General features: G+C 44.8%; 112 protein-coding genes, 1 pseudogene and 1 other annotated feature (2 of these 114 cut by a window edge). Of the genes and pseudogenes, 26 read left to right on the top strand and 87 right to left on the bottom strand.

Translation table 11 applies throughout. The annotated features are described in order from the left end of the window. The 9 genes from ytaF to RBH91_RS16235 form a co-directional block, all read right to left on the bottom strand. A protein-coding gene (ytaF, locus tag RBH91_RS16195) for a sporulation membrane protein YtaF (RefSeq protein ID WP_076763235.1) crosses the window boundary here: on the bottom strand, positions 1-360 show its 5' portion. Its footprint begins 273 nt before the window's first position; 360 of the gene's 633 nt are visible here — the first part of the coding sequence; its start codon is at positions 358-360; its stop codon lies beyond the left edge, outside the window. A 219-nt stretch (positions 361-579) separates the two neighbouring features. Then, positions 580-1,407, bottom strand: a complete 828-nt coding sequence (mutM, locus tag RBH91_RS16200) for a DNA-formamidopyrimidine glycosylase (RefSeq protein ID WP_076763238.1) — start codon at positions 1,405-1,407, stop codon at positions 580-582. An 18-nt stretch (positions 1,408-1,425) separates the two neighbouring features. Beyond that, on the bottom strand, positions 1,426-4,065 hold the full coding sequence (polA, locus tag RBH91_RS16205) for a DNA polymerase I (protein WP_307892216.1): 2,640 nt from the start codon (positions 4,063-4,065) through the stop codon (positions 1,426-1,428). A gap of 251 nt (positions 4,066-4,316) precedes the next feature. Next, positions 4,317-6,071: a two-component system histidine kinase PnpS gene (gene pnpS, locus RBH91_RS16210; protein ID WP_307892217.1), complete on the bottom strand. Its 1,755-nt coding sequence runs from the start codon at positions 6,069-6,071 to the stop codon at positions 4,317-4,319. Beyond that, entirely contained in the window at positions 6,064-6,786 is a 723-nt protein-coding gene (locus RBH91_RS16215; protein WP_076763244.1) for a response regulator transcription factor, read from the bottom strand. Before RBH91_RS16215 ends, pnpS begins: the two co-directional genes overlap by 8 nt. A gap of 346 nt (positions 6,787-7,132) precedes the next feature. Next, positions 7,133-8,071: a malate dehydrogenase gene (gene mdh / locus RBH91_RS16220; RefSeq protein WP_076763246.1), complete on the bottom strand. Its 939-nt coding sequence runs from the start codon at positions 8,069-8,071 to the stop codon at positions 7,133-7,135. A gap of 49 nt (positions 8,072-8,120) precedes the next feature. After that, positions 8,121-9,392: an NADP-dependent isocitrate dehydrogenase gene (gene icd / locus RBH91_RS16225; protein ID WP_307892218.1), complete on the bottom strand. Its 1,272-nt coding sequence runs from the start codon at positions 9,390-9,392 to the stop codon at positions 8,121-8,123. Between the two features lie 159 nt (positions 9,393-9,551). After that, entirely contained in the window at positions 9,552-10,670 is a 1,119-nt protein-coding gene (gene citZ / locus RBH91_RS16230; RefSeq protein ID WP_307892219.1) for a citrate synthase, read from the bottom strand. Positions 10,671-11,116: 446 nt separating this feature from the next. Beyond that, the gene (locus RBH91_RS16235) at positions 11,117-11,581 is read right to left on the bottom strand and encodes a DUF441 domain-containing protein (protein WP_307892220.1); all 465 of its coding nucleotides are present in this window, start codon (positions 11,579-11,581) and stop codon (positions 11,117-11,119) included. Positions 11,582-11,679: 98 nt separating this feature from the next. On the opposite strand from RBH91_RS16235, the gene ytvI reads away from it, so the two are divergent. Further along, entirely contained in the window at positions 11,680-12,795 is a 1,116-nt protein-coding gene (ytvI, locus tag RBH91_RS16240) for a sporulation integral membrane protein YtvI (protein ID WP_307892221.1), read from the top strand. 39 nt (positions 12,796-12,834) lie between these two features. Here the strand turns inward: ytvI and RBH91_RS16245 are convergent, their stop codons facing one another. From RBH91_RS16245 to dnaE, 7 genes are all read right to left on the bottom strand, one after another. Next, positions 12,835-13,221 carry an FxsA family protein gene (locus RBH91_RS16245; protein ID WP_076763262.1) on the bottom strand — a complete coding sequence of 129 codons (387 nt, stop codon included), beginning with the start codon at positions 13,219-13,221 and terminating at the stop codon, positions 12,835-12,837. A 111-nt stretch (positions 13,222-13,332) separates the two neighbouring features. Then, entirely contained in the window at positions 13,333-15,090 is a 1,758-nt protein-coding gene (gene pyk / locus RBH91_RS16250) for a pyruvate kinase (protein ID WP_307892222.1), read from the bottom strand. Between the two features lie 24 nt (positions 15,091-15,114). Then, complete coding sequence (gene pfkA / locus RBH91_RS16255; protein ID WP_076763267.1) at positions 15,115-16,074, bottom strand: 6-phosphofructokinase; 960 nt, start codon at positions 16,072-16,074, stop codon at positions 15,115-15,117. A gap of 240 nt (positions 16,075-16,314) precedes the next feature. Continuing rightward, on the bottom strand, positions 16,315-17,292 hold the full coding sequence (accA, locus tag RBH91_RS16260; protein WP_076763270.1) for an acetyl-CoA carboxylase carboxyl transferase subunit alpha: 978 nt from the start codon (positions 17,290-17,292) through the stop codon (positions 16,315-16,317). Further along, positions 17,277-18,152: an acetyl-CoA carboxylase, carboxyltransferase subunit beta gene (gene accD / locus RBH91_RS16265; protein WP_307892223.1), complete on the bottom strand. Its 876-nt coding sequence runs from the start codon at positions 18,150-18,152 to the stop codon at positions 17,277-17,279. Before accD ends, accA begins: the two co-directional genes overlap by 16 nt. Positions 18,153-18,511: 359 nt before the next feature. Then, on the bottom strand, positions 18,512-19,747 hold the full coding sequence (locus RBH91_RS16270; protein ID WP_307892224.1) for an NADP-dependent malic enzyme: 1,236 nt from the start codon (positions 19,745-19,747) through the stop codon (positions 18,512-18,514). A 143-nt stretch (positions 19,748-19,890) separates the two neighbouring features. Further along, positions 19,891-23,235 (bottom strand): DNA polymerase III subunit alpha, encoded by a 3,345-nt coding sequence (dnaE, locus tag RBH91_RS16275; protein ID WP_307892225.1) that lies wholly within the window; start codon positions 23,233-23,235, stop codon positions 19,891-19,893. 137 nt (positions 23,236-23,372) lie between these two features. On the opposite strand from dnaE, the gene RBH91_RS16280 reads away from it, so the two are divergent. The 3 genes from RBH91_RS16280 to RBH91_RS16290 all read left to right on the top strand — a co-directional run bounded on the left by RBH91_RS16280 (position 23,373) and on the right by RBH91_RS16290 (position 24,501). Beyond that, positions 23,373-23,714: a sporulation membrane protein YtrH gene (locus RBH91_RS16280; protein WP_076763349.1), complete on the top strand. Its 342-nt coding sequence runs from the start codon at positions 23,373-23,375 to the stop codon at positions 23,712-23,714. Continuing rightward, positions 23,711-24,214: a sporulation membrane protein YtrI gene (gene ytrI / locus RBH91_RS16285; RefSeq protein WP_076763281.1), complete on the top strand. Its 504-nt coding sequence runs from the start codon at positions 23,711-23,713 to the stop codon at positions 24,212-24,214. Before RBH91_RS16280 ends, ytrI begins: the two co-directional genes overlap by 4 nt. A gap of 107 nt (positions 24,215-24,321) precedes the next feature. Continuing rightward, a complete protein-coding gene (locus RBH91_RS16290) occupies positions 24,322-24,501 on the top strand; it encodes a YtzJ family protein (RefSeq protein WP_076763284.1) in 180 nt (59 codons plus the stop codon). A 155-nt stretch (positions 24,502-24,656) separates the two neighbouring features. Here RBH91_RS16290 and RBH91_RS16295 read toward each other — a convergent pair whose 3' ends face one another. Continuing rightward, on the bottom strand, positions 24,657-25,601 hold the full coding sequence (locus tag RBH91_RS16295) for a DHH family phosphoesterase (protein WP_076763287.1): 945 nt from the start codon (positions 25,599-25,601) through the stop codon (positions 24,657-24,659). 145 nt (positions 25,602-25,746) lie between these two features. Between RBH91_RS16295 and RBH91_RS16300 the strand changes: the two genes are divergently transcribed. Continuing rightward, a complete protein-coding gene (locus tag RBH91_RS16300) occupies positions 25,747-26,049 on the top strand; it encodes a YtpI family protein (RefSeq protein ID WP_148958090.1) in 303 nt (100 codons plus the stop codon). A gap of 28 nt (positions 26,050-26,077) precedes the next feature. Here the strand turns inward: RBH91_RS16300 and RBH91_RS16305 are convergent, their stop codons facing one another. From RBH91_RS16305 to sppA, 15 genes are all read right to left on the bottom strand, one after another. Beyond that, entirely contained in the window at positions 26,078-27,400 is a 1,323-nt protein-coding gene (locus tag RBH91_RS16305; protein ID WP_076763292.1) for a CBS domain-containing protein, read from the bottom strand. Positions 27,401-27,507: 107 nt separating this feature from the next. Continuing rightward, positions 27,508-28,071, bottom strand: a complete 564-nt coding sequence (locus RBH91_RS16310) for a PadR family transcriptional regulator (RefSeq protein WP_307892226.1) — start codon at positions 28,069-28,071, stop codon at positions 27,508-27,510. A gap of 131 nt (positions 28,072-28,202) precedes the next feature. Next, complete coding sequence (locus tag RBH91_RS16315) at positions 28,203-28,889, bottom strand: metal-dependent hydrolase (RefSeq protein ID WP_307892227.1); 687 nt, start codon at positions 28,887-28,889, stop codon at positions 28,203-28,205. A 35-nt stretch (positions 28,890-28,924) separates the two neighbouring features. Next, on the bottom strand, positions 28,925-29,686 hold the full coding sequence (locus RBH91_RS16320) for an SDR family oxidoreductase (RefSeq protein ID WP_076763301.1): 762 nt from the start codon (positions 29,684-29,686) through the stop codon (positions 28,925-28,927). A 187-nt stretch (positions 29,687-29,873) separates the two neighbouring features. Further along, complete coding sequence (locus RBH91_RS16325; protein ID WP_164470264.1) at positions 29,874-30,017, bottom strand: hypothetical protein; 144 nt, start codon at positions 30,015-30,017, stop codon at positions 29,874-29,876. Between the two features lie 76 nt (positions 30,018-30,093). Then, a complete protein-coding gene (argH, locus tag RBH91_RS16330) occupies positions 30,094-31,473 on the bottom strand; it encodes an argininosuccinate lyase (RefSeq protein WP_307892228.1) in 1,380 nt (459 codons plus the stop codon). Then, entirely contained in the window at positions 31,470-32,681 is a 1,212-nt protein-coding gene (locus RBH91_RS16335) for an argininosuccinate synthase (protein ID WP_307892229.1), read from the bottom strand. The genes argH and RBH91_RS16335 overlap by 4 nt, the downstream gene beginning before the upstream one ends. A gap of 192 nt (positions 32,682-32,873) precedes the next feature. Next, on the bottom strand, positions 32,874-33,404 hold the full coding sequence (locus RBH91_RS16340) for a MogA/MoaB family molybdenum cofactor biosynthesis protein (RefSeq protein WP_307892230.1): 531 nt from the start codon (positions 33,402-33,404) through the stop codon (positions 32,874-32,876). Positions 33,405-33,502: 98 nt separating this feature from the next. Beyond that, on the bottom strand, positions 33,503-34,690 hold the full coding sequence (locus tag RBH91_RS16345; protein WP_076763311.1) for an acetate kinase: 1,188 nt from the start codon (positions 34,688-34,690) through the stop codon (positions 33,503-33,505). 225 nt (positions 34,691-34,915) lie between these two features. Then, positions 34,916-35,902 carry a class I SAM-dependent methyltransferase gene (locus RBH91_RS16350; protein ID WP_307892231.1) on the bottom strand — a complete coding sequence of 329 codons (987 nt, stop codon included), beginning with the start codon at positions 35,900-35,902 and terminating at the stop codon, positions 34,916-34,918. Between the two features lie 82 nt (positions 35,903-35,984). Further along, positions 35,985-36,488 carry a thiol peroxidase gene (gene tpx / locus RBH91_RS16355; protein WP_076763316.1) on the bottom strand — a complete coding sequence of 168 codons (504 nt, stop codon included), beginning with the start codon at positions 36,486-36,488 and terminating at the stop codon, positions 35,985-35,987. A gap of 159 nt (positions 36,489-36,647) precedes the next feature. After that, on the bottom strand, positions 36,648-37,103 hold the full coding sequence (gene ytfJ / locus RBH91_RS16360; RefSeq protein WP_076763319.1) for a GerW family sporulation protein: 456 nt from the start codon (positions 37,101-37,103) through the stop codon (positions 36,648-36,650). Between the two features lie 12 nt (positions 37,104-37,115). Next, positions 37,116-37,799, bottom strand: a complete 684-nt coding sequence (locus tag RBH91_RS16365; protein ID WP_307892232.1) for a DUF2953 domain-containing protein — start codon at positions 37,797-37,799, stop codon at positions 37,116-37,118. Positions 37,800-37,927: 128 nt separating this feature from the next. After that, complete coding sequence (locus RBH91_RS16370; RefSeq protein WP_307892233.1) at positions 37,928-38,443, bottom strand: RDD family protein; 516 nt, start codon at positions 38,441-38,443, stop codon at positions 37,928-37,930. Positions 38,444-38,457: 14 nt separating this feature from the next. Further along, positions 38,458-39,465, bottom strand: a complete 1,008-nt coding sequence (sppA, locus tag RBH91_RS16375; protein WP_307892234.1) for a signal peptide peptidase SppA — start codon at positions 39,463-39,465, stop codon at positions 38,458-38,460. Positions 39,466-39,657: 192 nt separating this feature from the next. On the opposite strand from sppA, the gene RBH91_RS16380 reads away from it, so the two are divergent. Next, positions 39,658-40,458, top strand: a complete 801-nt coding sequence (locus RBH91_RS16380) for an NAD kinase (protein WP_076763329.1) — start codon at positions 39,658-39,660, stop codon at positions 40,456-40,458. 92 nt (positions 40,459-40,550) lie between these two features. On the opposite strand, the pseudogene RBH91_RS16385 reads toward RBH91_RS16380, so the two are convergent. The 7 genes and pseudogenes from RBH91_RS16385 to RBH91_RS16415 all read right to left on the bottom strand — a co-directional run. Next, positions 40,551-40,835, bottom strand: a pseudogene (locus tag RBH91_RS16385) (HlyD family secretion protein); the annotation flags it as partial. After that, the gene (locus RBH91_RS16390; protein WP_307892235.1) at positions 40,817-41,860 is read right to left on the bottom strand and encodes an MFS transporter; all 1,044 of its coding nucleotides are present in this window, start codon (positions 41,858-41,860) and stop codon (positions 40,817-40,819) included. The pseudogene RBH91_RS16385 and the gene RBH91_RS16390, both read right to left, overlap by 19 nt. A gap of 141 nt (positions 41,861-42,001) precedes the next feature. After that, entirely contained in the window at positions 42,002-42,430 is a 429-nt protein-coding gene (locus tag RBH91_RS16395) for a MarR family winged helix-turn-helix transcriptional regulator (RefSeq protein ID WP_076763338.1), read from the bottom strand. Between the two features lie 26 nt (positions 42,431-42,456). Continuing rightward, entirely contained in the window at positions 42,457-44,049 is a 1,593-nt protein-coding gene (gene mbcS / locus RBH91_RS16400; RefSeq protein ID WP_307892236.1) for an acyl-CoA synthetase MbcS, read from the bottom strand. A 147-nt stretch (positions 44,050-44,196) separates the two neighbouring features. After that, positions 44,197-44,412: an alpha/beta-type small acid-soluble spore protein gene (locus RBH91_RS16405; RefSeq protein ID WP_076761446.1), complete on the bottom strand. Its 216-nt coding sequence runs from the start codon at positions 44,410-44,412 to the stop codon at positions 44,197-44,199. A gap of 114 nt (positions 44,413-44,526) precedes the next feature. Beyond that, on the bottom strand, positions 44,527-45,732 hold the full coding sequence (thiI, locus tag RBH91_RS16410) for a tRNA uracil 4-sulfurtransferase ThiI (RefSeq protein WP_307892237.1): 1,206 nt from the start codon (positions 45,730-45,732) through the stop codon (positions 44,527-44,529). Positions 45,733-45,739: 7 nt separating this feature from the next. Continuing rightward, positions 45,740-46,885: a cysteine desulfurase family protein gene (locus RBH91_RS16415; protein WP_307892238.1), complete on the bottom strand. Its 1,146-nt coding sequence runs from the start codon at positions 46,883-46,885 to the stop codon at positions 45,740-45,742. A 194-nt stretch (positions 46,886-47,079) separates the two neighbouring features. On the opposite strand from RBH91_RS16415, the gene brnQ reads away from it, so the two are divergent. After that, positions 47,080-48,417 carry a branched-chain amino acid transport system II carrier protein gene (gene brnQ / locus RBH91_RS16420; RefSeq protein WP_076761443.1) on the top strand — a complete coding sequence of 446 codons (1,338 nt, stop codon included), beginning with the start codon at positions 47,080-47,082 and terminating at the stop codon, positions 48,415-48,417. Positions 48,418-48,499: 82 nt separating this feature from the next. Here the strand turns inward: brnQ and ezrA are convergent, their stop codons facing one another. Next, the gene (gene ezrA / locus RBH91_RS16425) at positions 48,500-50,194 is read right to left on the bottom strand and encodes a septation ring formation regulator EzrA (protein ID WP_307892239.1); all 1,695 of its coding nucleotides are present in this window, start codon (positions 50,192-50,194) and stop codon (positions 48,500-48,502) included. 187 nt (positions 50,195-50,381) lie between these two features. Between ezrA and hisJ the strand changes: the two genes are divergently transcribed. After that, positions 50,382-51,194, top strand: a complete 813-nt coding sequence (gene hisJ / locus RBH91_RS16430; RefSeq protein WP_307892240.1) for a histidinol-phosphatase HisJ — start codon at positions 50,382-50,384, stop codon at positions 51,192-51,194. Here the strand turns inward: hisJ and refZ are convergent. Beyond that, on the bottom strand, positions 51,187-51,825 hold the full coding sequence (gene refZ / locus RBH91_RS16435; protein ID WP_307892241.1) for a forespore capture DNA-binding protein RefZ: 639 nt from the start codon (positions 51,823-51,825) through the stop codon (positions 51,187-51,189). The two genes, hisJ and refZ, sit on opposite strands and share 8 nt — an antisense overlap. A 131-nt stretch (positions 51,826-51,956) precedes the next feature. Between refZ and RBH91_RS16440 the strand changes: the two genes are divergently transcribed. Next, positions 51,957-52,451 (top strand): GAF domain-containing protein, encoded by a 495-nt coding sequence (locus RBH91_RS16440; RefSeq protein ID WP_076761439.1) that lies wholly within the window; start codon positions 51,957-51,959, stop codon positions 52,449-52,451. Positions 52,452-52,469: 18 nt separating this feature from the next. On the opposite strand, the gene RBH91_RS16445 is transcribed toward RBH91_RS16440, so the two are convergent. After that, on the bottom strand, positions 52,470-54,185 hold the full coding sequence (locus RBH91_RS16445) for a sensor domain-containing diguanylate cyclase (RefSeq protein ID WP_307892242.1): 1,716 nt from the start codon (positions 54,183-54,185) through the stop codon (positions 52,470-52,472). A gap of 333 nt (positions 54,186-54,518) precedes the next feature. On the opposite strand from RBH91_RS16445, the gene rpsD reads away from it, so the two are divergent. The 4 genes from rpsD (at position 54,519) to RBH91_RS16465 (ending at position 56,367) form a co-directional block, all read left to right on the top strand. Further along, positions 54,519-55,121: a 30S ribosomal protein S4 gene (rpsD, locus tag RBH91_RS16450; protein ID WP_076761437.1), complete on the top strand. Its 603-nt coding sequence runs from the start codon at positions 54,519-54,521 to the stop codon at positions 55,119-55,121. A gap of 515 nt (positions 55,122-55,636) precedes the next feature. Further along, entirely contained in the window at positions 55,637-55,783 is a 147-nt protein-coding gene (locus tag RBH91_RS16455; RefSeq protein ID WP_164470239.1) for a hypothetical protein, read from the top strand. Between the two features lie 77 nt (positions 55,784-55,860). Continuing rightward, positions 55,861-56,022 (top strand): hypothetical protein, encoded by a 162-nt coding sequence (locus tag RBH91_RS16460; protein ID WP_094777328.1) that lies wholly within the window; start codon positions 55,861-55,863, stop codon positions 56,020-56,022. A 165-nt stretch (positions 56,023-56,187) separates the two neighbouring features. After that, entirely contained in the window at positions 56,188-56,367 is a 180-nt protein-coding gene (locus RBH91_RS16465) for a hypothetical protein (RefSeq protein WP_307892243.1), read from the top strand. Positions 56,368-56,523: 156 nt separating this feature from the next. Here the strand turns inward: RBH91_RS16465 and RBH91_RS16470 are convergent, their stop codons facing one another. Beyond that, a complete protein-coding gene (locus RBH91_RS16470) occupies positions 56,524-57,285 on the bottom strand; it encodes an MBL fold metallo-hydrolase (RefSeq protein WP_307892244.1) in 762 nt (253 codons plus the stop codon). Positions 57,286-57,443: 158 nt separating this feature from the next. Here RBH91_RS16470 and RBH91_RS16475 point away from each other — a divergent pair, with 158 nt between their 5' ends. Further along, positions 57,444-57,857, top strand: a complete 414-nt coding sequence (locus RBH91_RS16475; protein ID WP_307892245.1) for an Lrp/AsnC family transcriptional regulator — start codon at positions 57,444-57,446, stop codon at positions 57,855-57,857. A 53-nt stretch (positions 57,858-57,910) separates the two neighbouring features. Here RBH91_RS16475 and RBH91_RS16480 read toward each other — a convergent pair whose 3' ends face one another. The 3 genes from RBH91_RS16480 to acsA form a co-directional block, all read right to left on the bottom strand. Next, on the bottom strand, positions 57,911-58,060 hold the full coding sequence (locus tag RBH91_RS16480) for a hypothetical protein (protein ID WP_307892246.1): 150 nt from the start codon (positions 58,058-58,060) through the stop codon (positions 57,911-57,913). A 132-nt stretch (positions 58,061-58,192) separates the two neighbouring features. After that, positions 58,193-59,458 (bottom strand): tyrosine--tRNA ligase, encoded by a 1,266-nt coding sequence (tyrS, locus tag RBH91_RS16485; RefSeq protein ID WP_307892247.1) that lies wholly within the window; start codon positions 59,456-59,458, stop codon positions 58,193-58,195. A gap of 46 nt (positions 59,459-59,504) precedes the next feature. Continuing rightward, positions 59,505-59,737 (bottom strand) — a binding site (T-box leader). Between the two features lie 51 nt (positions 59,738-59,788). After that, positions 59,789-61,507: an acetate--CoA ligase gene (gene acsA / locus RBH91_RS16490; RefSeq protein ID WP_307892248.1), complete on the bottom strand. Its 1,719-nt coding sequence runs from the start codon at positions 61,505-61,507 to the stop codon at positions 59,789-59,791. Between the two features lie 155 nt (positions 61,508-61,662). Here acsA and RBH91_RS16495 point away from each other — a divergent pair, with 155 nt between their 5' ends. Genes RBH91_RS16495 through RBH91_RS16505 form a run of 3 tightly spaced genes read left to right on the top strand, consistent with a single transcriptional unit; the run spans position 61,663 to position 64,118 of the window. Beyond that, on the top strand, positions 61,663-62,295 hold the full coding sequence (locus RBH91_RS16495) for a GNAT family N-acetyltransferase (protein WP_307892249.1): 633 nt from the start codon (positions 61,663-61,665) through the stop codon (positions 62,293-62,295). Between the two features lie 21 nt (positions 62,296-62,316). Continuing rightward, positions 62,317-62,961 carry an acetoin utilization AcuB family protein gene (locus RBH91_RS16500; protein WP_307892250.1) on the top strand — a complete coding sequence of 215 codons (645 nt, stop codon included), beginning with the start codon at positions 62,317-62,319 and terminating at the stop codon, positions 62,959-62,961. Further along, positions 62,958-64,118: an acetoin utilization protein AcuC gene (locus RBH91_RS16505; RefSeq protein WP_076761429.1), complete on the top strand. Its 1,161-nt coding sequence runs from the start codon at positions 62,958-62,960 to the stop codon at positions 64,116-64,118. Before RBH91_RS16500 ends, RBH91_RS16505 begins: the two co-directional genes overlap by 4 nt. Before the next feature lie 408 nt (positions 64,119-64,526). Here RBH91_RS16505 and motS read toward each other — a convergent pair whose 3' ends face one another. From motS to RBH91_RS16570, 13 genes are all read right to left on the bottom strand, one after another. Further along, a complete protein-coding gene (motS, locus tag RBH91_RS16510) occupies positions 64,527-65,228 on the bottom strand; it encodes a flagellar motor protein MotS (RefSeq protein WP_307892251.1) in 702 nt (233 codons plus the stop codon). Beyond that, complete coding sequence (gene motP / locus RBH91_RS16515; RefSeq protein ID WP_307892252.1) at positions 65,218-66,036, bottom strand: flagellar motor protein MotP; 819 nt, start codon at positions 66,034-66,036, stop codon at positions 65,218-65,220. The genes motS and motP overlap by 11 nt, the downstream gene beginning before the upstream one ends. Before the next feature lie 92 nt (positions 66,037-66,128). Then, positions 66,129-67,133 (bottom strand): catabolite control protein A, encoded by a 1,005-nt coding sequence (ccpA, locus tag RBH91_RS16520; RefSeq protein WP_307892253.1) that lies wholly within the window; start codon positions 67,131-67,133, stop codon positions 66,129-66,131. Between the two features lie 319 nt (positions 67,134-67,452). Next, on the bottom strand, positions 67,453-68,529 hold the full coding sequence (locus RBH91_RS16525; protein ID WP_076761425.1) for a bifunctional 3-deoxy-7-phosphoheptulonate synthase/chorismate mutase: 1,077 nt from the start codon (positions 68,527-68,529) through the stop codon (positions 67,453-67,455). A gap of 221 nt (positions 68,530-68,750) precedes the next feature. Beyond that, positions 68,751-69,284 (bottom strand): hypothetical protein, encoded by a 534-nt coding sequence (locus tag RBH91_RS16530; RefSeq protein WP_307892254.1) that lies wholly within the window; start codon positions 69,282-69,284, stop codon positions 68,751-68,753. Positions 69,285-69,433: 149 nt separating this feature from the next. Further along, entirely contained in the window at positions 69,434-69,760 is a 327-nt protein-coding gene (gene ytxJ / locus RBH91_RS16535) for a bacillithiol system redox-active protein YtxJ (protein WP_307892255.1), read from the bottom strand. Between the two features lie 19 nt (positions 69,761-69,779). After that, entirely contained in the window at positions 69,780-70,196 is a 417-nt protein-coding gene (locus RBH91_RS16540; RefSeq protein ID WP_307892256.1) for a YtxH domain-containing protein, read from the bottom strand. Next, positions 70,197-70,622, bottom strand: a complete 426-nt coding sequence (locus RBH91_RS16545; RefSeq protein WP_307892257.1) for a DUF948 domain-containing protein — start codon at positions 70,620-70,622, stop codon at positions 70,197-70,199. A gap of 166 nt (positions 70,623-70,788) precedes the next feature. Next, positions 70,789-72,087, bottom strand: coding sequence for a UDP-N-acetylmuramate--L-alanine ligase (gene murC, locus RBH91_RS16550; protein ID WP_307892258.1), 1,299 nt, complete (start codon positions 72,085-72,087; stop codon positions 70,789-70,791). A gap of 263 nt (positions 72,088-72,350) precedes the next feature. Then, positions 72,351-75,230: a DNA translocase FtsK gene (locus tag RBH91_RS16555; RefSeq protein ID WP_307892259.1), complete on the bottom strand. Its 2,880-nt coding sequence runs from the start codon at positions 75,228-75,230 to the stop codon at positions 72,351-72,353. 185 nt (positions 75,231-75,415) lie between these two features. Next, a complete protein-coding gene (gene ytpR, locus RBH91_RS16560; protein WP_307892260.1) occupies positions 75,416-76,021 on the bottom strand; it encodes a YtpR family tRNA-binding protein in 606 nt (201 codons plus the stop codon). Between the two features lie 20 nt (positions 76,022-76,041). After that, on the bottom strand, positions 76,042-76,848 hold the full coding sequence (locus RBH91_RS16565; RefSeq protein WP_076761417.1) for a DUF1444 domain-containing protein: 807 nt from the start codon (positions 76,846-76,848) through the stop codon (positions 76,042-76,044). Between the two features lie 19 nt (positions 76,849-76,867). Continuing rightward, positions 76,868-77,188, bottom strand: a complete 321-nt coding sequence (locus RBH91_RS16570) for a thioredoxin family protein (RefSeq protein ID WP_076761416.1) — start codon at positions 77,186-77,188, stop codon at positions 76,868-76,870. 287 nt (positions 77,189-77,475) lie between these two features. Here RBH91_RS16570 and RBH91_RS16575 point away from each other — a divergent pair, with 287 nt between their 5' ends. Further along, on the top strand, positions 77,476-77,922 hold the full coding sequence (locus tag RBH91_RS16575) for a YtoQ family protein (protein ID WP_076761415.1): 447 nt from the start codon (positions 77,476-77,478) through the stop codon (positions 77,920-77,922). A 37-nt stretch (positions 77,923-77,959) separates the two neighbouring features. Here the strand turns inward: RBH91_RS16575 and RBH91_RS16580 are convergent, their stop codons facing one another. After that, positions 77,960-79,033, bottom strand: a complete 1,074-nt coding sequence (locus RBH91_RS16580; RefSeq protein ID WP_076761414.1) for a M42 family metallopeptidase — start codon at positions 79,031-79,033, stop codon at positions 77,960-77,962. A gap of 138 nt (positions 79,034-79,171) precedes the next feature. Here RBH91_RS16580 and RBH91_RS16585 point away from each other — a divergent pair, with 138 nt between their 5' ends. Beyond that, entirely contained in the window at positions 79,172-79,486 is a 315-nt protein-coding gene (locus tag RBH91_RS16585; protein ID WP_076761413.1) for a PepSY domain-containing protein, read from the top strand. A 34-nt stretch (positions 79,487-79,520) separates the two neighbouring features. On the opposite strand, the gene RBH91_RS16590 is transcribed toward RBH91_RS16585, so the two are convergent. The 3 genes from RBH91_RS16590 to trmB form a co-directional block, all read right to left on the bottom strand. Next, on the bottom strand, positions 79,521-81,278 hold the full coding sequence (locus RBH91_RS16590) for an NAD-dependent malic enzyme (protein WP_404802447.1): 1,758 nt from the start codon (positions 81,276-81,278) through the stop codon (positions 79,521-79,523). A gap of 30 nt (positions 81,279-81,308) precedes the next feature. After that, positions 81,309-82,154: a YtnP family quorum-quenching lactonase gene (locus tag RBH91_RS16595; RefSeq protein ID WP_076761451.1), complete on the bottom strand. Its 846-nt coding sequence runs from the start codon at positions 82,152-82,154 to the stop codon at positions 81,309-81,311. A gap of 89 nt (positions 82,155-82,243) precedes the next feature. Next, the gene (trmB, locus tag RBH91_RS16600) at positions 82,244-82,885 is read right to left on the bottom strand and encodes a tRNA (guanosine(46)-N7)-methyltransferase TrmB (RefSeq protein ID WP_076761411.1); all 642 of its coding nucleotides are present in this window, start codon (positions 82,883-82,885) and stop codon (positions 82,244-82,246) included. Positions 82,886-83,064: 179 nt separating this feature from the next. Between trmB and RBH91_RS16605 the strand changes: the two genes are divergently transcribed. Then, positions 83,065-83,343 (top strand): YtzH-like family protein, encoded by a 279-nt coding sequence (locus tag RBH91_RS16605; protein WP_076761410.1) that lies wholly within the window; start codon positions 83,065-83,067, stop codon positions 83,341-83,343. Here RBH91_RS16605 and RBH91_RS16610 read toward each other — a convergent pair. The 5 genes from RBH91_RS16610 to thpR form a co-directional block, all read right to left on the bottom strand. Then, positions 83,338-84,141 carry a phosphotransferase family protein gene (locus tag RBH91_RS16610; protein ID WP_307892262.1) on the bottom strand — a complete coding sequence of 268 codons (804 nt, stop codon included), beginning with the start codon at positions 84,139-84,141 and terminating at the stop codon, positions 83,338-83,340. The two genes, RBH91_RS16605 and RBH91_RS16610, sit on opposite strands and share 6 nt — an antisense overlap. Before the next feature lie 188 nt (positions 84,142-84,329). Next, positions 84,330-86,462 carry a type I pullulanase gene (gene pulA / locus RBH91_RS16615; protein ID WP_307892263.1) on the bottom strand — a complete coding sequence of 711 codons (2,133 nt, stop codon included), beginning with the start codon at positions 86,460-86,462 and terminating at the stop codon, positions 84,330-84,332. 25 nt (positions 86,463-86,487) lie between these two features. Beyond that, on the bottom strand, positions 86,488-87,408 hold the full coding sequence (locus RBH91_RS16620) for a YegS/Rv2252/BmrU family lipid kinase (protein ID WP_307892264.1): 921 nt from the start codon (positions 87,406-87,408) through the stop codon (positions 86,488-86,490). A 52-nt stretch (positions 87,409-87,460) separates the two neighbouring features. Beyond that, the gene (locus RBH91_RS16625) at positions 87,461-88,405 is read right to left on the bottom strand and encodes a hypothetical protein (protein ID WP_307892265.1); all 945 of its coding nucleotides are present in this window, start codon (positions 88,403-88,405) and stop codon (positions 87,461-87,463) included. After that, entirely contained in the window at positions 88,389-88,994 is a 606-nt protein-coding gene (gene thpR, locus RBH91_RS16630; RefSeq protein ID WP_307892266.1) for an RNA 2',3'-cyclic phosphodiesterase, read from the bottom strand. The genes RBH91_RS16625 and thpR overlap by 17 nt, the downstream gene beginning before the upstream one ends. A gap of 135 nt (positions 88,995-89,129) precedes the next feature. Here thpR and cysK point away from each other — a divergent pair, with 135 nt between their 5' ends. Next, positions 89,130-90,053 (top strand): cysteine synthase A, encoded by a 924-nt coding sequence (gene cysK / locus RBH91_RS16635; protein ID WP_076761404.1) that lies wholly within the window; start codon positions 89,130-89,132, stop codon positions 90,051-90,053. A 305-nt stretch (positions 90,054-90,358) separates the two neighbouring features. Here cysK and pepV read toward each other — a convergent pair whose 3' ends face one another. After that, the gene (pepV, locus tag RBH91_RS16640) at positions 90,359-91,750 is read right to left on the bottom strand and encodes a dipeptidase PepV (RefSeq protein WP_307892267.1); all 1,392 of its coding nucleotides are present in this window, start codon (positions 91,748-91,750) and stop codon (positions 90,359-90,361) included. 107 nt (positions 91,751-91,857) lie between these two features. On the opposite strand from pepV, the gene RBH91_RS16645 reads away from it, so the two are divergent. Beyond that, positions 91,858-93,165, top strand: a complete 1,308-nt coding sequence (locus tag RBH91_RS16645) for an NCS2 family permease (RefSeq protein ID WP_307892268.1) — start codon at positions 91,858-91,860, stop codon at positions 93,163-93,165. Between the two features lie 20 nt (positions 93,166-93,185). Here the strand turns inward: RBH91_RS16645 and RBH91_RS16650 are convergent, their stop codons facing one another. Next, positions 93,186-94,352 (bottom strand): ABC transporter permease, encoded by a 1,167-nt coding sequence (locus RBH91_RS16650; RefSeq protein WP_307892269.1) that lies wholly within the window; start codon positions 94,350-94,352, stop codon positions 93,186-93,188. Then, a complete protein-coding gene (locus RBH91_RS16655) occupies positions 94,349-95,056 on the bottom strand; it encodes an ABC transporter ATP-binding protein (RefSeq protein ID WP_404802448.1) in 708 nt (235 codons plus the stop codon). Before RBH91_RS16655 ends, RBH91_RS16650 begins: the two co-directional genes overlap by 4 nt. Before the next feature lie 268 nt (positions 95,057-95,324). Here RBH91_RS16655 and RBH91_RS16660 point away from each other — a divergent pair, with 268 nt between their 5' ends. Then, positions 95,325-95,546, top strand: coding sequence for a DeoR family transcriptional regulator (locus tag RBH91_RS16660; RefSeq protein WP_003184500.1), 222 nt, complete (start codon positions 95,325-95,327; stop codon positions 95,544-95,546). Between the two features lie 143 nt (positions 95,547-95,689). On the opposite strand, the gene RBH91_RS16665 is transcribed toward RBH91_RS16660, so the two are convergent. Together RBH91_RS16665 and RBH91_RS16670 are read right to left on the bottom strand one after the other, a co-directional pair. Further along, a complete protein-coding gene (locus RBH91_RS16665; RefSeq protein WP_076761400.1) occupies positions 95,690-96,427 on the bottom strand; it encodes a pseudouridine synthase in 738 nt (245 codons plus the stop codon). 43 nt (positions 96,428-96,470) lie between these two features. Further along, positions 96,471-98,099, bottom strand: a complete 1,629-nt coding sequence (locus RBH91_RS16670; RefSeq protein ID WP_307892270.1) for a putative polysaccharide biosynthesis protein — start codon at positions 98,097-98,099, stop codon at positions 96,471-96,473. 241 nt (positions 98,100-98,340) lie between these two features. On the opposite strand from RBH91_RS16670, the gene RBH91_RS16675 reads away from it, so the two are divergent. Further along, a complete protein-coding gene (locus tag RBH91_RS16675; protein WP_307892271.1) occupies positions 98,341-99,615 on the top strand; it encodes a BaiN/RdsA family NAD(P)/FAD-dependent oxidoreductase in 1,275 nt (424 codons plus the stop codon). Positions 99,616-99,845: 230 nt separating this feature from the next. Then, positions 99,846-101,381, top strand: a complete 1,536-nt coding sequence (gene opuD / locus RBH91_RS16680; RefSeq protein ID WP_094777327.1) for a glycine betaine transporter OpuD — start codon at positions 99,846-99,848, stop codon at positions 101,379-101,381. A gap of 35 nt (positions 101,382-101,416) precedes the next feature. On the opposite strand, the gene RBH91_RS16685 is transcribed toward opuD, so the two are convergent. From RBH91_RS16685 to RBH91_RS16730, 10 genes are all read right to left on the bottom strand, one after another. Then, entirely contained in the window at positions 101,417-101,599 is a 183-nt protein-coding gene (locus tag RBH91_RS16685) for a sporulation protein Cse60 (protein ID WP_026588319.1), read from the bottom strand. Between the two features lie 206 nt (positions 101,600-101,805). Then, positions 101,806-102,120 (bottom strand): rhodanese-like domain-containing protein, encoded by a 315-nt coding sequence (locus RBH91_RS16690; protein WP_076761396.1) that lies wholly within the window; start codon positions 102,118-102,120, stop codon positions 101,806-101,808. A 67-nt stretch (positions 102,121-102,187) separates the two neighbouring features. Further along, positions 102,188-102,334, bottom strand: a complete 147-nt coding sequence (locus RBH91_RS16695) for a hypothetical protein (protein ID WP_164470235.1) — start codon at positions 102,332-102,334, stop codon at positions 102,188-102,190. Then, positions 102,331-103,437, bottom strand: coding sequence for a response regulator aspartate phosphatase (locus RBH91_RS16700; protein WP_307892272.1), 1,107 nt, complete (start codon positions 103,435-103,437; stop codon positions 102,331-102,333). The genes RBH91_RS16695 and RBH91_RS16700 overlap by 4 nt, the downstream gene beginning before the upstream one ends. Before the next feature lie 117 nt (positions 103,438-103,554). After that, positions 103,555-103,917 carry a DnaJ family domain-containing protein gene (locus tag RBH91_RS16705; protein WP_076761394.1) on the bottom strand — a complete coding sequence of 121 codons (363 nt, stop codon included), beginning with the start codon at positions 103,915-103,917 and terminating at the stop codon, positions 103,555-103,557. A gap of 57 nt (positions 103,918-103,974) precedes the next feature. Further along, the gene (locus tag RBH91_RS16710; protein ID WP_307892273.1) at positions 103,975-104,619 is read right to left on the bottom strand and encodes a YesL family protein; all 645 of its coding nucleotides are present in this window, start codon (positions 104,617-104,619) and stop codon (positions 103,975-103,977) included. A 15-nt stretch (positions 104,620-104,634) separates the two neighbouring features. Then, positions 104,635-105,912 (bottom strand): Gfo/Idh/MocA family protein, encoded by a 1,278-nt coding sequence (locus RBH91_RS16715; RefSeq protein ID WP_307892274.1) that lies wholly within the window; start codon positions 105,910-105,912, stop codon positions 104,635-104,637. Between the two features lie 14 nt (positions 105,913-105,926). Then, a complete protein-coding gene (locus RBH91_RS16720; RefSeq protein ID WP_307892275.1) occupies positions 105,927-106,421 on the bottom strand; it encodes a lipoprotein YteS in 495 nt (164 codons plus the stop codon). After that, positions 106,418-107,539 (bottom strand): glycoside hydrolase family 88/105 protein, encoded by a 1,122-nt coding sequence (locus RBH91_RS16725; RefSeq protein ID WP_307892276.1) that lies wholly within the window; start codon positions 107,537-107,539, stop codon positions 106,418-106,420. Before RBH91_RS16725 ends, RBH91_RS16720 begins: the two co-directional genes overlap by 4 nt. 28 nt (positions 107,540-107,567) lie before the next feature. Then, complete coding sequence (locus tag RBH91_RS16730; protein WP_307892277.1) at positions 107,568-108,533, bottom strand: ABC transporter permease; 966 nt, start codon at positions 108,531-108,533, stop codon at positions 107,568-107,570. Between the two features lie 216 nt (positions 108,534-108,749). Between RBH91_RS16730 and RBH91_RS16735 the strand changes: the two genes are divergently transcribed. Beyond that, positions 108,750-111,062 (top strand): helix-turn-helix domain-containing protein, encoded by a 2,313-nt coding sequence (locus RBH91_RS16735; RefSeq protein WP_307892278.1) that lies wholly within the window; start codon positions 108,750-108,752, stop codon positions 111,060-111,062. A gap of 38 nt (positions 111,063-111,100) precedes the next feature. Here the strand turns inward: RBH91_RS16735 and RBH91_RS16740 are convergent, their stop codons facing one another. The 4 genes from RBH91_RS16740 to RBH91_RS16755 all read right to left on the bottom strand — a co-directional run. After that, on the bottom strand, positions 111,101-112,606 hold the full coding sequence (locus RBH91_RS16740) for an extracellular solute-binding protein (protein WP_307892279.1): 1,506 nt from the start codon (positions 112,604-112,606) through the stop codon (positions 111,101-111,103). Positions 112,607-112,623: 17 nt separating this feature from the next. Further along, a complete protein-coding gene (locus tag RBH91_RS16745) occupies positions 112,624-113,502 on the bottom strand; it encodes a carbohydrate ABC transporter permease (RefSeq protein WP_083696926.1) in 879 nt (292 codons plus the stop codon). A gap of 152 nt (positions 113,503-113,654) precedes the next feature. Then, complete coding sequence (locus RBH91_RS16750) at positions 113,655-114,410, bottom strand: NAD-dependent epimerase/dehydratase family protein (protein WP_307892281.1); 756 nt, start codon at positions 114,408-114,410, stop codon at positions 113,655-113,657. A 19-nt stretch (positions 114,411-114,429) separates the two neighbouring features. After that, positions 114,430-114,944, bottom strand: the 3' portion of a protein-coding gene (locus RBH91_RS16755) for a dienelactone hydrolase family protein (protein WP_307892282.1). Its footprint extends 373 nt past the window's final position; the window shows 515 of its 888 coding nt (coding positions 374-888); the start codon falls outside the window, past its right edge; the stop codon is at positions 114,430-114,432.

A 114,944-nucleotide genomic window follows, 5' to 3' on the forward strand; every position in this document is an offset into this window, starting at 1 on the left:
TGTCGGCGTCCTTAAGATATGAATGACGATTCCGAGTGATTTCAGTTCAAGGTTAATCAGCGTCTTCTCTGAAAGGACAAGTTCCTGTTCTTTCTCCGGCCGGAAGAATTGATACAGCACCCAAACGCCGATCCCCATTAAAATAACGGCTCCGAGCCTCTCTGTTATCACAACCGGGAAAAATTTCGCCAAAAGAGACCCGATCATCATGGCAATCAGCATAACGACGCCTGAGCAAAATGCGATAATCAAAATCGCTTTAAAAGGAATTTTCAGCTTTCGCAATCCGTAAGTAAATCCGACTGAAAAACTGTCCAGGCTGACGGCAAATGCCAGCAGCAAGAATGACGCAAACATCATATCCGGTTCTTCCTTTCTGTTGATGCGGCTGTGTAAATTTTTAGCCTTAGGCAGCTTTTATAGGCTTCTTATATATATGAGAAAAGAAAACCATCTGTGTATTGTTCATCGAAAAAGAGCCAACACACCCTAAAAACCGCTGCGCAGACGGCTATAAAACTCAGCCTGAAACCAGATATGACTTGCCTTTACGGCCCGGATTTAGCCTTTATGTGATCATCATTTTTTTTGGCATTTTACACAGAAATGCGTACCTCTCCCTCCAACGACCGTTTTTTCAATAGCCATTCCGCATGTTTTACAAGGTTCATCTTTACGGCCGTAGACGAAGAGCTTGAGCTGGAACATGCCGATTTCCCCTTGTGAGTTGATATAAGACCTGACTGTGCTTCCTCCTGCTTCAACCGCTTCTTTTAACGTTTTAACGATTTCTTCATGCAGCAGAGCCGTCTGTTTTTTCGTCAGCTTGTTTGAAACGGCTTCCGGGTGGATGCCGGCTCTGAACAGCGCCTCATCCACATATATATTTCCCAATCCGACGACTGTCCGCTGATCGAGTAGCGCGGTTTTAATCGAACGGTTTGTTTTTTGCAGACGCTCCCTTAAATACCCGATTGTAAACTCGTCGCTGAAAGGCTCCGGGCCGAGCTGCCTGAGAGGCAGCTCCGTCTGTTCCTCGCCCGGGTTAAACAAATGCATCGTGCCAAATTTTCTGACATCCCGATAGCGGAGCTCCGTTCCGTCTGTAAACCTGAAAATGACATGCACATGTTTATCAAGAGGCTCCCCGTTTTGGTGGAGACCGTACTTCCCTTCCATTCTCAAATGTGAAACCATGACACAGTGATCGAGATGAAACAATAAGAACTTTCCTCTTCTGTCTATCGACTGAATCGTCTGTCCGGCAAGAAGTCTTGCAAATGCCTCAGGTTCTGCCGGCCGTTTAATGATCTTTGTCCATCTAATGTCAACCGCATCGATTGTTTTCCCTTTTACAAGTCCGGCAAGAGTGCGCCGGACGGTTTCGACTTCTGGCAATTCCGGCACATCATCACTTCCTTTTCTTTATTTGGCGTCATACCAAGAATGTCCTGAAGAGCAGTCCACTTTAAGCGGAACATCGAGCTCTAATGCATTTTCCATCACTTCCGGAACCAGCTTTTCAAGCTCTTTGATTTCTTCTTCAGGCGCTTCAAAAATCAATTCATCATGCACTTGTAATAGCAGTTTGGCTTGGAGATCTTTTTCTTTCAGCTTTTCTGCCATTTGGATCATCGCTTTTTTAATAATATCTGCAGCGCTTCCCTGGATCGGGGTATTCATCGCCGTCCGCTCGGCAAAGCTGCGGAGATTGAAGTTCCGGCTCGTCAGTTCCGGAATATACCTTCTCCGGCTTAACAGTGTCGTGACATAGCCTTTCTGTTTTGCTTCCTGAATGGTTTCTTCCATGTATTCTTTGACTCCCTGGAAGCTGTTGAAATACCGTTCAATAAACGCAGCCGCTTCCTTTCTGGTAATCCCCAGATTTTGCGACAGACCGTAGTCGCTGATGCCGTAGACGATTCCGAAATTAACGGCTTTTGCCTGTCTTCTCATCGCCGGTGTGACTTCTTCTTCAGATACATGGAAAACATCCATCGCCGTTTTCGTATGAACGTCCATATCATTCGTAAAAGCTTCAATTAAATTTTTATCCTTTGATATATGGGCGAGAACCCTCAGTTCGATTTGCGAATAATCCGCTGCAAACATCAGCCAGCCTTTTTGCGATGGAACAAACGCCTGCCGGATTTTCCGGCCCTCTTCAAGCCTGATCGGTATATTTTGCAGGTTTGGATCGGTCGAGCTCAGCCTTCCCGTCTGTGTTAAAGCTTGGTTGAAGCGCGTATGCACCTTATGGCTGTCTTTGCGGATAACTTTTAAGAGCCCTTCGACATATGTGGACTGCAGCTTGCCGATTTGTCTGTAATGCAGGATGTCTTCGATGATGACATGTTTGTCGCGAAGCTTTTCCAAAACATCGGCTGATGTGGAAAAGCCTGTTTTCGTTTTTTTGATGACCGGCAGGCCGAGTTTTTCAAACAATATCACGCCAAGCTGCTTAGGTGAGTTGATGTTAAACGTCTCACCAGCAGACTCGTGAATTTTCTCTTCATACTCTTTCAGTTTTCCGGAAAGCTCGTCACCCATTTTTTTCAGCCTGTCCACATCGACTTGGACGCCGATGGATTCCATCTCACCAAGAATATGGGCGAGAGGCATTTCGAGATCTTCAAACAGCTCAAGCTGTTCGTTTTTTTCTAATTCATCAAGCAGCTTTTCGCGGAGCAGTGAAATTGCCTTTCCTTTTCTGCCCAAATGATCGGCAAGTTCTTTTTCAGCGGGAACAGCCTGTTTCGCACCTTTTCCATAGACCGCTTCATCAGAGGAGACGAGCTGCAGGTGATGTTCCTTCGCAACGCTTGCAACATCATCATACGAGTGTCCCGGATTGATGATGTAGGCCGCGAGGAGAACGTCAAATTCAGCCCCTTTCAGTTCAATGCCCTGCCAGCGCAAAGCAACAGCCGCACGCTTCGCATCAAACACCCATTTCTTTTTCGACTCATCCTCTGCCCATTCTTTAAAACGGTCGGAATGAACGGCCGTCTCCTGCGGAATGAAGAAGACGCCATTTTCATTGACGATCGAAAAACCGAGAATCGGAGCTTCGTGGTAATTGTCTCCAAGCTGTTCGACAACAACTGAAGCCGGTGATGCAAACAAGTCATCGGAAATGTCAGTTTTGATCGTTACCTCAATGTCCTCAAACTGTTCTGCTTCTGTTTCCTCCGGCTCTTCTCCAAGCCTTTCAAGCAATGAGTTAAAGCCGAGATCCTTAAACAGCTTCACAACCGCTTCCCTGTCAAAGCCTTCATACCCGAGGCCGTCAAGAGTGAGCTCAAGCGGAGCTTCCGTGATGATTGTCGCAAGCTCTTTGCTCATCAACGCTTGTTCTTGAAACTCTTCAAGCTTTTCTTTCAGCTTTTTCCCGCTCACCTCATCTATTGATGATAAAAGGGCTTCAACCGTATGGAACTGTTTTAAAAGCTTGATCGCCGTTTTTTCGCCGACGCCGGGAACGCCCGGAATATTGTCTGATGCATCTCCCATCAAGCCTTTCATATCGATGATTTGCCGAGGGGTGAGCCCATATTTTTCTTGAACGTGTTCAGGCGTATAATATTCAACATCTGTAATGCCTTTTTTCGTGATGGCAACCGTTGTTTCTTTCGTCGCAAGCTGTGTCAAATCTTTATCGCCGGAAAAGATTTTGACTTCAAAACCGTCTTTCTCGGCAGATTTGGCAAGTGTTCCGATAATATCGTCCGCCTCATAGTTTTCAAGCTGATACCTGGAGATCTTGTAAGCATCCAAGAGTTCCTGAATAAACGGCAGTTGCTCGGAAAGTTCTGGGGGCGTTTTTTGCCTGCCTCCTTTATATTCTTTAAAGGTTTTATGTCTGAACGTTGTTTTTCCCGCATCAAAAGCGACCAGCATATGGGTTGGCTTTTCTTCTTCAAGCATCTTCATCAAAATGGTTGTAAAACCGTATACCGCGTTTGTATGTATTCCTTTTTCATTGCTGAGAAGAGGCAGGGCGAAAAACGCACGGTAAGCAAGGCTGTTTCCGTCAACTAACACTAATTTTTTTCTTTCAGTCATCTTTATCCTCCTAAGAAGCCGATTCTTTCGCTTCCATTCAACTTCATGCTCATAGTGGCTTATTTTATTTTAGCAAAGTTCATTTTGAAAGGAAAATCAGAGTCCTTTCCATTAAAGGAAATAAAAAAAGGGACGCGTTTGATCTTCGCGTCCGTCCATATGGCTCCTTGGATGAAGGGGTTTCACTAATGATCCTATCAGCCAAGTTTTAAAGGTGTATATAGAAGTTGTAAAGCCTTTGTAAAGTTTGCTTATTCCGGCTCGTTTGAAGCGCGTTTTAAGCGGACCGTAAATACGGTGCCTTTTCCTTGCTCGCTTTCGACATCGATTTCTCCATGATGCGCTTCGACTAAATGCTTAACAATTGCAAGGCCGAGACCGGTCCCGCCCGAATTCCTGCTTCTGTCTTTATCAATCCTGTAAAAACGTTCAAAAATTCTCGGGATCTGCGAACGCTTGATACCGATACCCGTGTCCTCTATCTTGACTTGCACTTCATCTTCAAGCACTTCTGCAGAAATGGTCACACTGCCATTTTCCGGTGTATATGTGAGCGCATTGTTCACCAAATTTAAAAAAATCTGCTTTAATCTGTGCGGGTCTCCTGTAGCAGCCGCCTGGTCCTTCGGCTTCTTCAGCATCAGTGTGATGCCTTTTTCCTCTGCTTTATTCTTTAAAAGCATTTCGATTTCTGCAAGAATTTCGCCGATATCACAATCTTGAATATTTAAAGTGAAGTTTTGCTGCTCAATTTTCGAAAGGTCCAACAGATCCTGAATAAGGGTTTGCAGCCGGCCGCTTTCTTTTAAAATGATCGAGAGGAACTGCAGCAGGGTTTCCCGCTCATTCATGGCTCCGTCCATCAGCGTCTCTGTAAATCCTTTGATTGAAGTGATCGGTGTTTTCAGTTCATGGGAGACATTCGCGACAAAGTCCTTCCTCATTTCTTCAAGCTGCTTTCTTTCCGTCATATCGTGGAAGACGAGAACGATTCCTTTCCATTCATCATTGATTCCGATGATCGGAACGCCGTCGACCTCAAAATATCTCCTTTCAATTCTGATCGGCAGCTTGAACATCTTGCGGACCTTTGTTTCCGTCATAAATATTTCTTCAATGAGATTGACGATTTCCTCATGTTCAAGCACTTCATGATAGAAATGGTAAAGAAGCTGGTCAGCCTCGACATGAAACTGCTTCTGGTAGGCGCGGTTCACCAAATGGATGTAGCCTTTTCCATCGATGAGGATCAAGCCTGAGTCGATATTTTCGATCACGGTTTGCAGCCGGTCCCGCTGCATTTCCTGGGCTCTCGTCATGTCCTGCAAATTCTGGGCCAGCATATTGATAGACTGGCTCAGCATCGTTTCATCTTCATTAAATGTCCTGGCTTTATAGTTTCCTTTTGCCAGCTCAATTGCAACTTGTGTCGCAGACTCAATCGGATTCGTATATTGGGACGTGATTCTGGCTCCCAGCCCGGCTATGATCAAAAAAGCTGTTCCAAGGCTGACACCGAGGAGAATCCAGATCTTTTGGTTGATATCATGCAGCGGATCGAGAGGCGAGCTGATGAAGACATAGCCAAGCAGCTTCCCATCTTCTTTCAGCGGCTGGACATAGCGGAACAGAGACTCATCATCCGGTTTTATCCTGAAGCCTCCGCCTTCACCGTTTAAATCCGTTTCAAGGGCTTCTTTTATGACAGATTGATCTGCCGCACGGCCGCCAAAATGAAAAAGAACCTGACCTTTTGTATCAACCAGTGATACATCACTGTCCAGTTCACGGCTTGCTTTCTCTAAAAGCGCCTCTTGCTCCGCAGACTTCAGATTTCCGGTATCCGCCATTGAAGCAATCAAGGCGGCCTCTTTTTCAATGTGACTGCTTATTTTTGTGTTGTAGGAAGAATGGAACAAGTGAACAAGCAGAAAACCGAGTGAGGCAAAAACGAGAATCAAGAGCGTCAGCAGGGCAGCTAAAAGCCGGGTCCGGAATTTAATCATTCAGTTTCGGCTCCTCCATTTTGTAGCCTAGACCTCTAATCGTTTTAATATATTCTGGTTTTTTTGTATTTTTTTCGATTTTATCGCGAAGGTGGCTGATATGGACATCGACAATGCGCGTATCTCCGGCAAAGTCATAATTCCAGACAGCGTTCAGCAGAAGGTCTCTCGTCAGCACCCTTCCTTTATGCTTTCCAAGATACAATAGAAGCTCGAATTCCTTGGGCGTAAGTTCGAGACGTTCATTTTGAAAGTAGACCTCGTAATGTTCAGGCAGTATTTTAAGATCGCCGATGATCAATTCGCCTGTCTCTAATTCTTCCGGTTCATCCGAGTGAACAGGCAGAGTCTGCGTTCTTCTTAAAATGGCTTTGACCCTTGCCGTTACCTCTCTCGGACTGAACGGCTTTGTCATGTAGTCGTCTGCTCCCAGCTCAAGTCCGAGCACTTTATCAAATTCATCGTCTTTTGCGGTCAGCATTAAAATCGGATACATCAGCTTCTTCTGTCTGAGCTCCTTGCAAACTTCAATCCCGTCCATTTTTGGGAGCATCAGATCAAGCACGATCAGATCCGGCTTCTCTTCCACCGCCTTCAACAGGCCCGCCTCTCCGTCCATAGCCGTCACTACGTGGTAGCCCGACCGTTCAAGGTTATATTTAAGAAGCGTAACAATCGATTCCTCATCGTCTACAACTAATATCTTTTTGCTCATGACATGCCTCCAGCCTTCATATTTCCCCGACATCTCTATCTCTATTTTATCTGTAATTAACGTTTTCACTCTTATTTTAACGAAAGCCTTTCTGTTCGACAATTTGATTTTTCATAGTTTTAAAAATAAAATCTCTTTTTGGGCAAAACATCCGGCCGTTCAATGATAAAAGTTTGATGACAGGTTCAAAATCCTTTAAAAGATGAAAATGTCCGGGCAGATGATTATGATTAGGTATATGCTGACAGCCTATGTTTATGTCTTGATTTTCATTTTCTCGTTTATGTAAAAGCGCCTTTATCCAAAAAACAGGAAGACTTTATAAAAGCCTTCCTGCCTGTTTTCTTTATGAGAGAACTTTCATGACGTTTTTAACCGATTGAGCTGATTGATCAAGCTGACTTTTTTCAGTTTCAGTCAGGTCAAGTTCAATGATCTGCTCAAGACCGTTTCCGCCGATAATTGTCGGTACACCGAGATAAATCCCATTGTAGCCGTATTCACCTTCAAGGTAGGCAATGGTCGGCAGTACGCGGCGCTGGTCTTTCAAGATCGCCTCAACCATCTCGGTCAGGGAAGCGGCAGGCGCGTAATAGGCGCTTCCGTTTCCTAACAGGTTGACAATTTCTCCCCCGCCTTTTCTTGTTCTTTCGACAATTGCATCAATCCGGTCTTTTGGAAGAAGCGTTTCCAGCGGAATGCCGCCGGCATAAGAGTAGCGAACAAGCGGAACCATATCGTCTCCGTGTCCCCCCAGTACAAAACCTGTGATGTCTTTGACAGATAGGTTCAGCTCCTGAGCAACAAACGTTCTGAATCTCGCAGTATCCAAAACCCCCGACTGCCCGATGACCCGCTCTTTCGGAAAACCTGATTCCTTGTATACGGCGTAAGTCATCGCATCAACAGGGTTTGTTAAAACGACGATGATACAGTCAGGTGAATATTTGACAACTTCTTTTGTGACGCTCCTCATGATTTTTTCATTAGTAGCCACGAGGTCGTCCCGGCTCATCCCCGGCTTTCTTGCGATGCCCGCCGTGATCACGACAATATCAGAACCGGCTGTGTCTTCATAATTTGCCGTCCCTTTAATGTTTGCGTCAAATCCTTGAACAGGACTTGCTTCAAGCATATCGAGCGCTTTCCCTTTTGTAGGGTTTTCCAGCTGCGGAATGTCGACCAGCACGACATCAGCCAATTCTTTTTGAGCCGTTAAAAATGCGGTTGTTGCACCAGTAAAACCTGCTCCAATGACGGATACTTTATTTCGCTTCTTTCCCATTTTTTCTACCCCTTTATATTGTTTGATGTTTTTCTTGAAATCCTGTCGCTTAAGACATGTTTTTAATGAGTTCATCCCCGAACTCAGAGCATTTCACTTCTGTCGCGCCTTCCATCAAACGAGCAAAATCGTATGTCACGACTTTGGATGCGATTGTTTTTTCCATCGCTTTCAATACAAGGTCAGCAGCTTCGTTCCAGTTCAAGTGTTCAAGAAGCAGAACGCCGGAAAGGATAACCGAAGACGGGTTTACCTTGTCAAGGCCTGCATATTTAGGTGCTGTGCCATGAGTCGCTTCAAAGATGGCATGTCCTGTTTCATAGTTGATGTTTGCTCCCGGTGCGATGCCGATTCCCCCTACTTGGGCTGCAAGGGCATCTGAAATGTAGTCCCCGTTCAGGTTCATTGTCGCTACGACGTCAAACTCAGCCGGACGAGTCAGAATCTGCTGAAGGAAAATGTCGGCAATACTGTCTTTGACGATGATTTTACCAGCCGCTTCAGCTTCGCTTTGCGCTTTATTTGCCGCGTCTTTGCCGTCTTTTTCTACAATCCGGTCATATTCAGCCCATGTGAATACTTTATCGCCGAATTCTTTTTCAGCCACTTCATAGCCCCAGTTTTTGAAGGCTCCTTCAGTGTATTTCATGATGTTTCCTTTGTGAACAAGGGTCACAGATTTGCGGCCGTGCTCAATCGCATATTCGATCGCAGCTCTGACAAGTCTTGATGTGCCTTCCTCTGAAACCGGCTTGATGCCGATTCCCGATGTTTCAGGAAAACGGATTTTGTTGACGCCAAGCTCGTTTTTCAGGAAGGAAATCAGCTTTTCAACCTCTTCTGAGCCTTTGGCATACTCAATGCCCGCATAGATATCTTCCGTATTTTCGCGGAAGATGACCATGTCTGTATCTTCAGGGCGTTTAACCGGAGAAGGTACGCCGGTGAAATAGCGGACAGGGCGCAAGCATGTAAACAAATCCAGCTCTTGTCTGAGGGCTACGTTTAATGAACGGATTCCGCCGCCGACAGGAGTCGTTAAAGGACCTTTAATCGCAATGAGGTATTCGCGGATCGTGTCCAGCGTTTCTTCAGGAAGCCATTCTCCCGTTTTGTTGTATGCCTTTTCCCCGGCATAGACTTCTTTCCAAGTAATCTTCTTTTCGCCGTTATACGCTTTTTCTACAGCTGCCTCCAAAACCCTGGAAGCCGCTCTCCAAATATCAGGACCGGTTCCGTCCCCTTCAATAAACGGGATGATCGGATTATTTGGAACGTTTAATACTCCGCCAGAGACTGTAATTTTTTCACCTTGTGCCACAATAAAACCTCCCATAATATGTAATGCATATAGAAAAACATTTGTTTCCCCTTTGAAGGGAGACAAGCATGTTTTTTCATAGATTCATGATTTCATGTTTGAAATAAAGCCTGGAAGAGGCTGGCCAGACGATGCGCGGACAACCTCTTTAACAGTTGATCAGCTTCTTTCTTCAATCGGAATGAACGTCTGCATGTCAGGACCGATATAATCAGCCCGCGGACGGATCAGGCGGTTGTTTTCATACTGCTCAAGAATATGCGCCAGCCAGCCTGATACCCTGCTGATCGCAAAGATAGGGGTGAAAAGATCATGGTCAATCCCTAAGCTATGATAAACCGATGCAGAATAAAAGTCTACGTTTGGCGGGAGCTTTTTTTGAGATGTGACCATTTCCTCAGTCTGCTGGGATATCTCAAACCATTTGCTTTCACCGGTTAAATTCGTCAGCCGCCTGCTCATTTCCTTCAAATGTTTTGCGCGCGGATCTCCTTGCTGATATACGCGGTGACCGAATCCCATAATCTTTTCTTTCTTTTCGAGTTTGGCTTGAATATACGAATCTACGTTTTCCACTTCACCAATCTCTGAAAGCATTTTCATAACAGCTTCGTTTGCACCGCCGTGAAGCGGACCTTTCAAAGCGCCGATCGCTGCTGTTACACCTGAGTAAACGTCTGAAAGCGTGGCCACGCATACTCTGGCTGTGAAAGTAGATGCGTTCAATTCATGGTCAGCATGCAGAATCAAAGCTTTATCAAACGCTTCCACTTCTACCGGCGAAGGTTCTTTTCCATTCAGCATATAAAGAAAATTGGCGGCAAATCCGAGTTCCGGATTTGGATCGATAGGCTCCAGACCTTTGCGAATTCTGGAAAAAGCAGCGACAAGTGCAGGCATCTTCGCTTGGAGGCGCACCGCTTTTCTGTAGTTTGCTTCCGCATCCATTTGATCTGCTTCTTCATCGAACAGCCCCAGTAAAGAAACGGCTGTGCGAATCGCTGCCATCGGGTGGACTTTTCCATTTGAGTAGGATTTGAAATGATCAATTAATTCTTTGGGGATGCCGGCGTTTTCTGAAAACTGTTTTTTGAGCTCGGCAAGCTCTCCTCTGTTCGGCAGTTTTAAATGCCAAAGCAGATATACAACTTCTTCAAAGCTAGCTTTTTCTGTCAAATCATCGATGTTATACCCTACATATGTAAGAGTATCATCAATAATTGAACTTACTGATGATGTAGTGGCGACTACCCCTTCAAGGCCGCGTGTTGCTGTCATATCCATCTCTCCCTTGTTTAAAAATTTCCCCTTTTAAAATTAAACCAAAACCTAGGAGTAAAAACAACGCATGATGTATACATCTTCTTCTACCCAAAAAGAAAATGCTTACATTAAATCGTTTTTCAAATAAAACAATTGTGCGTCTCTTTATACCATTCAATACTCCGATAAGCTTAATAAAGATTAAGCATATTTATATTATAAACAATAATCAGACATTTGTTAAATGTTTAACTATAGTTTTTTTTTCTTATTTTTTAGCCGAGCTGACTTCTATTGACAGATTTTTAGTAGTTTTACCAGTGTTATTTATATTCAATTATGTTTTTTTAAAAAAATACGGCTCTGAAATTTTTTTATACACGAAACGTTTTGATCTGTTTTTTCTTATTAAAAAAAAGCCCCTTTTTTTCAAAAGGGGGCTTTTTCATAAAAAGGCTTGCCTAAGGCGTGAAATGCTGAACGGCCTGCATGACAAGATACGCGATGCCGGCGCCGATTAAAGGGCCAACCGCGACGCCTTTGAATAAAGCGACGGCTAAAATCGTTCCGAAAACAAGAGCGGTCGTAATATGCGGATCTTCAGCAAGCAATGTGATGCCGTTTTTGGCGATCAGCGCTACGAGGATGCCGGCCCCGAGGGCGATCCATGCATAATATGATTTCATCGCTTCGAGAAGCTGTTTAAAACCGATTTCCCCTGTTGCGATAGGCACTAAAACGGCAATTGTAATCACTGTCACGCCCCAGTTGATTCCCTTGGACTGTATGGAGGGAAACAGCTTTTGGTCAAGGCCCACCAGCTTGATGACCAAAAGCACGGAGACGGCAATGATTAAAGACTGGTTTTTCGCTATTAAAGCGATAGCCAGCAAAAGAAGCAAAAATAAATTAGCTTGAGTAAACATCTGTATTCATCTCCATTTTTTAATGACCTTTCTCATAATAACAGGACTCCTGAATAAAATGAAATGAGGACACGCTTTCTGACCAGGAGGATGTAGAAGTGAATCAATCCTATATCGCCATTGCACTGCGGGCAGGCTGTGTGCTGCTGCTGATCACGGCTGCAGGAGGGCTTGCCTACTACTCTTTTCCGTTAACCTATCCGTTTGTGATTGCACTTATACTCGCTGTTATCATCAACCCTTTTGTAGAATGGCTGGAAGAGCGGACGGATTTTCCGAGGGGTCTCAATGTCGGGATTGTTCTGAGTGGCTTTCTGGTCGCAGGAGCCGGCTTTTTGACATTGGTCGTCGCCGAAATCGTCTCTGGGACAGCCTATTTGGCTAAAATACTGCCTGCCCAGTTTAATAAAGCAGCCCTTTTTATCGAGTATTTTTTCACAAACAGGATCATGCCGCTTTATAATCGGCTTGCCGCTTTCTTCGATGGACTTGAAGCCGGCCAGCAGGAATCGATCATCACACAGGTCCAAAATTTAGGGAGTGAAATCGCTTCAAACACCGCTTTATTTCTGTCTAAAATTCTTGAAATGGTGCCGCTTTTTTTTGCATTTCTGCCAAATACGGCCGCCGTGCTGATTTTTTCGCTGCTGGCCACCTTTTTTATCAGCAAAGATCTTCACAAGTTAAAAGAGAGGGCGCAGACCGTTTTTCCTGATCGTCTGATCTCGGGCACGGCAGCGGTTTATGCTGAACTGAAAAAAGCATTAGCCGGCTTTTTGAAGGCCCAGCTTGCACTTGTTGCGATCACAATGGTGCTCGTGCTGATCGGGCTTTTGGTATTGAAGGTCAATCACGCGCTTGCGATCGCGTTTTTAATCGGAGTAGTCGATCTTCTTCCTTATCTGGGGGCGGGATCTGTATTTGTCCCTTGGATTGTATATTTAGTACTGGCCAAACAGCTGCCGCTGGCGATAGGCCTTGGCATTTTGTATATCATTGTTCTGCTTTTCAGACAGGTTGCCGAGCCGAAAATTTTAAGCCAATCCATCGGCCTCCATCCCTTGGGTACTTTAATCGCCCTTTTTGCCGGTTTTAAATTGTTTGGGTTTCTGGGGCTGATCATGGGCCCCGTTCTTCTGGTTGTCATTCAGGCTCTCTTTACAACGGGAATTTTAACAGAAATATGGCTTTTTATTAAAGGAGACCAAAAATAAACGACAAACCGCTTTACAGCAGGCTGCCGCCTCAGAAGTTTATTTGATGATTTTGACCCGCCTGCCTTCAGACATTTTCTTCAGCCTTCGGGATAAGAATGGTTTTAAACGATTGCGTGTGGCCGGAAAGAGAAGGAGCAAACCGATGATATCTGATAAAAACCCAGGCAGCAAAAGCAGCATGCCGCCGATGAAAATGCAGAGCCCGTCTAAGATGGCATCTCCTGGCATCTTTCCGTATTGAAGATCACGCTGGACTTTGTGGTAGACCTCAATCCCCTGTCTTTTGGCCAGAGCCGCACCAAGAAAGCCCGTCAATATGATCAGCAAAACCGTCGGCAGCACACCGATCCAGTTTGCAGACAATAAGAACAGGCCGATTTCACTTGCAGGAAAGATGACGAGAAATAGTAAAAAAAACTTCATTGTTTTCACCCCATGATTCTTTATTGAAGCGAACGGCCGCTCTTGTCATGCTTTTTTCAGCCTGTAAAAAAAGAAGGGAAATGGCTTCCCCTTCTTCGATAAACTAAGCGATTAAAGCACGCTTGCACGTCCTCTGTAAACGGCTCCTCTGGCAGAGTCGACCGTAATGTCTTCTCCTTCTGTCAAGATGGAAGACGCATTTTCCACACCGACAATGACAGGAATGCCGAGACTTAAGCCTACGACTGCCGCATGACTTGTTAAGCCGCCTTCTTCCGTAATCAGCGCAGCCGCTTTTTCAAGGGATGCGATCATGTCACGGTCAGTGCTTTTTGTCACCAAGATGGCGCCTTCTTTCATTTTTTCTTCCGCTTCTTTTGCATTTTGGGCAATGACCACTTCACCAAATGCAGATTTGCGTCCGATTCCTTGCCCTTTTGCAACGATATCACCGACGACATATACTTTCATCAAGTTCGTCGTACCTGCTTCACCGACAGCGCCAGCCGTAATCACAATTAAATCACCATGGTGAACGATGCCTGTATCCAATGACTTTTGCACGGCATTTTCAAGCATTTCATCTGTAGAGCTGTGATTTTGTCCGCTCGTCGCGAAAACGCCGAACACAAGAGACAGCTTTCTTGAAACAGAGTCGTTAACGGTAACGGCCACGATCGGCGCCTGCGGACGATATTTAGAGATCATTCTCGCTGTATGGCCGCTTTCTGTAGGTGTTACGATTGCCGACACTTCCAAGTTAATCGCGGTATGCGCAACGGACTGGCCGATCGCATCTGTAATCGACATGCCGACTTGTTTGCTTCTGGCGGAAAGAATTTTTTTATGGTTGAGCGCTTCTTCTGAACGGGATGCAATATTGTGCATCGTTTGTACCGCTTCGACAGGGTAATTCCCGGCTGCCGTTTCACCGGAAAGCATAATCGCGTCAGTGCCGTCAAAGATCGCATTCGCAACATCGCTTGCTTCAGCGCGTGTCGGACGCGGGTTGCGCTGCATGCTGTCAAGCATTTGTGTAGCCGTGATAACAGGCTTGCCAAGCGCATTGCATTTTTTAATTAATTCTTTTTGGACGAGCGGCACTTCTTCAGCAGGAATCTCAACACCCAAATCCCCGCGGGCAACCATCAAACCGTCTGATACTTCAAGAATGCGGTCGATATTATCGACGCCTTCCTGATTTTCAATTTTAGGAATGATTTGAATGTCAGTTGCATTGTGCTCTTCAAGTAATTCACGAATTTCAAGAACATCTGACGGACGGCGTACAAATGACGCAGCGATAAAATCAACGCCCTGTTCAATTCCGAAGACGATGTCCTTCGCGTCTTTTTCCGTAATTCCCGGAAGGTTCACGCTGACACCAGGGACATTCACGCCTTTTTTATTTTTTAATGTTCCGCTGTTCATCACCTTCGTCACGATTTCGCGCTTGTCCGCGTTTACTTCAGTGACTTCAAGCCCGATCAAACCGTCGTCAAGCAAGATGGTTGAACCTTTTGATACATCATGAATCAATCCGTCATATGTAACTGAGATTTTTTCAGTTGTTCCAATGACTTCATCCATTGAAACGATCAGCTGTGATCCGGATTCCAGTTCTATAGAACCGTTTTCCATTGTGTGTGTGCGGATTTCCGGTCCTTTTGTATCAAGCAGGATACCTATATCTTTTCCGAGCTTGCTGGCAGCTTCACGGATGTTTTGGATTCTTGCGCCGTGCTCTTCAAAATCTCCGTGGGAAAAGTTTAGACGCGCAACGTTCATGCCGGCTTCCATCAGCTGAGTCAGCTTTTCTATACTTTCGCTGGCCGGACCAATTGTACAAACTATTTTAGTCTTTCTCATATTGCTTCCTCCTCGGGTTATACACTAGATTGACAGTTCTTGGGACAGGCGGTACATGCTCTGATCAACGGTATGTTTGTGCTCAAGAATTTCAATAATATCATGATGAACAAGCTTGTTATTTTGAATACCTACGCAGCGCCCGCCTTTTCCTTCAAGAAGCAGTTCAACCGCAAAAGCTCCCAGACGGCTTGCCAATACGCGGTCAGCGGCCGTTGGCGAACCTCCGCGCTGAATGTGCCCAAGCACCGATACTCTAGTTTCGAGATTTGTGGCTTCTTCGATTCGTTTTCCGAATTCAACCCCGCTGCCGACACCTTCAGCCACAATGATGATGCTGTGTTTCTTGCCGCGCTCATGTCCTCTTTGCAGTCTGGCAAGAATTTCGTCCATGTCGTAATCGGCTTCAGGAATCAGAATGGATTCCGCTCCTCCAGCCAAACCTGACCATAGAGCGATATCCCCGGCATGACGGCCCATTACTTCTATCACATATGTACGTTCATGGGATGTAGCTGTGTCTCTGATTTTGTCGATTGCATCGATAACGGTGTTTAATGCCGTATCAAATCCGATCGTCAAATCTGTTCCAGGAATGTCATTGTCGATCGTTCCCGGCACGCCAACACAAGGAAAGCCGTGTTCTGTCAGCTTTTTGGCTCCCATGTAAGAACCGTCTCCGCCGATGACGACTAATCCTTCTATCCCATATTTTTTTAAATTCTCAATTCCTTTTTCCCGTCCTTCTACTGTTTTAAACTCAGGACATCTTGCCGTATAAAGCTTCGTTCCTCCGCGATGAATGATATCCCCGACTGAACCGATTTCCAGCTTCTCTATTTTTCCGTTGATTAAACCTGAATATCCGTTATAAATTCCGTAAACTTCTACATTATGGTATATCGCTTTCCTGACAACCGCGCGAACAGCCGCGTTCATGCCCGGGGAATCCCCGCCACTCGTCAATACTCCGATACGTTTCATCTTTTTCACCTCGAAAACATATATAATTTACCTTAACACGTTCATTGTCGTAAAAACAATGAAAAGGGATGTAAAATTTTCCGAAGTCCCTTATAAAACCTTACTCATTATACAATTAAACAAAAAGTTTTTAAATAAATTTTAAACAAACTCTTTGAAAAATCGCGGTAAAAGACACAATCCTTTCACTTTCTCTTTGACCATAAAAAATAAACGTGAGCCAAAAGGCCTCACGTTTACTTATTTTATCCCAACATATTGGTTTTCAGTCGAAATTTTTCCAATTGATTTATATTTGTCATATCTTTGCTGGATCAGCTCGTTTTTGTCAAGTTTCATCAGGGACTTGAGCGCATCTTTCAGCACTTCGTCAATATATGCGGCCTGCTGTTTCACATCGCGGTGTGCTCCGCCTCTTACTTCTTTTATAACATGATCAATAATATCTAATTCTTTGAGATCTGGAGCAGTGATTTTCATTGTTTCAGCCGCTTTTTTTGCAAGTCCTGAATCCTTCCAGAGAATCGCTGCCGCTCCTTCGGGAGAAATCACCGAATAGGTTGAGTTTTCCAGCATAAATAAGCGGTTTGCAACACCGAGAGCAAGCGCTCCTCCGCTGCCTCCCTCCCCGATGACGATCGAGATGACGGGCACGGATAGTCCTGCCATTTCAAAAAGGTTTTTCGCAATGGCTTCACTTTGTCCTCTTTCTTCAGCCGCTTTTCCCGGATAAGCTCCTTTTGTATCAATAAAGCAAATAATCGGCCTGTTAAATTTGTCGGCCTGCTTCATCAGTCTCAGCGCTTTTCGGTACCCTTCTGGATGCGGCATCCCGAAATTGCGGCGGATGTTCTCCTTCGTATCCTTGCCGCGCTGGTGGCCGATGACGGTTACAGGAAGACCCTGAAATTTGGCGATTCCGCCGACAATCGCTTCATCATCACCGAAATAACGATCTCCGTGGCATTCGAAAAAATCGGTAAAGAGATGTTCTATATAATCAAGCGTTGTCGGACGATTTGGATGTCTTGCAATCTGGACTCTGTCCCATGCTTTCAGATTTGTATAAATATCTTCTTCAAGCCTTTCGAGACGCGCTTCAAGCTTTGTAATTTCAGAGCTTAAATCCATATCTGAATCCTGCGTGAATTTTTTCAGTTCGGCAATCTTATCACGCAATTCGATTATCGGCTTTTCAAATTCTAATTCTCCAGCCACTCGAGATCACCTCCAGTCTGATGCATATTCAAAATGTTGCTGAGCGTTTTTTTCATGTCAGCTCTGTTCACGACAGAGTCAAGCTGACCGTGTTTCAGCAAAAATTCCGCGGTCTGAAAATCCTCGGGCAGTTCTTCACGGATTGTTTGTTCGATAATTCTTCGGCCGGCAAAGCCGATCAGTGCGCCCGGCTCGGCGAGATTGTAATCTCCAAGGGACGCAAAGCTTGCGGACACTCCGCCAGTCGTCGGATGGGTCATGACCGAAATGATCAAGCCGTTTTCTTCACTGAACAGCTTTAATGCCGAACTTGTTTTAGCCATCTGCATCAGGCTCAGAAGGCCCTCCTGCATCCTCGCTCCTCCGGAGGCGGTAAAAATGATAAAAGGAATGTTTTCTTCCCTCGCTTTTTCAATCGCAAGCGTAATTTTTTCACCTACGACAGACCCCATGCTTCCCATTCTGAAGTTAGAGTCCATAACTGCAACAACCGCCGGAGAACCGTCGATTGTGCCTTTTCCGGTTACAACAGCCTCATTTAAAGACGTTTTCTCCCGGTCCTTTTCCAGCTTCTCCAGATATCCCGGGAATTCCAGCGGGTTTTCTGAAACCAGATCCTGATTAAATTCTTCAAAAGATTGATCATCCAGCAGGCTTTTTATACGCTGCTTCGCGTTCATTTGAAGATGGTACCCGCAGTTCATGCAAACCCGTAAGTTTTTATCGAGCTCTTTTGTGAGCATGATTTTTTTGCAACCAGGGCATTTCGTCATGATCCCTTCCGGTACATCCTGCTTTGCTTTTTCCGCAGGAACGGAAGCGTATTTTTTTTTCTTTTTACTGAATATATCCTTTAACAAAAGATTACCTCCCTTTTCTGAAGGGTTTCTTCATATATGCCTGTCCTGCTCATAGACTAGAACATCACTATACCGAAACTATTGTACTTTTTTTGTCAAACCGTGTCATCCTCAATTCGACATTTTTTAATCGGCAAAGTCCGAATCAAGGTGACCGAGATCAGAGACTGGCAAATTGATATATAAGCCTTGAGAGCGGATACAAAAGTCCAGAAAAGCGAGTCGAAAAAAAATTTCCTCATGCCGTCGGATTCCCCTAAAAGCATCCCCAATAAGAGGAAAAACCGATCATCTCATTCGTGAAACAGCGCGTGACAACTCTTGAGTCAGAGCGGCCACGCGCTGATAAAATGAGAAGTTTAATTTCCTTCGATAACCGCAAGTTTTCTTGTTTTTTCAGCGACTTCTTCAGGGTCTACGTCAATCCTTGCCACTCCTGTTTCCATAGCGGCTTTTGCAACAGCTTTTGCGACCGCAGGAGCGACTCTCGGATCAAATGGAGCCGGAATGACGTATTCAGGCTTCAGCTCTTCGTCGGAAACAAGTGAGGCGATTGCTTCAACGGCGGCGATTTTCATTTCTTCGTTAATGTGTGTCGCACGGACGTCCAGCGCACCGCGGAAAATGCCAGGGAAAGCAAGAACATTGTTCACTTGGTTAGGGAAATCTGAACGTCCTGTGCCAACGACGCTGGCGCCGGCTTTATGAGCTTCCGCAGGCATGATTTCCGGGTTAGGATTGGCCATGGCGAAAATGATCGGCTGGTCTGCCATGCTTTCAACCATTTCTTTTGTCAGGGCCCCCTCAACGGAAACACCGATAAAGACATCCGCGTCTTGAATCACGTCTTTTAGCGAGCCATCTATACGATTTTTGTTTGTGTACTTTGCCACCTCTTCTTTAACCGCGTTCATGCCGTTCGGACGGCCTTCATAAATTGCGCCTTTTGTGTCGCACATAATGATGTCGCGCACGCCAAAATGATAAAGGAGCTTGATGATTGCAATTCCGGCTGCACCCGCACCGTTTGCCACCACTTTTACCGAAGACATCGATTTGCCTGACAGTTTGAGGGCATTGACAAGTCCGGCTACGGTTACGATCGCAGTACCGTGCTGATCATCATGGAAAACCGGGATTTTTGTTTCTTTTTTAAGGCGCTCTTCTATGACAAAGCAGTTTGGAGCCGCAATATCTTCGAGGTTGACACCGCCGAATGTCGGCTCAAGAAGCTTGACGGTTTCAACGATTTGATCAACATTTGAAGTATTTAAACAAATCGGGAATGCATCCACGCCCGCAAAGCTTTTGAAAAGAACCGCCTTTCCTTCCATGACAGGAAGGGCAGCCTCAGGGCCGATATTGCCGAGACCGAGCACAGCCGTTCCGTCTGATACGACTGCTACCATGTTTCCCTTCATTGTATAATCATATACTTTGCTGTTATCATCATAAATCGCTTTACACGGTTCAGCTACACCGGGAGAATACGCAAGGCTTAAATCATCTGCATTTCGCACCTGGACTTTTGATTTTGATTCTAATTTACCTTGGTTGACTTTGTGCATATGCAGTGCTTTTTCTTTCAATGACATGTTAACAAACACTCCTTCAAGGGAATTTTGCCTAAATTATTGCTACGTTTTCCTGCTTTAAGATGCTTGTAAGACGAGCAATTGAATCTTAAAAATGATAACACAATTCCCGATATTTTTAATCCCATATGCTCATGTAAATGTTAACGCAGCACGACATTTTTTTCCCCGACAACGCTTTTGAGCCTGTACAGTACGGCGTGGTCGGCCTTTATATTATAGGCGTCGGGAAGCTTCATCGTTTGTTTTTTCTTTTCATAATATATGCAGACAGGCGTCTCCCCTTTGTTCTCCAGCAAAAGGCTGCTGATTTTTTCAAGCATTTCTTGGGTATGCTGATTTTCTTCCACTTTGATATAGACGGAAGGCTGCTTCTTTGTATGAAGCGATTCAAGCAGGGAAGCCGCGGTGACGATCAGCTGACGCTTTTCGTTTCTTGTTTCAAGACGGCCTTCTGCAAAAATCGATGCCCCTTCTTTCAATATCGGTGAAAATTGTCTGAGCTGTTCGGGAAAAACGACCGCTTCCATTTCTCCGCTTTCATCGCTCAATTCCAGAAAAGCCATCGTCTGCCCCGCTTTTGTGCGGATCGTTTTCATTTTGGTCAAAAGCGCGCCGAGAGCGGCTTTTTTCTGACTGGAACCGAGCAGCTGAATGATCGGCAGAGCCCCCGCCTGATTTAACCCGGTGCGATGGACGGAGAGCGGATGGTTCGAAAAGTAAATGCCAAGCGTTTCTTTCTCGCGGGCGAGCAGATCGACGAGCGGCATTTCTTCCGTTTCTGCATATTTCGGCTTGATCGTCATGGCTTCATCAAGAAAGAATCCCAGCTGATCATGGTCTCCCGCAAACAATTCGGCATGCTCCAAAGCAATGTCAATCGAAGCAAGCAAAGTCGCGCGGTTTTCGCCGAATTCATCCATTGCCCCGGAAAAAATCAGCGCTTCTATCGTTTTCCGGTTGACGATTTTCACAGAGGTTCGAACGCAAAAATCAAACAGATCAGCGAATGGCTTTTCCTTTCTCGCTCTGTAAATTTCTTTCACCGCGGAAATTCCGACGCCTTTCACAGCCCGCAAACTATAGCGGAGCGCTCCGTTTTCTACTGCAAACGGATAGCCGCTTTTGTTGACCGAAGGCCCCAAAATGTCCAGCCCTTTTCCTTTCGCTTCATAGATGTACTGAGCCAGCTTCTCCTCATTGCCGATCGCGCTCGTCAGCAGGCCGCACATGAAGTACAGGGGGAAATGGGCTTTTAAATAGGCAAGCTGGTAGCCGATCATGCTGTAGGCTACCGCATGGCTGCGGTTAAATCCGTAATTGGCAAATTTGACAATCAGATCATACACTTCATTGGCTGATTTTGCGGAATATCCTTTTTTCAGACACCCGTTAATAAAATGATTTCTCTCTGTATCGAGAATTTCCTTGTTTTTTTTGCCGACTGCTCTTCTCAAAAGGTCGGCTTCCCCCAATCTGAACCCCGCCATTTGCGAAGCGATCATCATAATCTGCTCCTGATAAACAATGACACCGTACGTATCTTTTAAAATCTCAGCCAGATCTTCGTGCGGGTAATGCACTGGTGCCTGTCCATGCTTTCTCTCGATATACAGCGGAATATTTTCCATCGGTCCGGGGCGGTACAACGCATTGACGGCGACAATGTCTTCAAGGCTGGTCGGCTTCAGCTTTTTTAAAACATTTCTCATGCCGGCCGATTCCAGCTGGAAGATGCCTGTCGTATCTCCTTTTGACAACAGCTGAAACGTTTGTTCATCTTCATAAGAAATCTCCGAGAAGTCAATCGTTATCCGTTCTTTCTTTTCAATCATCGACTTGATGGACTCAATGAGCGTCAAGTTGCGCAAACCGAGAAAGTCCATTTTCAAAAGCCCCAAATCTTCCAGATGGCCCATGGAATACTGCGTCAAATACACACCGTCATGGCCTTCCTGGATCGGTATAATATTCGTCAGGGGCTCTTCGCTTAAAACGACGCCTGCCGCATGAATTGATGTATGGCGCGGCAATCCTTCGATTTTTTGGGCCGTTTTAAATATTTCCTGCAGCCTTTTTGATTCATTGAGGCGTTTTGCAAGCTCTGAAGAAAGCTCTCTGGCCTCCTTCAAGGTCACTCCCGGCTTCGAAGGGATCAGTTTTGCAAGCTGGTCGGCTTCCTTCGGGCTGATGCCCATCACCCGGCCGACATCCCTCAGCGCCGCTTTGGCGGCCAATGTGCCGAATGTAATAATCTGTGCGACGTGCAATGCACCGTATTTATCTTTGACGTACTGAATGACTTCGTCTCTTCTCACATCCGGAAAATCGATATCAATATCCGGCATGCTGATCCGTTCTGGATTTAGAAACCGTTCAAACAGAAGCTTGTGCTTGATCGGATCTACATCGGTAATAAACAGCGCATAGGCGACTAAAGAACCAGCGGCAGAACCGCGGCCCGGCCCGGTAATAATCCCGTTTTCGTGTGCGAATTTCATAAAATCCCAAACGATCAGAAAATAGTCGCTGAACGCCATGTCTTTAATAACAGAAAGCTCATATTCAAGCCGGCTCACATATTCGTGCGGAGGATCGGCAAACCGCTTGCTGAGACCGGCAAAGCAAAGTTCTGCTAAATAATCGTCCGCATTCCTTCCGGCCGGAGCGGGATATTTGGGCAGGCGCGTCTGGCCGAGGCTCAAATCGACGCAGCATTGCCCTGCGATCTTCACGGTATTTTCCAATGCGTCCGGATGGTCGCGGTATATGTCAAGCATTTCAGCCGGCGGTTTTAGATCCAGATTTTGATCCCCTTCAGCCTGCAGGTCTCCATCGTGCTTCTCCCCCGCCTTAATCGCCTTTAAGCAGGTATAGGCTGTCACATCCTCTTTATCGATATACCGCACATCGCCTGATGCGGCAACCGGAATTCCTGTTGTTGCGGACAGCTCAAGAATGCGTTTGGAAAGAAGCGGGTCCGCCTTGTACGGCTGATACGACAAATAGAAGCTGTCTTCTCCGAAGATTGATTTGTATCGGAGAGCGGCCTCTTGCGCCTCCTCAACCAGCCCTTCTTTTAAAAGCGCTTCAACATAGCTTGTCTCACCTGTTGTCAGCGCAATGATATCTTCATGATAGCTTTTGAGCCATTTTTCTTTGATGCCTGTTTTTGATTTTGACTGCAAAACGCTGCTGATTTTCAGCAGGTTTTTGTATCCCTTGTTTGTTTTCGCCAAAAGAACGAGCGGATATGCAATCTGTTCTTTTTCATCAGTCAAAACGGCTGCGGTCAGCCCGATAATCGGCTTGATTCCGCGTTTTTTGCATGCTTTATAAAACTCTACCGCTCCGTACATGACCTCGTCATCCGTCAGCGCCAATGCGCTGTAGCCCAGCTCTTTCGCCTTGGCAGTGAGATCCTCTACAGATGCGGCGCTGTTTAATAAACTGTAGCCGCTATGTACTTGCAGGTGAACAAAAGGCATTCTGTCACCCCTTCCTTTTTCGAGCCATCTCTTTTCATTATAAGATGTGAATCAATGAGAAACAAATGTTCTTTTTTTATCATCAATCATACTTGTCTTTCTTTGTCCATATCATGTTAGAAGGTGAGGTGATCGGAATGGACCCTGAACAGCCCTTTTTTCCAAACTTTATCAGCTGTTATTTTATTGCTCTGGGCGTTCTTCTCGGCGGTGCTTTAATCGGCGGAATCGGCGCTTATTTATCAGGCCAGCCGCCTTTGACGATTATTACAAGCCTTGCAAACCGCCTGAAAATCTGGGCGCTGGTTGCAGCAATCGGCGGTACGTTTGATGCGGTCTACAGCTTTGAGCGAGGCATCTTCGAAGGCAATACGAGAGACATCGTGAAGCAGCTTCTCCTGATTCTTTCGGCTATGGGAGGAGCGCAGACAGGGTTTCTGATCATCAATTGGCTGACACAGGAGCATATTTCCTCATGAGAATCCCCCCTTACTATAAAAAACCCGGGTGGCAGCGTTTTTTTGCAGGAATGATGTGCGGAGCCATCATCAGCTGGTTCGTTTTCCTGTTTACGTACGGAACCTTTCAGGAGGAACAGGTCGTGATGATTCGGGAGCAGAAGGAGCGCATCAAAGATTTAAATGATCAGATCACCATTTATCGGGAAGATCTCCACAAGCTGAATGAGGATAACAAAAGAAAGCTGCTGATACAAAGTGTGGATGTCAAGCTGATCAACGGCAAACAATATAAGCTGTCCCAGCCTGACATGATGAACTTTGAGGAGCACATCCGCGATAATATTTCCGATGTGATTACAAAGGATATTGAAAGCGTCTATCGAACAAAAGAGCTTTTAAAGCGGACGATTGAAAACAAAGTATATACGATAAACGATAAAACCTACAAAGCGAAGGTCGCTGAACTGACGATTTATACAAGGCTTTCCGTAGAAATTAAAATATCCTTTTCGGAATAAAAATATGGATTTTTTTTAACTATTTAAAGACATTCGTCGCTTTTTTCCATATTTTATTTTAAACTGACAGTAAGCGATACGAAAGCTAAAAAAGGGAGGAAAGCAGAATGTACATTTACAGTTACCATCAGCTGGCAAGAGATAAAGTCAACCGAATCAAGCTCGGTTTTTCAGCTTATGCGGAAACTGAAAGTCTCGCGTCCCTTATCAAAAAAGAATTGCAAGCTCAAAACATCCATGTCTATGAGGATGTGACAGATCTTGGATCCTGGTTTATCCCTGAATAAGCAAGAATACATGCGTCTACGCTAAAAGGATGCTTACAAACATAGCCAGTTTAGCTTTTCGACGGGCGCGTTCAAGCGGGGATTCTTCATATCCCGCAGACACGAAATGCAAACGCTTACAGTCAAACTGCACAAAAAGAGGGGGACTCCCCCTCTTATTTGCCTTTTTTACATATCCGCTCCAAATCGGCGATGACATGTTCGGCGTCTTTCCAGTCATAAATGGAAGCGCCGGCCGCGAGCGGATGGCCTCCGCCGTTGTATTTTTTCGCGACTTCATTGACAATCGGTCCTTTCGACCGAAGCCTTACCCTGATTTGATCGGTTTCCTCCACAAAAAACACCCATGCCTTAATGCCTGAAATATTGCCAATCGTGCTGACAAGCTGTGAAGCTTCAGACGGTGTAATATTGAACTGCTTCAAAATGTCCTGAGTGATGAAAACGGAGGCAACGCCGTTTTCGGACAGGGAGACATTTTGATAAATGTATCCGTTCAGCCTCACAACGTTTAATTTTGTCTCATATAATTGATCGAAAAGCTCCTGGGAAGAAAAAGGATATTCGATCAGCTCTCCGGCATATTTCAATGTCTTTTTTGTTGTATTCGGAAAGAGAAAGCGTCCGGTGTCGCCGACGATGCCCGCATAAATCAGTTCCGCTCCCTTTACAGGAAGCTTCCAGCCCGCCGCTTCTTTTCCGGCCAGATATAATTCATAAATCATTTCGCTCGTTGAGCTTGCACTTGTATCAACCCATAAAAGATCGCCATACTGATCCTCATTCGGATGATGGTCGATTTTGATCAGCTTGCTGCCTAAATGGTAGCGCGAATCGGAAATTCTCCCTTGATTGGCTGTATCGCAGACGATGACAAGTGCATTTTCGTACACAGCGTCTTCAATGACATCAGGGGTATATAAAAACGACAGGGATGGTTCAGGTGTTCCGACTGCAAAAATATTTTTTTCCGGATAGGTTGCCCTCAGGATTTCCGTAAGGCCGCATTGAGATCCATAAGCATCTGGATCTGGTCTCACATGTCTATGTATAATGATAGTGTCATATAATGATATGGTTCTGATCAATTCGTTTTTCATGCCGAGCCCCTTCTTTACTTGTTTTTAACCATTAAATCATAATCTGTTGATGGTGGAAAGTGAAAGTCATGACTTTTTATTGTAGAAAGCGGACCCGTTTATGTATACAATGGGTTTGTAAAACTTACAATGGAGGATGTCGATTATGCCGTTTTTTGTTTTTTTCATTGTGGTTTCAGCGATTGCTTATGTGTACTATAAAGTTAAATATGTACGCACAAAAAGGGCCGTTGAAAAGGAATACTTGTCCGCCAAATCAAGTATGAGTTTAGGCCTTTTCATCATGTTTTTCGGCGTTAATCAGCTGGTGATACACCGGGGTGCTTTAACCGTCGTGATTGGTGTCATTTTTATTTTGACCGGATTAGGAAGCATGTGGGCCGGATACAAAGCATATAAGCATTACGTCCCATTGCTTGCAAAAGAAAACGAAAGGGAAAACGCATAAGCAAAAAAGAGGGACATCACAGCGTCCCTTAGCTTCTTTCCATCAGCTGCACCATCATCATCGCTTTTCCGACAAGAGCACCTTGGTGAAAGACTTCGATATCCATTTTTCCGAATTTCCTTCCGGCTTCAAGAATATTCGGTTTAATTTCAATGACAGACTCCATTTGAACGGGCTTTAAAAAATAAATCGTCATACTCTCTATGACAAGCTCTCCTTTTTTAAGCGAACGCAGAAAGCGGTTCGCCGCTTCGGTCAGTATCGTCGTAAAAACGCCGTAAGAAATCGTCCCCAAGTGGTTTGTCATTTGCGGTGTGACCTCATATTGATACACGGGAGAAGGCTTGTTCTTGTCATTTTCGGATTCCTTGAACCCGCCTGTCACGATATCATCAAGTTTTTCACCGACCTGCGGCTGTTTTTGAATCATTTGAAGCGCTTTTAAAACATCCTGTCTGCTGATCATGCCGATCAGCTTCTGGCGCTCATCTACAACAGGAAGCACTTCGATTCCTTCCCAGACCATCATTTGCGCCGCTGAAGCTACAGATGTTTTACCGACAACCGTAATCGGATTTTTCGTCATGACTTTTTCAATCAGCACCGAACGGCCATATCCCGCAACATCCTTTGAAGTTAAAATACCATGGATTTTCATCTGATCGTCAACGACAGGAAACCGGCCGTGGCCCGTTTCAAAGTTCTTTTCATACCATCTTTCCAGCTTTTCCTGCGGAGATAAGCAGACCGTTTTTTCAAGCGGGGTTAAAATATCTTCTACAAGCACGACTTCTTTTTTAATCAGCTGGTCATAAATCGCCCTGTTGATCATGGCTGCAACCGTAAACGTGTCATAGCTGGTGGAAATGACCGGTAGCTCCAGCCTGTCTGCAAGCTCAATAATCGAAGGTTCCGTGTCAAAACCGCCTGTTACCAAAACAGCGGCGCCCGCTTCAAGAGCCTGGCGATGCGCATCGATCCGGTTTCCGACAATCAGGAGGTTGCCGGCTCCGGTATATCTCATCATCGCATCAAGCTTCATCGCGCCGATGACGAATTTGTTGAGCGTTTTGTGAAGCCCTGCTTTACCGCCGAGAACGTGTCCGTCTATCACATTTACCACTTCAGCGTATGTCAGCTTTTCAATGTTTTCTTTTTTCTTTTGCTCGATCCGGATCGTGCCGACCCTTTCGATCGTGCTGACGAATCCTTTGTTCTCAGCTTCTTTAATCGCTCTGTAAGCTGTCCCTTCGCTTACTTTCATCTCTTTGGCTATCCGTCTGACAGAGATTTTTTCGCCGACGGACAGGGAATCAATATATTTTAAAATCTGTTCATGTTTTGTCGCCAATCGTTTCACCTTCATCCTCTGACTGCTTATTATGGTTTTATTATAAATGCTTGGGCGTTTTGACCGCAATCCGGCCTAACCATGTCACATCATAGAAAAGCCGGCTGTCATGCCGGAGGCTGATCATCCGCCAGCATCTCAAGCGCTGTTAAAAGCCAGGAACAGTAGCCATTTTCCCGCTCGAGCGCCCTTGTCAGCACCAAATAATGGCCAAAGTGCGGCGACCGAAACGAAATCGATTGACCCGCTTCCTCTTTCAGCTCTTCAAGCTTTTTTTTTAAAAAGACGGCTTTCTCTTTTCTTTTGGAAAGCTGGTCGGCAAAAAGCGCTTTGGCTTCCTCAAGCTCCATCGCAGAAATAAAATAAGCTTTTAACATAAACTCATCTTTCACCGTGTCAGGCACAGGCTTAAATGCCGTAAGCCACTCATGGAGCTCACGCTTTCCTTCAGGCGTGATGGAGTACATCTTCTTTTCCAATTTCGAGCCTTGTATGACCGTTTTGAATTCAATAAATCCTTCATCTGTAAGCTTTTTCAATTCGGGATAAATCTGGCTGTGCTTTGCGCTCCAGAACTGGCCAAGTTCGGCTTTAAAACGGCTTGTCATGTCATAGCCGCTCAGGCTTCCTTTATCCAGCAGCCCTAAAATCGCATATTTCAATACCCTCATAATCACCCTCCAAAGATGTATCCAACTTTTTCGCTGCTCGTATTATACCATGATTGACATGTTTTGATTTACATATAACGATTTCGGCTGTAAAAAAGGGACCCGGAAGCGGGACCCTGGTGAACAAAAGCCTATTTAAATTCCAGCGATTCTCCGACCTCAAGCACTTTCCCGACGCCGCCCGGCAGACTGTCTGCAAAGGTGTGCGGGTCCTGTTCGATCACCGGGAACGTAGAGTAGTGAACAGGAACAACCTGTTTTGCCCTGAGCCACTCAGCAGCAAGTTTTGCATCTTCAGGGCCCATCGTAAAATTATCACCGATCGGCAAAAATGCGAGGTCAATATGATTCAGTTCGCCAATGAGCTTCATATCTGAGAAGAGTCCGGTGTCTCCTGCATGAAAAATCGTTTTTCCTTCAACGGTCAGCAGGATTCCAGCCGGCATTCCGGTATAGACGATTTTTTGGCTGTCTTCTTCCGTATAAGCGGAGCCATGAAAAGCCTGGGTTAATTTCACTTTCCCAAAATCGAATTGATGTGAGCCGCCAATGTGCATCGGATGTACGTTCAAACCTTTCCAGCCGAGATATACCGCGAGTTCGTTCGGAGCTACGACCAGCGCATCGTTTCGCTTGGCGATTTCCATTGTATCACCGACATGGTCGTTGTGGCCGTGCGTCAGCAGAATGACATCCGCTTTGACGTCTTCAGGCTTTAGATCTGTTAAAGAATTTCCTGTGATAAACGGATCGAAGATTAAACTGTGCTTTCCCGTATCAACTGTGATCACTGAATGGCCATGGTATGTCACTTTCATCATATCCACTCCTCATGTCTAATTTTAATCCTCATTTAGAGAGAATGGCGGTTTATCACATTCAAGCCGCCTGTCGCCTCAATCACTGTTCCAGTAATGTAGTCTGAATTTTCGTCGCAAAGAAAGGTGATAATCCTTGCAATATCTTGACCGGTTCCCGACCTGCCGATCGGTGTTTCTTTGTCGAGGGAAGCCCTCGAATCAGAAATAGAGGCTTCTTTCATCTCTCCGACGATGTTGCCCGGGCAGACCATATTGGCTGTAATGCCTGAGCCCGCTTCTTCAATGGCGATCGTTTTCGTCAGAGATGCCAGCCCCACTTTTGCCGCTCCAAAAGCGGAGCGATGCAGCCAGCCCGGCGCATGGTCCGCCCCCTGAAATCCGTAAGTGATGATCCGGCCGAACTGCTGTCTTCTCATGATCGGAATGACCGCTTTAAACAGATGGAAGACAGAGCTTAAATTGCCTTCAAGCATGTCATACCATTCATCATCAGTATAATCTGCGAGCTTTTTCCGTTCAAATATGTATGGGCCGGCATTATTAATCAGCAGGTCGATTTTTCCGAACCGCTCGAGAGCAGCATTCACCATGTGAAGCAAGTCTTCCTTTTTCGTAACATCCCCTTTTACAAACTGCAAACGGTCAAGGCATGACCGCCATTCTGATTTGAGGCGGCCGACAGCTTCTTCATCCTGCCTGTAGTTGACCGTCACTGAATACCCTTTATTCAAGAGCGCTTCGGTCACTTTACGCCCCAAACCTTTTGAACCGGCTGTTATTAACGCATGGCGCACATCTTTCCCTCCCAAGCATTGGTTCTCGGTTTTCACCATCATTGGCATGATATTCTTTTCTATCTATACTTTACTACAAAACCTTGAGGATATCACATATGGAACATCGGCATTTTTCAAATATGCAGCTATTAAAAAAAGCTGAAGCCATCGATCGTACAATCGGGCTTCAGCCTGTGCCGGCTTTTTATTGTTTGTCTTGATCTAAAAGCGGCTGTTCGTCATCATGAGCAACAAATCCGCTGAAATAGGCATCGGAGATTTGCTGAACGGTTTCTTTTTCGCCATCGGCATCAAACATATATGCCGATTGTAACTGATCCTTTTTCATTCCTACACCCCTCTTTTCGATTCACAGCTTTATTTTGCGTTCGAATCGGCGCAGTTATGAATCGAATCGGGAAGTGTTAAAAATTGTTCAAACATTGCTTTGCTTTTTGAAGAGCTTCCTCCACTTTTTTAAATCCGGTCCCGCCTTCACTCATTCTTTTCTCGACCGCATGATGAGGGTCAAGCACGATGTAGACATCTTCCTCAAACAGCGCGCTCGCATTTTTAAATTCTTCAAACGGCAGACCGCTGAGGAAAATGCCTTTCTCAATACAAGTGTAAACAAGCTTGCCGACGACTTCATGCGCCTCTCTGAACGGCATACCCTTTTTCGCCAAGTAATCGGCCAGCTCGGTTGCATTTGAGAAATCCTGTTCTGTGGCCTTTTTCATCATGTTTTTGTTCACCGTCATCGTTTGAATCATCCCGGCAAAAATCTCCAGGCTTCCTTCCACCGTTTTGACCGTATCAAACATGCCTTCTTTATCTTCCTGAAGGTCTTTATTGTAAGCCAGCGGGAGGCCCTTCATAATTGTCAGCAGACCGAGCAGATCACCGTATACGCGTCCGGTTTTCCCGCGGATGAGCTCCGCCATGTCCGGATTTTTCTTTTGCGGCATCATGCTGCTGCCTGTGGCATATGTGTCATCAAGTTCGACAAACTTAAATTCCTGTGAGCACCAAAGAATGATTTCTTCGGAAAATCTCGATAAATGCATCATCAGAATGCTGCTCGCACTTAAAAATTCGAGGATGAAGTCCCTGTCGCTGACTCCGTCAAGACTGTTTTCATAAATGGAATCAAAACCGAGCAGTTCGGCCGAATATTCACGGTCGATCGGAAATGTCGTCCCTGCAAGGGCGCCGCAGCCCAATGGCGATTTATTAATCCGTTTTAATGAATCACTGTAGCGTTCTTTATCACGTTCAAGCATCCAAAAATAGGCTAATAGATGGTGAGCAAATGAAATCGGCTGAGCCCGCTGCAAATGCGTATATCCTGGTAAAATCGTCTCAACATGCTCTTCCGCTTGATCGACAAGCACGCTTTGAAAAGCTGTGATCAATTCGATGATATGCTCTGTGTGGTGTTTTAAATACAGATGCATATCAGTCGCCACTTGGTCGTTGCGGCTTCTTGCCGTATGAAGTTTTCCACCGAGCGGTCCGACCTCATCAATGAGCATTTTTTCGAGGTTTAAATGAATGTCTTCGTAATCGACAGAAAAATCCAGCTCATTTTTTTCCGCTTTGTGCAAAAGAGATGTCAGGCCTTCCTTTATTTTTTCCGCTTCCTCTTCTGTTAAAATGCCGCACTTTTCGAGCATTGAAGCATGGGCGAGAGACCCTGCAATATCTTCTTTTACGAGCGTTTTGTCAAAGTGGATCGATGCTCCGAACTCATCGACCCATTTTTCCGGTGTTTTTTGGAACCGGCCTCCCCAAAGCTTTTTCATGCTTTAATCTGCTCCTTTTTCTTGACGATGCTGTTTACTTTTGTCGGCAGTCCCCACAGCTCGATAAAGCCCACTGCTGCATGATGGTCAAATGCATCATCTTTTGTGTAAGTCGCTAATTTTTCATCATAGAGAGAATACTCAGACTGGCGGCCTTCGACGATCGCATGGCCTTTAAACAGCTTGACGCGGACGACGCCTGTGACATGCTTCTGCGTTTCTTTCAAGAAAGCGAAAAGCGCATCTTTCAACGGGGAGAACCACAGACCGTTATAAATCACTTCAGCCATTTTTTGTTCGATCAAAGGTTTAAAATGCGCCACTTCTTTAACCAATGTCAAATCTTCCAGCTCTTTATGCGCTTTGATGAGCGTCATGGCGCCGGGGCATTCATATACTTCGCGCGATTTGATGCCGACAAGACGGTTTTCAACGTGGTCGATACGGCCTACTCCGTGTTCGCCTGCCAATTCATTCAGCTTTAAAATCAAGTCTGACAGTGAATATGGAACACCGTCAATGGATACCGGAATTCCTTGTTCAAAAGCAATTTCGATCACATCGGGTGTATCAGGGGTTTTTTCAAGCGGCTTTGTTAAGTCATACGCTCCTTCAGGAGGCGCAGCCCATGGGTCTTCAAGGATGCCGCATTCATTGCTTCTGCCCCACAGATTTTGGTCGATTGAATATGGGCTGTCAAGATTGATCGGAATCGGAATGCCATGCTTTTCTGCATAGGCGATCTCTTCGTCGCGGGACCATTTCCATTCGCGTACCGGCGCGAGAACTTCCAAATCCGGATTCAATGATTTAATGGATACTTCAAAGCGCACTTGGTCATTTCCTTTGCCAGTGCAGCCGTGGGCAACGGCTTCGGCATTTTCCTTTTCAGCAATTTCAACAAGCTTCTTTGCGATCAGCGGTCTTGAAAGAGCTGAAACCAGCGGATATTTTCCTTCATACAACGTATGGGCCTGAAGGGCGGTCAAAGCAAAATCCTTTGCAAATTCTTCTTTTGCGTCAATCATATATGAATGAACAGCCCCAACCTGAAGCGCTTTTTGCTGGACAAATGCAAGATCCTTGCCTTCACCGACGTCAAGACAGCAGGCAACCACATCATATCCCTGTTCTTGGAGCCATTTTATCGCGACAGAAGTGTCAAGCCCTCCTGAGTATGCTAAAACCACTTTTTTCTTTTGCGTCATTTTGTAAAACTCCTCTCATCTAGGTGCTCTTTTTGTATAAAAATAAGTTTTTTCTAATAAAAATACATTTAATATGTATACACTTTAACAAGGAAGTTTGGTTTTTTCAACCTTTTTATAAAAAAAACTTCATTCATTTTTTATGAATGAAGTTCATGTCATATTCAGCTTTATCCGCCGCGGGCACGTGCCTTAAACCCGCCGGCTTTGTGCCATGTCTTTTCTCAGTTCTCTGATGACGTGTGCAAGCTCGGGAACGATCAATTTTGACATCGCCAGCTTCACAGCGCCGCTTGAACCCGGCGTCGCAAATACGGCTTTGTTTTGAATAACGCCCGCTGCCGCTCTGGAGAGAATCGCGCTTGCACCGATATCCTCTGTGTAGCTTAGCATTCGAAAGATTTCTCCAAATCCCGGAATCTCTTTTGAAAAGAGAGGAACGATTGATTCGATCGTCACATCCCTTGCGGCAATGCCTGTCCCGCCATTCAGCAGAATCGCATCAATCCGATCGTCAAGACAGCCCTCAAACACCGCTGCTTGAATATCTTCTTTTTCGTCCTTTACAATCTCATAGGAGATGACCTTATGGCCGGCTCCTTTTAAAAATTCTTTCATCAGCCTGCCGCTTTTATCAGTGTCTTCAGATCTTGTGTCGCTTACGGTAATAACCTTGCAGTTTACACAGTCAGGCGCTTCTTTTTTGTGCTGCTCTACGCTCATGGCTGGCGGCCTCCTTTTTTGCAATCTTTTTTCATTATAAAGGAGAATACCTGTAAAAAAACAGCCCTCTCATAAGAGAAGGCTGTTCCTTTCATTTTTTACTGAGCCAATCTTACAACATCTCTTGCAATCATGACTTCTTCATTTGTCGGAATGATGATGACTTTTACAGGTGAATGCGGATAGCTGATAAATGCTTCTTGTCCGCGGACATTATTTAAAGCCGGATCCCAATATACGCCCATGAATTCCAAGCCGCGAAGGACGCGTTCTCTGACTTCAACGCTGTTTTCGCCGATGCCGGCAGTGAAAATGATGGCGTCGACTCCGCTCATTCTTGCCGCATAAGAACCGATGTATTTATGGATTCTGCTCGCAAATACTTCAAGAGCCGTTTCCGCGCGCTCATTGCCTTCTTTAGTCGCTTCAACAATGTCGCGCAAATCGCTTGAAAAACCGGAAATGCCTAAAAGACCGCTCTTTTTATTGAGTGTATTCAAGACTTCGTCAGCTGTCTGTCCCGTTTTTTCCATAATGAATGGGATGAGCGCCGGGTCGATGTTTCCTGAGCGCGTCCCCATCGCTACGCCGGCAAGCGGTGTAAAGCCCATTGACGTATCGATTGATTCTCCGCCTTCAACAGCAGCGATGCTTGCCCCGTTTCCAAGGTGGCAGGAAATCAGGCGAAGCTCTTTAAGCGGACGGCCGAGAAGCTCTGCTGCGCGTTCAGTGACATATTTATGAGACGTTCCGTGAAAACCGTATTTGCGGATGCCGAACTTTTCATAGTATTCATAAGGCAGACTGTATAAATATGATTGCTCAGGCATTGATTGGTGAAAAGCAGTATCAAACACGGCAACTGCAGGCACATTTGAAAGAACTTCTTTAAACGCTTTGATTCCGATGATATTGGCCGGGTTATGAAGCGGCGCCAATTCAGAAATCTCTTCAATCTCTTCAATCATTTCATCTGTCAATAAAACAGAGTCGCTGAATTTTTCGCCTCCGTGGACTACGCGGTGGCCGATTCCATCGATTTCGTTTAAATCTTGAATAATGCCAAATTCCGTCAGTTTATTCAGCAGCATTTTTACGGCTACAGAATGATCCGGAATATCAGTTGTTTCACTCTTTTTCTCATCGTCGACAGAAATGGTGAAAATGCTGTTGTCTAAACCAATTCGTTCAACCAAACCTTTTGTTAATACTTTTTCGCTGGGCATTTCAAAAAGCTGAAACTTTAATGATGAGCTTCCAGCGTTGATTGCAATAATTTTGGACATAAATGACGCTCCTTTTTACCTAGAGTCCGGTGACTTTATGTTCAACCCGGATCATAAAAAATATGTATAAAATCGTTCTTAGTAAATTCAAAAAATATCTGCCTTTCTCATTTAAACACTCCGAACACTCCATTTCAAGTCGCTATCTTAATTGGTAGCGTTTTCAAAAAGAAATTATTATTTTCTGAAAATAAAAACAGTCAGAGAATACCATCTCTGACTTTCTTAGTTCTTTTCATGCCTGAACCAATTGTCGAGTTTAGCCGTCATCTTGAGCATCGCTTCTTTATTTGAAAATGACGGAATCTGAGCGAGCAGCACCTGTTTCGGAGCTTTGGCCTGTTCGCCTTGCTTTTGTAAAACCAAGATGCTTTTGCCATGTGCTTCATCTTTAAAAATCGACAATGGGAGCTGAAGAACTGCATTAATATGCGCGTTGTCTTTTAAAAAGCTGCGCAGCTTTTCGCTTTGGCTGTTTTCAAACAAATGATTCGGAATCATGAAAAATAGGTATCCGCCCGGTTTTGTATATGTCAGGCTTTGCTCAATGAACAGATGATGTGAAAAAGAGTGGCCTTCATCAGCTTTCAGCTTGAACGCCGCGGCGCTTTCATCATCCGGATAATATCCGACAGGAAGATCACAGAGAACCGCATCCACAAGGTCCATAAAAAGAGGCTGCAAGCTGTCCTGGTTAAAAAATTCGATCTCCTTTTGCTGAAGGTTTGCCTGAACATATGCGAGCTTAATCAGTACATCGTCAATCTCTGAACCGAAGGCTTTGCCGGCCTCTTCAGGAAGCTGATTTAAAACGGCAAGCAACAGGTTGCCCGTGCCGGCTGCCGGGTCAAAAAGAGTCATCCCTTTTTTGCGCCCCATGAATTTGTTGACGAGATAGCCGATAAATAAACCGATCGTATCTGGCGTCATCTGCCTGTTCGGATGGGGAATATTTTTCTGGCCCTTCAATATGGCGAGCTGGAACGCTTTGCGTATCGATTCATGGCGGCATTCAGCAAAGCTGGCTTTGCCGATCAGCTCCTCCATTTTTTGGGCGGCTGATTCGGACAGCCCGCGGTTTGCATCCTTTGTAAAGAACGCCTCGCCCGCTTCTGCCAAAGCTTCTATGTATGGAATTTGCCTGTCGCCGGCAATGATGTTCGCCCCTTTGTCAAGCCATTCATATATCGTTTCCACTTGAAAGTTTTGCATAAATGTCTCTCCTTATCAAAAAATCAGAGCCATGAAAAGAGCTCCGGCAAGTGATCACCTGGAGCCCTTTTTACGTTCAATTTTACTTGATGAGCGATTTTGCGGCTTCAATCGCTTTTTCATAATCCGGATGGTTTGTCGCTTCACTTACATATTCAGTGTACACGACTTTTCCGTTTTCATCTAAAACAAAAACAGAACGGGCAAGCAATCTCAATTCTTTGATATAAACGCCAAACGCTTCCCCAAATGACATCTCGCGGTGATCTGACAATGTTTCCACATTTTCAATTCCGTTTGACCCGCACCAGCGCGCCTGTGCAAAAGGAAGATCTGCACTGATTGTATAAACTTTCACTGAACCGAGGCCTGCGGCTTCTTCGTTGAAACGGCGGGTCTGTGCATCACAAACCCCTGTATCGATAGACGGAATCACAGATATAATAGCGGGTTTTCCTTTTATATCTTGAAGTGTGACTTCCTCAAGCGAGTTGGACAGCACCGTAAAGTCAGGAGCTTGGTCGCCGGCATGCACTTCTGAACCCACCAATGTAACAGGGTTTCCTTTAAATGTTATTGAAGCCATCATCATTCCTCCTTCACTTATGTATGACTCTACTATAAAAGAGTTTAGGCCAAACTGCAAAACTTAAGTTTGGCCCATACCTGAAAAAAGTTAACTGCAATCAAGACAGTTAACTTCAAGGAGCTGCTGTTTACCGAAAAAGCCAGGCTGACGGATCTTTTAAAACGGCGTATTGTTTTGATGGTTCATTTGCTGTTTTTGCTTATCATTTTTCTTGAAGACCTGCTGGATTCGTTCGATCGTTTGCGGGGCTGATTCTAATATCTTATCAATAACATGCGTATTTTCATCCAAGTGCAGAATTTTAACGCCTGATGTGCCGACAATTAAAAAAGCAATCGGCGTAATCGATACGCCTCCGCCGCTTCCGCCGCCAAACGGGAGCTTCGCTTCTTTTCGTTCACGATCCCCGTCACTAGCTTTCGATTCTGCCTGTTTATTGCCGCCGAACTCGCTTCCGCCGGCTGCAAAACCAAAGCCTACTCTAGAGACGGTTAAAATGACGCTGCCGTCAGGTGTTTCTACAGGATCTCCAATAATGGTATTGACATCGATCATTTCTTTTAAATTTTCCATGGCGGTTTTCATCAAACCTTGAATTGGATGTTCAGCCATATTCAATTCCTCCTATACTGATGAATCTTTCTTTGTTGAACCTGACAGATTTTTCGGCAGCTTAAATAAGCCGCGCACTTTCCCTTTCCAATGAATAACGATACTGAAAGCTGCGGTTATAGCATGTCCAACGCGAAAATGGAATATACATGTCAGATGTGTTTTGGAGGCCGGGCTGTTGAAGACGGGTATCACCTCATATTCCGGACGATTGTCAAGACAAAAAAACTGATCCAATACAGCGATTGTGCCGGCTTTTAGAGACCAGGCGCCGCCTGTGATGATTCCGGTTAAAGCGGCGTCGGGAAAACCGAGAACAGACGTCCATTCGAGCTTGATCACATGAATTCTCTTTAAAAACTTGCGGATGATCGGCTGAAGATTGATAATCTGTTCGGCCAGCTTTTTCATTTGCCCCAGATTATTCAGCACTTCCCGAAAACCGACTTTTCTTCTCTTTTTATCTTTTTTTAATGCTGTGTTCGTTTGTTCTTTTACATCAATAGTCATGTCCTTTTGATTAACTTTAACCATCGGAATCTCCTTTTTGATGCGAACAAGCCCGAATGCCGTCCGGATCTTGACCGTCAAACGGTCGTCATCATCTGCATGGATGTATTCAACCGCTATGCGGATTTTCATGATCAAAACAGCAGCGAGCATGGCGAGTACTACAGCAACCCATATGTAAATCATGATTTCACTTCCTCTTATATTAGGCATTATAGGAAGAAATCAACAAAAATAAACGTAGCGGACAGCCAAGGTTTAATGACAGCAAAAAACCCGGCTTGCATAAGCCGGGTTTTGATTCGCCCATTCATTCACTTTTTGCGATACAATTTTTCATGAACGACTGCGGTATCCGCAAAAAAGTCGTGAAGTCCCTGTTTCTTTGGCAAAAACGCCACAATGATATAGGTGATATACAAGCTGTTGATGTAGCGGCCGATTATTTCTCTGAAAAAAATGACATCCCATGTCAGCCCTTTTCCAGGAGTTAGTGAAACGACCTGCAGCCCAAACACCATTTTGCCCAATGTCTGTCTAAAGAACTTGGTCATCACGGCAAAGTAGGCAAAAAACACAATAGCCGTTGTGACTGAGTACAGCGAAAAAGTGAAAAAACCTGATTCTTTAGGAAGATTGAGCAAACTGAAAACAGGAGACACCACTAAACGGTTGATGCTGCCTACGACAATCCCATCAAGCAAAAAAGCCCAAAATCTGACCCAAAAGCCGGCAAAGGCATACTCTACCCCTGGGGCCGATTCTTGCCGAGAAACTTCAGCGGGCGATGATAATTCATTATGATCCTTTCCATCATAAGTCACATCCATTTTTCGGTCCCCTCCTATTTAGCGTAAAGATACATCAGTCTTGGTGCGCCGGATTGCGATATCGCTTCTTTAATGTTTAAAAAGTCCGCTTCACTCTTAAAGATTTTGTTTGCGCTCATTGATAAAAGCGATGCAATGCCTGTTGATTCTTGATAGCTGATGACAGATGCGTCTGCAAGGCTTTTATGGTCTTTTTTCATCGCTTTAACCGCATCTTCATAATAGCCGAGTTCATCAACGAGATGGTTCTTTTTAGCCTGGCGGCCGTCATAAACGCGCCCATCGGCGATTTTCTTTACATCGCTTTCAGACATATCGCGCCCTTCAGCAATCACATCTACGAATCCTTCAAATGCATCATCAACCATGGATTGCATGATGTCCCGTTCTTTTTTCGTCATGTCGCGTGTCGGAGACATGATGTCTTTAAATTCCCCGCTTTTAATCGTTTCGGTTTTCAAGCCAAGCTTTTCTGCAAGCTCGCTGTAGTTCAGGCTTTCCATAATGACCCCAAGAGAGCCTGTGAGCGTGTCCGGCGCTGCGAAAATTTTATCGGCAGGCGTTGATATATAATAGCCTCCTGATGCGGCCATCGACCCCATTGAAACGTAAATCGGTTTCTTCGTTTCTTTTTTGATTTCTTCCAGCTTCTTATGTATTTCAGCGCTTTCGTATACGCCTCCTCCCGGAGAATTGACGCGCAAAATGATTCCTTTCACTCCGGAATCATCTTTTGCTTTTTCAAGCATTTTTAAGAATGATCTGTGGTTGTATCCATCAGATCCAAGAAGGCTTGCCGAATCTCCGTTATCAGCAATCGTTCCATCCACTTCAAGCACGGCGATTTTGCTCGATCCGCTTCCTTGTTCCAGTACCTTTTCTTCCTGCGTGTCATTGAGTCCAAACTGCATCTTGCTGTCGTCGCCGAAACTGTCAAACACAGCCATCATAAGACTCATAATTACAGAAATCCCAAAAACGCCCAATGCAATTACAAGTGCTACCCATCTTTTAGGATTCATCCTTTTTCTCCTCCTCCTTTAATTAAAACAGCTACATGTCTTAGTACGTATATGAAGAGAAAAAGTTCAATATGATGATGCTTCATATACAAGAAATATTTAGGACATGATAAACTAGGGTCACAGGTCATTTTAACATATATGTTAGATGGCAGAAAAATCTAAACTTCAACGACAAAGGGGAGAATGATTGTGACAGACCGCCGGAACATCTATTTCTTTTACAAAAAAAGCGAAGAAACTGACGAGCAGTGCAAAAAGCTGAAACAGCTAGCGGAAGAACACGGATTTCGCGTCGTTCACCAGCACGAGAAAGCCAATATTATCGCAAGCATCGGCGGTGACGGCACATTTTTGCAGGCGGTGCGAAAAACGAATTTCAGGGATGACTGCCTGTATGTAGGCGTGGCGAAAAAGGGGAAAGCTCATTTATATGCGGATTTCAATATACATGATACAGATAAAATGATTGAAGCGACAAATTCAGATCAGATTGAAGTCAGAAAATATCCGCTCATCGATGTGACGGTGGACGGAACAAACCGCTTTCAATGTCTGAATGAAGTCTCCATCCGCTCGAGTATTATCAAAACGTTTGTGATGGATGTGTTTATTGACGATTTTCATTTTGAAACATTTCGGGGAGACGGCATGATTGTATCCACCCCGACAGGAAGCACTGCATATAATAAATCTGTCGAAGGAGCGATTGTCGATCCGCTGCTGCCGTGCATACAGGTCACAGAACTGGCCTCACTAAATAACAACACATACCGGACGCTGGGATCTCCATTTATATTAAGCGCAGACCGCAAGCTGACATTAAAAATCGTCCAAGACGGCAATGATTATCCGATCATAGGACTTGATAACGAAGCCTTCAGCACGATGCATGTAAAAGAGGTTGAGGTCAGCCTCTCCGGAAAGGTCGTCAAGACCATTAAGCTAAAAGATAATTCATTCTGGGAAAAAGTTAAGCGCACTTTCCTTTAATCTTTTGAAAACCCTTACACCAAAAAGGGACAAGAACGGCTGTCTTGTCCCTTTAGATTTTTGATAAAATCCTAAAACGGTTTAAAATCCTTTCAATGCGATGATAAAGAAACTTTCACTTCCGCATTCATTCCAGGCAGCACTTTAGAAGACGGATTTTGGATCGAAATCTTCACTTTTACTTTCTCAGTCACTTTCGTATAGCTTCCGCTTGTGTTTATTTCGGGCAGCATTGAAAATACCGAATTCGCCGCATAAGCGATCTCCTCCACTTTACCTTCAAACGACGCATTAGGATCTCCGTCAACTTTAATATCCACCTTATCGCCTTTTTCGATGTCGTGTAATTCCGTTTCTTTTATATTAGCGGGCTGATATCCCCCCTGATCGTTTCGTAGTGAACGGTATTCTTCATTGACGCAAACCAGCCGAGAACCGGTGCTGCAGCCGCACCGGCAAAATTACGAATAAAATGAAGGGAAACCGAGCGTTTCGAAGCTTGGTGAATATCACCGGCAAGGGCGACAATCAGCGCAATATGAGACACAACGGCCATGATCGTCCCTGACACAGATTTCGCCGTCCATAGCGAATGAAATGGCACTAAAGGATGTTCGGCACGGAGGTCAGTCATGATAAACAGGCCCAATAAGATAAATGCAGCCAAAAAGAACGGCCATACATAAAGCGAATGAAAGCCGCTTTCCTGCAAATGGATAAATGGAACCGCCAAAACTATCATGAGAAGCGACAACAAGAATACACCCGTCTTGTCAATCGAGTGATTTACGCGCTGAGCAGACGCTTGTTTCGGCAATGTTAAAAATCCAATCACTAGACAAAGAATCGGAGAGCATATATTTAATATAAACACCCAGCGCCATGTATCTGCGCTTAAAGATAATGAACCAAAAACGGCTCCTAGAGCAGAGGCGCCGAACAGCCCGGTGATCACAAAAAATAAAAACAGATGACGGAACTTATTCGGAAAAGAGACCAATTTAACAGGAAGAATCGTCAAAAACAGCATCCCTGCGCTTAATCCTTGGATCACCCTTCCGACAATAAGCGAAATCAAACCTGCCGAAAACGCATCGATAAGCGACCCGTATAAGAAAACAAAAATGAAGGCCAGGTAGCTGTTCCGAATCCCGAACCTCCTTGAAAGTACACGGCCAAGCGGAACACCGAGCGCAAAAGCTAGGTTTGAGAAAATGGAAGGCATTCGCATATCGCCGGTTGTCAAATGCAGTCCATTTTGAATCACGACTTGATTCAGCGTATATGACAGATTGAGAAAGTATTGCGGCCCAATCGAAAATATTGTTAAAACGGTCATGATTAAATATTTGGGAATGCTGATATTCTTAGCGTCTCGAATGGTTTCATCGGGTTGACTCATCAGTACTCCTCCTTTCTACTTATGTTTCATAATACAAGTTGTATAATGCAAGTTATATTGTACATCCTTCTTTTCATAAATCAACAGATCATCTGATAAAAAAGAAAAAGGCCGCTGATCTTTGATCAACAGCCTAATGAATTATTTGCTCCACTTTTTAAAATCCCGATTCAGCCGTGTTAAATGAGTCTCCAATATGTTCAGTTCTTCATTCGGCCAGTCTTGGAGAATCTCCGTATACACATCGTAGCGGGCCTTTTGAACTTTGTAAAGAATATCAATGCCTTCCGATGTCATTTCTACAAGGCTGATCCGTCCATTTTGCGGATCGGGAAAACGCCTGATGAAATTCTTTCGTTCCAATGCGGAGACCTGTCTGCTTGCGGTCGAAAGATTAAGCATTAATTTTTCTGCCAATGTATTGATTGCAAGAGGACTTTGTTTATCAAGCTCACTCAAGAGCAGGTATTCAGAGCGGTCCAAATTTCCAAACCGCGGACTGTAAGCCGTTGTCAAACGCACCAAAAGCGCGATTTCCTTCTCAATTTTGCGGAGTGAGTCATGAGCCAAGGATATCCCCCTCTTTCTTGGAAAATTTACTTATCGCCTATCGATTTCCGGGCAATTTCGCGCTCTCTCAGCTCAAAGCGTCTGATTTTCGCCGAAGGCGTTTTCGGCAGCTGTTCGATAAATTCAATTTCCCGGGGATATTTATACGGCGCCGTCATTGTTTTGACATGATGTTGCAGTTCTTTGGCAAGGCGCTCATCTCCCGCTGATCCGTCCTTTAAGACGACGTACGCTTTCACGATAGATCCCCTGACCTCATCAGGGCTTGCGACAACAGCGCATTCTTTGACCTGCGGATGCTTGATCAGCGCATCTTCTACTTCAAAAGGCCCGATTGTATATCCGGAACTGATAATGATATCGTCATTGCGGCTTTCGAACCAAAAATACCCGTCTTCATCCTTTCGGGCCTTATCCCCTGTGATGAAATAATCCCCTCTTCTTTGGAGAAGCGTCCGCTCCTGATCTTTATAATATTCTTTAAACAGAGCCGGTGTACTTAAATGGACCGCGATATCACCTGTTTCACCGGGCGGGCAGATTTCTCCGTCCTCGTTGACAATGTCCACTATGTTGCCGGGAGTCGGTTTTCCCATGCTGCCGGGTTTGATTTTCATTCCTTTCAACACACCGACGAGCAGCGTGCTTTCTGTTTGTCCGTACCCGTCACGCACCTCAACATCAAAATGCTTTTTAAACGTATCGATGACTTCTCTGTTTAATGGCTCGCCTGCTGAAACAGCGCTATGTAATGAAGAAAGGTCAAAGCCAGACAAATCATTGACTTTCGCCATAAAACGATATTCCGTCGGCGTACAGCAAAGCACATTGATTCGATAGCGTTCCATCAGCTCCATATATGTTTCCGGACGGAACTTTCCATGATAGACAAAACCGACTGCTCCGCTCCCCAGCACGGCGAACAACGGACTCCACACCCATTTTTGCCATCCGGGTCCTGCCGTTGCCCAGACGAGATCATCTTCTCTGATGTCAAGCCATGCAGAAGCGGTCGTTCTTAAATGGGCATATGCCCATCCGTGTGTGTGCACAACTCCTTTCGGCTGACCTGTCGTTCCTGAAGTATAGGATAAAAGTGCGATATCATTGCGGGATGTATCGGCAGCCTGAAAATCAGCCGCGTCTGCCTCTTCCATTTCTTTAAGCAGATTGATCCATCCTTCTTGATGATCTCCAACAGAAAATACCGTCAGCCCGTCCTTTGACTGGACATCGCGGAATGAATCAATAAATGCAGAATAGACAATCGCGCCTTTTACACCGGCATGTTTGATTCTATAATCCAAATCTTTTGCGCGGAGCATTTCAGAGCAAGGGATCACGACCATTCCCGCTTTTAAAATGGCCATGTATATGGCATACGTTTCTAAAACGCGCGGCATCATCACAATCAGCTTGTCGCCTTTTTTCAGTCCTGAATCGGTTAAAACGCTGCCGATTTTGTTCGTCTTTTCTACCAGCGTCTCATATGTCCATGACATTTTACGGCCGGCTTCATCTTCCCATATTAAAGCCGTTTTATCTGGTGAAGCTTTGAATTTTTCGATTTCATCAACCGCATTATACCGTTCTGGAGCTATCAAATCTTCTCTTTTCAATCATTACATCTCCTCATCATTTGCCATCTCTCTATTATACATAACCGCATATGTATTCTAAAATGTTTTGAATGGCTCCTTTTATGCCAAATATAAAAAGAGTGGGGAAAAACCCCACCCATTATCCATTGCTTTTTTAATTTTCAATTACTGAGGTGTGCCTCCACCCATTTGTTGTTGGGCGAAAGAAACTAAGCGTTTAGTGATTTCTCCTCCAACTGAACCGTTTGCACGAGAAGTAGTATCCGCTCCAAGGTTAACTCCGAATTCAGAAGCGATTTCGAATTTCATTTGGTCGATAGCTTGAGCAGCACCAGGAACTACTAGTTGGTTAGAACTGTTTTGTCTGTTTTGTTGAGCCATGTGTTCTCACCTCCTTGTGAGTATAGATTGTGTAAAAACACATGACTTCATACAAAGAATGTTTGGTAATTGTATGCAGAAAACAGACAAGGCGAGCCCGGCTAACATTCGGTTTTAAAAAAAGTCGGCAAACTTTTCTTTCGCTTCCGCTTTGCTGCTTAAAACGATGGTTTCCGTCTTTTCTACAGCTTCTTGAATGAGCGAGTCAAAGTCTGTATAGCTTTCAAAGTGCTCGATTTTTTCTTTTTTCGGACGCGTTTTCGGTGCTGAAGGAGTAAAAATCGTGCAGCAGTCTTCATATGGACGTATGCTGATATCATACGTATCGATATCTTTCGCTTTCTCAATGATCTCCGTTTTATCCATTCCGATCAGCGGCCGCAAAACCGGTGTGCTCGTTACGGCATTGATGGCATACATGCTTTCCAGCGTCTGGCTTGCCACTTGCCCGAGGCTTTCCCCGGTAAAGATGGCCAGGCCTTTATGCTGTTCGCGGAGCTTGTCTGCAATCTGCAGCATAAGTCTTCGGGTTGCTGTCATCGAATAGTTCTCCGGAATTTGTTTTTGAATGAGTTCCTGGGTTTTTGTAAATGGGACAATATGAAGCTTGATGTCCCCTCCGAACGCCGTAAGACGGGCGGTGAGATCGATGACTTTTTGCTTGGCGCGTTCGCTCGTGTACGGCGGGCTGAAGAAGTGAACAGCTTCGATCTCAAGCCCCCGCTTCATCGCATAGAAACCGGCAACAGGGCTGTCGATGCCGCCCGAGATCATTAGCATCGCTTTTCCTCCGCTTCCGACAGGCAATCCTCCTGCACCTTTTTCATCCCTGAATGTCAAATAGGTAGCATCTTCTCTGATCTCGATCCGTAAATGAATGTCAGGCGAGTGGACATCAACAGTCAAATCTTCCGTATTGCGCAGAATATGCCCGCCGATTTCGGCATTCATTTCATTTGTATTTAATTCAAACTGTTTATAGGCTCTTTTTGTAGATACTTTGAATGTATCCCCCGGGTTGTACTGCTTTTGTACAGAAGCTAGCGCCGTCTCTTTAATGCTGGCAAGGTCTGTCTGGCATTTGACGGCGAGACTGAAGGATTGAATGCCGAAAACATGTTTTAAGTGTGCGGTTACGGCTTCTGCATCTTCTCCGTTTAATGTCAAGGTCATTCTGTCACGAGTTGATTCATAACGAACTTTGCCAAAATCGCGCAGAACCATTTTAATATTTCTTTTCAGACGATCGACAAAAAGCCTTCTATTCTTTCCTTTTGTTGAAATTTCACCAAAGCGGATTAAAATGTAATCGTATTTCATTGTATCTCTACCTCATAATTCCTTTTAGTTTGTGTAAACTTTCTTTTAAGGCCGTCATAAACGGTTCGACTATCTCTTTGTTATCACGGTAAGTCATGCTGATTCTGATGCTGCTGGCGGCGGCCTCGTCCCCTTTGCCCATTGCTAAAAGCACTTTGCTTGGCTTATGCTGCCTTGATGAACATGCAGATGTCGTCGATACAAAAATATCTCGTTCTTCGAGCATATGCAAGAGAACTTCGGCTTTCATTCCAGGAACGGAGAAATTAATGATGTGCGGGGCGCTGCCAACTTCCGGCGTATTTAATATAACACCTTCCATCTCTTTTAGCTGTTTGATGAAATTCGATTTTGCAGTTTTCATCTCTTCTATATAATCATCATAATCCTTTGATGACATGTTGACGGCTTTTGCCAGTGATACGGCCCCGGCCGTGTTTTCAGTTCCGGCTCTTCTGTTGTTTTGCTGCTCGCCGCCTGAAATTAAAGGAAAAAGTGAAAGCTCTTCTTTTAGTATGAGAGCTCCGGTCCCTTTTAAGCCGTGAAATTTGTGACCTGAGATCGTGCAAAGATCGATGGCGGCCCCGGGGATATCCAACGGAACCTTATTCATGCCTTGAACATAATCAACATGAAAGCAGGCTCGGCTCTTCTCTTTCACGATCCTTCCAATGTCATCTACAGGCTGAATAGCGCCTGTTTCATTGTTGACATGCATGACACTGACAAGAATCGTGTCTTTGCGAAGCGCTTCTTCAAGCTCTTCAAGTGAAACGAAGCCGCGGCTGTCAACGGGAAGATAGGTGATCTCAAAATCGAAAGCCGTTTTCAGCTGTTCCAACGATTCTGCGACAGAAGGATGTTCGATGGAGGAAGCGATGATATGCTTCCCTCTATGGCGATGAGCCAGGGCTATGCCTTTGAGCGCCATGTTATTGGCTTCTGATGCACCTGACGTAAATACGATATCATAGCGGCTCAGGGACAATGCCGATTTGATCTGCTGTCTCGCCTCAGTCAGCAATTGATCTGCTTCAACGCCATGACGGTGCAATGACGACGGATTGCCAAAGAAGCGCTGATTTACTTGTTCATAAATTTGTAACATTTCATGATAAGGTTTTGTTGTCGAACTGTTATCAAGATAAATCATGATCTTCTCCTTTAAAAATGAACGTTCTTTTTCATGACTGTATATGTTATCATAACAACTTGTAATTGAAAATTAAAAATAAAGTGTTTGACTTCTCTGATTTTTAAAATATAATAGTCTTTGGACTTTTGTCATATTATATCACAAAAATAAATTGACAGAAAATTTAAACAACACCCAGGAGGTTCTTTTTAATGAAAACTTCACTATCCGCCAGAGAAACGACAGCGATCGGGCTTATGCTGTTTGCTCTCTTTTTCGGAGCGGGAAACATGATCTTTCCTCCCCAGCTTGGGCAAGCTGCAGGAGAAAATGTATGGCCGGCAATCATCGGGTTCTTGCTGACAGGCGTCGGCCTTCCGCTGCTCGGTGTCATTGCGGTCGCCTTGACCGGTAGTGCAAAAGGACTGGCGGACAAAGCGCATCCCGTCTTTGGCACTATATTAATCGTCAGCATTTATTTAACAATCGGACCGCTGTTTGCAATTCCAAGAACAGGAAATGTTTCGTATGTCATAGCGGTTGAACCTTTTTTAGGACAACATTCATCAAATATTTATCTGTTTATTTTTACCTTGATTTTCTTCGGTGTCACTTATTTCTTGGCTTTAAATCCAAGCAAGCTTGTTGACCGGATCGGCAAAATCTTAACACCGATATTATTGACTGTCATTGCCGTATTAGTCATTAAAGCGTTTATAACACCAATGGGCAGCATCGGGTCTGTTACTAAAACATATCAATCCACTCCGCTGTTCGTCGGATTTTTAGAAGGCTATAAAACAATGGATGCCATTGCATCGATCGTTTTTGGGATCGTCGTGATTAGTGCGATTAAAGAACGCGGCGTTACAAATCCTAAATCAATTGCTGCTTCTTGTATCAAAGCAGGCATTGTGGCTGCTGTCGGCCTTGGATTGGTATATGTTTCGCTTGCTTATTTAGGAGCGACAAGCGTTGAAACAGTCGGTTCCCTTGATAACGGCGGAGAAATATTATCAAAAGCTTCAGCGTATCTATTTGGTTCACTCGGTAATGCCGTGCTTGGTATCGCCATTTTGTTCGCCTGCCTGACCACGAGCGTCGGACTTGTTTCTTCTTGCGGAGAATACTTTTCAAAGCTGATTCCAAAGCTTTCTTACAAAACCGTCGTGATCATCGTCAGCCTTTTTAGTCTTGCGATCGCCAATTTCGGTCTGACAGAAATCATCTCGTTTTCAGTGCCGATCCTTTCGGCGATTTATCCGCTGGCTATCGTCGTTGTGCTGTTTTCATTTATTGACAAGCTGTTTAATGAACGGCGTGAAGTGTATATCGGCGCCCTTATCCCAACGGGCATCTTAAGCATTATTGACGGTTTGAATGCGGCCAATATTCCGCTGGGAACGCTCAATCAAGTCTTAGGAGATACGATTCCGCTGTACAGCGTCGGAATCGGCTGGGTCATTCCGGCAGTTATCGGTGCAGTTATCGGATATATCACGACCTTTTTTATTCCTTCCCAGAATGACCGTTTAAAGAAAGTAAGCTAACACCGGCAAAAACCCCTTCGTGCTGAAACGGAGGGGTTTTTTTACGGGGTCAAAAAAAACCGGCGCTGTGGCCGGTTTTCGTTTATTCAGGCTGCTGCGTCTGCGCACCCAGCCGTTCTACTGATCCAGGAGACGCTTTTTCCACCGCTCTTGCGGCAATGTCGTAAGCTTCATCATATTCATACGAATAAAAGCGGTTTTCCGCTTCTTTCAGCTGCTCGGAAAGCATATGGTTCTGGCTTCTGAAGCGGTTGCCGTACTGAATGATGCGTTCGATCATCAACACTTTTTCGACAAGCTCGTCTGTCTGTTCTTTCACTTCTGTGACAAGCTTCTCGGCTTCTTCTAAACGCTCGTTGACCACATCCATGTTGAGCGGCAGCGTTTGAAACTGTTCATTCACTTTCTGAACGGCCGAGCGCGACTGCTGAATCTTTTCTGTTACGGACGCCGGAATGCCGGGAACATTGCTTTTCTCCAGACGCCTCGCCGTATTTGTAATCGTCTGCTTCAATTGCTGAAGAAGCTCTCTCGCCTGAAGTTCTTCCTTTCTCAGCATTTGCAGCATGTCCCTGTATTCATCATGCTCTTTTTGAGCCGCTTCCAATTGCTTTTCAATGTCTGAAAGCTCTTCTCTTAAGAGCGAATAGGCGACATGCTTCTGGTCAAGCCTCTCCTTCACCTGCACAAATTGCTTTTCAACCATTTCAAGACGCTTTTCATATGACTGCTGCTTCTCAAGTTCATCGTTTGTCAGTCTGTAGCTTTCCTTTACAAGGTCTGTTTCTGCCTTTGTATCTTGTTTATGGGTTTCAAGCTTTTCCAGTGCGGCGGCCAGCTCAGGGACTTTGCCTAAGATCAGCTGGCCGGCTTCGACCTCATCTTCAAGCTGAGAATACAGCGTCTGGATCGTTTCCTCGATCATCTGCATGGTCGCCGCGGCTTCTTCCAAATTAATCTCGGTCAAGAGCGCATCTTCTGCGCGCTTTAATTCTTTGAAGAGGTTTTCCAATTCCTTTTCAATTTGAATATGATCCAGCTTATAGCCTTTTTCGATCATTTCCTGATGGCCCGCCTTCAGCTTTGCCAGCTCGTTCGGCACCGTCTGCTTGCAGCCGGCGAGCAGCTTCGGCACGTCGTCTATGTGTGATTGAAGCTCTTCAAGCAAGCGGTCCTGGGCGAGCAGCACCTTTCTTGCTTCTATGTAGTTTCCGCCTTCAGTTTCAGCTTCGAATTGTTTGATTCCTTCCCACACCGTATCAAGATCGGCTTCTATTTTCGGGTAAAGATCGCCGTACAGGTGACTGTAAGCCAAAAGATTTTTGCGTATTTTTGTATACTGTTCTTTAATTTCTTCAATTTCTTTGCGGTTTTGCTCTTCGCTTGAAACGAGATCGGCAATCTCCTTTAAAATGTCTTCAATATTGGATTCGGCCGCTGATAAAAGGTTTTCGATATGAGCTAGCACCTGCTTTGATTTTTGAAAACGGTATTTATCGGCGCAGTCCTCCGCCTCAAACAGGAGCTCTTCCACTTTGGGCATGTGTGAAGTCACGATTTCATCCCATTCTTTGCGCCATCTCTCAAAAAATTCTTCAGTCTGCCCCGTCATTTTCAAATGCTTGATTTTTGACATTTCTTCCACAATCGACCGGTTCAAAATTTCAATTTTCCAAGCTTCTAAACGGTCAATTTCTTTATATATATTTCTCCTGAATAAGTAGCCGGCGGAAAATAAGATTAAAAATACCGCCAATAAGCCTATGACAAACTCCATAATGAGCCCCCTTGCTGTTTAACTTGTTCTGTCAGGGTATGATATTTGAAACCGTTATGTAAAACAAAGTTTAGCTATCGTTTTCATTGTTCTTATGATACCATGTAACCAACATTTTTTGAGCAGAATTTTTAATTTTTTTACATCAAAGTGACAACATCTGACTATTTTTTTACGGGGTGACATCATGCTGAAACGAGACGGTCATGTTCATTCTCCTTTTTGTCCGCACGGATCAAAAGATGAGTTCAGACATTATATAGAAGAATTATGCAAAAAAAGCTTTCAATCCGTAACCTTCACAGAGCATGCCCCGCTTCCGCCTTCTTTCAGCGATCCGACCCCGCAGAAGGACAGCGCCATGCCGATGTCCGCCCTGGAGCGCTATTTTGAAAGTCTGCAGCACTTGAAAGAAGAGTATAAAGGACAAATTGACGTTTTAATCGGCCTTGAAGTCGATTATATCCGCGCGTATGAAGCTGAAATCAAAACATTTCTCGATACATATGGCACATTCCTTGATGACAGCATCCTGTCCGTTCATTTTTTGCCGGCGGGATCTTCACACATCTGCCTTGACTATGATGAAGATGCATTTCAAAATCTGATCCGATGCTGCGGAAGTATCGAGCAGGTGTATCTTGCCTATTATCAGGAAATCTTTTCTTCTATTGTATCATCGCTCGGTCCTTTTAAGCCAAAACGAATCGGCCATATCACGCTTGTCAAAAAATTTGTTAAGATTTTTCCTTATACGATGTCTGCTCCTGTCCGGGAATTGGTGTCTTCCTGTATAGCCGAAGCCGGAAAGCGCGGGCTTGAACTCGATTTTAATACATCAGGTCTTCGCAAGCCTCAGGCAGGGGAAGTCTATTTGGAAGACTGGATGATGGAAGAAGCCCAGCAAAAAAACATCCCGCTTGTTTTTGGGTCTGATGCCCACCAAGCAAAGGATGCCGGGTTTGGTTACGAATGTTTTGAACGCCGCTGTGCTAAATAACGGCAATATGTTCACGCTCTCTGTACAGCAGGCTGATGATCCAAGTTTTGACTTCTTTATAGTACGCCTTATAAAAGTATGGTTCGTGCGGCTGCAGATAAAGCACTTCCGAAATATACTGCGGCTGCAAATAAGGCATCATCAAAAGGGACTTCAGCTGGATCATAAAATGAGAAAGCGGGAAACGGGAAAATTCCCTGTCCGCTTTTCCTTTTTCAATGATCAAGTGAAGAATGTATTTTTCTTTTGTTAAATATGTCGACATCACTTCGCGAATCAGCGTCGAATCAATCGTCACTTCGCGATAGACAAATCGAGTTAATTGACGGTGTTCATGCTGATACGATAGAATATCAAAAACCAATTGAAGAAGGCAGTCCTTTGCACTGAGGTCCTGAAGGCGCTCATGTCCGTTTTCAAGGATTCTTAAATAGCCTTCATAAAAACGGGATACCAAATGCTCCATTAAACCGCCTTTTCCATTAAAATAATAGGAGATGTGGGCCACATTGACATTCGCTGCTCCAGCAATTTCACGAACTGAAGTTCCTGTAAATCCTTTTTGATTGAACAGCTCGATGGCAGATTCGATAATCCTGTCCTTTGTGGTTAAAAGAGAGTTTGATCCCATCTTGATTCACCACCCCTTCTTACTTAAAACAATTCCACTTCAAGCGGATTTGTTCCTGTAAAAAGTGCTCGACAAATAGCAGCACACCAAGTGCAATTTTGCCATTTCAAAGAAAAAGCGAGGGAAATACAATGTTTCATGTCGAAAAAACTGAAGGCAGCAAAGAAAAAAAATATGAGCTTCTCCTCAAACAAATAGATGCGCTGACAGAAGACGAGCCTGATATGATTGCCAATCTAGCCAACGCCTCTGCTCTCTTGTACCACTCACTGGAAGACGTCAACTGGGCGGGCTTTTATTTTGCCAAAGACGGAGAGCTTGTGCTCGGTCCTTTCCAAGGGCTTCCCGCCTGCGTACGGATTCCGTTAGGAAAAGGCGTCTGCGGCACCGCTTATGCAAACGCGCGGGTCGAACGCGTTGAGGATGTCAATGCATTCCCTGGACATATTGCATGTGATGCGGCTTCCCAATCGGAAATCGTGCTTCCCCTTAAAATCGACGGAGAAGCGGTCGGCGTCCTTGATATAGACAGCCCGATTAAAAACCGATTTGATGAAAAAGATGAGTATTACCTCAAGAAATTCACCGAAAAACTTGAAGAGCGCTTAAGCAAAAAGAGCCGGTAATCCCGGCTCTTTTTCGTGTCATGAAAATGGCTTTTGAATCATCAGTCTGTTTTTTCCGTTTCGCTTGGCGGCGTACAGGGCGACATCCGCCTGCTTTACAAGAGAAGTCAAAGATTTCGGATGGTCCTCCGACCAATGGGAAATCCCGCAGGAAATCGTAACTTTGGGATTTGTACATTCCCTGACAAGCGCAATCAGCCGTTCAGCCAGTATTTCACCTGCATGCAAGTCGGCTTTCGGAAGGTACACCGCCAGCTCTTCCCCTCCCCATCTTGCCCCGACATCCTGTTGGCGGATATTTTGCTGAATCGCCCGGGAAACTTGAATAAGAATTTCATCACCGGTCTGGTGTCCATAGGTATCATTAATCCGTTTAAAATTATCAATGTCGAATAACACAAATACCCCTCTTTGATCATCCTTCATGCTGCGTTGAATTTTTTCATCAAGATAGCTCCTGGAATAAAGCTCTGTCAAACGGTCTGTCTGCACGAGATACTTCAGGCGGTCGCGAAGCATCGAATTGGAAACGGCAAGTGTGGAATGCCTGATGAGCGTCTGAAACAGCTTAAACATTTCAAACGTAAAGGAGCAGGCGTTTTTTTTCAAAACGATGACAAACCCCTTGCTCTCATTATTTTCAAGCATCGGAACACCCATTAATGAAGCATATCCTTCATCTCCGAACAGAGAAGAACCATTCCCGACAAAAACGCCATTCTCTTCAGAAACCTTCTCTTTAACGTAGCTGATATAAGGAGCGGCTGCATCCGTTTGAAAGAAGCCGGTGCTCCCCGGCAGCAGATTTTGTTCTTCAAAGTGATTGTTATAAAAGAAACCGACTTCTTCAGCGCCGAATGAGCCGATCAGCCTTTCGGACAAATTCTTCATCATGTCCGGAAGCCGTTTCGTCCGGTTCAGCTGATGGGAGGTTTCATTGATCAGCTCCAGATTCGAAATCATATTTTTGGCTTGCTCATAAAGCCGGGAATTTTCAAAGGCTTTTCCTGCCGCATTCGAAATGATGCATATATCCTGAGCCATATCGGCAGCGTTCGGGCCTGAAGCTTTTAAAACGCCATATGTCCCCTGCCTGCCTTTAATCGGGATGTATACGGCAGACTCGTCCTTCTGCTTCATCTGGCCTGATAAATAAACCTCCAAGGCAAAAGAATCGGTCGATTCATTTTGAACGTCTATTTCTTTTGCAGGCAGATGGATATACTGATCCTGATCATAAGATAAAAAGAGACAATATGTTAAATGAGGGAATACATCCCTTAAGATTTCAAGCATTGTTTTTAGGACTTTTTCCTTATCCATCAGCTCATGGAGCAGTTCTGTCTGTTTATAAATCTCGGTTTTGCGAAGTTTGTCATCATGAGACCTTTCAAGATCAGCACAGTATGTCAAACACATACGAATCGATTCAGCCAGATCTTTCGGTATTTTATGATTCTTTCGACATAAAAGTTCAATATATTTGTTGTTTTCTTTTATTGTTATAATGGTATAATAATCATTGATGTAATTGATTGAACCGCTTTTGCCTTTCAGCATTGCCGGCTCAGAAGAAGAAGCATGCAATGTTAAGGATATAAACGAAAAAAATGACTCGGCTGCCGATTTCAGCCAGACGACAGAGTCATTGTATGAAACAGCCGGCTTTTTGAATAAAAATTGGAGCAGTTCCTGATGAAAAGAGAGATATAGGTCTTCGGTTTGTCTATTCATTATTATCACCTAAAAAAATCCATTATAGTCTAATTTAATTTTCCTAATTATATCATAAAAGAAGGACTATATCCCGATAAGCGTTTTAAATCTTTTCGGGACTGCCGATGAATGGTTGACTTTGCCCCAGGGACGTTATATAATCGTCTTTGTGTGAAATATTGCAGCCTTTTTGTTCTGCTTCTTTGTTTCATTTTGTTCCTTATGTGAATAAGGTGTATCGTGTAACTCTTTGCTGCTGGAGCGAGGATACATGAAAACAAAATGGACATGGCTGAATTGAACAGATGGGTTTTATTTTCACAAAAATAAAACCAAAGGAGGAGTCACATTATGGCTCGCTATACAGGTCCAAGTTGGAAAATATCCCGCCGTTTAGGAATCTCCTTAAGCGGTACGGGTAAAGAATTAGAAAAACGTCCTTACGCGCCAGGTCCGCACGGTCCGGGACAGCGTAAAAAACTATCAGAATATGGTTTGCAATTGCAAGAAAAGCAAAAGCTTCGCCATATGTATGGTGTGAACGAGCGCCAGTTCCGCAATCTTTTTGACAGAGCTGCGAAAATGGTCGGTAAACACGGTGAAAACTTCATGATTCTTCTTGAATCTCGTCTTGACAACATCGTATACCGTCTTGGCTTAGCGCGCACTCGCCGCCAAGCACGCCAATTGGTAAACCACGGTCATATTCTTGTTGACGGAAGCCGCGTTGACATCCCGTCTTACCAAGTAAAACCTGGTCAAGCGATTGCTCTTCGCGAAAAATCTCAAAACCTTTCTGTCATCAAAGAAGCGGTTGAAGTGAACAGCTTCATTCCTGAATACCTGACATTTGATGCTGAAAAGCTTGAGGGTACGTTCACTCGTCTTCCAGAGCGCTCTGAACTTGCTCCTGAGATTAACGAAGCATTGATCGTTGAGTTCTACTCTCGTTAATTGAAGAGTATTGATAAAAACCCTAGAAACGTTGGTATCCCAACGATTCTGGGGTTTTTGTTTACTCTGCTTTTTAGTATATCGTATTCTCCCCCATATCATTTACCTTAACCTCAAAAACAAAACCCCTCTCAATATGAAGGTTTTTTTGCTGGATTATAATGAGTTAATACTTAAGATAATCGATATCAGATAAAAATTTTGTTTGTCCCCTCCTTTCCTGTCTTCCGATAACTCAGCACGATCCTGAATGGGACCGGAGATGAAATCATCTTTGTAACATTCCCTAATGTTATCTAAAATTTCTTTATCAAAAACATAAAACGGTTGTTGAGGAACTTTTGTATCATGGTGTTGTTTTTGTTCAGCTTCTACTACTGAGATAGAGCTTAGTGAAAAACAGAAAAAACAACAATAAAATCATTTTTTATAAAAAAGGAGTTAGCGTTATGATGTTCGAAATAATCATGAAAGAGATTTGATCGACTGGAATATTGTCAGATGGGAGATTCATGATGAAAATGGATGACAAGATTCAAAAAAAGTATAGGGAGGAGCTCAAAAAACAGGAAAATCACAAAAGGTATACTATCGAAATGATGATTATCGTAACCATTATTGTGCTGATTGTTGCTCTTAATTTAATAATTCCTGAATTTTGAGCAAAGATTCCTCTTCCTAAAAAATTGAAACAGGATGAGAGTGCGTGTTGAATATAAACCAAAGGGGCAAATCAAAAATGGATCTTAAGAAGAGGGAGATTCAAAAAAAGTATAGAGACGAGATTCAAAAACAGAAGCAAGCTAAAGAGGATGAGAAACATTACACCAAAGAAGTAATCATTGTCATAACAATGATTGTGTTGTTTATTTATTTCTTTTACACTCTTCAAGGATTTTAATAAAGCTTGAGAATGTTATTGAATATAAGCCCCTCTCGGAGAGAAGGGCTCTTTCGATAGGTAACCCTTTTTCGATAATATCATCCGCAGACAGGCCTTCCGCAAAACACCTTTTGATCAGCTCAGGAAAAGTCAGATGTTCACACCAAGCTGCCGGAGATCGTCATGCTTATCAACATGAACCCTTTTCTCAATCATCTTACCGTTGGCTATTCGCAAAACGATAATTTAACGGTTTTTCCCGTTGCAGGAACACTGTCCAGCGGAACCTTCAAAGACAAAGTAAACGGCTGCTTGGATCGGCATTTTGAAGTCCGGAAAAGCAACGAAGTTTTTCTTTTTTGAGCTATAGGCCTTTCCCCCAGGCATAGGTGTATCAACCTGCGGATAGAATACAAAGTCTTTATGGAAAAAATCCCAGTGCTTCATTCGCTTCATAAAAACGTCTGACTCATTCTTTATTGGCTTCAACTGTCATGATGATCTTCCTTCTCCTATAGATTAAAATGTGTATGATTCACCGTCATCCGGCACTAAAACATGAGAGGAGATTCCTTTTTCTTGAATGAATGTTTTTAACTCTTCTCTTGATAATGTCCAATGATTGACAGCTTCCATATGGCTGGAAATGATTGTTGCGTTAGGGGCTGCTTTATACACTTCATAAATGTCCTCTTTCCCCATTACGAGAGAACCGCCTTCTAAGAATTGATTATCTCCGCCATTGACGACAATGATATCCGGCTGATGTGTATCGATCTCTTCTTGGACACCTTCATACCATACTGTATCTCCAGCTACATACAACGCTTTCTCATTTGAGTGCTTGAAAACAACGCCGCACACTTCACCGGCAAGCTTTAATATTTCTCCTCTTCCATGCTCGCCTCTTGTTTTGATTAATTGAATATTTTCAAAAACTGTATCTTCCGTTAAAACTTCTACATCTTGAAAACCGGCATTTCTCACTTCTTCAGCATCCGCTGTATTTTGGACAAACAGTTTGATATCTTTAGGCAACATTTCTTTGGCAGCATCATCAAAGTGGTCTAAATGCAGATGAGTGACAATGACAGCATCCAGATTCTTGATGATGTCGTCAATTGATGCCGGCAGGCTGACTAAAGGATTATTTTGATCTTGTCTTGCCGAATTTGGAAACGGGGGATAAGTGCCTTTCTCAGCCAGCATTGGATCTATTAAAAATGTTTTGTCTGCATATTTGACAATTAATGTCGCATTTCGAATTTGTTGAATATTCATGTTCATGGCTCCTTTTCTTTGAATTACAATCAGTTTATACTATGACCGTTTAACATTTACATAGATAAAATCAAGTCTTTTTTCCGTTTGACTTGATTTTTGAAAAAATGTATTTTACTTTGTCATTCCACACAAACCTTTTGAAAGGATTTGATCGAATGCTGGATCATACAGACAAGCGAATCTTAGAAGAATTATCCAATAATAGCCGTACTACGATGAAGGAATTAGGGGAAAAAGTTCATTTGACAGGACAGGCAGCCGCAACCAGGGTTGCTAAATTAGAGGATCAAGGAGTGATTGAAGGTTATACAATCAAAGTGAATCAAGTGAAACTCGGGTGTTTTATACATGCTTTTATCAATATCTATACAAAAAGTACTTATCACGAACCTTACCTTTCATTTTTAAAAACAGAGGAGAACTACATCATCAATAACTATAAAATCAGCGGGGATGGTTGTTATCTTCTTGAATGCAAGTTCCCGTCTCATGAACTGTTAGATCAATTTTTAATAGACTTAAACAAGCATGCAAACTACAAATTAGCGATTGTTATTAATAAATCGTAGATGAATGGGAAATACGGGGCAAGCATTCAATGAAAAAGAGGGTCGCGGGACCCTCATGATTTTAACCGCTTTGCTGTATCTTCCGTCTGATTCACTTGATTAAGGCCGGACGCTTGATGTTCAGCATGTTCATTTCGTTCTGTCTCAAGCTGCTTTTGATAATCTTCCATAAATTTTTCTTTTGCCGCAATGAACAAGTTCATTCTGAATTCCTCCCGATTAGAGAATGGAAACGCTTTACCTTCTACATCTATATTTTTGACATTTCCTGAATGAACATACATGAAACGTTTTGACACAAAAAACCCTTGCCGTTTGGCAAGAGTTTTTTTTCATTACTTGTAAGTCAGCAAGAAGTATTTCTTTTTGCCGCGGCGAATGACGGTAAACTGTCCTTCGATGCGGTCCTCGCTGCTGAGAACGCCGCTTACATCAGTCCGGCGCTCACCGTTAATGTATACGGCTCCGTTTGTGATGTCTTCACGGGCCTGGCGTTTCGAAGGCGACAGCTTTGATTGGACAAGTACATCGACGAGAGGCAGCTCATCCGTTTGCTCGAGTTCTAAAGAAGGAACCCCTTTAAAGCCGACCTTCACTTCCTCGGCTGTCAGCTGTTTGATATCGCCGCTGAACAGCGCTCTGGAAATATTAACAGCCTGGTCAAACGCTTCACGGCCATGGACGAGAACCGTCACTTCTTCAGCAAGGCGTTTTTGCGCCTCGCGTTTTTCAGGTGCAGCCTCCGTTTTTGCAGCCAGATCTTCAATTTCTTCTTTTGACAAAAAGGTGAAGTATTTTAGGTATTTGACAACATCCCTGTCATCTGTATTGATCCAGAATTGGTAAAATTCATACGCCGAGGTCTTCTCTTTATCGAGCCAGATCGCTCCGCCTTCTGTTTTTCCGAATTTCGTTCCATCCGCTTTTGTGACGAGCGGGATCGTCAAACCGAACGCTTTTGCGTTCTCTTCCGATTTGCGAATCAGCTCAAGACCTGAAGTGATATTGCCCCACTGGTCGCTGCCGCCGATCTGCAGCTTGCATCCGCTATTTCTGTACAGATTTAAGAAATCGAGCGACTGAAGGATCATATAGCTGAATTCAGTGTACGATATGCCCGATTCGATTCTGGAGCTTACCGTATCCTTGGCAAGCATGTAGTTGATGCCGAAGTTTTTGCCGACATCACGCAAGAAATCAATGACACTCATTTGGCCGATCCAGTCGAAGTTATTCGCCATGACCGCCGGATTCTCATCAGCTTTAAAATCAAGGAAACGGGATAGCTGATTTTTGATTTTCTGCGACCATTCGCGGACAATCTCTTCATTGTTCAATGTGCGCTCTGCTTTCTTTCCGCTCGGATCGCCGATCAGACCCGTCGCTCCGCCTACGAGTGCAATCGGGTGATGTCCGGCCAGCTGAAAGCGGCGAAGCATTAAGATCGGCAGTAAATGTCCGATATGGAGGCTGTCGGCCGTCGGGTCAAATCCGGAGTATAAGCTGATTTTGTCATTAGCCAGCAGCTCTCTCAGCCCTTCTTCATCCGTCTGCTGCTGAATCAGCCCCCGAAAGGATAAATCATCAAGTAAGTGTGTCATTATCATTAGCTCCTTTTTAAAAAATAAAAACGCCCCTTCGAATAAACGAAGGGACGATCAAATCGCGGTACCACCCTGCTTAAAAGAACACGAGACCGCGCTCTTTTCACTCTTGTTGATAACGGAAAACTTCCGTTCTTTTGCTACAAAGCGGGAGGCTTTTTCGCAAAAGCGGTTCGTGAGTGTAATTCAAACCATCCATATGTGCTGATTTTCACCGGCCATCAGCTCTCTAAGACAGGGAGGGATCGTTCTACTGGTCTCAGTCTTCACCTTTTATTATTTGACTAAATCTTTTTTAACATAATATTTTTGCTTTGTCAATGAAGGTCAGTCCTCCATCGTTGAAAGATCGCCGGCCGGAAGGTTCAGCTCCCACGCTTTCAGGACGCGCCTCATAATCTTTCCGCTTCTCGTTTTCGGCAGCTTATCTTTAAATTCGATTTCCCTTGGCGCGGCATGTGCGGCCAAGCCTTTCTTCACGAACTGCCTAATTTCCTCTTTTAATGAATCTGACGGCTCATATCCTTCTCTAAGAGCGATGAATGCTTTTATGATTTCTCCCCGGACGGGATCCGGTTTGCCAATGACGCCTGCTTCAGCGACAGCTTGATGTTCGAGAAGCTTGCTTTCCACTTCAAACGGACCGACGCGTTCGCCTGATGTCATAATGACATCATCAATTCGTCCCTGAAACCAAAAGTATCCGTCTTCATCCATATAGGCGGAATCTCCGGACACATACCAATCACCCGGCATAAAATAGGAGCTGTATTTTTCAGGATTGTTCCAGATGGCGTGCATCATCGACGGCCAGCCTTTTTTAATGGCGAGATTGCCCATTCTGTATGGCGGGAGCTCATTTCCCTGGTTGTCAACAATCGCAGCCTCGGTTCCAGGAAACGGCTTGCCCATCGAACCAGGCTTAATCTCTATGCAAGGATAGTTGCAAATCAGCTGTGCCCCTGTTTCCGTCATCCACCATGTATCATGAATCCGATTGTGAAAGACTTTATGCCCCCATCTGATCACTTCGGGGTTTAAAGGCTCGCCAACGCTTAAGACGTGTCTTAAAGAACTCAGGTTGTATTTGTTCGCGAGTTCGTCTCCGGCTCCCATCAGCATTCGGAAAGCCGTCGGCGCACTGTACCATACAGTCACTTCAAGCTGTTCAATCGTCTCATACCATGATTCAGGGCTGAACCTGCCGCCCACCACGACATTGGTTGCTCCATTCAGCCACGGTCCGAAAATGCCGTAAATGGTTCCGGTTACCCAGCCGGGATCCGCTGTACACCAATAGATGTCATCCTCCCGCAGATCAAGAACCCATTTGGCGGTCTGGTATTGCTGAATCATCGCTCTATGGACGTGGAGAACCCCTTTTGGCGCGCCGGTAGAGCCTGATGTATAGTGAAGCAGCATCCCGTCTTCCTGATCCATCCATGCAATCTCAAGATTGGTGTCTGTTTCCCCTGCTTTTGAAAAGTAATCGATAACAGGCCCTTCTTCCTTTACCCCTTCTCCGACGACCACGATCGATTCAAGATCCGGCAGCTCATCAGCAGGCACCCGCTCCAGCAGTTCGGGCGTCGTGACAATCACCTTTGCCCCGCTGTTTAAAAGCCTGTCTTTGACAGCCCCTTCCATAAACGCTTCAAATAAAGGTCCGACGATCGCTCCCAATTTGACAGCGCCGAGAATAATAAAATAAAGCTCGGGTGATCTCGGCATAAAGACAAACACACGGTCTCCCTTTTTGACATTGGCATGCTGCTTTAACACATTCCCAGCTTTATTTGTTTCATTTTTCATTTCTCGGAAGGTGTACTTTTCTTCGCGGACCGGATCTTTGTAGTAAAATGCCACTTTATTTTTCAAATTTGATTCAGCGTGGCGGTCGATAGCTTCATAAGCGGCATTCATTTTCCCCGTTTTGTGCCATGTAAAATTTTTTTCGGCATCTTTCCAGTCAAATGTACGGTATGCTTCATCATAGTCTTTTAAATTGTAGTTTCCCTTTTCGGCTGGCAACGCTTTCAATTCCATGCCCATCCCCCTTTGTTCGGTCATCAAAATATATTATAGTATAGATTTTTTATTTTCTCAATTTTTAAAAAATAGTATTCTTTTCTTTGAAAACGCTTAATATTTTGGTATGTTATGTATAAAAGACTTCAACTAAGATGTAAGGCGGTGGATACGTGGAGCATCACAAAACTTATCATGCCAAGGAATTGCACACCGAGAAAGGCGCCTTGCTGATAGAAGGCCCTATCAGCGCTGAAAAGCTTGCAGACTTTGAGTTTCATGCCGAGCTTACAGCCTTTCGCCCATCTCAAAAACAGCACGAAGCATTAATCGAAATCGCAGGGCTTCCCGAAGGACGGATTATCATCGCTCGTTTCCATCATACCATTGTAGGATATGTCACCTATGTTTATCCAGACACGCTTGAAAGGTGGTCTGAAGGAAACATGGAAAATTTAATTGAACTTGGCGCCATCGAGGTGATTCCAATGTTCAGAGGCCATTCCGTCGGAAAGACGCTTTTAGAGGTCAGCATGATGGATAAACAGATGGAAAAATACATTATCATTACGACCGAATATTACTGGCATTGGGACTTAAAGGGGACAAACAAAGATGTCTGGGAATACAGAAAGATGATGGAGAAGATGATGAATGCCGGAGGACTTGTCTGGTTTGCAACAGACGATCCGGAAATCAGTTCTCATCCCGCCAACTGTTTAATGGCCCGCATCGGAAAAGAGGTCAGTCAGGAATCGATCGAGCGGTTTGACAGGCTGCGATTCCACAATCGTTTTATGTATTAAGGGAGCAAAGGGGACCTAAGTATGATTGTTGAAAAAATCATGAAAAGGGATGTTGTGACACTTTCCAGAACAGATACGATAGAAGAAGCGATGAAACGAATGAGAACATTTCATATTAAGCACCTGCCGGTCATCAATGAACGGGGAACTGTCGTAGGCGTCGTAACAGACAGGGATGTGAAGAAAGCAAGCCCAAGTATATTTGCTCACAACAGCTCTGCCAAGGATCTGCAAAGACCGGTTGAACTGATCATGTCAAAAGAAGTGGTCACAGGTCATCCGCTTGATTTTGCCGAAGAAATTTCAGCCGTATTTTTCGAACATGACATCGGCTGCCTGCCGATCGTCAAAAACGGAAAGCTCGTCGGCATCGTAACAAAGTCAGACTTGCTTCATACATTTGTCCAGCTGACCGGCGCTCATTTTCCCGGCTCGCAAATCGAAATTAAAACCGAGGATATCACACAGGGCCTCGCCGATATCAGCCCAATATTCAGCAAGCGCCAAATCGGTATTTTAAGCGTGCTTGTTTATCCCGGTGAAGAAGAACATTCAAAAATTCTCGTATTTCGCGTACAAACGATGAATCCCGCCTCAATCATCAAAGACGTGAAAACCAAAGGGTATCAGGTTCTCTGGCCCGCAGAACAAAGGGATTTGCTATGAAGGACAGCGTGTTTGTATTCTCTCCTTCCTACCAAATTTATCAATTTCATCAAGACCATCCATTCAACCAGCTGAGAGTATATGTGACATATGACCTTTTAAACGCCTTGGGCGCGTTCGAACAGGGAGATATCGTCCCTCCGCGAATGGCGGTGGAATCCGAGCTCAGCCTTGTTCACACAAGCGATTATATCAGAGCCGTTCAGCTGGCCGGGGCGGGCAAACTGCCGGCCGCTGAAAGCGAGAGCTACGGACTTGGAACAGAGGATACACCCGTTTTTGCCGGTATGCACGAAGCCGCATCTCTTTTGGTTGGCGGAACGCTGACAGCCGCAGACTATGTGATGACCGGAAAGGCAAAACATGCCCTTAATTTAGGAGGCGGGCTTCATCACGGATTCAGAGGGAGAGCTTCAGGTTTTTGCGTATATAACGATAGTTCAGTCGTGATTCGCTACCTGCAGGAAAAGTATCACGCTAAAGTGTTATACATTGATACAGATGCCCATCACGGAGATGGCGTGCAATTCACGTTTTATGACGATCCATCTGTCTGCACTGTATCGATACATGAAACAGGCCGCTATCTTTTCCCTGGAACGGGTCAAGTTCAGGAACGCGGCCATGGAGAAGGCTATGGATACGCTTTTAACATCCCGCTAGATGCGTTCACTGAAGATGATTCTTTTCTTGACTCCTACCGAACGGCTGTCACTGAAATCGCTGAATTCTTCAAACCGGACGTCATATTGACGCAGAACGGTGCTGACGCTCATTTCTATGACCCGCTCACACACTTATGCACAACGATGAGAATTTATGAAGACATTCCAAAGCTTGCCCATGAATTGGCCCATACTTACTGCGGCGGGAGGTGGATTGCCGTCGGCGGCGGAGGCTATGATATTTGGCGTGTGGTGCCGCGTGCATGGGCAAGAATCTGGCTTGAAATGAAGGGCATCAAAGCAGAAGGAAACATGCCTGAAAAATGGCTGAAAAGATGGGAAAAACAAGCGTCGGTCCCGCTTCCTTCAGCATGGTGTGATCCGGAAGATTTATATCCTCCGATTCCAAGGAAAGCAGAAATTACAGAAAAAAATGCGCAAACCATTGCAAAAGCTCTTTTCCCGATTCGCTCTGCCCATCGCACCACATAAAAGGAGGCTTGCCGAAAAGTTTGTGAAAGACAGCTTGAACGACCAAGTTGTATCGTTTCATAAAGTATACAGCAGAATGATAGCCATCTTTTCATTAGGCCGTGCATTTTCAATAGCACTTCCGACAGCTTGAAAAACCTAGGGCACCTATGATTATCCTCCTCAAGTTCCATCCGAACACGCTTCATGACAGCTATAACATTGCCCTTTTACCCCTTTGCCTCGCGATAATGGAGCGAGGCTTCCGGCAAATCGCGATTTTTGAATTCAATACCGCTCTTCTGAAATACACGCGATCCTGAGTCGATCGTGTTCATTTATTCTTTCTTTTTTTAAAGTCATTCTCATACTGCTGAAGCCAGTCAGGATGAATTGGCGTGAAAAAAGGCCTTGCCCGCGGCAAGACCTTTATTTCTTTGTATTCAGTTTGCTGATCACGATTTCGACGCGCCTGTTTTCCTTCATATGGCTTTCAGTGCGATTGTCCCTGACCGGTTTTGTATCGGCGTACCCGACAGCGAGAAAGCGGGAAGAGTCGAGTTTTTCTTTTTCTGTAAAATATCCGATCACAGTGCTCGCCCTTGCTGCAGATAGCTCCCAGTTGGAAGGAAAGCGGTACGTGGAAATCGGACGGTTGTCTGTATGCCCCTCTACATTGATAGGATTGGACACCGTTTTCAGCAGTACGGCGATTTTATGCAAAAGCGGGTAAGCCTGATCCTTAATATCTGCTTTTCCCGAATCAAAGAGGACCGCTTCTTGAAGCACAAGGATGACGCCGCGTTCATCACGCTTAGCCGTGATAAGGCCTGAGAGCTGATTTTTTTCAATATAGTCATTGATCTTCTTTAATAAATCATCCTGACTGTCAGCCGCTTTTTTCGCATGCTGATCACGGCCCCGGTCTGTTTGTTCCGCCGCGGACTCCCCATCGGCTCTGTCCTGAAACGAACCTACCGCCGCTTTAAATTTATTTAAATCGATTTGCGACATTGAAAACAGTAAAATAAAGAACACGAGAATCAGCGTAATCAAATCCGAAAACGTGATGATCCAGTTGGACGATTTGCGGCCGGATTCGCGCTTTCTTCTTTCATGCCTAAGCTTCATGAGCCGGTCCTTTTTGCTTCATGTTTTCCGCATGCTTTTTTTTCCATTCTTCTTTGGAGCCGAATACGACGAGCTGGCTTTCAAGGTTGCGCGGATTTCTTCCTGACTGAATGCCGATGATTCCTTCTATCATCACCTGCTTCTTAAAGATTTCATTTTCCGTCTTTTCTTCAAGCTTTGCAGCGATTGGAATAAACAGCATGTTGGATAGAAGTGATCCATAGAGCGTCGTCAAAAGGGCGATGGCCATGTTCGGACCGAGCGTTTCAGGTTTGTTCAGATTTTTAAGCATCATCACAAGTCCGACGAGGGTTCCGATCATTCCCCATGCAGGCGCAAACTCCCCAGCTTTTTCAAAGACTCTTCTTCCCTTTCTGTGCCTTTCTTCCATCGCAGCGATTTCCGCGTTCATCACATTGCGGATCGTCTCCTCATCCCAGCCGTCGATGGCCAAAAGAAGCCCTTTTTTTAAAAAGGGGTCATTCATTTCATTCACATCTGCGTCCAAGGATAAGATGCCCTGTTTGCGCGCCTGCTCAGAAAGCGTCACAAAGGTTTTAACCAAATCCCGCACATCATCATCTTCCGAAACAAATACCTGCTTCAGCACAGATGGCGCTTTTTTTAGATCTTTCGGAGAAAAACTGACAAATACAGCCGCGCATAATCCGCCTGTCACGATAAAAAAGGACGTTAAATCAATAAATGAATAAAAACCGGAAAGACCCGCTCCTGAGACCACGCCGATCACTAAAATGAAAATACCTAAAATAAAACCGACCGGTGTAAGATAATCAAATCGTTTCATTTTTTACATTCTCTCCAGCTCAAGGAAAAGAAAGCAAGGCATTCACGAAAACTTGTGAACACTTGCTTTCTTTCTTGTTTAATTTTGTTTTTTTAGGATTTTGTAGATTGTCTTAATTCAATTCGATGCGGCAGCTGGACAATGTGCTCTTCGACTTCTTCCTTGTTCATCAGCTTTGTCAGAAGTCTCATAGCCACGGCACCGATGTCATATGTCGGCTGAACGACTGTCGAGAGCTGCGGACGAACCATTAGTGAAAGTCTTGTATTGTCAAATCCGATGACCTCAAGGTCTTCCGGAATTGATAGTCCTTTGTCCTGTGCGGCATGAACGATTCCAAGCGCCATTTCATCTGTGGCAGAAAGGACAGCCGTCGGTTTTTCATCAAGCTTCATGAGCGCCTCCAGCGCTTCCATCCCGGAATCGTACGTATAGTCGCCTTCTGCAACATACTCTTCTTTAAATTCGAGGCCATGATCCTTGAGCGCTCTTTTGAAGCCCTGAAGCTTCTTGACTTTATTGATCGGCTCAATCAGCGGGCCGGCTACAAACGCCAGCCGTTTATGGCCTTTTTCGATCATCATGCTCGCTGCATCATAAATGGCCTGCTCATAATCGATTGCAACGGAAGGCGTTTCTCCTTTTTCTTCAACAGACGCCGCAAGCACAATCGGTACAGGTGAACGTTTAAATTCTTCAACATGGTCTTCCGTTACATTTCCGCTCATAAATACGATTCCGTCGACTTGCTTTCCGAGCATCGTATTGAGGAGATGCAGTTCTTTGTCCATATTTTGATCAGAGTTGCTCAAAATAATGTTGTATTTGTACATCGTAGCAATATCTTCAATTCCTCTGGCCAGCTCTGAATAAAAGATACTGGAAATATCAGGGATAATCACACCGACAGTTGTCGTTTTTTTGCTTGCCAGGCCTCTGGCCACAGCGTTTGGACGATACCCGAGACGCTCGATGGCTTCAAGCACCTTTTTTCTCGTCGTCGGCTTTACATTCGGATTTCCGTTGACCACTCGTGAAACTGTCGCCATACTTACATTTGCTTCTCGTGCCACATCATATATTGTCACATTACTCATTTTTACCACTCCTTCAACTGGGTACACTTTTCTTATTCTATAGCATAAACATTTTCATGTAGAGAAATGTCAAAATGTCATACTTTATGTAAAATAAACGGAAGACCAGTTTACATTATTTTTCATAATTGTTCAAAGCAAAAGGTTCTCTTCTGAAATTATACACGGTTTTACCTAATATGAAAACGTTCCCTTTATTTTTATAATTAATTTAAATAGGAAAAAACAACTTTTAATTAAAAATAAGAATTTTTTTCGACAATTTTTAAATACAAAAAAGGACCGCTTGTCGAGAGCGGTCCAAAATGGATTTGATAAATTATGCTTTGACCTGAACCAGCGGCTTCAGCTCATTCAGCCACTTTTCAAATGTCGGAATATCCATTTGCTGTGCAGAGTCGGAAAGCGCGACAGATGGATCAGGATGAACTTCGGCCATTACGCCGTCAGCTCCGATCGCAAGCGCTGCTTTTGCCGTAGGGAGCAAGAGGTCGCGACGTCCTGTTGAATGAGTGACATCCACGAATACCGGAAGATGCGTTTCCTGTTTAAGAATCGGTACAGCTGAAATATCCAAAGTATTTCTCGTCGCTGTTTCGTACGTTCTGATCCCGCGCTCGCAAAGGATGATTTGATCGTTTCCTTGTGACATGATGTACTCCGCCGCATTGATGAATTCCTTCAATGTAGCAGCAAGCCCGCGTTTTAAAAGGACAGGCTTTTTCACGGAACCAGCCGCTTTTAACAGCTCGAAGTTTTGCATGTTGCGGGCTCCGATTTGGATGACATCGATGTAGTCAATCGCTTCTTCAATATGCTGTGGATTGACGATTTCACTGATGACAGCCAGATCATACTCATCAGCAACACGTTTTAAGATTTTTAAGCCTTCGACACCAAGCCCCTGGAAATCATAAGGGCTTGTACGCGGTTTGAAGGCTCCGCCGCGAAGCAGTTTCAAGCCTTGTTTTTTAGCCGCTGCTGCCACTTCGGCAACTTGGTCGTAGCTTTCAACCGCACATGGACCGACGATGAACCTTTGTTCACCATCGCCGATTTTTTCGCCTTTTAGATCAACAATTGTATTTTCAGGCTTTTTCTTGCGCGAAACAAGGAGCGCCTTGCTGTGATCATCTTCCTGCAGTTCAAGCCCCGCTTTAAAAATCTCTTTGAAAATATGCTGAATTGTGGAGTTTTCAAATGGACCATCATTATTTTCAATAATGTTGTTCAGCATCGTTCTTTCTCTGACCGGATCATAGCGATTGATCCCTTGGGCTTCCTTCGCTTTTCCAATCTCTTGGACAATTCTTCCTCTTTCATTAATCAGCTTTAAAATCTGCAAGTTTAATTCATTCGCCTGCTGCCTCAGCATATCTAGTTCAGTATTGCTCATATTATTCATCCTTTCTTTTGGCTTCATCCTGTATGAGATAATAAATGATTCAATTGATTAGGGTTAATTATAAACAATGTTTGATAAAATGTCACGAAAAAATTCTTTATTACCCAAACGCTTTTAAGCGATAAAGTATAATATGCGATTGATCCCTTGCTGTGTAGGTATTTATCGCGGATCTTCAAAAAAAGAAAAAAAAAGAATCATGTATTGATTCTTTAACTTGATTGTCTGTAAAGCCGCTGTATCTCGGTTTCTACGGTATATACCCGCTGATTCAAAGCTGCGGTCTTATCATCGACATATTCAGTTATGTTATCTGTAAATTGCCCCATGCTTTCGATGATGTTTTTTTGGAGCTGTTCCTGTCCTTTTTTCACGTCTTTTACATCTGCTTCAAGGCGGTCAAGCCGCTTGTCCACTTCATTGAAGCGCTCATCCATTGCGGTGAAACGTTCATCCACTTCATTGAAGCGCTCGTCCACTGCGTTGAAACGCTCGTCCACTTCATTGAAGCGCTCATCCACTGCGTTGAAACGTTCGTCCACTTCATTGAAGCGCTCGTCCACTGCGTTGAAACGCTCGTCCACTTCATTGAAGCGCTCGTCCACTGCGTTGAAACGCTCGTCCACTTCATTGAAGCGCTCATCCATTTTGCCTAAACGCTTATCTATTCCATCCAAGCGCTGATTGATCGGATTGAGTTCTTCCTTTAGAACGGATTGAAGCATGTCCTTTAATTCGTTGCTCATCACATCACCTCCCGCTTGCTTTATTATATCGCAGAACGATGGTTCAAACGATGCATTTTCGTAAAAAGGCATTTCCAGTAGGTAAAAGCCTCAAGATCAAAAAAAAAAGACCAATACGCTGATGCGAATTGGTCTTTTTTCATTAATGCCTATTTGCTGTTTTCTGCAAGAGCCTGTGCGGTAATCTGTGAATGGGAGGCATGCCATTTTACTTTGCCGTTTGTGAAAATGATGGCTTGAGGGCTTTCATGCTTAATCCCGTAATGTTCAGCTATATAGTTTGATAACGGACGGCTTTCCTGCACCTGTAAATAATATGTGGGATAGTCTTCATGCTGATTGGCGAAAGCTTCAAATTCATCAAAAGCGCGCCTGCTGATCGGGCATGTAATACTGTGTTTCAAAAAGATAAACGTATCATTCTGTTCTACAAGCCGTTTAAATTCATCCTCTGTTTGAATGAGCTGCTTTGACATGATATCTCCCTTTCCGCATTTATTTCTGGGCCGTATCTGCTGTTTCCCTTGCTTCATTCTCGATTTCGTTTTTGGCATCCTCAGCTGTTTCTTCGATTGCAGAGGATGCTTCTGCCTTCATCTCATCAGCTTTTTCGGCACCTTTGCTTCGCAAATCTTTGACTTTATCCATGAACTGAGATGATTGATCAGCTACAAGCTGTGAAATAGAAGATGTTTTTTCCTTTGCGATACTGACATATTCCGAGCCTTTTTCTCTCGCTTCATTTGTCAGCTTGCCTGTTTTGTCTTTCAGAACAACGGCCTGGTTTCCGATATCATCGCGAAGCTCCTTGCCTGATTTCGGCGCCAGAAACAAAGCTGCCGCTGCCCCGATGATCCCTCCAACAAATGTACCGACGAGAAAATCTTTCGTATTCATTCCATCTTTACTCATTTATAATTCCTCCTTCATCTTCTTTCGTTTCCATTTATTCCAAATTTCTAAAGCTGCATTGCTCCAGCTGACAACTTGAGAAATTTTTTCACGGTTTTGCTCTGTTGCTGATGTGACAGAGTCAGACACCTGCTGAATTGAACTGTTAAACTGCCGGACGGAAGTTCCGACTTCTTGAACAGCGTCAACAACCGTATTCAATTTCAAAGATTTTTGCTGAATGTCATCCGCGAGACGATTTGTTTTATGTAGGAGCTCTGTTGTTTCATCCGTAATACCCTTCATCTGTCCTTCAAGCCCTTCTAAGGTCGATGCGACATTATTCAGCGTCATTTGAAGGGATTTTAATGTCTTTGATAAATAAATAACTAAAATAAGAAAAGCAACGGCAATGAGTGCGGCGCTTAAATAAAGAATAATAATCATCTAATCCTCCTCAAGCTATAGGCTTATAATTGATGTATACCCAATTGATCAAATTGTAAACCTCTTTATATATTTTTTCTACACATTTAGATAAAATCCTTTAACCAATTGTCTGCCTCGATATGTACAAAAAAGCAGCGGATTGACTCACACTGCCTTTTGTATGTTATGCTAATACATTTTCATATGCTCTTAAATACTTTTGAATATCTCCTGCACCCATGAAAATCAAAACGCCATTTTCATGTTCTTTTAAAATGGATGTATCATTTTCATCAATCAGCTTCGCCTGCCCGATTCTTTCCTGCAGATCAGTGATCGTCAGCTTTCCTGCGTTTTCACGGGCTGATCCGAATATATCGCAAAGATATACGTAATCGGCTTTCTTCAAGCTTTCGGCAAATTCATTCATGAAAGATTGTGTCCGGGTAAAAGTATGCGGCTGAAATACCGCGACAATGTCTCTGTCGGGATACTTTTGTCTTGCAGCTTCGATCGTCACCGTGATTTCTGTCGGATGATGGGCGTAATCGTCAATCAGAACTTGGTTTCCGATGATTTTTTCATTAAATCTCCGCTTTACACCGCCAAAGGTTTTAAGCCCTTCTTTAATAATGTCGACATCCACTTGCTCGTAATGGCAAAGCGCGATGACAGATAATGCATTCAAAACGTTATGGCTTCCGTAAGCCGGTATATAGAACGTGTCATAGAAAGTATTTCGGACGAAAACATCAAAGGTTGTGCCTTCCGTGTTTTTGATGACGTTTCTCGCCTGAAAATCATTTTCCTCCGCAAAGCCGTAGTAAACGACCGGAACATTTGCATGGATTTTCATCAAATACTCGTCGTCTCCGCAAGCGATGATCCCTTTGTTTACCTGAAGAGCCATCGTTTGAAACGCATCAAATACATCGTCAATATTTGCGAAATAGTCAGGGTGGTCAAAATCAATATTTGTCATGATGGCATAATCCGGCTGATAGCTCAGAAAATGCCTCCTGTATTCACAGGCTTCAAGGACGAAATATTCGCTGTTTTCGCAGCCTTTACCCGTACCGTCTCCGATTAAATAAGAAGTCGGTTTCGCTTTTTGGATCACATGGGATAAAAGCCCTGTTGTTGAAGTTTTGCCATGCGCCCCTGTAACGGCAATGCTTGTAAACTTTTTCAGGTAGTCCCCGAGAAATTTATGATAGCGCACGACAGGCAGGCCTTCGGCACGCGCTTTTTCAATTTCGGGATGAGTATCAGGAAAGGCGTTCCCTGCAATAACTGTCATTCCCGGCTTAATGTTTTCGGGATCAAAAGGATAAATAGAAATTTTTCTTTCTTCTAATGCAGTCTGTGTAAAAATGTACTTTTCGATATCCGATCCTTGGACAGTATATCCATTATCATGGAGAATTTGGGCAAGCGGACTCATACCTGTCCCTTTTATTCCTACAAAATGATAAACAGTCATAATTGTACCTCCAACAAACGTCTATCTGCTTTCCAGTATATGACGCTTATTTCAATTTGCAACCTAAAGCCCGGCCGCATCAATTTTCTCTTCTAAGTGTTAACTATATTCAGTATCAGGCATTTTTAAGAGTGAATAAACCTTTTCGATGAAGGATTTTTTGAATCCTTCGGCAATCCTCTTAAAAACGGATTAAAACGCCGCGGGCGGCGCTTTAATATGCGGCGCTGCAAAAAACACGCCCATCAGCTATCATACCATGTTTAGCTGAAAAGTGAACTACTTTCTATCAGCTGTTCCAGATCGGCCTTTGTCATCAGCACTTCTCTCGGCTTGCTACCTTTTGCCTCCGATATCATGCCTTCTCTTTCCATCATATCGATCAATCTGGCAGCTCTGTTATAGCCGATGCGGAAACGGCGCTGCAGGCTGGAGGTGCTGGCGCTGTTCTGTTCAACGGTAAATTCGCATGCTTCAAGAAACAGTTCGTCCTGGTCAAATCCAGCCGGATTCTGTCTGACCAGCTCTTCTTGTTCAAATAAATAGGATGGCTTCTGCTGCTGTCTGACGTGTGAGACGACCCGGTCAATCTCATGATCGGATACAAAGTTTCCCTGAAGTCGGACCGGTTTGCCTGATCCATTCTCCAAGAGGAGCATGTCTCCTTTTCCAAGAAGCTTTTCCGCTCCCGCCATATCGATAATCGTTCGTGAATCGACACCGCTTGAAACGGAAAACGCGATTCTGGTCGGAATATTGGCTTTAATCAAGCCGGTGATGACGTCAACAGACGGCCGCTGCGTCGCAATTAAAAGGTGGATGCCGCATGCTCTGGCCTTTTGGGCGATTCGGCAGATGCTTTCCTCCACTTCGTTCGGAGCAACCATCATTAAATCGGCAAGTTCATCAATCACCACGACAAGGTATGGAAGTTTTTCGCCCATATTCTTTTCATGAACCTTTTCATTGAAACGCTCGATTTCCCGAACGCCGGAATGAGCAAATAATTCATAGCGCCGCTCCATTTCTTCGACCACCCATTTCAAAGCAGCCGTAGCCGCTTTAGCGTCTGTAATGACAGGGCTGACAAGGTGCGGAATTTCATTATACGGAGCAAGCTCCACCATTTTAGGGTCGATGAGCAGAAGCTTCACTTCTGAAGGCGCCGCTTTAAACAGCAGGCTGACTAAAATCGTGTTGATACATACGCTTTTTCCTGATCCGGTAGCGCCCGCGATCAGCCCGTGAGGCATTTTTTTCAGGTCTGCCACGACAGGCTTTCCGGAAATATCAAGGCCGAGAGCCGCCGTCAAAGGCGACGGATTCGTTCTGAATTCCGGGCTTCGAATCATTTCGCGCAAATAAACCATTTTGCTATGTAAATTTGGAACTTCGATTCCGATTGTATTCTTTCCGGGAATCGGCGCCTCGATGCGGATGTCTTTCGCTGATAAGCTCAGTTTAATATCATCCGATAAGTTTGTGATTTTATTGACTTTCACACCGGGCTCAGGGTGCACTTCAAATCTCGTCACAGAAGGCCCTTGTGTAACATGAACGACATTTGCTTTAACATTAAAGTTTTCAAGCGTCACATCCAAGAGCTCCCGCTGCTCGTTTATCCATGCATGATCATCCTGCTTTTGGGCCGGCGGTATATCAAGCAGGGACATATTAGGAAACTGGTATCCTGGAGATACCTTTTCTTTTTGTTTATCTGACGAGAACATCATCACATTAAACGGAACAGAGCCCTGCTGCGTTTTTGGTGCGGTTTTTGTTTTTTGTTTCAATGAAGCTGCCGGAGCTTCATCTGCTTTGTCATTTGCTTGACCGGCCTCTGACTGCTGACCGTGATGGCCGCTGTCTATTTGATCAGCCTTTACTTTATCATGCTGCTGGACTTCCTCGTCATTCTGCCTATTGGCAGATTCGGACTCGCTTTGCCCAGGTTCCTTAGGCATTTTATCTTCTGCTGATACCTCTTCACCTTCTAAAAGCGCCTCCGGCCGGGAAGACATTGCAGCTTCACTTTTCTCAGGTGCACCGATTGATTCAGCAGACGGCTCTTCTTGAACTGCGATGTCTGAAGATTGATATGCGGATGACTGTGTTTCCCCGAAGAAGCTTTGGCTCTTCTCAATGCCTTCTGCCGGCAGCTGATCGATTTCTTCAGCTTCTGCAGCGCAGCTGAGTTTTTCTGGGGGCGCCTCTTCCTGCTCCTCTTGAACAGGCTCTTTTTCTGCTTCTTCAGCCCTCGGCTGACCGATCTCGTTGCCTTTCATACCGATCGGCATTTCGGCAGCTGCTCCCTGCTGGAAATGATCCTGCTGAGCGAGTTCTTCTTCCGCTTCTTCTACCTCTGCCGGCGAATGGGCGTATTCTGCGGCTTTTTCTGTACTGTTCAGCAGCCCCGCTGCGGCTTTTTCCTGCTGAACAGGCGCTTCTTCTGCCAGCTGATGAGTTTCTTTATCATCGTTCAGCGGTCCTGTTGCTGCATCTTCCTGGCCACTGTCCTGCTGAGCAGCCTTCTTTGTCTCGGAAAAGCGCTCGGCTTTTTCGACTTCTTCTGTCTGGAAATGTTGTTCAGTTTCTTCAGTTTTTTTATTCGTTCCGGAAAGTGCCGTGTCTTGATAGGCTGACGGCGGCTTTTTTTCGGTGAGGTCCTGTTCTTTTTTAATTTCTTCAGTAAAAAGCGTTACGTGTGCTTCTTTTTGTTTCTTGCCGCTGTACGGTTCGTTTTTTGGCAAATCGTTTGGCCTGACCTTTTTTTGTTCGTTAAAACCGTAAACCGGTGAAGGTATGACAGACGGTCTAAAAGGCTTTTTCGCCGATTTTTTGACCTCTTCGTTTGAAAAACCGGATGTTGGCTGATAACCTGAAGGATGGCTGTCGGAGCGTCGGCTCCTTGCTTGGCGTCCTTCGCTTTTTTCCCTTTGCTGGGACTTATGATCAGGTATCACAGGAAAACGGAATTTGCCTTTTGGGTATTCATATACGACTTTTGCATCCGAAATTTGCGGCAGTTCTTCATTTTCTTCAAAAGACGAAGCTGACACCGACTCATCTGTCTGTTTCGTCTGTTTTTCACTATTTTCATCATCGCCTAGAAACAGGCTGAACATTTTATTAAACCAGCTCATGAATCATCACTCTCTAACTCTCCCTTAAATTTTTCGGGGACGATTTTTAGTATACCATTGCTTCACCCGCCAGAAAAGAACAAGGTCACCCCTGTCCGCCCGCCGAATAGAAAAACCGCCAAGTTTGTCTACCCAGCGGCTTTCTTTTTACATGTATTCGAAAGTTTTGTTCATTTTATGCCGTTTTAAAATGTAAAGGTTTCCCCGACCTCATGGCTTTCATCAAGCACGAGAATTCCTTTTTCCCTCGGTACATCAGGAAGGTTCAGTTCTTTTGCAGAGCAGATCATGCCGCTTGATGCCACTCCCCTGAGTTCCGCATCTTTGATGATCATGCCGCTTGGCATGACGGCTCCGACTTTTGCTACGACGACTTTCTGCCCTGCCTCGACATTCGGCGCTCCGCAGACGATCTGGAGTGTCTCGCTGCCTACGTTCACTTTGCAGACGCTCAATTTATCGGCATTCGGATGTTTCACTTTTTCTTCGACAGATCCGATGACAAATTTCGGAGACAGATCGACTGTCAGCTCGTCTTTCAGCCCGTTGCGGACCAAAATTTCGTTTACATCCTGAACAAAGCTCTCAGAAAGGGCGATTGAACCGCTTTCCGCGATGTTCATATAGGATGATGCATTAAAAATGTTGTAGCCTGAAGTTTCCTTCGTTTCTTTATGAAAAATTTTGACGACATCTCTATAGATCTCAAATGCGATGTCTTCACGGGCAATGTCATGAAGGGCGATCAAAAGCGTATCGCCTACTCCTTCTTTGTTATAAAATACATTCATCAAAAAATTCCTTTCTGCCGTTACTTTTTAGGGCGGTTTTTAGCCAGTATAAAAATCGGTTCGAGCTTTCCTTCCTCATATAAAAAGGAGAGCGCCGTAATCGGCACCGTACCGTTTGCAAAAAAGCTCATCGACATTTGCCCGAGAATATCGTACCCGGCATTATTGCGGATATCGGCTATAATGAGCACATCTTGATGAGGGACTGAAACCGCAAGCGCTCCCTGCGCATTTTTTTCATACTCCGCGAGAATAGATTCATTTAAAACACGGCTGGCATCATAGCCATCGTTGGCTCTAAAAAAGTAAAAATGATTGTCTGCGACAACATCTTCTTTGACAACCGTGCGAAGCGAGCGGAGGTTAAAGGAAGCCGTTTCCCTGATTCTTTCCTTTGACCAGCCTTCTTTCTCAAGCATTTTCTCGTCAATCAGCCGATACGTATTGCCGAGATCAAGGGCATAATAAATCCTCGTCTCAGCCGTATGGTCATCGAAAATCAGCGGGATGCCTGCGCTCGACTTCTGCGGAAATGATGTCGAGCGAATAACGGGATAAATCAGGCTTTCCCGTCCCTCCATTTCCTGTGATTGGCCTTTCATCGCATTGAGCGCTTCTTTTGTATAATAGACAACTTCGTCGATGGCTTCTTCTTTTCTCTGCTCCCATTTCGCGATAATGCCCGGCAGCTCGAGTGTAATGCCTTTTTCCGTATTTTTGTCTTCGATCCTCAACGTATCTTTTTCTCTGTCGAAATGAAAAGACCAGCTGTCATTTTGCAAACGTTTTTTTAAAATATCGGAAAGTTTCCTTGACGTCATTTTCATAGAGGAACTCTCCTTTCTGCTACTTTTTCAGCGAATCTGTCAAAAACTGCTCGATTTCCTCTTTCGTTTTTCGGTCTTTGCTGACAAAGCGGTTGATTTCGTTTCCGTTTTTAAATGCGAGAAAACTTGGAATTCCGAAAATGTTCCACTCGGCGCATGTATCGATAAATTTATCGCGGTCAACATAGCAGAATGTAAACTCCGGATAGTTTGCTTCAAGCTCTGGCAAAAACGGCTCTACAAAACGGCAGTCAGGACACCAGTCAGCCGAAAACATCAAAAGTGACAAATCATCATTTATAGCTTTTTTCAATTCTTCATGAGATTCGATTGTTTTCAAAATCAACGCCTCCAATATATATTCTGATCATCCACTCGGATCATACCAGACAAGCGGCTCTATAGCCAGACTTTTGCAGTATATGAACGTATCTTTATGTATCATACCCGTTTTGCGCAGGGACAACCTTGCCTTAAAACCTCCTTCATATCATTAGCATAATTTTTTTGCTTTATCAAGCCATTCTCGTTTAACATGATGAATGAAAGGGTAAGAATATTCGTTAAGGCGTCGCGTCTAACGTTCAGGCGCGCGTCTCGATCCTATGAAAGTCAGGAGGAGGATGTATGGAATTTGTCATTTATCTTGCCGGAGAAATACATAGCAACTGGCGCGAAGAAGTGAAAGAAAAGGCGAAATCTCTTAAACTGCCGATTACATTTGTAGGGCCTATGGAAAACCATGACCGTTCCGACAATATCGGTGAAGAAATTATGGGAAAACAGCCCGATTCGATTGCAAAAGACGATGCAGCATCAGATCTAAACAATTTCAGAACTTCCGTTTTAATGAACAAAGCAGATGTGGTGATCGCGCTTTTCGGAGAAAAATATAAACAATGGAATACAGCTATGGATGCTTCTTACGCTATAGCAAAAGGAAAACCGCTGATCATCATCCGCCCCGAGTCTCTCCACCATCCATTGAAAGAATTGTCGAACAAAGCGAATATCACAGTTGAAACCGTGAACCAGGCGATCAAATCACTATCATACGTATTTGAAAGCCAATAAAAGAAGAACCTGTGCAAACCGCACAGGTTCTTCTTGTTCAGCCGTTTTGCAAAATCGATTTGACCAGGGAGCTGTCACAATCTTTCACAAGCTTAATGAGCAGCTCTTTTGCCGCTTGGTAATCATCAACATGAATGATTGAGGCCGATGTGTGGATATATCTTGAACAGATTCCGATCACGGCTGAAGGGATTCCTTGGTTGGAAATATGAACCCTTCCGGCATCGGTTCCGCCCGGGGAAACAAAGTATTGGTAAGGAATGTCGTTGGATTCAGCGGTATCCAGCACAAAATTCCTCATTTCACTGTGCGTCACCATCGTCCGGTCGAAAATCCTCAGCAGCACCCCTTTTCCGAGCTGGCCAAATTGATTTTTGTCCCCGCTCGCATCATTTGCAGGACTTGCATCAAGCGCAAAAAACAGATCCGGCTGAATCATATTGGCCGCAGTCTGAGCGCCTCTTGTGCCGACTTCTTCCTGTACGGTCGCACCGGAATACAGCGTATTCGGGAGTTCTGTACCTTGCAGTTCTTTCAGGAGTTCGATGCTCAGCCCGCAGCCATAGCGATTATCCCAAGCTTTCGCCATGATTTTCTTTTCATTCGCCATCGGGGTAAACGGGCAGATCGGCACGATTTGCTGACCCGGTTTGACGCCGATTTTTTCGGCATCTTCCCTGTCATCTGCACCGATATCGATCATCATGTTTTTAATGTCCATCGGGCGCTTCCGCTGTTCATCTGTTAACAAATGCGGAGGCGTGCTTGCGACAACCCCGGGTATCGGCCCGTTTTCAGTATGAATTTCCACCCGCTGTGCCAAGAGAACCTGGCTCCACCATCCGCCAAGCGTTTGGAACCGGAGCATGCCGTTGTCTGTGATGGATGTAACCATAAACCCTACTTCATCCATATGACCCGCAACCATTATTTTCGGGCTGCCTTCCCGGCCGTTTTTTACGCCAAACACACTTCCGAGTCTGTCCTGAATCAACTCGTCAGCATATTTTTGAAGCTCCTTTTTCATGAAAGCACGGACAAGATGTTCATTTCCAGGAGCTCCGGGTAGCTCTGTCAGCGTCTGAAAAAGCGTTTTCGTTTCCTGATTCATCAGTTTCCCTCATTTCTTATGTATCTAGTTCACATTTTACATAAGTGTGCAGCATGTTTCCAGAAGAGAGCCGATCCTTAACATTAATGGACATGTTCTGTATAATAAAAAAAAGAAGCTTTGGAGGTGCTGTATATTATGAAATTGCGCCATTTTCTTCTGGGGGCCGGAATCGGCATCGCCGCAGCCGTTGTTGTTAAACAATATGTCATGACACCTTATATTTCTTCAGAAAAAGCTCTCCGCATCGTCAAATCGGCTTTTAAGCAGAGAGGGCCGATTGACGGCTCATGGATATATACCGTTCCAGAGTCATATACCGTCAATGGCGAAACCGTAACGGTTTATAAAACAGGCATTACCCGTTCCGCTTTTGGAGAGCTTGAGCAATATGAAGTCATGGTTGACGCAAAAACAGGTATGATCGTTGATGTGATTGACACAGCGGCGTAATGTAAAAGATGCGGCTTGAACATGCCGCATCTTTTTATATGGGGCGAATCGGCCGGTAGACTGGATACCACATAGCGTCCTGCACCGCCTGAATGACATCTTCCAGTTCCGCTTCGGCCACGCCGTCCTGAACGGCAGCTTTGATGACGGCTGCTGCAACAGTAGCAGAAACAGTCCGCAATTCCTCAACCTGCGGAAGAAGTGAAGCCCCCGGCCGGCCGGTATCAACCATATTTGCTATTGCTTCAGCGCTTGCAAAAAACATATTGTCAGTGATCAGTCTTGCTTTTGATACGAGGGTTCCAAGCCCAAGTCCAGGAAATACAAACGCATTGTTCGCCTGGCCGATGATATAATCCGTACCGTTATACTCTACAGGGTCAAACGGACTTCCAGTGGCTACAAGCGCTCTTCCTTCCGTCCATTTGATCAGGTCCACTGGCTTTGCCTCAGACAATGGCGTCGGGTTTGACATCGGGAATATCGCCGGCCTTTTAACATGAGCCGCCATTTCTTTCACGATTTCTTCAGTGAATGCGCCTGAAACGGTCGAGGTGCCGATCAAAATGGTAGGATGGACTTTCTTGACAACCTCAGCCAAATCGATCGTCTCCCCCGGGCCGTTTCGTTCAAATTCCTTCACTTCGCCGGCAGGCCTCGCATACGGCTTTTGAAGGTCTTGAAGATCGGTCATATCATCCGTCAGCAAACCATTCCTGTCGACACACCAAAAACGGCGGTATGATTCTTCTTCTGACAGGCCTTCTTTTAAGAAAGCGGCGCGAATTTGCTCGGCATTGCCGATGCCGGCCGTACCCGCTCCAAATATCACGACTTTATGCTCTTTCAGCGGCACTTTCGATATTTTCACAGCGGCCAGCACCGCGGCAAGCGTCACTGCGCCTGTCCCTTGTATATCATCGTTAAATGTGCATACCTTTTCTTTATATTTTTTTAAAATCTGGCGGGCGTTTTGTGTGCCAAAATCCTCCCAGTGCAGCAAAACCCCTGGGAAGGTCTTGGTCGCGATCTGAACATACTGATCAATAAACGATTCATAGCGCTCGCCCCTGATTCTTGAATGCTGGTTTCCGACATAAAGAGGGTCGTTGAGCAGCCTTTCCTGATTAGTCCCAGCATCGATCACCACAGGCAGAACTTTGTTTGGATCAATACCGGCTGCCGCCGTGTACACAGCAAGCTTTCCGATGGAAATGGCAATGCCTCCGACACCCCAGTCCCCGATGCCGAGAATCCCCTCGGCATCAGTAGCAACGATTAAATCAATCTCGCTCCTCTTTGCCGCTAAGTTTTCAAAAGCCGTTTTCATCCCTTCAGGATCATTCACAGATAAAAACAAGCCCCGCGGTTTTCTGTATTCATGGCTGTATTGCTGAATCGCGGTTCCGACAGTCGGCGTATAAACAATTGGCAGCATCTCTGTCATATGATCATTCAACAGCCTGTAAAACAACACTTCATTTCTATCATGAAGTGCTGTCAAATAGACATTTTTGCTTAAATCATCAGGCTGTGAGCGGAACTGCTGATAGGCCCGCTTCGCCTGCTCCTCCAATGTCAGCACCTTTGGCGGCAGAAGCCCTGTTAAACCAAGGGCTTTCCTTTCTTCAGCAGGAAATGCCACCCCTTTGTTGAGAAGGGGCGTCGAAAGAACTTCAAATCCTCTTAAATGTGTTTCGATTACTTGCTCATTCAGCTTTTTCTGGCTCACCTGTCGTCTCCCTTTCGAATGTTCATTATCTATAGCATGGTTAACAATCAGGCAAACCATTCACAAAAGCACTTTCTCGAAGGCTTCCGGTTATCGTCTTTCTCTTTTTACGGATTCTATAATATCGCCGTTTCCATCCCATTTTAAAGCTCTGTAAACTGCGTCATGATAAAAAATGTACCATGCGTTTTTTTCGGCTGCTTTATGCTGCCATGTTTGTTTGGCGGCAATCGATGTCATCGGATAATCATCATAGGCGAGAACCCACAAAGGATTCCGATGGGCATGCGTCGGCATAATATCTGCCATATGAAGAGCCGTTTCACCAGAATCTTCGAGCACGATGACAGAGTGGCCGTCGCTGTGTCCGCCAGTATGATGCATTGTGATACCATCCATAACCTCAAGTTTTTGCTCAAAGGTTTTCACTTGATGCTGAACCGCTTCCCAGTTTTCTTTCCAGTATGTATTTTTGGAGCGGATATTCGGATTTTTCATTTCTGCCCATTCTATAGAAGACGTGTAAATAGAGGCATTCGGAAAAACGGAGACAAGATGATCTCCCTCATAGCGCGTCAAACCGCAGGCATGGTCAAAATGAAGGTGTGTCATGAGAACGGCATCGATATCCGCCGCTGAAAGCCCCAGTGATGTTAAAGAATCATCAATTGATGATTCCTCTGTCACACCGTAGTTTCGTTTTTGTTTGTCCGTCATTTTTCCCCGGCCGATTCCTGAATCGATTAACAGATAGGCTCCGTCCTTTTGTACAAGAATGGGGTCTGTCCTAAGCTCAATCTGATTTTTATCATTCACATGATACTTTTTTGACCAAAGCGGCTTCGGGACGACGCCAAACATGGCTCCTCCGTCCATATGGGTAACACCGCCGTTTAGCCATGTCAGCTTGATATCTCCAATGTTTAAAGTTTCCATTATGATCCCTCCCATCTTATCGTAGCAAAAAAGCCAAACAGGTTCAGCTTTTAGCGCATAAAAAAAACAGACAAGCAGATGTCTGTTTTTTATGATCTCCATTCAGCTTCAACTCTGTAGATCGGCTGGCCTTTAGCGGCAAATTTTTCTTCATATTCGGTCATGACGTTTCCTTCAAAGCCGCTCTGATGCAGGTCAAGGCTGACGAAAGCCAAAACGAGACCGTATTCAGAGAAGCTTGTCAGAGAGTATTCAAATAAGCCGCGGTTATCCGTTTTAAAATGAATCGCTCCCTTGCCGCCGAGAACCTTTTCATACTTTTTCAAAAAGGCCTGATTTGTCAAACGGCGCTTTTCATGGCGCTTTTTAGGCCATGGATCAGAAAAGTTCAAATAGACGCGCCCGATTTCTCCGTCTGCAAAAACATCTGAAAGCACATTGGCATTGATGTTTAACAGCTTTACATTTGGGGCCTCTGTTTGTTTAACTTTCTCAACCGCCGTTACGATGACACTTTTGAATAATTCAATGCCGATATAGTTCACATCCGGATTTTGCTGGGCCATTCCCGAGATAAACTGACCCTTTCCGGTTCCTACTTCGATATGGATCGGGTTGTCATTTCCAAAAACGGAATGCCATTTCCCTTTATATTGGGACGGTTCGCTAATCACGATATGGGAATTTTCAGCCAGGTAATCATCCGCCCAAGGCTTGTGACGCATTCGCATGTACTTACACCTCTATCTATTATATCGTCTAACAACATACCATGAAAAGCGGGAGTCCCGCAAGAGCTCTTCAAAAGCAAAAAGGACCCGAAGCTCGCCTTCAGGTCCTTCATGTATAAAATACAGCTTTCTGAACATTTTAATCGATATACCTGAGAATGAAGGGAAGTGCCAATATTATGGGATTAAGTCAAGAAAATCAAATTCATCTATTAAAAGACATTCTCTCAGATCACCAAGCAGACTGCTCCGGAACTGTTGCCGAATGCGAACAGGTGGAGCGGATTATTAAGTCTTTAATGGCGAATACGAATCTTGATGGCAACCTAAAAGGCGTGCTGGAAGACATTTATCTGTACAGCCAGAGAGGCAGATCGTCCGCTTCGATCAGCGATCACATCCTTGAGCATCAAGACCGTCTTACTCAATGGGTGGAAGACATAGACTCATTTTCATAAGGATTTGGCGAGACGCTTTATCAGCATATTCAGCTGTTTAAGTCCCTGGTGAAAGCCTTCTTGATTTTCTTTCGCTTTCTGCCAAAGAGTTGTCATAGCTGTTTCGGCCAATACGTACCACGCCATCCTTAACCTTAGGTTGTCTGTTAAGGAAGCGCCGTAGCGTTTAAGCCAGCTTTCCCATTCCCGCTCCTCGACATAATGGTAAAGAAGCGGCCCCAAGTCAATCGCGGGGTCTGCAATCATCGCTCCATCCCAATCGATTAAATAAAGCTGGTTCTGATCTGTAAGAAGCCAATTATTATGATTGACATCGCAGTGGCATACGACCTTTTCCCCGGACTGTACATCTTCAAGATGATGTTCCAGATAAAAAAGCGCTTGATCCAGCTGCGGAATTGGATATTGCCGGGCTTGGATAAATTGCTTCAATTGAGTGATCAAAGAGCTTGGCTGAAAAGGCTGTTTTCCAAGTCTTTTCAGCATATCTAAAAGCTCTTTGGAGTTGTGGATTTTCCGAAGCATCTCAGCCACCGCCTGGCTGTTCATATCCTTCGGTTTCAGCTCTCTGCCCTTGAGCCAGTGCTGTGCTGTAATCACATCCCCGTTTTCCATTCGTTTTGTCCAAACGAGCTTAGGAACAATTCCTTCCGCGGACAGGACAGCCAAAAAAGGAGAGCTGTTCCGCTTTAAAAAAAGCTGCTGCCCATTATGTTCTGCATAATATGCGTCTCCTGTAGCTCCTCCTGCGGGGGAAATCTCCCATTCGCTACCTAGTAATTGTCCCAACCAGTTCATATCGATTTTCAACCCATCATTTCATTAAAAGATTTTAAAAGCACTTGCTCCCGCAATCAGGAAGCAAACTGCCTGTATTGATCGTCTCTTTATATTCAAATAAAAAGACGGCTATTGAGAGTCATTTGTGCTAAACAATAGCCGTCTTTTAAATTTTAGCGCTATACGCTAAACTTCGTCAAGCAAAACTAAAAAATCCCTTTTTGTTCGCAAAGAACATAGGTACCGATACCGTTCAGCTGGAGGGTGCTGTTAACCGGAATCGGCTCATTGAAAAATGTAAAAGGATCGCAATATAATAAATAGCTTTTCTTATCCGGCAGCTTCAGCTCTTCTTTTCTTTCAAATGGACAGTGTACGACAATGATTTCATTCCATCCGTCAATCTCCGCAATTCCGTGCAGCCTGTAAGCGATCATGTCTCCCGTTTGTTCCATAAAAGAAAGGTGTTTCTTTACATCCTCCGGTTTTCGCAGCCGAAAGGCAGGGTGCTCTTTCCGCAATGCGATCATGTTTCGGACATATTCTGCATCCTCATGAAACAGGGCTCTTTTTCTCCAGTCAAGCTGATTGATTTCATCACTGGACTTGTAGCTGTTTTTGTCTCCTTGCTTTGTACGGCAAAATTCCTGTCCGCTGTGGAGAAATGGGACGCCTTGCGACAGGAGGACGATCGACATGGCAAGCCGCTGTCTGAGCCGCTTTGTTTTTTCATCATCTTTTAAACAGAAAGCCATCTTGTCCCAAAAGGTGTGGTTGTCATGAGATTCTACATAATTGATTGACTGCTTAGGGGATAAAAAACCTGGAGAGCCGGCAATGCCCTGCTGGACCGCTGCTTTCTTCCGGACGTCGCCCAAAGCGAATCCCAGGTCGGGGAGGTCAAATGTGCTTCCTTTTACGGCATCCCTGAATCGATCATTGAAAAAACCGATTCCCGGCATTTTATCCGCATTCTGCAGTGCTGCTTTTTGTCCGTCTTCAAGCGGGGTGTTCAAATTCCAGCCTTCACCGAAAAGCAGCACCCCCGGCTTCACACTTTCGGCAAGCTTTTTGATCTGAAGAACGGTTTCGATATCCAAAATGCCCATTAAGTCAAAACGTATTCCATCCACATCATAGTCTTCAAGCCAATAACGAACAGAATCGAGAATGTATTTCCGTACCATCAGCCGCTCTGAAGCCATATCATTTCCCACACCTGTTCCATCGGAAGGAAAGCCAAATTCGTCATGGCGGAAAAAATACCCTGGAGCCGTTTTTTCAAAAGGTGAAGCTTCTCTCTTGAAAACATGGTTATAAACGGCATCCATGATGACGTTCAACCCATTTTTGTGCAAGGCCTGAATCGCTGTTTTCAGCTCGATGATCCGGCTTTTCGGCTGTTCCGGATCAAGCGCATAGCTTCCTTCCGGCGCGTTAAAATGGAGGGGATTATATCCCCAATTATAAGATTTATCCGGCGCAAGCTCATCAACTCCGGCAAAATCGTGAACTGGAAGGAGTTCAATGTGGGTGATGCCGAGTTCTTGCAAATAGGATACACCGGTTGAAAAGCCGTCAGACGTTTCGGTATTTTTCTCTGTAAACGCCAGGTACTTGCCTTTATCCTGCATACCGCTGTCATCATGAATTGAGAAATCACGGATATGCACCTCGTAAATGACGGCATCACACGGGCTGCACAACGGTGCAGCTTGGTGCTTATCAACCTTTATCTCTTCAGGATCAAGCACAACCCCTTTTTCACCGTTTGCCGTAACGGCTGTCGCATATGGATCAACCGTTTCCAGCCGCTCTGTATTCACATGAATCTGATACAGATAGATCCAGCCGTTTAGATTACCTTCAATGGTGATTTCAAAAACACCTTTACTCTTCTTGATCATTTGAAAAGCTTTTTTTTGTGCCAGATCGGGACTTTGAAGCTCAAGCATTGCTGCGGAAGCGGTCGGCGCCCATACTTTAAATACGGTCCGCTCCCTAGAATAAAAAGCGCCGAGGGGACCTTCATAAAAATGAGCTTTATCAAATTCCGGGGTTCTTATGACGGCCCCGATCTGCAGGTCCGTCCATTCGCTGTCCCCGCAGCAGATTTTGTGTATTCGACCAAAAGGAACAGTGTTTTCGCTTTCCAGGACATACTTGAGATGTTCGTTCAGTTCCGCTGTCTCCTTTATGAAAAGCTCCATTCTCTTCCCCTGATCGTCTTCAAGCAGAAAAGGCGGACGAAAGCATCTTATCCGGCTTTTTGGCAATAAAACGGTGATGATGTTCATCCCATCCAAAAAAGCTTCAAAAGGGCGGCTGATTTTCGGCATCACAGTCTCTCCTTATACGGAAAATTTATGCTTTTAAGCGGAGAGATTCTTTCCCGGTCTTTACAAAAACGGGTGTCGAACCGATCACCTCTCCGTCCGCTTGGAAAAGTACTCTTTCATTCGTATGCAAATAGATTTCTTTCGTTTTAAACGCGGTTACGCCTCTTTTACCGATATGTCTTCCAAAAATCATCGCAAACAAAAGCCCAGCTTTTTTCAGCGCCGGGAGATCTTCAATGATCGTGACATCTAAATGCTCCTCCCGCGGATTTGCGTTTGGAGCAATCTTCATCCCTCCGCCATAGTATGGGTGATTCGAAACAGATGCAAACCAGACTTTTTTAAACGTCTGCTTTTCATCTTCGCTTTCATATGAAAGGACAAACGGCTTGAACGTAAAAGCGATGACAAGGAACAGAACGGGCTGAATCAGGTGATTCAGTCTCAGAAAGGCCGTCCATTTCGGCATGTCAGACATTTTTTTGGCGAAATAGGCGTCAAAACCTATGCTGAGATGATTGGCAAAGTAAAGCTCGTTTACACTGTCTTTTGTATGAAAACTGCCAAGAGAATAGGTGCGGGTCAAAGACTGGCCTGCTTTCTTCATTTCCTTGATGACAGTTGACTTTTTGACGGAAAATCCGCGTTTGAAGTCATTTCCTGTGCCTGCAGGTATGACGCTCAGCTGAATGTTCTGAAGGCTGACCAAACCGTTTAAGACTTCATGAACGGTGCCGTCACCGCCGACAACGAGCAGTCGTTTCAGCCTGTCATCCTGCATTGTCGAAATTTGCCTTGCCAAAACTTCCGCATGTCCCGGATGCTGCGTCATAAATGAGCGATAGGATATGTTTGCTTTCTTGAGCTCTTTCTGCAATGACTTCCATACTCTGAGAGCCGAAGAGTTTCCAGCCTTCGGGTTGATGATGATATACCATTCACTCATGATTCAATTCTCCATCTTATAATATGAAAAAGCCGGGATCATGTTCAGACCGTTAATCGAGCCATTCCTCTCTCCGTGTCGACTCCGAGACTCCGTACGATAACAGTATTTTCGCAGCTTTCAGCTCCTGGTTTTTGATCGGGGCGAAATTTTTCTGCTGTTTCGCCAGCCATTCATGCCACTGTCTTCGGTCATAAATCTCGATTCCGTATGGAGGTTCAGGATAATCGATATATGATGTCCTGCTGATGATTAATTTCCGCACCGGCAGTTCAATCTCTGATCCTTTTAACAGGCGGGAAAGAATCGAACCTGTTCTAAGAAGTTCGGTGGACGGATTTAAAACAGCCTTTTCCCTGCCCCTGACGGTTTTCTCCTTCCAGAAACGGTCTTTGGAACCGATAAAGGCGCTTTCCTTATCGCCTTCAAGACATGATATACAATAAATTTCGAGCGGCGTCAGTATCATGATGCTCAATTCAACCGCAGCCTGATTAACCTGTAACACCGGGTGATACATGATAAAATAAGAATCGGGCAGCTGCTGCGCCAAAATTTGCAGAATTTTATCGTTTTTTATTTCCCGGGAAAGGCTGGATATGTCTGAAATCGTCGAACTTGCCCACTTCAGCTGAAATTGATAGAGGTGTTCTTTAAAAAAAGAAGCAAGCTCTTTTCTGTCCGCTGGGATTCTTGCGAAAAGCCTTTCATCTACATCCTCTTCCAAACCGTTAAACCATTGATCATCGGCTTCTATTCCATTATTAATATCGGATGTTTCTTTTTTTCTTTTTAATAAAAATTTTTTCTTTTTTGGGCTGTCTGTGTCCTCTGAGGCAGTTCCTCCATTGTGAAATAGCCTCTCCTCTTTTTCTCTCGCCATCTCTGTGAGCGACTGCCAGCGCTGTTTTTTCAAGCGGATATACTGATTCATATAGTGGTAAGGGTCTTGCTCATATCTTGAAATGCAATCCTGTATTTTAATAATCTGTGCCATCAAAGTTCATCTCCGAATCTTGCTTTTCTGTTATCTTGCGGCTGCCAAAAGGAAAAACGGCTTTGTGTTCGTATTTGGGAAGCCGATCTAGATGGGTCTGAAAGATGGTGTACTGCCGGGCTGTAAATGAAATGCCGCCTTCCAGCGGTTCTGAGCGTGCGTTGAAAGGAGCGGAGCCTTTCCACTTCCGGGCGACTGTCATATGGGGGCGAAAGGGCCGCTTTTCAATCTCAAAACCGACCGCAGCCGCAGCTTTTTCAACCCGTTCTCTTACATGAAAAAGGGGGGCTGAGTATTCTGGTTCAACATGAAGAATCCTTGGCTGAGACGCCTTGCCGAATGTTCCGATTTGCTTTAAGACAAGCTCGAAAGGAGACGTCTCATCAGAGATAAGCCTGAGCCTGTCCTCAAGTGCTCTGAGCTGCTCGTCGTCAGCCGGACCTAGAAACACGAGGGTAAAGTGATAGTCCGAAGGGTGAACCCATTTATGAAAAGAAAATGCCGGGCGGCTGCTGATCGTACGGTAAAGCGGCTCTGCAAATTCAGCCGGAAACGGAATTCCAATAAAATAATGCGGTTTTGCTGACATATGTATGACTTCCTTCCATTTATCTTCTTTACATTTTAACAAAAAACAAAGGGACTTATAACCTCTCTATTTTTCACTTTTGGCGGCCTTATGATAGGATATTGAAAGAAATGTTTCTAGAAAGGGTGCACAAATGTGAGAGCGGTTCAAAATATTGCAGAATTAATCGGGGAAACGCCCCTTGTCAAATTGAACCGGGTTCAGCCCGAGAATGCGGCGCAAGTCTATGTAAAGCTTGAATCCTTTAATCCAAGCGGCAGTGTTAAAGACCGGGCCGCATATCAAATGATCCTGGCCGCTGAAGAAAAAGGACTCCTGAAACCGGGCTCTACGATCATTGAGCCGACAAGCGGAAACACCGGGATCGGCCTTGCCATGAATGCGGCAGCAAGAGGCTACAAAGCGATTCTTGTCATGCCTGACACGATGACGAAAGAACGGATCAACCTCTTAAAAGCATATGGAGCGGAAGTCGTTCTTACTCCCGGAGACGAGAGAATGCCGGGGAGCATCAAAAAAGCGCAGGAACTTGCGGAACAGATTCCGGGAAGCTTTATTCCGATGCAGTTTGATAATGAAGCCAATCCGGATGCACACCGGAAGACAACCGCCTTGGAAATTGCCCGGGCAATAGAAGAAATCGGCAGACCGCTTGCAGCATTTGTGGCCACAGCCGGAACAGGCGGAACGATTACTGGAACGGGTGAAACACTGAAAGAGCTGTTTCCGGGAATCACCGTTCATGTCGCTGAGCCTGCGGGTTCCCCCGTTCTGTCGGGAGGAAAACCAGGCAAACACAAGCTTGTCGGGACAAGCCCAGGATTTATCCCGAACATTTTAAACGAAGATGTTTATGATGACATTTTAAAAATAAAAGATGAAGAAGCTTATGAAATGACGCGCAGATTGGCCCGTGAAGAAGGAATTCTCGTCGGTCCTTCTTCGGGAGCGGCTTGTTTCGCCGCCATTGAAACCGCCAAAAAACTCCCGCACGGCAAAATTGTCGTCTGCATGACGGCTGATACCGGAGAACGCTACTTATCAAGCGATTTATTTTAGATTTCTGCCCGAAAACCGGGCTTAAATTTGAAACGCTTGGAATCAAGCTTTTTAGGACGCAACCGATGATTGCGCGGAGGCAGCCTTTCCGAAAAGGTATGTCAGGAAAGATAGGGTGGATAAAATCCCGAAGAACACGCAGGCCTGACAACGAATGCGAGGGTTTGCCGACACGCTGAGACCGCTCCCAAAAAGAGCGGTCTTATTTTTTATCATTGCTATTATCAGTCTGTTCCAGCATCCTCAGAAAAAACTGCCGCAGACCCTTTGAAGCCCGATTCGCTTCCATTCACTCGGCCTCTTTGCTACTTCGCCAACTCATAAATCGCCTGGGCATACAATGATACGGCCTGCAAAAGATCTTCAATTTCCATATACTCATCTTTTTGATGAGCGATATCAGGCCGGCCCGGGAACAGCGGTCCGAATGCAACTCCGGCATTTAAAGATCTGGCGTATGTCGCCCCGCCGATTGAGATCAATTCAGCTTTGTCCCCTGTCTGCTCCTCATATACCCGCTGAAGCGTTTTGATCAACTCATGGTCTTTTGGTACATGGTGAGGCTTGCTGTCTTTGAAGCTGACAAGCTCTGTTCCTGCCACTTGCCCAAGCGCAGTTTCCACCCGGCCGCTCTCCTCTGTCACCGGATAGCGGATATTAATGCCGGCCTCGCCGCCTTTTTCAAGCTCATAATGGAGCCGTCCGACATTTAATGTCAACTCGCCGCTGATCTCGTCACTGCAGGCAATACCGATTTTTTTCCCTCTCGTGTCACCAGCAAAAGCATCGGAAACCGTTTTGACAAAGTGCAGACCGGCTTCATCGAGCGCTTGTGTATGTAAAAAATCCGCCAAGACAAGACCTGCGTTGACTCCGTTGTTAGGCTCCATCGCATGGGCCGATTTGCCGGAAACCTTTAAAACCAGCTGATTTCCTTCTTTATACAGACGTCCTTCCGCACTTTTCTCCTTCACGAAGCGTGCAAAAGACTGTTCAAAATCGTTTGCTGCCGTTCCGGAAAGAACCGCTTCTGCATCGTCCGGGACCATGTTCAGACGGCGGCCGGAGTTGAATGTCTGCAAAACCAGATCCGAACCCTTTATGACCTTGGGGCATTTCATTTTTAAAGCTGCATCAATCAGTCCTTTTTCTGCATAAATGATTGGAAAATCGGCATCAGGTGCAAATCCGGCTGAAGGCATTTCTTCATGTTTAAAATAATGTTCCACACACCTCCAATCGCTTTCCTCATCTGTTCCAATAATGATTCTGATCCGCTTTGACAAAGGCAGATTCATTTCTTTTACGATTTTAAGCGCGTGAAACGCAGCCATTGTCGGCCCTTTGTCATCGAGTGCCCCTCTTGCATATATGCGCCCGTCTCTGATTTCGGCGGCAAACGGATCACTTGTCCAGCCGTCACCGGGCGGGACAACATCAATATGGCATAGCACACCAATGATCTCTTCACCTTTTCCCCATTCAATATGGCCTGCATATCCATCAAGGTTTTTCACAGTAAAGCCGTTTGCCGACCCCTTATCCAAAAGCGTTGTCAAACATTGGTGAATCCCTTCCCCAAATGGCATGTCAGGCTCTGCCGTCGATTCATCAAGGACGCTGTTTATTTTTAAGAAATCTTGAATATCCCGAACGATCTCGCTCTTTCTCTCTAAAACCTCTTGTTTCCAGTTCATATTTTCGCCCTTTCTTTTATAAGATTAGTCAAAAGCACTTGCAAAAATGCCCAATAACGAATATTATAGATATTGTTTTGCTACAATGTTCGTTATTGGAGGAAATGATGTTTAATATAAAAGAAAACCAAACCACAGTCAAAAAAGAAATACTCGCCGGGATCACAACCTTCTTTACGATGGTTTATATTGTGGTCGTCAACCCAAGCATTCTTTCCAGCACAGGCGTTCCTTTTGATCAAGTGTTCACTGCCACGATTATTGCGGCAGTCGTTGGAACGCTCTGGATGGCGCTGGGGGCAAATTTTCCGATCGCGATTGCGCCGGGGATGGGGCTCAACGCATATTTTGCGTTTTCAGTCGTCGGCTCATCAAATGGCGAAATTTCGTATCAGACGGCATTCAGCACTGTTTTTGTGGCTGGAATCCTCTTTATTATCTTATCGTTAACACCGCTTAGAAAACAACTGATCGAAGCCATTCCGGCGAATTTAAAATACGGCATAACTGCCGGAATCGGATTGTTTATCGCATTCGTCGGCTTAAGAGGGGCTGGAATCATTACTGCTAATGAAGCCAATTTAGTCGGCCTCGGCGACATGCAGTCGCCCGAAGTGATTTTAACGTTGATCGGACTAGCCTTTTCCATCATTCTGATGGTTATGAATGTGAACGGCGCCCTGTTTTTCGGGATGATCTTAACCGGCCTGATTGCCTTTTTGACCGGCCAGCTCAGTTTTGATCAAGGCGTTCTGTCAATGCCCCATCTGCCTGAGAAAATGATCGTCACAAACCCGTTTGCCGCTTTCGGCGATGTCATCCATTACGGACTTTATTCGGTTGTCTTCTCTTTTCTGCTGGTTACCATTTTTGATACGACAGGGACGATGATCGGCGTTGCCGAACAGGCGGGGCTCATGAAAAACAACAAACTGCCAAACGCGAGAAAAGCACTTCTTGCCGATTCGACAGCGACTACGATCGGCGCCATGTTCGGGACTAGCCCGACAACTGCTTATATTGAGTCATCAGCTGGAGTTGCCGCAGGCGGAAGAACGGGGCTTACATCTTTAACGGTCGCCGTACTCTTTGGTGCAGCATTATTTTTCAGTCCGCTCGTCGGCGCTGTCTCAGGCATCGCCGCTATTACGTCCCCGGCATTGATCATTGTAGGGAGCATGATGATCGGAGCCGTCACAAACATCCGCTGGAAAGAGCTCGATGAGGCATTCCCGGCCTTTCTCGTGATCCTCGCCATGCCGCTGACATCCAGTATTGCAACAGGCATTTCGCTTGGATTTATTTCATATCCAATCGTAAAAGCCGCAAAAGGAAAATGGCGCGAGATTCATCCGCTTGTCTTAGTGTTTGCTGTTCTGTTTTTCATACACCTGTTCTTTTTGGGAGGACATTAAACGTTGGAACCCCGTCTTTTTCATAAAGACGGGGTTTTTAACAATAGGCTGACGGCTAAGTTGAGACAACACCAAAGCATCCCCGGATAAAATATCCAGTTTATGCAGCTTCGTCTGGCTTCATAAAAAGCTGTACTTTCATGGTCAGCCCCTAATAAAACCGTGCGCTCCATCACTTTGTCAAACTGGATGCCTGCGAGGTGTCGGTAGGCAAAAACAAAAATCAGAAGAGCGGCTGCTTTCAGCCAGACTGGTCCTAAAATAATCAACGCCGTAAAGATGCCGATCATTTGAAAGAGCTGTCTTTTATAATCCGGATGACGAACCATCACTTTAAAAAACACTTCCCGGTACCCATTTTGTACTGTGCGTGTTTTAAAAAGTTTTTGGGACTTTGTAAAAAACAGTCTCGGCTTTTTCGCCCTCATCGTTTTCCCGGCTTTCGGCAAGCTTCCGTCCTGGTTTAATGATAAGACAAGTTTTGCGAGTTTGAGCTTTTGCTGATTCTCGAAGTCTACCTCTTCATAAAACAGCGTCATATTCGAGAGCGAATCGATGATGATTTTCAGCGCTGCTGCAGCCAGCAGCAGGCCGATAATCGCCATGATGTAAAAAGAAGACGATAATACAGCGGCACAGGCACAGATCATGACCAAAGAAACCCGACCCGCGTGGAACATTTGGTATTTCAGCCTGTGCAGCCATTTGATCTGCCGCTTTTTTAAAGCAATGATGAATAGATTGACGCTAAAATAGAAAAAGAAGACCGCCCCACAAGCATAAAGCTCCATATCAAATAGATGGAGTAAAATCGGGGAAAAGATCGCCATCATAAACAGCCATTTGCAAAGCTGAAGCAATAAGCAATAAATGAAGCCGTTCAATTTCATCTCAAAAACGGCCGTTTTATTTTGTAATAGATAAAGCTGATCAGCTTCCATCAGAAACGTCCGCACCGATCCAAGCAACGCAAAAACAGCCGGAATCAATAAAACAAACCTGGCAAGCCATTCATCATGCGGAAAGCCGCCTCCATTCAGCCATTTGACATACTGGTAAACTGCAATCGCCGCCGCAGGCAAAATGATATATAGCGCAACCGTCCAATCGATGACCAATTTCAACACGCGGAGCTGATATCGATAATCAGCCTTTAACCTGCTTTGAAACAACAGCCGTCCATTCATCGGGAACGATCCTTTACAGCATGATAAAAACAATCGAGGAGCGAACCTTCTGATAGCCCGGTATTTGCCCGCAGTTCTTCAAGCGTTCCTTCCATCAGCAAACGGCCGTTTGAAAGCAGCAAAAAGCGGTCGCAGATTTTTTCTGCCGTATCAAGCACATGAGTGCATAAGAGAATCCCCGCTCCGCGTCTTTGCTCTTCTTTCAGCATATCCAGAAAAAGACGGTTTGCGATAGGATCGAGTCCGATAAACGGTTCATCTATAATATAGATATCCGGTTTCATTAAAAAAGCGTGGATGAGCATCAGCTTTTGCTGCATTCCTTTTGAGAATGTTCCCGGATACTCATGAATCGCGTGTTCCAGAGAAAATTGTTGAATGAGCTGATTCGCTCTATCAAAAAAGGCGGACTCATCCTCCTGCAGAAAAGTTCCTAAAGCTGTGATATGCTCCCACAGGGTCAACTCATCGTAAAAGCTCGGCTGTTCCGGTATGTATGCATATTTGTTCGTGTCATTCCAGTTTACATCCCCTGTCACATGCCTTGTTAAACCGAGGATCGTCTTGATCGTCGTGCTTTTTCCTGCGCCGTTCGGGCCGATCAACCCGACCAGCTCTCCTGCTCCGACAGCGAATTGAATGTTTTCAATTGCGGCTTTCTCCTCTTCATATCCCGCGTGTTCAATATGTACACGAAGCTTCAATATAATCACCACCCTCTTTTATTACGCATCAATAAAGAAAAAGTTTAGGATTTTTCAAAAAAATACCCTTGAATGACACGGTATCTGCTGTTATTTTCATTTTTTCAATAATTTGGTTCCGGCTTTTCTCTGGATATTTATCGATTGGATCGTGTATAATATTTATTGATCATTTTGAAAGAAATGATTGTTAATCGTCCATGCTGCATTTTGGAGTCGTAAGTTGTGGTAGTCAAGTCCATTCGATCATATGATAGGGAGTGGTTGTTTGAAACCTTCAACAAACCGAATGCTAACCAGGATCAAATCAGTCTACATGTTCATTCAAGAAAAGGGACTCGTTACAACCCAGGAACTGGTTGATGAATTTGGCACTACACCCAGAACAATCCAGCGTGATCTGAATGTGTTGGCGTACAACGATTTAGTTCATAGCCCCAGCAGAGGCAAATGGGAAACAACAAGAAAAAAAGTGAAAATTTCCTCATAGAAATAATCTGAAAAATAGAACATTAACGACAAGATATCATATAAGACAACCATTAAACATACAAAAAGCACCAAACTTTACGAAAGTTCGATGCTTTGATCGTTGAAACTGCTTTTCATAGAATACGGCCGCAGCCGACTCTTTCAGACACTCGGATGATCAGAGTGTCTTTTGTTTTTTAATGCGGCCAGTTCACATTCATTCAATTCTCTGTATTCTCCAGGCAAAAGCTCTGGATCGAGTTCAACATCCCCCATTTTCAGCCGCTTCAAGTAGATCACTTCATGATCGACAGCCTTCAGCATCCGCTTCACCTGATGAAATTTCCCTTCTGTAATTGTCAAAAGCAGCCGATAGCAGCCGTTTTCATTTTTTTGAATGACCGCTTTTGCAGGCTTTGTGACATACCCTTCACCGATGTCAACGCCTTTCTCAAGCTGCTCTGCCGCAGCCTGGCCAATCGGCTTTTCTACATGGACTTCATATGTTTTCGGCACATGTTTTTTAGGCGATAAAAGCTGGTGTGACAATTGACCGTCATTGGTGAGAATAAGCAGGCCTTCCGTATCTTTGTCAAGCCTTCCGACAGGAAACGGTTCAAACCTTAAGAATTCTGGGTCAAGCAGATCAACAACCGTCTGCTGGCGGCTGTCCTCAGTCGCTGACAGCACGCCCTGCGGCTTGTTCATCATCAAGTAGATGAATTCCTGATAGTTGACAGGCTCGCCGTAAACCGTCACTTCATGTGAATCTGGATCAACCTGTTCTTTCGCATCTTTGACAATCCTGTCGTCCACGCGCACCGCACCGTTTTTCAGCATTTTTTTGACGTCTTTTCTGGATCCATAGCCGCTGTGTGAAAGAAGCTTATCCAATCTCATGCAGACATTCCTCCTTTATTTCTAAATAAAAAGAAAAGCCTGCTTATGAGGCCTTTCTTTTGAAAAAGCGGCTTAACCGCTGACCGAAGATTTTTTCCAGCAGTTTCAGACGATAAGCCGAATACAGGTAAACCGCGCCGCCGATCGCTGATGCGATGAGAATGACAATAGCGGAACGAACCGCGCCGTCCTCATATGAAATAAATAAGCCGAGAAACGCCTGGACAATCAATAGCACGATTCCCATGAGCACCGCCAAAATCAACATCAGCAAAAATCTTTTCAATAACTTTCGATATGAATAGCCGGCATGCCGTTTGATCATAATGAAGCCGTACACCAGCGATGCCGAATAGCCGAGAGCCGTGGCCAAAATCGATCCGCTGCCCTGAAACAGCTTGATTAAAGGCACGTTTAGGACGATTTTGATGACGATTCCGATCATCAGACTGACAACCGCAAATTTCTGCTTGTTGACACCTTGCAAAATCGCAGCATTGACGGTGAAAAGCGAAAATAACAGCGCGACAGGTGCATACCAGAACAGGATGTCTTGTCCCATTTCAGGATGCAGGTTTTCCGACCCGTAAAAGAACGTATATACCGGCCCTGAAAGGAGCGACATACCGACTGATGCCGGCAGGACGATGAAAAGGATGATCTGCATCGCCTGATCAATCTGCCTGTTTAAAGCAGGGAAATCTTTGTTGGTAAAGTTTTCAGTCACCGCAGGTATCAATGTCAGCCCGAAAGCTGTCGCAAGAGACACCGGGATCATGACGAGCTTAGGAATATACAGCGTCACGATCGCCAATAAGTCTTGGCTGATGTTTTCATAACCGGCTGCAATCATCGCCTTGTTAAACGTATTCGTATCAATATATTGATAAAGCGGGATCGCCAGCCCGACAAAGACATAAGGGGCAGCATAGCTGAACAGTTCCTTAAACATTTCCCTGTGCGTAATATTTGACGGCGGAACGAGGTTCGGCTTCAGGGCCAGAAGTGCTCCTTTCCTTTTCTGCCAGGAAAAATAAAGAGTGAAAAGCCCTGCAAAGGCGCCGACTAAGGCGGCGAAAGTCGCATAGCCGATGGCTACTACAAGTCCGCCGTTTAACACTTTCATGACCAAATAAGTCGCAGTAAGGAGAAAGACGATTCTGGCCAGCTGTTCAACAACCTGAGAAACGGCTGTCGGCCCCATCATCTGGTGGCCTTGGAAAAATCCCCGCACAAGGGCTAATATCGGCACAACAAGCAAGGCCAGGCTGACCATGCGGATAACGTAAACAACATGTTCAATCGTCAGTCCGTTGTTTTCTGAACCGCCGAGGGCCACCTCCGCAAAAAACGGGGCGGACAAATAAAGAATGGAGAAAGCGACGATTCCCGTGACGAGCATCATCGACATTCCGGCGCGCAGCATCTTTCTCGTTGTTTCATAGTCACCCATCGAATTATATTTTGAAACAAACTTGGACACGGCCGCCGGAAAACCCATTGTGGCAATGCTTAAAAAAATCGTATATTGATTATAACCATATTGGAACAGGGCACCACCGGTGGCACCGACCATAGCTCCGAACGGAATCAAATAGATCATTCCGAGGATTCTTGAAATATAGGTACCAAGCGTTAATATAAACGTGCCTCTTAACAGTTTGCTTGACATGTTCCTAATCACCATTTTTCTTCAGTAGATTCAACTTTTCTATTTTAACACACAGGTGCTTTACCTAGGTAATAATAACTTGGCTAAATTTTAACAGAACTTGACTTATCCTTTTTTAAAGGCGGCAATCTTTCGTTATAATATAAAATGGAGCGCGGATGAATCGATTCACATTCTGTGACGGCATCTGCCCCACCTGCATCTTGCAGGCTTTACACCCAGGAAAGTTGAGGATATTTTTATGAACCATTTTGATGTAATCGTCATCGGCGGAGGACCGTCAGGACTTATGGCCGCCATCGCGGCCGGTGAGCAGGGAGCGGACGTTTTGCTGATTGATAAAGGAAACAAACTCGGCCGCAAACTGGCCATTTCAGGCGGAGGGCGCTGCAATGTCACCAACCGCCTTCCTATTGATGAGATCATCCGGCATATTCCCGGTAACGGACGCTTCTTATACAGCGCTTTTTCCGAATTTAACAATGAAGACATCATCAAGTTTTTTGAGCGTCTCGGCGTCAAGCTGAAGGAAGAGGATCATGGAAGAATGTTCCCCGTTTCTGATAAAGCGCAAAGCGTTGTAGATGCTCTGTTGAACAGACTTGAACAGCTGCATGTAAGAATCCGAGCGAACGAAAAGGTGAAAACCGTTCTATACGAAGATCAGAAGGCATGCGGCATCATAACAAACAATGACGAAAAAATTCTGGCCGGAGCTGTCGTTGTGGCAGTCGGCGGTAAAAGCGTGCCTCACACGGGATCCACGGGAGACGGCTATGAATGGGCTGAAAAAGCCGGCCACAAGATTACAGAGCTTTTCCCGACAGAGGTTCCGGTCACTTCCAGCGAACCTTTTATCAAGCAAAAAACACTGCAGGGCTTATCATTGAGAAATGTTGCTTTAAGTGTCTTGAACAAAAAAGGCAAACCCGTCATCACACACCAGATGGATATGATATTTACCCATTTCGGCCTTTCAGGACCTGCCGTGCTGCGATGCAGCCAATTTGTCGTAAAGGAGCTAAAAAAACAGGAAAGCGTCAGACTGAAAATTGACTTGTTCCCAGATCTTCATGAAGAACAGCTTTTTCAGCAGATGCAAAAAGAGTTGAAGGACGCTCCAAAAAAATCGGTCAAAAATGTACTCAAAGCCTGGATGCAGGAAAGGTATTTGCTGTTTCTTTTTGAACGCAATCAGATTGATCCTTCTGAAACCTTTTCTTCCCTTTCTAAAGAGCGTTTCAGATCTTTCGTAAAAGACTGCAAGGAGTTTACCGTCAGCGTGAACGGCACGCTTTCGCTTGAAAAAGCCTTTGTGACCGGAGGCGGTGTTTCCGTAAAAGAAATCGATCCTAAAAAAATGGCGTCAAAAAAGACGGACGGCCTGTATTTCTGCGGGGAAATTCTCGATATCCACGGATATACGGGTGGGTATAATATCACATCTGCCCTTGTCACAGGAAGGCTTGCAGGCTTAAATGCAGGCGAATTTTCAATTGGTCAAAGAAAAAAATAAAATTGGCTCAACTCCTTGACAAACATGGATTGACAAGACCCCGATCCAAGATTCAGACTTGTACCCTTTTGAAAAAGTATGTTACGGTTAAAGAGTTTTGTTTCACCTGATTGTGGGGTAATAGGGGAAGCTTGGTCAAACTTCCTGAGAGAGAATGAATTTTCTATGTGCAACTCATACTAAACATATGGATGGAAGAAGGACGAAAAATGAATTAAAGGGTGAGGATGATTTTGAAAAATATTTCTAGTGTTTTTTGGATTGTGATTGTTATCACAGCAGCAGCTGTATTATGGGGAATCGTTGCTCCGGATAACCTTCAGGCGTTAACGACTTCGATTCAAGGTTATGTTACGAACACACTCGGATGGTATTACTTATTGGTGGTTTCTCTGTTTGTCGCATTCAGCATCTTTTTGATCTTCAGTCCGATCGGAAAGATCAAATTAGGGAAACCTGAAGAAAAACCCGAATTCTCTCGATTATCTTGGTTTGCCATGCTTTTTAGCGCAGGTATGGGCATTGGTCTCGTATTTTATGGCGCGGCTGAACCGATCAGCCATTATGCCATTAGCTCTCCATCAGGTGAAACAGAAACAGCCCAGGCCTTCAGAGATTCGCTGAGGTATACATTTTTTCACTGGGGATTGCATGCTTGGGCGATCTATGCGATCGTTGCCCTTTGCATCGCGTACTTTCAATTCAGAAAAGACGCGCCTGGCTTGATCAGCGCGACGCTGTTTCCGGTCTTCGGCGACAGAGTCAACGGACCGCTTGGAAAAGGGATTGACTGCATCGCTGTATTTGCAACCGTCGTCGGTGTAGCGACTAGTCTCGGAATCGGCGCCACGCAGATCAACGGCGGACTCCATTATCTATTCGGAGTGCCGAACAGCTTCCAGGTGCAACTGGCGATCATTGCAATCATCACCGTTCTGTTCTTAATTTCCTCATGGAGCGGAATCGGAAAAGGCATCAAGTATTTGAGCAATACGAACATGGTGCTGGCCGGCGTCCTGATGATCTTTATGCTGTTCGTCGGACCGACGGTATTAATTATGAACTCGTTTACGGACACGATCGGAACGTATATCTCCAACGTGGTGCAAATGAGCTTCCGCCTTGCGCCTAATGATCCGGACAGCCGTGAATGGATCAATTCATGGACGATTTTCTACTGGGCTTGGTGGATCTCCTGGTCACCGTTTGTCGGTATTTTCATCGCCCGCGTATCAAGGGGGCGCACAATCAGGGAATTTTTGATTGCCGTCTTGTTTGCGCCTACTGTGCTGGCGTTTCTATGGTTTTCAATTTTCGGGGTCTCAGCGATGGATCTTCAGCAAAAAGGGACCTTTAACGTTGCAAAACTGTCCACAGACACGATGCTGTTTGGAGTGTTTGACCACTACCCGCTGGCTATGATTACATCTATCGTTGCCTTGGTGCTCATTGCCGTATTCTTTATCACTTCTGCAGACTCGGCAACATTTGTTCTCGGAATGCAAACGACTTACGGTTCACTGAATCCTGAGAATTCGGTCAAGATATCATGGGGCATCATCCAGTCAGCAATGGCTGCGGCGCTTCTGTATTCAGGCGGACTATCGGCGTTGCAAAACACCGCCATCCTGGCCGCCCTGCCATTTTCAATCGTAATTATTTTCATGATGGTTTCACTGTACAAATCTCTGTCCCAAGAACGGAAAGAGATTAAAAAAGCGGAACAATATCAAAAACCAAGAAGCCCGCGGGTGAAAAAAGCGTAAACCAAAAACAGCTCTTCAGCAATGAAGAGCTGTTTTCATTTCCTGTATAAAATCAGCGCCGAAAAACAGTAAAGCTGCTCACCTTGAGGATCGCATGCGGCGGATACGTCATATTTTATATCGACCAGCTGGTCTTCAGACAGCTTTTTTAAAAATTCGTTGATTTCGTGCTGCAAATCTTTTTCATGTTCTTCATCAAATACGGCAACCTTCAGCATACGCTCTCTCCTTTCTCTATGAAAGGTATTCGAGGACAGCCGAAGTTATGAACAAAAAAATGATTCTGTCGACAATGCCAAACGCTAAGGCAAAAGGGAAGGCAGCGCTTATTTTGCCGCCTTTTGACGTTCTTTTCTGCTATACTCCATCGACAGCAAGCTAAAAAACTTCTTACCGTCAAGATAAGAAGCTGTAGTCATCGATCTTATTTTGTTTTCGGCTTCGTGTCACCGGTCCATTCAAGCATGCCGCCGATCATGTTTGTGACATCAAACCCTTTGTCCTCCAGATAGAGACAGACGTTTTCACTGCGCTTCCCGGATCGGCAGACAAAGATATAAGATTGGTCTTTTTGAAAAGCACCGATTTTTTCAGGAATGTCACCCATCTTCATATGAACGGCTTCCGGTATCATCCCTTCTGCTACTTCTTCATCCTCTCTCACATCAATGATGTTGAGCGTTTCTCCTTTTGAAAGCTTTTCTTTCAGCTCATCAGGAGTGATTTCTTTTACTGTCATATTTCAAGCTCCCTTCAATTCCGCGAGATGAGATTATTATAGCAAAAGTCGGGAGTCGATTTCTATTTCAGGCGTTTTTGTTCAGTCCGCTGTCAGGGAATACGGATTTTCCAGACGTTTGGACAGGCTCGTTTTTGGAGAAGGCTCCCTCTGTAAATCCTCCTCCGAGCAGGCAGACCAGCATGACGGCTGAAACACATATGGACTTTTTCATATGAACTCCTCCTTCACTTTGCATATTTGATTTTTCGCATAAAGGGATTTCTCAAGATAAACAGCACTTCTTTCATCATCACCCATCCCTGTATAGTAATCAGCAATGTCTTTTGTCAGCTCGGCAACATGCGGCCAAAGCTTCTTATCAGCCAAGTATTCCAATGAAAACTCGATGTCAAGCGGATTTCCAGTATCATATACAGCAAAAATAAGCCGGAATTTCGCTGTATATTCTTCCTCCCCCTGTTCGACAGACCTGGAAAAACCTTCTTTACAGAGCTGTCTTGCTTCCTCTCTGCGGCCGTTTTTGTATAAGACGTGAGACAATTCAAAAATGGTGTAGATTCCAAAGACGGATTGCTTATGAATGTCAACGGCAAGAGCTTTTCTGAAATGCTCCTCTGCCAAAAGCGGCATGCTTTGATTGGCGTAGTTCTGCCCCATATTATGATAGATGAGTCCGATAATTCTTTGATTATGAAAGGAAACGGCTTGATCTAATGCCCTTTTGTAGTGTTCCTCCGCTTGTTTCATGCGGAACAGATCAAACTGAATTGAGCCGAGAAGCATTTCGCATCCTATAGCTTTATCTATGTATTCTTCATGCTTGCTGAAGATTGAGAGCGCTTTTTCAGCATGATTCAAAGAACGGAAATGATCATCTATCTGATAGTAGGCGATTGCGATTTTATAATGAAATTCGGCTCTTTCAATGTCATCGGTGATTTTATACAATTTGTTTTCGGCTTTTTTGTAGCAGCTGATCGACTCATAATAATTTTTCTCATAAAATTCATACATGTCCGAAAAAAAGTAAAAATAGTACTGGATGATATCATCCGCATGCCGAATCGCATTCTTCTGCCGTTTGATCTCTCTGAAGAGCTCCGCAGATTCGGCAAACTGTTCTGTCATCAGTTTGAACCGGTAGTCCAAAAGATAAAAATAGAGCTGCAATTCTCCGTGTTTCTCCATTCCCGAAAGCAGATTCTCAATTTCATGTTTTAAAGATACAGCCTGGAGCGCTTCATGGCGCTTGATCATGGTATACCACTGGTTCAAGAGCCCGGCCGCCTTTTCGTACGCCGTTTTCGCATCCACTTCTTGATTCATCCTTTCTTATTTTTAAACGTTTTTGCTAACTTTATTTTACAGAAAATGATTGTTTTTGGCAATTGTTTATGGTGATGAAAAAATTTTCATGAGGAAACCCATTTCTCAGCTCCAATGCTTCAGCTGGTTTTCGAGGTTTTGTTTTGTGACAAAGCTTTTTTGGAATTGGCTTGGACAGGAAAGATTATATTTTTTGATTTTCCGGTTGATCAAGTCGATTTGTTCTTCGCCTTGATTAGATGTAATGGCTTTTTCTATTTCTTGTTTGATGTCTTTTTGCAGTCTCAGCCAATCGGGAAGATAGCGGGCGTTTTTAAGGGTGCTTGAAAGCGCATTTCCATGAAGCGCTTCTTTGCTGAGCGGCTTGCCGAAACCAGGCAGCGACTGTATCCCCCCATCTTTATCAAGACCGTCTTTCACGGCTTGATCGATCCAATGAATATACCGTTTATCATTTTCTTTGCTCATGTTCACCAGCTCCTTTCATTGAGAAGCACACCTTCGGAATAACCGTCAGGTGCAATGTCAACCTTCAGCCGAGTGAGCCTTTTGTTGCGGCTCTGTTGCTTCCGCTTTTTTCAGGACTTGATAGGCCAGCCACATGATCGAATAGCTTAATAGGCTGACGCTGAAAAAGGGAACGATTCCCGGCAGATAGGCGAAAACGAGATAAAGAAGAGCGGTAGCCGCCATCATCGTTAATGTATACTGCAAATATGAAATCCCGAGAATCAGCGAAAACTTCAAGTACAATCGCTTTTTCCACTCAAAATGGGCCAGCAGCGGAAACACATAAAACAGCATAATCAAAAACAAAAATCCAAACACCATAATGACAAAACGAAGGATGTGCAAATAGATATTTTCCGGATAAATAAATGCCAGATCAATATAAATAATCGTTCCAACGGCCAGCAATATAAGTCCGATGACATTAGACCGAAAGAATTCTCCGCGGTAGGCCTGCCAAAATGTTTGGAAAACCGGGATGTCAGACCGGCCCATCACCCATTTTCTCATCACGGCAAATAAAGCGGCGGTCGCCGGCATAAAACCGAGCACACCGAGGCCGAGAAGCATAAACACAAACCATAGCAGGTTGGTATAAGCAAATCTCATGACCCACTCGCAAAAGCTCAGCACTCTTCCCATGGAGACACCTTGTTCCACGTGATTTGCCCCCTTTTAGGTGTATTGCCGGGAATGAAGAAGTTCTTCGATCCCGATCGGCCTTTTTTCCTTGATGGAGCGCCACACTCCTTCACCCGCTGCAATCGAATAGGCGCCTGCTTCAGCGCCGGCCAGAATATCATAATCTCTTAAAGGATCTTTGCCCGAAAACAGCTCCTCCAAAAGCAAGGGATCTCCGCCGCCGTGTCCGCCCGGCTGCCGGACGACGCGAATCGTTTCTTTTGACTCAAACAACGGAAAATATTCGATCGTTTGCTCCTGCACTTCAAAAGGAACTCTTCCCGGTGCGTGGTATTCTTTCGTTTCCAGCCTTCCTTTCGTGCCGTTTATGGCAAGGCGGTAGCCTTCATATGGAGCAGAAAAGAGCACGGAATAGTTTAATAATGCGCCCCCATCATATTTCAAAACGGCAGCGTACGTGTCTTCGATGTCAATTTCCTCATCGAATATACATGCGTCAGGCCTGTAGCCGGTATATAGCGGATGCTGGTTTTCGTTTGCCTTGATGTGGTCATCCTCAGGGTCGCCTGCTTGCCATCTCATAAAATAGCGGCATTTCGTTTTGACATGGCATGTTCCGCAATGGCGTGCTTCTCCTTTTTTTGGATTCATTTCGCCGTCAGGCCCGTAATAATTCAAGCGGCCATAGGCAAAGACTTCCTGAGGTTTTTGATCAAGCCACCAATTGACGAGGTCGAAGTGATGGGTAGATTTGTGGACGGAAAGCCCGCCGGAATACTTCCTCATTCTGTTCCAGCGTTTAAAATAGCTCGCTCCGTGGTACGTATCAATATACCAGTTCAGATCAACAGACGTGATTCTGCCGAGCTTTCCTTCGAGAATCATCTCTTTTATTTTGCGGTGGTAGGGATTATAGCGGTAATTAAAGGTGACGGTCACTTTGCCTTCGCTTGCTTTCTCGGCTTCCAATACAGCCGCGGCATCTTTCACTGTGGTCACCATCGGCTTTTCGGTCACCACATCTATATTCTTTTTCAAAGCGCCCAAAATATAGCGGACATGTGTATCATCGCGCCCCGCCACAATCACGGCGTCTGGCTTGACCTCTTCGATCATATCAGCAAACGCTTCAGCTTGAAAAAACGGGATCGAACACAGCTCGGGAAACCTGTTTTTGCAGACGGCTTCCCTGAGCGGATCGTCATCCAAAAGCGCGGCGATCGAGTGCTCCTTGTGATACTTATCGAGAAAAGGCTTGATAAACATGTTGAATGCGCGGCCGCTCAGCCCGCATATCGCATACTTTTTCATTGGCACCCCTCTGTTCATTGCCCCTGAAGCAACCGAATGAGTTCCATCGCTTCAGCGGTTTTCTTTGCATAAATCGGGATAAAAGCAGCCATATCTGTGTTTAGCGTAAACGTGTAGCCGTTCAGATGTTTTACCCCTTTTTTGATGACGGCGGCGTACAGCCGCTTTTCGCCGTTCTTGCCGGGAGCGCTGTATGTTTTGCGGCTCTCCTGATCAGCCTCCAGCGGCAGAAGTCCTTCGGGATCGTAAAAAGGTTCAAACATGTCTTCTGGAACGATGAACAGATCTCCTTCTTTTGCCGCGATTTCAACAAGCAGCTTTTCGGGGGAAGCCGGGTAAACCGTGACGTTCAGCCGCCCCTTCCCGGCAGCTTTCTCTATGTTATCCTTTACTTCTCTATTCGCGTCGGAAAATACAAAAACATCTGTCCCTGCTGCCTCGCCTTTTCCGCAAGAAGAAAGAAGCAGAACGGCAATGGCCATCAAGAGAGGCAAAGCAAGCTTTCTCACCTGTCTCCTCCGCCATAATGCCGGGCGCTTTTTTCCAGCTCTGCCAGCGCCATGATCAAGGCTCCGACTCCGTGCAGATCATTGATGCTTTTTTCCCGGCCGACATAATATTCATACGTCCCTGCCGATGTTCCGACGCAAATATCTTTTAAAAACAGGCCTTCTCCAGGATTGAACTCGATTTTTTCTGCCAACAGTCCCTTGTAGGCTTTTAAAGCCTTTTCAATATATGATGGATCAATATAGCCCATGCGGACCCCTTTGGCCATCGCGTATACATACAAACATGAACAAGAGCTTTCAAGCCAGTTGTCTTCCCGTTCGCCTTTATCAACGACTTGATACCATAACCCTGTTTCCTCATCTTGAAAATCGGCCAGGTTTTTGACCATCTCTTGAAGCGCCCCCGTCCACTCCTGCCTCGTTCCGTGATCTTGCGGAAGCAGCTCGATCATATCGCTAAGTGCAAGTGCGTACCAGCCGATCGACCTTCCCCAACATTCAGGGGAGCAGCCGGACTCCGGATCAGCCCACGGCATTTTTCTTTGTTCATCCCACGCATGATAATACAAACCTGTATGATGATCTTTTGTATGCTTTCTCATCAAGCTTTCTTCGAGGATGACCATGTCGTACAGATCAGGCTCATTGAAGGCCCTGGCATACTTAAGTGCGAATGGTCCGCCCATATACAGTCCGTCAAGCCACATCTGGTAAGCGTATTTATCTTTATGCCAAAACCCGCCTTCCGCTGTTCGATTCAGCGTTTCAAAAAGGCCTCTCAGCTTTTTCGCCGCTTTCCGGTAGCGTTCATCACCCGTCTCCTCATACAAAGGATATAAGAGAAGCCCCGCTTGTATGGCGTCCAATTCATCTCTGCTGAAATAAAAGTTCCCGTGTTCATCAATGAGGTAATCGACGTAATCTTTCACATAATGAAAATACGTTGGCTTTCCTGTTTCATTCCAAAGATGAATGAGACCGCATAAAAACACGCCCTGATGGTAATGCCAGCGTCCCGCGGGAGGCAGCTTATCATTTGTATACGCTTTCATTATTGTTTGGGCTGCTTCCTCGGCAATATAAAGGGGCGACTTTGTGGCGAGAGATTGATTCATTGCAAACCATTCCTTTCATCAACGAATTTTAATAAATCCCTTCTTCTCCAAATTTCTTTGCCATCCTGTTCGCAAACATGACCAGCACAAGCCCCACGGCGGCTTTAAATAAGCCGACAGCCGTACTGTAGCTGAACTGCCCCTGCTTTAACCCAGCCGTATACACATACGTATCAAATATTTCGGCAACTTCGCGGTTCGTTGCATTAAGGAGCAGGTAGACATGCTCAAATCCGAGTTCGAGCGTATCTCCTATTTTAAGAATGAGCAAAACGACAATCACGCTTCTGATCGCCGGCAGGGTGACATGCCACATCCTCCGTATTCGGTTGGCCCCGTCCATTTTCGCAGCTTCATAGAGCTGCGGATCTACAGCGGTAATCGCCGCCAAATAAATGATCGTCGACCACCCGGCCTCCCTCCAGATGACCTGAAGAATGTACATCGGCCTGAACCAGTTTTCATTCAGCAAAAAATTGATCTTCTCTCCGCCAAAGAAGGCGATGATTTCATTCATCAGCCCTCCATCTACCGTTAAGAGGACGAATGAAAGCGATACGACGATGACCCAAGACATGAAATGCGGAATATAAATCATGGTCTGGACAAACTTTTTAAACAGCACAATTCTGACTTCATTTAATAAAATAGCCAAAATAATCGGGATCGGAAAGAATACGACAAGATTTAAGAAAAACAAAACCAGTGTATTCTTCAGCAGCATAAAAAAAGTCGGTTCCGTAAAAAGTCTTTCAAAATGTTTAAAGCCCACCCATTCGCTGCCCGCTATGCCGAGAAACGGCTGATAGTCCTGAAAGGCAATGACAATCCCCCACATCGGCACATACTTAAAAAGAAGAAAATAAATCAACCCCGGCAGAATCATCAAATATAAATACTTTTGCTGAAGTGCTTTCTCAAAAAAACGCGTCTTTCGCTCTTTTCCGACAATAAGGGCCGGATCTTTCTCAGTCTGAACCTGTGCTGCTTTCATAAATGGCCTCCCTTCATGTTGTTTGCTTCCACTTTATATCAGGCGGAAAAATGTAGTCTACAATCATATCATCACATGGTGCGGCCCTTCGCTCGCAAGCTGGAAAATCTAATATAATGAAACGATGATTAGAAAATGATTATTGACAAATTCACACAAAAGTCGGATTAATTATATATGAACATCTCATTTTCAGATTTGGTTGGGGGGGAATTTATGAAAAAGAAACAATACAAGTTTTATTACAAGCTGGTGACCTTCTTTTTTATTCTCAGCACCATTCCGGTCATCATTGTCGGCTTTTTTTCTTATCAAAGATCGGCGGAAACCATTGAACAGAACGTCACAAACGAAAAGCTCCAAACCGTTGGCCAGGCGCAGTTCAATATTGAACACATTTTAAAAACGGTTGATCATTCCTTCACCAATTATGTCCGTTCTTATCCTTTAATTCAGACACTCAGCCGCAAAATCACACCAGAACGCTTTCAGCTGTATAACCAAATCAATAAAGAATTAAACGAACTGCAGACGTTTGACACCGACCTATCCGACATCACACTGATCAGCCAGGAAAAAAAGTGGTATATTAACAATTCGGGATTATACAATTTGGATCAGCCCAAACAAGCCCTTACAGTCTCGCTTTACAATTCTTTAAAAAGCCGTTCAAGCTGGGTGCTTGAAAAAAACAACGCTCTTGTCGCAACAAAAGAAGGAGCGGCAGGAAACTGCCTGTACAACATCAATCTGGTCAAACAGCTTCCCTTGAACAGCATGGAAAACAAAGGTCTTGCCATCGCAAGCATTCCTTCCTGCTCGCTTGTCAAAAGAATGCCCCTCAAATCAAAAACAAGCAGCATGATGGCGCTTGACGACAACGGCCGGATTATTCTTCATCCCAAATCATCTATGATCGGACATTCGATCAGAAATGAAGACTACTTCAAAAAAATCCGGCAGCTTTCAGCGAAAAACGGCCAATTTGATACATCTATCAGTAATACAGACTATAAGATTACATACCAGAAGTCAGACTATAACAATTGGATATACGTTTCATTCACGACAATACCCGAACTCTACCAGCAAACAACTTCAATCGGCTGGTTTACCTTTACAATCTGCGCATTTTTGTTAGCGCTTTCATTAATGTTTTCCTGGTTCGGCTCCCGCCATTTCTATAGGCCGATCAAAGTGTTATATGAGTCCGTCTCAGGCTCCGCCCCGGGAACAGACTCCGCCGGCAAAGACCGCCATGAAAGTGAATTTGAATTGATTGAGCGGAATATTAAAGAGATGAAAAACAAAAATCATGATCTCACCATACGCGTGAAGCAGCAAGTCACTCAACTGAAGCAATACTTTTTAACGAGGCTATTGCTCGGCAAATTGAGTGAAGAAGAAACAAAAGAGCGCTTCAAAGGACTCGGCTTCCCGGACGATTGGAGCCATCTCGCTGTCTTCACATTACAAATTGATACGCTGAAGGACACACCATATGAAAAAAGGGACCTTGATGTCCTCCTGTTTGCCATCAACAGCCTTGTGGAGCGATCTGTTCCGAAGGAGAAGCGCCTGCCCTCCGTCGTCATCGACAAAACGCAGACAACCATCATGTTAAACCGCGGCCAGTCATTGGACAGGTTTCAGCAGCATTTAAAAACCGCAGCCTCCTCCATTCAGGATCACATCCATAAGGAGCTCGGACTCTGTGTCAGCATTGGAATCAGCCAGCCCTTTACAAGCCTTTCCATGACGAAACACGCTTATCTCGAAGGACTTGAAGCTTTGACATACAGGCTTCAATCCGGAAAACGCACAGTCATTTTCTTTGAGCAGCTTGACCGGAACAAAGCGTTCCTGACTCAATTTCCAAAGCAGATTCAAAATGAGCTGTTTGAAGCCATTAAAGCATGTGATCAAGAAAAAGCAGCAAAAAAACTGCACCTTTTGCTTGAGTCCATCTGCTCGGAAAATACGAACCCTCATCACTGCCAAGTCGCTATTGCAAGGCTGCTCAACAATTTAATCGAATTTATGCATCTGCTCGGCATCGAACTGTTTGAACCGGATGGAAATAAAATGCTGTATGACGATATTTTTGAGCTGACCACCTTGGAAGATGTTGAAAGCTGGCTGAACGCACAAATTATCGGCAAGATGATCGAAACGCTCAGCGTCAGGGAAGAATCGCAATATAAAAACATTTCCGAAAAAATTGTCCATATTATTCAGCAGGAATTCGATACCGATCTGACCCTTGAATCCATCGCCGGCAGACTCCATTACAACCCAAACTATTTAAGCAGTATTTTCAGAAAAGAAATGAAAATATCATTCAGCGAATATTTGTCATCATACCGTCATCATATTGCGAAAAGCTGGCTTACTGAGACGACTTTGTCAGTAAAAGAGATCTCTGAGAAACTGAAGTATAAAAATCCGCAAAACTTCATTCGCTCGTTCAAAAAACTCGAAGGCATCACGCCTGGAAAGTACCGCGAACTCAAAAACCATTCGGCATAAAAAAACAATCCCGGAAGCTTCCGGGATTGCCTGCTCTTTTATTTTTCCGCTTTCTTAAATGCTTCTTCAAATTCCTCAATCACTTGATTGCCGCCGTTTGAGCGCCATTTTTCCACCGCTTGTTTAAACTGGCTTTCATCCAGCTTGCCAAGGATAAATTGATATGTGGCATCATCGATGATCTTTTGCAGTTCGTCCCCCCTTTCAGAGGCAACCGGGGAGTACAGGCTCTCAGCAGGGTTTGAGACAATAATCTTTTCGTTATCTTCTGTCAGCTCTTCATATTTTGAACGAAGCGGATCGCCCGTATTTTTTAAATAGGCTTTATCAATACCGACAAGGGAGACGAGCGGCTGAATTTCCGCCTGCCAGTCTTTTAATTTGTCCTCCATGCGTTTGAAGTGCTGATCTCCTTCTTTTTTGTAGTGAACGCCTTCGATGCCGTATGTCATCAGGCTGTATACATCCTCCTCCGCGATTCGATCAAAAAAGGCTAAAATCCGTTTTAACTCTTTCTCGGTTTTGACGCTTGTTTTCGGAAAGGCAAAAATTCCGTTATGTCCGCCGGATGCCCAGACGCGCTCCTTTCCGTCAGGCCCTTTGATGCGGTTGATGATATCAAGCTCCATCTTGTCATCAACCGACTGATCTCTTAAATTGACGGCATCCACCATATTCCCGACATAAATGCCGGCTTTTCCTTGTGAAAACAGCTCTTGCTGCTGTGTTTTGCTCGTCACTGGAAAGTCTTGATTGATAAGTCCTTCGTCATAAAGCTTTTTCATATATTTCATTGTATCCACATACTCTTTTGTCATGAAATCAGGCGTAAACTCGCCGTTTTTTTCTTCCCAGTCTGTCGGCATCCCCATATATGAACCCAATGTTTTAAATGCACCGTAAATCAAGTCGTTTCTGTCAGCAAATCCGATTGTATCCTGCTTCCCGTTTTGATCAGGGTCTTTTTCTGTGAACGCCTTTGCCGTTTCATACAACTCATCGAGCGTTTCCGGCATATCAAGACCCAAGTTATCAAGCCAGTCTTTACGGATGACGATGCCCTGTCTTGATAAAGGGCGCTCTCTGTAGATGCCGTAAAGTTTTCCGTCTATTGATGCATTCTTGTTGATCAGCTTATTCATTTTGCTCAAATTCGGATAATCCTTTACATAAGGGCCGACTTCCCAAAACATCCCTGATCTGAAAGCATTCATGACAGATGAATTTTTGATGTCCTGGATGGTGACAACCTTTGGCAGATTGCCGGCAGCTAGTGCGGAATTTAAGCGGTCTTCTTTTACCGCATCAGGCACCCACATTAAATCAAGCTTTGTATTTGTAAGCTCTTCAATTTTCTTAATCGCCGTATCCTTCGGCGGCTGCTGATGGTAGAGAATCACCATCCAGCTCAAGTCCAAAGGAGAGTCCAGATCGACTTTCTCCTTCTTTGAAGAAGCCTGGTCCGCTCCGTTATTCGAACAGCCCAACAATCCGCCCGCGAAAAGCATGAACGCAAAAATCGGGATCAGCCATTTTTTCCCCATTATTGTCCCCTCCGTTTTCATCCTTTTATAGATCCTAATAATGCACCCTTTGCAAAGTGCTTTTGAATAAACGGATATACGAGCAGCACCGGTATGGTCGCAACGACAATGACCGCCATTTTAATCGTTTGTTCAGGAGGTGCAGAAGCCGCTCCCATTTCCGTCATATCACCTTGCATACCGCTTGATACAATAACGATCTGCCGAAGCAGAACCTGTATCGGCCACTTCGTCGCATCACTCAAATACAGGATCGCCTGCATATACGTGTTCCAATAAGTGACGGCATAAAACAGCGAAATCGTGGCAATCGCCGGTAAAGACAATGGCAGGATGATCCGGAAGAAAATCCCGAGATCATTACAGCCGTCGATTTTCGCCGACTCTTCCAAACTGGCCGGTATGTTTTGAAAAAAGTTCTTTAAAATGATCAAGTTAAACGCATTGATGGCGGTTGGAAGAATCAGAGACCAATAGGAATCCAAGAGTCCAAGTGATTTTACGACGAGAAACGTCGGGATCATGCCGCCGCTGAACAGCATCGTAAAGACCACTAAAAACATCAGCACCCGCCTGCCCATCAGTTCTTTTCTCGATAATCCGTAGGCCATCAGAGAGGAAAGAAACATGCTGACCGCCGTCCCCGCGGCTGTCACAAGGATCGAAATGATCAAGCTTCTGTACACAATATCAGTTGAAAAGATATACCTGTACGCATCAAGCGAAAAAGTTGTCGGGATTAATATGAACTTTTTCGAAATGACCTCTTCCACTGTTGCAAAAGAGGCGGCTATGACATGGATAAACGGCAGTACACAAACCAATCCGAATCCTGTTAAAAATGCATAATTCAATATGTCAAACATGCGGCTTCCCGCAGAATGTCTGATCGACATTTCACCCCTCCTTGTAAGCGTTGTCAAAAAATTACGATATCGTGTCTAAAATGTAGCAAACAGAGGAGGGAGCGTCTATAATCATTTTTTAAGCAGGGGCAGGATAACGGAGAATAGGATTATAACCTTAGAAGATGATATGTCAATCTCCGCTACAGAAGGTCTGACGTGTTGACTTTAGGCTTGTATCCCAATTCCTTGATGGCGGAAGCAATCGACCACGGCCTCTCAGGATTGTCGCTGACAGCGTAATATGTACCATATATTTTGCCGGATTCAATCGCGGCTTTAAAAATGCCGATGAGGTCTATATGAGACAACAGCGTTTTTGTCGTTCTTGGCTTCGCATGCAGGGCTTCTTTTTCATTCTCAGCTGCCGTACCGATCCGTAGATTGATGACCGAAATCGGAACTCCTGAATGATGTGAGAAAAGATAGCCGAGGTTTTCGGACGCCAATTTCAATAAGCCGTACAAGCTTTTGGACTGCGGGTAGTCATCCGTTTTGATCTGCCTGTCCAGCAAAGAAACCCCGTCCTTTTCATACACATCTGTCACGTGGTTGCTGCTTGCAAAAATAACCTTTGGCACACCAAGCTCCGCTGCCGCCCGCAAAATCGTATACGTCGCTTTAAAAAAGATATCCGTCATTTTTTCAAATTCATTTCTGTCAAGGAGATCGCCGGATGGTTTCACGGCTAGAAGATTGATCAGCACATCTGTATGTGCGGGAATACTGCGGACGACCGTCTCGTAATCTGTCGCATCGCCTTGGACAAACCGGGCGGGCAGCGCACGATCCGGTTTTTTTAAATCCATGATCGTCAGCTCATACCCGTCATCTGACAGCCCGTTGGCCAATACGCGTCCGACCGTCCCGTTTCCTCCGATGATCATCACTTTTTTCACTGCACTTCAGTCCTCCTGTTCACAGCCGCGCTTTTAAAAAGCCAAGCGCTTGATGTCTCATCACGGCCGTTTCTATATGCCCTGAATGAGAGCGAAACACTTCATAGCATTCACCCGCGTTTTTTTCTTTATACACAAATGACAGTCTTTCTTCAATGATGTCAACGCCCATAGCAGGAGTCAGCTTATCAGCCGTTCCGACCAAGCTTAAATGAGGCCTTGGGGCGATCAGGCTCTGGATCTGCGCAGTAGAAAAATGCTTGACCAGCCCCGGCACGTATGAATAAAGATTGTGACGATCCAAGTTTTGCGTTTTGATTAATGTTTCGCTGTCTACCTGCCCGCACATATCGACACAGACGCTGATGCGCTCATCCAACGCCGCTGTCCACCAGGCCATCAAACCTCCCATTGACATCCCGAGCGCGGCCATCCGGCTTTTGTCTATATCGGCCCGTGTTTCAAGATAATCAAGAGCCCGGATGCTGTCGTACACCATCATCCCCCACATCACCCGGCCTGTCCAAAGCATTT

This window comes from Bacillus swezeyi (assembly GCF_030908325.1).
GTDB classification, from domain to species: domain Bacteria; phylum Bacillota; class Bacilli; order Bacillales; family Bacillaceae; genus Bacillus; species Bacillus swezeyi.

What these genes read in the sequence shown, in the direction of transcription:
- RBH91_RS16585 (WP_076761413.1), top strand. Translation starts at nt 79,172, where the DNA reads ATGAAATTGCGCCATTTTCTTCTGGGGGCCGGAATCGGCATCGCCGCA.
- RBH91_RS16415 (WP_307892238.1), bottom strand. Translation starts at nt 46,885, where the DNA reads ATGATTTATCTTGATAACAGTTCGACAACAAAACCTTATCATGAAATG.
- RBH91_RS16295 (WP_076763287.1), bottom strand. Translation starts at nt 25,601, where the DNA reads ATGAAAAACGAATTGATCAGAACCATATCATTATATGACACTATCATT.
- ytfJ (WP_076763319.1), bottom strand. Translation starts at nt 37,103, where the DNA reads ATGGCTGAACATCCAATTCAAGGTTTGATGAAAACCGCCATGGAAAAT.
- RBH91_RS16480 (WP_307892246.1), bottom strand. Translation starts at nt 58,060, where the DNA reads ATGAACTTGTTCATTGCGGCAAAAGAAAAATTTATGGAAGATTATCAA.
- RBH91_RS16740 (WP_307892279.1), bottom strand. Translation starts at nt 112,606, where the DNA reads ATGGGGAAAAAATGGCTGATCCCGATTTTTGCGTTCATGCTTTTCGCG.
- argH (WP_307892228.1), bottom strand. Translation starts at nt 31,473, where the DNA reads ATGAAAAAGCTTTGGGGAGGCCGGTTCCAAAAAACACCGGAAAAATGG.
- RBH91_RS16310 (WP_307892226.1), bottom strand. Translation starts at nt 28,071, where the DNA reads ATGAGGGTATTGAAATATGCGATTTTAGGGCTGCTGGATAAAGGAAGC.
- RBH91_RS16690 (WP_076761396.1), bottom strand. Translation starts at nt 102,120, where the DNA reads ATGACAGTAAAAGAAATCACTCCTGATGAGCTGAAAGAAAAGCTTTCA.
- hisJ (WP_307892240.1), top strand. Translation starts at nt 50,382, where the DNA reads ATGCTGAAACGAGACGGTCATGTTCATTCTCCTTTTTGTCCGCACGGA.
- RBH91_RS16440 (WP_076761439.1), top strand. Translation starts at nt 51,957, where the DNA reads ATGTTTCATGTCGAAAAAACTGAAGGCAGCAAAGAAAAAAAATATGAG.
- RBH91_RS16545 (WP_307892257.1), bottom strand. Translation starts at nt 70,622, where the DNA reads ATGATTATTATTCTTTATTTAAGCGCCGCACTCATTGCCGTTGCTTTT.
- RBH91_RS16540 (WP_307892256.1), bottom strand. Translation starts at nt 70,196, where the DNA reads ATGAGTAAAGATGGAATGAATACGAAAGATTTTCTCGTCGGTACATTT.
- RBH91_RS16580 (WP_076761414.1), bottom strand. Translation starts at nt 79,033, where the DNA reads ATGAATCAGGAAACGAAAACGCTTTTTCAGACGCTGACAGAGCTACCC.
- pyk (WP_307892222.1), bottom strand. Translation starts at nt 15,090, where the DNA reads ATGAGAAAGACTAAAATAGTTTGTACAATTGGTCCGGCCAGCGAAAGT.
- RBH91_RS16665 (WP_076761400.1), bottom strand. Translation starts at nt 96,427, where the DNA reads ATGAGATTGGATAAGCTTCTTTCACACAGCGGCTATGGATCCAGAAAA.
- RBH91_RS16705 (WP_076761394.1), bottom strand. Translation starts at nt 103,917, where the DNA reads ATGAGCAAAGAAAATGATAAACGGTATATTCATTGGATCGATCAAGCC.
- RBH91_RS16555 (WP_307892259.1), bottom strand. Translation starts at nt 75,230, where the DNA reads ATGAGCTGGTTTAATAAAATGTTCAGCCTGTTTCTAGGCGATGATGAA.
- tyrS (WP_307892247.1), bottom strand. Translation starts at nt 59,458, where the DNA reads ATGACACACTTACTTGATGATTTATCCTTTCGGGGGCTGATTCAGCAG.
- RBH91_RS16695 (WP_164470235.1), bottom strand. Translation starts at nt 102,334, where the DNA reads ATGAAAAAGTCCATATGTGTTTCAGCCGTCATGCTGGTCTGCCTGCTC.
- brnQ (WP_076761443.1), top strand. Translation starts at nt 47,080, where the DNA reads ATGAAAACTTCACTATCCGCCAGAGAAACGACAGCGATCGGGCTTATG.
- acsA (WP_307892248.1), bottom strand. Translation starts at nt 61,507, where the DNA reads ATGGAATTGAAAGCGTTGCCAGCCGAAAAGGGAAACTACAATTTAAAA.
- RBH91_RS16300 (WP_148958090.1), top strand. Translation starts at nt 25,747, where the DNA reads ATGCCGTTTTTTGTTTTTTTCATTGTGGTTTCAGCGATTGCTTATGTG.
- RBH91_RS16315 (WP_307892227.1), bottom strand. Translation starts at nt 28,889, where the DNA reads ATGAAAGTGACATACCATGGCCATTCAGTGATCACAGTTGATACGGGA.
- RBH91_RS16335 (WP_307892229.1), bottom strand. Translation starts at nt 32,681, where the DNA reads ATGACGCAAAAGAAAAAAGTGGTTTTAGCATACTCAGGAGGGCTTGAC.
- RBH91_RS16745 (WP_083696926.1), bottom strand. Translation starts at nt 113,502, where the DNA reads ATGTCGATCAGACATTCTGCGGGAAGCCGCATGTTTGACATATTGAAT.
- RBH91_RS16620 (WP_307892264.1), bottom strand. Translation starts at nt 87,408, where the DNA reads ATGAGTGAATGGTATATCATCATCAACCCGAAGGCTGGAAACTCTTCG.
- RBH91_RS16525 (WP_076761425.1), bottom strand. Translation starts at nt 68,529, where the DNA reads ATGAGCAATACTGAACTAGATATGCTGAGGCAGCAGGCGAATGAATTA.
- RBH91_RS16530 (WP_307892254.1), bottom strand. Translation starts at nt 69,284, where the DNA reads ATGAGCAACGAATTAAAGGACATGCTTCAATCCGTTCTAAAGGAAGAA.
- RBH91_RS16350 (WP_307892231.1), bottom strand. Translation starts at nt 35,902, where the DNA reads ATGCAAAACTTTCAAGTGGAAACGATATATGAATGGCTTGACAAAGGG.
- polA (WP_307892216.1), bottom strand. Translation starts at nt 4,065, where the DNA reads ATGACTGAAAGAAAAAAATTAGTGTTAGTTGACGGAAACAGCCTTGCT.
- RBH91_RS16735 (WP_307892278.1), top strand. Translation starts at nt 108,750, where the DNA reads ATGAAAAAGAAACAATACAAGTTTTATTACAAGCTGGTGACCTTCTTT.
- RBH91_RS16390 (WP_307892235.1), bottom strand. Translation starts at nt 41,860, where the DNA reads ATGAGTCAACCCGATGAAACCATTCGAGACGCTAAGAATATCAGCATT.
- ytpR (WP_307892260.1), bottom strand. Translation starts at nt 76,021, where the DNA reads ATGAATGTATTTTATAACAAAGAAGGAGTAGGCGATACGCTTTTGATC.
- motP (WP_307892252.1), bottom strand. Translation starts at nt 66,036, where the DNA reads ATGAAACGATTTGATTATCTTACACCGGTCGGTTTTATTTTAGGTATT.
- ytxJ (WP_307892255.1), bottom strand. Translation starts at nt 69,760, where the DNA reads ATGTCAAAGCAGCTCATTCAAACAGAGGATGAATTTAAACGGCTTGTA.
- RBH91_RS16650 (WP_307892269.1), bottom strand. Translation starts at nt 94,352, where the DNA reads ATGAATGGACGGCTGTTGTTTCAAAGCAGGTTAAAGGCTGATTATCGA.
- RBH91_RS16670 (WP_307892270.1), bottom strand. Translation starts at nt 98,099, where the DNA reads ATGTCAAGCAAACTGTTAAGAGGCACGTTTATATTAACGCTTGGTACC.
- RBH91_RS16270 (WP_307892224.1), bottom strand. Translation starts at nt 19,747, where the DNA reads ATGTCATTGAAAGAAAAAGCACTGCATATGCACAAAGTCAACCAAGGT.
- ccpA (WP_307892253.1), bottom strand. Translation starts at nt 67,133, where the DNA reads ATGAGTAATGTGACAATATATGATGTGGCACGAGAAGCAAATGTAAGT.
- RBH91_RS16595 (WP_076761451.1), bottom strand. Translation starts at nt 82,154, where the DNA reads ATGGAAACTTTAAACATTGGAGATATCAAGCTGACATGGCTAAACGGC.
- RBH91_RS16475 (WP_307892245.1), top strand. Translation starts at nt 57,444, where the DNA reads ATGCTGGATCATACAGACAAGCGAATCTTAGAAGAATTATCCAATAAT.
- RBH91_RS16325 (WP_164470264.1), bottom strand. Translation starts at nt 30,017, where the DNA reads ATGAAAAAGGATCAGTTACAATCGGCATATATGTTTGATGCCGATGGC.
- RBH91_RS16505 (WP_076761429.1), top strand. Translation starts at nt 62,958, where the DNA reads ATGAAGGACAGCGTGTTTGTATTCTCTCCTTCCTACCAAATTTATCAA.
- murC (WP_307892258.1), bottom strand. Translation starts at nt 72,087, where the DNA reads ATGACTGTTTATCATTTTGTAGGAATAAAAGGGACAGGTATGAGTCCG.
- RBH91_RS16610 (WP_307892262.1), bottom strand. Translation starts at nt 84,141, where the DNA reads ATGAACTGGTTGGGACAATTACTAGGTAGCGAATGGGAGATTTCCCCC.
- RBH91_RS16445 (WP_307892242.1), bottom strand. Translation starts at nt 54,185, where the DNA reads ATGAATAGACAAACCGAAGACCTATATCTCTCTTTTCATCAGGAACTG.
- RBH91_RS16685 (WP_026588319.1), bottom strand. Translation starts at nt 101,599, where the DNA reads ATGCTGAAGGTTGCCGTATTTGATGAAGAACATGAAAAAGATTTGCAG.
- ytrI (WP_076763281.1), top strand. Translation starts at nt 23,711, where the DNA reads ATGAGAATCCCCCCTTACTATAAAAAACCCGGGTGGCAGCGTTTTTTT.
- rpsD (WP_076761437.1), top strand. Translation starts at nt 54,519, where the DNA reads ATGGCTCGCTATACAGGTCCAAGTTGGAAAATATCCCGCCGTTTAGGA.
- RBH91_RS16565 (WP_076761417.1), bottom strand. Translation starts at nt 76,848, where the DNA reads ATGAAAATGACGTCAAGGAAACTTTCCGATATTTTAAAAAAACGTTTG.
- RBH91_RS16345 (WP_076763311.1), bottom strand. Translation starts at nt 34,690, where the DNA reads ATGTCCAAAATTATTGCAATCAACGCTGGAAGCTCATCATTAAAGTTT.
- RBH91_RS16370 (WP_307892233.1), bottom strand. Translation starts at nt 38,443, where the DNA reads ATGGATGTGACTTATGATGGAAAGGATCATAATGAATTATCATCGCCC.
- citZ (WP_307892219.1), bottom strand. Translation starts at nt 10,670, where the DNA reads ATGACAGCAACACGCGGCCTTGAAGGGGTAGTCGCCACTACATCATCA.
- RBH91_RS16575 (WP_076761415.1), top strand. Translation starts at nt 77,476, where the DNA reads ATGGAATTTGTCATTTATCTTGCCGGAGAAATACATAGCAACTGGCGC.
- RBH91_RS16730 (WP_307892277.1), bottom strand. Translation starts at nt 108,533, where the DNA reads ATGAAAGCAGCACAGGTTCAGACTGAGAAAGATCCGGCCCTTATTGTC.
- RBH91_RS16460 (WP_094777328.1), top strand. Translation starts at nt 55,861, where the DNA reads ATGGATCTTAAGAAGAGGGAGATTCAAAAAAAGTATAGAGACGAGATT.
- mdh (WP_076763246.1), bottom strand. Translation starts at nt 8,071, where the DNA reads ATGGGAAAGAAGCGAAATAAAGTATCCGTCATTGGAGCAGGTTTTACT.
- RBH91_RS16725 (WP_307892276.1), bottom strand. Translation starts at nt 107,539, where the DNA reads ATGAATCAATCTCTCGCCACAAAGTCGCCCCTTTATATTGCCGAGGAA.
- RBH91_RS16215 (WP_076763244.1), bottom strand. Translation starts at nt 6,786, where the DNA reads ATGAGCAAAAAGATATTAGTTGTAGACGATGAGGAATCGATTGTTACG.
- refZ (WP_307892241.1), bottom strand. Translation starts at nt 51,825, where the DNA reads ATGGGATCAAACTCTCTTTTAACCACAAAGGACAGGATTATCGAATCT.
- ezrA (WP_307892239.1), bottom strand. Translation starts at nt 50,194, where the DNA reads ATGGAGTTTGTCATAGGCTTATTGGCGGTATTTTTAATCTTATTTTCC.
- RBH91_RS16500 (WP_307892250.1), top strand. Translation starts at nt 62,317, where the DNA reads ATGATTGTTGAAAAAATCATGAAAAGGGATGTTGTGACACTTTCCAGA.
- RBH91_RS16605 (WP_076761410.1), top strand. Translation starts at nt 83,065, where the DNA reads ATGGGATTAAGTCAAGAAAATCAAATTCATCTATTAAAAGACATTCTC.
- dnaE (WP_307892225.1), bottom strand. Translation starts at nt 23,235, where the DNA reads ATGCCTTTTGTTCACCTGCAAGTACATAGCGGCTACAGTTTATTAAAC.
- thpR (WP_307892266.1), bottom strand. Translation starts at nt 88,994, where the DNA reads ATGTCAGCAAAACCGCATTATTTTATTGGAATTCCGTTTCCGGCTGAA.
- pfkA (WP_076763267.1), bottom strand. Translation starts at nt 16,074, where the DNA reads ATGAAACGTATCGGAGTATTGACGAGTGGCGGGGATTCCCCGGGCATG.
- trmB (WP_076761411.1), bottom strand. Translation starts at nt 82,885, where the DNA reads ATGCGAATGCGTCACAAGCCTTGGGCGGATGATTACCTGGCTGAAAAT.
- RBH91_RS16715 (WP_307892274.1), bottom strand. Translation starts at nt 105,912, where the DNA reads ATGAAAAAGTATGCGATATGCGGGCTGAGCGGCCGCGCATTCAACATG.
- RBH91_RS16290 (WP_076763284.1), top strand. Translation starts at nt 24,322, where the DNA reads ATGTACATTTACAGTTACCATCAGCTGGCAAGAGATAAAGTCAACCGA.
- pnpS (WP_307892217.1), bottom strand. Translation starts at nt 6,071, where the DNA reads ATGATTAAATTCCGGACCCGGCTTTTAGCTGCCCTGCTGACGCTCTTG.
- RBH91_RS16280 (WP_076763349.1), top strand. Translation starts at nt 23,373, where the DNA reads ATGGACCCTGAACAGCCCTTTTTTCCAAACTTTATCAGCTGTTATTTT.
- RBH91_RS16645 (WP_307892268.1), top strand. Translation starts at nt 91,858, where the DNA reads ATGTTTAATATAAAAGAAAACCAAACCACAGTCAAAAAAGAAATACTC.
- RBH91_RS16465 (WP_307892243.1), top strand. Translation starts at nt 56,188, where the DNA reads ATGCTTATCAACATGAACCCTTTTCTCAATCATCTTACCGTTGGCTAT.
- tpx (WP_076763316.1), bottom strand. Translation starts at nt 36,488, where the DNA reads ATGGCTTCAATAACATTTAAAGGAAACCCTGTTACATTGGTGGGTTCA.
- RBH91_RS16405 (WP_076761446.1), bottom strand. Translation starts at nt 44,412, where the DNA reads ATGGCTCAACAAAACAGACAAAACAGTTCTAACCAACTAGTAGTTCCT.
- motS (WP_307892251.1), bottom strand. Translation starts at nt 65,228, where the DNA reads ATGAAGCTTAGGCATGAAAGAAGAAAGCGCGAATCCGGCCGCAAATCG.
- sppA (WP_307892234.1), bottom strand. Translation starts at nt 39,465, where the DNA reads ATGAATCCTAAAAGATGGGTAGCACTTGTAATTGCATTGGGCGTTTTT.
- pepV (WP_307892267.1), bottom strand. Translation starts at nt 91,750, where the DNA reads ATGAACTGGAAACAAGAGGTTTTAGAGAGAAAGAGCGAGATCGTTCGG.
- RBH91_RS16340 (WP_307892230.1), bottom strand. Translation starts at nt 33,404, where the DNA reads ATGAGCGTAGAGCAGCACAAAAAAGAAGCGCCTGACTGTGTAAACTGC.
- RBH91_RS16675 (WP_307892271.1), top strand. Translation starts at nt 98,341, where the DNA reads ATGAACCATTTTGATGTAATCGTCATCGGCGGAGGACCGTCAGGACTT.
- RBH91_RS16625 (WP_307892265.1), bottom strand. Translation starts at nt 88,405, where the DNA reads ATGGCACAGATTATTAAAATACAGGATTGCATTTCAAGATATGAGCAA.
- thiI (WP_307892237.1), bottom strand. Translation starts at nt 45,732, where the DNA reads ATGAAATACGATTACATTTTAATCCGCTTTGGTGAAATTTCAACAAAA.
- RBH91_RS16245 (WP_076763262.1), bottom strand. Translation starts at nt 13,221, where the DNA reads ATGAAGTTTTTTTTACTATTTCTCGTCATCTTTCCTGCAAGTGAAATC.
- RBH91_RS16235 (WP_307892220.1), bottom strand. Translation starts at nt 11,581, where the DNA reads ATGTTTACTCAAGCTAATTTATTTTTGCTTCTTTTGCTGGCTATCGCT.
- RBH91_RS16590 (WP_404802447.1), bottom strand. Translation starts at nt 81,278, where the DNA reads ATGGTTTGCCTGATTGTTAACCATGCTATAGATAATGAACATTCGAAA.
- RBH91_RS16365 (WP_307892232.1), bottom strand. Translation starts at nt 37,799, where the DNA reads ATGATTTACATATGGGTTGCTGTAGTACTCGCCATGCTCGCTGCTGTT.
- RBH91_RS16470 (WP_307892244.1), bottom strand. Translation starts at nt 57,285, where the DNA reads ATGAATATTCAACAAATTCGAAATGCGACATTAATTGTCAAATATGCA.
- pulA (WP_307892263.1), bottom strand. Translation starts at nt 86,462, where the DNA reads ATGCCGAAAATCAGCCGCCCTTTTGAAGCTTTTTTGGATGGGATGAAC.
- RBH91_RS16455 (WP_164470239.1), top strand. Translation starts at nt 55,637, where the DNA reads ATGAAAATGGATGACAAGATTCAAAAAAAGTATAGGGAGGAGCTCAAA.